This window comes from Bacillus sp. D386 (assembly GCF_006346415.1).
Genome location: NZ_VEMV01000005.1, coordinates 403,700 through 489,448, shown reverse-complemented (window position 1 = coordinate 489,448; position 85,749 = coordinate 403,700). Strand labels below are relative to the sequence as shown.

Genomic DNA, 85,749 nt, shown 5'->3' with positions numbered 1-85,749 from the left:
ATACAAGTGTTTTATTCAATGACCTTATATAATTTAAGCGAGCATAAAAAAGCTATGGAGTTTTTACTAAAATGCTTGATAGATACCACAACAGACTCTGAAATACTGAGTTATAAAAATGCAATTAATTTCTATACTGATAAATTAGATGAAATGTGGAAATAGCAAGTGAAAGGTTGTACTTAAACAAACTGGGCATTGATCCAAAAAGAAGGATTAATGCCTTTTTGTGTTGAACTTCTTATTTTAGAAACGGGGCAGGTTAGCGGAGGAAGGAATATTAACAAGATAGATTGAATCTAATAATATAGGCGGGATGAAATATAGAAAGATTTATCGACTTACGACAACCGAGTAGATAATGAGAATTTCGTCTTTTTGACCTAATGCACAGGTTACTCGCAAGAACGTTAATGGTTTATTGTTTATCTTACAGGAGGTATCTAAATGCAAGATAACAAAGGTACGGCGATACTTATTCTTTTTGTCATAATTGTAGTTATAGTTGCTTCAAATTTTTTTAAGTAACGAATGGAATAGCAGAAGAACAGAACAGCCGTAGTTCCAGCTATCTCTTATGCTACTAACGGGGCAGGTTAGTGCAAGAAGGATTTATTATCATACATACCGAATTATAGGATTATTGTCTTAAATGGGGAGGGTTAATTATGAAGCTGTTGACGACTGTTATTATTATATTTTTAGTGGTTTTTTTTGTGGAAAAATTAATAGAAAAATACTTAGGTATAAAGAGAAAATTTATTTCGGAAACCCCTGGAAAAAGAATTGATCGATGGGGACGAACGATAATAGTAGTTATCTTTTTGTCTTCTTATTTTTTTGCTCTTACAAACGAGGTTAATGCAATTCTAAAATGGAATTGGGTTCTATTTTTCACAGCACTAATGGGGCTACAAACTATATTGGAGTGGAAGTACATAAAAGAATCAAAACAATATATTTCAACACTTATCAGTTCGATGATCATTATTAGTATCTTGTCGCTCCTTGTTATCCGCTTTTAAGCTATCGGGGCAGGTTAGCTCTATAAGAAATATGCTACAATATCTCAAAAAAAGTAGGCGATTTTATGAAATATACCTGTTCGTGTTGCGGCTACAAAACATTAGATGAATCGCCAGGCGGTTATGATATATGTAAGATTTGTTATTGGGAAGATGATCCCGTACAGAATGAGGACCCAGACTTTGAAGGCGGAGCTAATGTATTATCTTTGAGACAAGCACAAAGGAATTTTAAAATTTACGGAGCAAGTGAGGAAATGTATAAAGACTGTGTTGTAGAAGCAAGCCTTGGAGGATACGAGAAAGATGAAAATTTTAAACCTCTCTAGGGTTTTTAAGGATATTACCATCATTAATTAGTCTTCCTTATTGCACTGGGGGCATTGATCCAAAAAAGATTAATGCCCTTTTCTATTGAATTCCTTATTGTAGAAACGGGGGCAGGTTAGAGAAAAAAGGTATAATCAATTAATCAAGAATATGAGTAACACGGGGTGAAAAGTAATGTATCAATTCCAACACGAGGTACAAAGAAAAGAAAAGATATATAAGGTATATGTCATTTTATTTATTATATCCGTATTAATAAATGTAGTTTTATTCTTTGTAGATGGTAGTATCCTTCGTGGAATAGTCAGTCTCTTAGTTTTTTCTATTGTCCTTCACTATGGTTTACGAAAAAAAGTCTGGGCGGGATTAATCGTAAAATCTATGGTATGGATACATATAGTTTTATTGTTTATTATGTTTCTAACTATGATAATTAAAGTTATACAGTAAGTACCTTTCTCAACTAACGGGGGCATTGATCCAAGAAGAAGGATTAATGCCCTTTTCTGTTGAACTCCTTATTGTAGAAACGGGGCAGGTTAGTGGAACAGTATCATATGGAAAACTTATGAGTGCTAATAATTGTTTTGAAATTTTATCACGGAAATATATGGCATAAAATAAGGGGGGGAAGTACACACGTCGCTGCTGTTAGTTAATTATCAATCTTACTCAAATAATTCTGATGAAACTAACTAAATGTGAAATGGGGGATGTTAGGTGGGAATTGCTTTTCATAATGAGGAAAATCGAAATACTTATACAACTCGAAATGCCGATAATTCGTGGATTGACGCTATTAAAGACCTTGTACCAATCGAAAATATAACCAAGGCATTGGATATAGGATGTGGCGGTGGTATTTATTCTAAGGCACTGTCTGATATGGGGATATATTCTGTTACTGGCATCGATTTTTCCGAAGCAATACTTGAAGGTGCAAGAGAAAACTGCAAAGAACACCAAAATATATCTTTTAAGCAAGGTAACGCTTTTCATACTGGATTAGAAAGTAATAATTTTAATTTACTGCTTGAAAGAGCATTGATACATCATATAGATGATTTGCAAAAATGCTTTAAAGAGGCATATAGATTATTAAAACTTAAAGGATATTACATTATTCAAGACCGAACACCTGAAGATTGTTTATTAAAAGGTAATGATAGTCATATTAGAGGGTACTTCTTTGAATTATTTCCAAAATTAATTGAAAAAGAGACTAATCGCAGACACAATAGTCAATTAGTAATAGAAACACTTAAAGAAGTGGGGTTTCTAGAAATTGAGGAAGTTAAGTTGTGGGAAACAAGAAAAGTGCACATTGATAAAAAGCAATTACTAAAAGACTTAAGCGAGAGAACAGGAAGAAGTATTTTACACGAATTAAACAATAAAGAATTAAAATTACTGGTGAATTATATAGATGAATCATTTTCTACTGAATGTAACATAGTTGAAAAAGATAGATGGACTATTTGGAAAGCAGTTAAATAATTGGATGGCTTGATTTAGCTTGTGAAAGTATGTACTTAAACAAACGGGGGCTTTAGTTCAATAACAAGTACAGCCACTTCCTATCTGGAGGTGACTGTTTTTACATATTAGATAAAATATAGCAATAGCAACACTCCTTACAAAAACAGCATATTATTAAAACCTTTTGACCTAATTTATATATTCAACAATTGTTTCTTCTTAGCCGTAAATTCTTCTTCTGTAATAACTCCCATATCTAGGAGCTCTTTATATTTTTTTAACTCATCAGCAGTTGAAATAGATGATGCTTGTTCCTGATTAGTATGAGAAACGCTTTTTGCACTATCTATTACTTCGTGGATACGGCTGTTAATAGAACTTGCTGATCCCGCGTTTAATGCCACATTGAATTTTTCCTGAGGTGTATCAATTGTTAATATCCCAAAAACCAAGCCTTTTTCAAACGTAATATCATTGATTTTTTCAAGGGATATAGATTTAAATTTTTCGCCTGTGATAGATTTTTGCCCATATATAATGCGTTTATTTGTCACAGCATATGCGTAATTATTATCGTGCTTAGTTGTTGATTTGTAATTATGAAGACCAATAAATGTCATTAACACCTTTTCATCTTTCATTATGTTATCTTGCAAAATTTTAAAGTGTTTAAGTGCCCATTTATCGGTAAACCCTTCACCAAAGTTATTTTCTTTGCAATATTGATACATACCTTCAGCAGTAGACATTGGATCATCTCCAAGCCGTTCTTTCTTTTTATCTAAAATCGTCTTGATGTCCTCAATAGTCACCTTACTAACATTAATTACTGATATACCTCCAGCTTCTGATATGCAGTCTGGACAGACCCAGGCATTAGATTTTTTTACTTTATAACGATTTAATCCAACTTCCCTTCCACAAACACCACATATCACTTTACGGTCAAAAAAGCCCATCATCCTCACCTCTCAAGAATATTTATCTATATTAATTTTAACACCTAATAGTTTGTTAGTATAATTTCACCTATAAAAAGAAAACCCGCCTCAAAAAAAATCTTATTGTAGAAACAGGGGCTTTAGCGGAATAACAAGAAAGTCACTTCTTTTTGGAAGTGGCTTTTTCATCTAGATAAATGTAAGAGAATGGAAACGGAATCTTTAAGAATGCAGCCTATTGCTTACCAAATATCATGAACAATTGTACGTAAACTATGAGGGCTTTAGTGAAACAAGGAGACAGTAAAAGTTGTCTCTCTTTTTTTTCTAATAGTAACAAGTTACGAAAAGAGATTATAAAAAAGAAAGGCAGATAGCCTAATGCAGCAACCCTGACCACAATAGGTAGGGTTGCCATGCTATCTGCTTTTATTTTTTCTTAAATAGAATGAATCCGCCAATGAGCATTAAAAGAACAGGCCAGTAGTGATTAAAGAAATCAACAAAATGAACCAAGCCCAGTATAGTTAAGATTCTCTCATGGAAGATAAAGATGATAGAAACAACGAGGAATAAAATCCCCGGGCCTTTACCAACTCCCTTTTTTAGATGAAGCAATAACAGACCCAAACTAATAAATAAAAATAGGGCTGTATGCTCAGCTGGCCAGTTTTCCAAATGGACGGCTATGTATTGGTGTAAACCGAATCCAGTGAGCAAGATTCCAGGCAGTATAAAATCAGAATGACTGCCAAACCTGCTTTCAGCAAGAAAGGCTAATCCGATAATAATACAAAGAGATCCCCATGAATAATAAGGTGACAATAGGGAAAAGTTAATTGATTTTAAAAAATAAAAAAGACCAAAGCCAATCAAAATAGTGCTTGAAAAATAACGATATTCTTTCATATGTAGTCTCCCGGTTTATTATTATTGATAATTATTCTAATCTTTGATAATGTACAATTAGTGATTTAATTTACACATAATACTGTCAGAGAAACATTTTGGCAATTAAGATTTAACCTATTATACATTAATTATATCAGGTTTTTATTTCATGAGAATTTCTCATTTACATGTTTAATTGATATAGAGTTACGATAATGTTCACAATTTGTGGAAAATTTTTCATATACACCAATGATATACTTGCAAAAGAATATGCTCAGATGGGGGTGTGACAGGGGAAATGCATATAATTGTTGTCGGTCTTAATTACAAAACTGCTCCTGTTGAAATCCGTGAAAAAGTCAGTTTTGAATTGGGACAGCTGCCGGAAGCGATGAAATCATTAAGTAAGAAAAAAGTATCCTTGAAAATATCATTGTTTCCACCTGTAATCGGACAGAGGTTTATGCAGTAGTGGATCAGCTGCACACGGGCAGATATTATATTAAAGAATTTTTAGCAGAGTGGTTCGCGGTTGACCAAAATGAACTTTCCTCCTATTTATATGTTTATGAGCAGGACGGAGCAGTTAATCATTTATTCCAGGTTGCCTGTGGATTGAACTCCATGGTATTGGGAGAAACTCAAATACTTGGACAGGTGAAGAAAAGCTTCCAGCAGGCACAGGAAGAAAATACCGTCGGAGTATTGTTTAATAATCTGTTTAAACGGGTGATTACGCTTGCCAAAAAAGCTCACTCTGAAACGGAAATCAATAAAAATGCGGTATCAATCAGCTATGCAGCGGTTGAGCTTGGTAAAAAAATCTTTGGTTCGCTTCAGGATAAGAAAATCCTCGTAGTCGGTGCCGGGAAAATGGGCCAGCTTGCCATTGAAAATTTATATAGCAATGGTGCCAATCAAGTAACGGTAATTAACAGAACCTTGGAAAAAGCCGAAATATTGGCATCTAAATTCTCTGGACAGGCAAAAATGCTTCAGGAATTGCAATGTGCCCTGCTTGATGCAGATATATTAATCAGTTCGACTGGATCAAAGGAATATGTAATTACAAAAGAAATGATGGAAAATATCAACATTTTAAGAAAAGGCCGTCCGATTTTTATGGTTGATATTGCCGTACCGCGTGATTTAGATCCTAAACTAATGGAACTGGACAGCGTCTTTCTTTATGATATAGACGATTTAGAAGGTATCGTTCAGGCGAACCTGGCAGAAAGAAAAGAAGCAGCAGAACAAATTATGATCATGATTGAAAGTGAGCTGGTTGAATTCAATCAATGGATCAAAATGCTTGGTGTTGTTCCTGTGATTTCTGCATTGCGCGAGAAAGCATTAGATATTCAGGCAGAAACAATGGAGAGTATGCAGCGTAAATTACCAGGCCTAAGTGAAAGAGAATGGAAGGTTATTAATAAGCATACGAAGAGCATCATTAATCAGATGCTTAAAGATCCGATTCTTTATGCAAAAGATATGGCAGAAATGAAGAATCCAGAGGCTGCTTTACAGGCATTTGTCTCGATCTTCAATATTGAGGAGCTTGTAGAAGAACAGGAATTTAAGGCGGCAATGCCATTCCAATCTAAAACATCGGTCCAGCAAAATAGACCTGTCTTGAAAGTGGTGTCACAACCATATTAAGCAAGGATGGGATATATGATTGATATTAATTTAAATAGATTGCAAGAAATTACAATTATATTATATGGACTTAGTGTCTTATTCTATTTCATAGATTTTTTACAAAATAATCGGAAGGCTCATAAGGCAGCCTTCTGGTTTCTTTCGATTGTTTGGTTGATGCAAACAATTTTTTTATGTCTATATATGTTTGAAGTGGGAAGATTCCCGGTTCTTACCTTATTTGAAGGATTATATTTTTACGTGTGGATATTGATTACCTTTTCACTCATCCTAAACCGGATAATACGGACAGATTTTTTTATGTTTTTTACAAATGTAATAGGGTTTGGTTTGATGGTCATTCATATATTCTCAACATTAGAATCCTATTCTACGGCAGAAGCGCAAACTAAGGTGTTATCTGAGCTATCCATGATTCATATTACAGTTGCCATTCTATCTTATGCAGCGTTTGCTCTTTCCTTTGTCTTTTCAATTTTGTATCTAATACAGTACGATTTATTAAAGCGAAAGAAATGGGGGAAAAGGCTGAACAGGCTGGGAGATCTGGCGAAACTGGAACAGCTGTCTTATATACTGGTAGCAATCGGTGTACCTCTGTTATTATTATCATTAATACTAGGTCTTGAATGGGCCTATATAATCGTTTCGGATATTAATTGGTATGATAGTAAAATTCTTGGCTCATTTGCCTGCCTAATTATATATGGAATCTATTTATATCTTAAAGTTAACAACCGGATTTATGGGAAATCACTCGCTTATTGGAATATTGGTTCATTCTTGTTAGTGCTAGTGAATTTCTTCTTTTTCGGCAGCATATCAGCATTTCATGTCTATTGATGGAGGGTAAATCATGAGAAAAATCATTATCGGTTCACGTAGAAGTAAATTAGCATTGACACAATCTAATTGGGTTATTGACCAGCTGAAAAATCTGGGATTACCGTTTGAATTTGAATTGAAAGAAATTGTGACAAAGGGTGACAGGATTTTAGACGTAACTCTCTCTAAGGTCGGAGGAAAAGGTCTTTTTGTAAAAGAAATCGAACAAGCCATGCTAGATGGGGAAATTGATATGGCCATTCATAGCATGAAAGACATGCCGGCAGAGCTTCCAGAAGGGTTAACAATTGGCTGTATTCCAGAGCGTGAGGATCATCGTGATGTGTTGATTTCAAAAAATAATCTAACGCTTGCAGAACTTCCGGAAGGTGCGATTGTCGGTACAAGCAGCTTAAGAAGAAGTGCTCAATTGTTGGCAAAACGTCCGGATTTAACAATCAAGTGGATTAGAGGGAATGTGGATACACGTATTCAAAAATTAAAAGATGAAGAATATGATGCAATCGTATTGGCGGCAGCAGGTCTTTCGAGATTAGGCTGGAAAAAGGATGTTGTCAGTGATTTCCTTGATGAAGATACTTGCATACCTGCAGTTGGCCAAGGGGCGCTGGCGATTGAATGCAGAGCAGACGATCATGAGCTATTGCAGGAATTAGCTAAATTAACTTGTCAGGATACAAAAGAAGCTGTTACAGCGGAGCGTGTCTTCCTCAATAAAATGGAGGGTGGCTGTCAGGTTCCAATTGCAGGTTTTGCATATAAAGACGAAAAAGGGACCTTACAATTCCAGGCACTCGTCGGAACGCCTGATGGGCGTACCATTTATCGTGAACAAATTTCAGGAGATGATCCTGAAAGCTTAGGTATAACAGCTGCCAATCGCCTAATCGAACGGGGAGCAAAGACTTTAATTGAAAAGGTTAAAGAGGAGATGGAAAGCTAAATGAAGCATTCCTTGTTTCTTTCGGGTAAAGGCGTATTGGTTACAAGAGAAGAAGCGCAGGCCGAACAATTGTGTGCCATGATTGCTGAGCATGGAGGGGTACCAATTAAGGTGCCTCTTCTTTCGTTTCAAAAGGTTGATGCAGATAGGCTTGAATCAGTAAAAGAAAAGCTGAGCAGGCTGGAATCTTTTGATTGGATCGTTTTCACAAGCAAGCCGGGTGTTGATCTATTTTGTGAGATGCTGAACGAAATGGAATTTGAAGGAATCTATCCTAAAATAGCAGCCATTGGTAAAAAAACGAAAGCAGCCTTGCAGGAACATGGTCTGCAGCCTACTTTTATCCCACCGAAATATGTAGCTGAATCTTTTTTGCCTGCGTTTCTGGAAGTAGTGGATACGAGCGAATCTGTGCTCATTATAAAGGGTGATTTGGCGAGAGATTATCTATTTAATGGGCTGATAGCTGCAGGTATACATACAGAGGAGTCCGTTATTTACAGCAACCGTATGCCAGAAGACAGTGAACAAGCCTTGGTGGATGTACTTACAAATAAAAAGATAGATATTCTATTATTTACGAGCCCTTCGACAGTAAATCATTTTATGAAGACCGTGAAAAAACATCATTTATTTGACTGTTTGATAGATAAAGTGACAGTTGCAATCGGACCGGTCACGAGGAAAAGAGCCGAAGAACTGGGCGTGGCTGTCACATTATGTCCGGAGCAATATACCGTAGATGAAATGATGAAAGAATTAAGGCAGTATTATTCGTAATATAGGAGGACCTTAAAATGGCCAATATTGAATTTAATCGACACAGAAGATTAAGAAGAAATGAATCTATGAGAGCGCTTGTGCGTGAAACACATTTACATGTAGAAGACTTTATTTATCCGATTTTTATTACGGAAGGTACAAATGAAAAGAACCCCGTTACTTCTATGCCAGGAATCTATCAATTTTCCATGGATCGTTTGAAAGAGGAAATGGATGAAGTGGCTTCACTTGGTATCAAATCTGTCATTCTCTTTGGAGTACCGGATCAGGAAAATAAGGATGAATGTGGGACAGGTGCTTTTCATACACATGGGATTGTCCAAAAAGGGATTCGTTTTGTAAAAGAAAACTATCCTGAAATTCTTGTTGTAGCTGATACATGTTTATGTGAATATACAAGCCACGGTCACTGCGGTATGGTTGAAAATGATGAAATCTTAAACGATGAAAGTCTGGAGCTTTTGGTTAAAACAGCTGTCAGCCAGGCGGAAGCAGGAGCGGATATTATTGCTCCTTCCAATATGATGGATGGATTTGTGGCTGCGATTCGCCAGGGTCTTGATGAATCAGGCTATCAGCACATCCCAATCATGTCCTATGCCGTTAAATATGCATCCGCATTTTATGGTCCATTCCGTGAAGCAGCAAACGGAGCACCTCAATTTGGTGATAGAAAATCCTATCAAATGGATTATGCCAACCGTATTGAAGCCTTGCGTGAAGCTGAATCAGACGTTCAGGAGGGAGCGGATTTTATCATTGTGAAGCCAGCTCTTGCTTTCCTCGATATCATTCGCGATGTGAAGAATACAGTAAATCTGCCTCTTGTAGCTTATAATGTAAGTGGAGAGTATTCCATGGTTAAAGCAGCTGGTGCAAATGGCTGGATTGACGAAAAAGCTATTGTGATGGAAATGCTAACTGGTATGAAACGTGCCGGTGTAGATTTAATCATTACTTACTTTGCAAAAGATGCAGCAAAATGGTTAAAAGAATCAAATTAATTCCATATATAAAGGAGATTGCAGCATATGCGTTCATATGAAAATTCTAAGAAAGCATTCCAGGAATCCATCAATTTATTGCCGGGCGGCGTAAACAGCCCTGTCCGTGCTTTTAAATCTGTAAATATGGATCCGATTTTTATGGAAAGAGGAAAGGGTTCAAAAATCTATGATATTGATGGCAATGAATATATTGATTATGTTCTTTCCTGGGGACCGCTGATTCTTGGCCATGCAAATGACCGGGTAGTAGAGGCGATTAAAAAGGTTGCTGAAACTGGTACAAGCTTTGGTGCTCCAACTTTAATGGAAAATAAATTGGCACAGCTTGTAATTGATCGTGTCCCATCAATTGAAATGATACGGATGGTTTCCTCCGGTACAGAAGCAACCATGAGCGCACTTCGTCTGGCACGAGGATATACAGGACGAGATAAGATCCTTAAATTTGAAGGATGTTATCACGGACATGGAGATTCATTGCTTATCAAAGCAGGTTCAGGAGTTGCTACACTTGGTTTGCCAGATAGCCCTGGTGTTCCAGAGGGCGTTGCGCGAAATACCATTACAGTTCCATACAATGATCTTGAGAGTGTAAAACTTGCTTTTGACCAATATGGCGAAGATATAGCAGCTGTAATTGTAGAGCCAGTTGCGGGAAATATGGGAGTAGTCCCTCCACTGCCAGGCTTCTTGCAGGGATTAAGAGAAATTACTGAAAATCACGGTTCTTTATTAGTCTTTGACGAAGTTATGACCGGTTTCCGTGTTGATTATCAATGTGCGCAAGGTCATTTCGATGTTACTCCAGATTTAACTTGTCTAGGAAAAGTAATTGGCGGAGGACTTCCAGTAGGAGCATTCGGCGGTAAAAAAGAGATCATGAGCCAAATTGCGCCAAGCGGTTCCATCTATCAAGCCGGTACATTATCAGGAAATCCGATTGCGATGACAGCCGGTTATGAAACGTTAATCCAGCTTAATGAGGATACGTATAAAGAGTTTACTAAAAAAGCAGATCTCTTAGAGGCAGGGTTTAAGGAAGCAGCTGAAACCTACCAAGTACCTTTAACGTGTAATCGAGCAGGGTCTATGATTGGCTTCTTCTTTACTAATGAACAGGTTAAAGATTACGAGTCTGCAAAACAATCAGATCTTCAATTTTTTGCGAATTATTATAAAGAAATGGCGGAAAATGGTGTATTCTTGCCGCCTTCTCAATTTGAAGGAATCTTTCTTTCAGTTGAACATAGTAATGAAGATATTCAAAAGACTATACAGGCTGCCCAAAAAGCGTTTAAAGCAATTAAACGATAAAGTGAAACAATGTCCGTTGAGGAATTACTTTCATTCCACACGGAGCATTAGTTGAACTAATCGACTTCTTACTGCTGCTTACCTTTGTTTTAGGCGAGAGTCCATGCTCCAATTTGAATGAGATAAAGTGATTAGTAGATTCCCCCGAGTATGCTCTCGGGGGAATTTTTTTATTCTCCAGACATACGTTTAACAAAGCACATATTTTCTGTATCTGCAGCATAGGCTGATAATGGCATTTAGATGAAAAGGGCTGAAGGGAGGAAATTGGGTGTCTGAGGATCATGCATCGTCATTACGATTTTCATTAGAAGAGAGTGTGTGGTTTCAAAGGGGACAGGAAGTTGAGGAACTGTATTCCATTTCGCTTGAACCAAATGTTTCAGCTCATCAAGTAGAACAGTATGTGATTCTTAAAGGGACTCTGGATTTAATGGGGGAATATAAGGCCACTGAGGCAACAGGACAGGAAGAAGGAGCAGAAGATCCGTTTCGGCGCTATGTTTCTGTAATCGAACAAAGGGAGCATCATTTATTTGAATTCCATCAGCAATTTCCTGTAGATATAACGATTCCTGCAGAAAGAGTTCGGGAAATGGATGAGCTTAATATAGGTGTGCATACCTTTGATTATAAGCTGCCAGAAAAGGGATATCTGCAAATTAGAGCAGATTTATGGATTGGTGGAGTTTACGATAATTTGCCTGAAGAGCAGACGCAAGTGACAGAGACAGAGGAACGGGAAGAGACTTCAAACTATCAAAATGGAACATCCGGGCGATTTCAGGAAGAGCATCATACTCATACATGGAATAAAATCAACGAAGATTTTGAGGAGTCAGCAGAGGAGATTACTATTCAGGCAGAAGTCCATAATGAGCAAGAGGAAGAACAGATAGAGGTGCATTTATATCGGGAAAATTCTGAGGATGAGGATCAGGAGCAGGAGGATTTGGCAGATTCGCCTGAGATTTATCTCAAGAACCCAACTTCTTATATAGAGAGTAATCATAACCAGGATGACCATTTTTATGTTGAAACTAAATTGTCACCCCGACTGCATCAACCAGCCGATTATGAAGAAACACAGCCGAATGATGAGTCAGATCATACAGACAAGGACTATAGCCCTTTTGCTTTTGAACCGGACCAATTAGTTGACAGACAAAAGCAAAAAGATGAAAACCAATCTTTTTCCATTCCATATGATAATAGATTTGATGAGGGTCCTCCGGAATTAATGGAAGTCGTTCCTTTTACTGCCGAGTATGGAAAAGAGGAAAGTTCAGAATATGAAAAAGAGGAAAGTTCAGAATATGAAAAAGAGGAAAGTCCTGAATATGACAGAGTACAGCCGCACCAATCTCAAGCGAATGTAGCACCAGATTTGAATAAAGCTGCAGTAGAACCGGAAACAAATGTTTCTCGCATACGTCAACAGAAAAAAGAACAAACATCCAATCAGTATGTAGAGAAAAAGTATCAATCGTCTGATTCTAAAAGAAAGAATGGGAAGGAGAACGAAGATCAAACTGAAGGTAAGTCTAAATCTTTGTTATACGATTTATTTACAGAGGAGGAAGAATCACAACAATCAAAAGTAAGAGTCTGTATTGTCCAAAATGGAGAAAATATTGATGTTCTGGCAGATCGATATAAAACGAGCGTTCAGCATATCGCGAGAATAAACGGGTTGGAATTAACATCCGATCTAAAAGCTGGTCAGGTAATTTATATTCCTGAAGCTGCTGCTTCTTATAAATAATAGGTCTAGTTAACAGCAGAGCACAGCATTATATGCTCTGCTTTTTTAATAGGAATAGTACAATGCAATTTAACTGTGAGAAACATGGCTGCATAGCTCATTAAAAAATAATGACTTATGATAGGGCAGCTGAAATAGATTTCATTGGTTTCCAAAAAGGGCACATGCAGAAAGGGTGCCAGAGGAATGTTAAGAAAAGATCAGGAGTGGATATCTGAGTTTCTAAGAAACTATCAATTGGAACTTGAATTTTACGAGGATTTTGGAAAAGTAAAAAAAGTATATACGAACAATGGTATATTTGCGATTAAAACCATCCCGGCAACCAAAGGCATTGATTTTATCAAAAATGTGCAGAACCTATATCAAAATGGATATAACCGAATTGTTCCGATTTTTCCAACAGTTGATGGCAGATATGGAGTATTAACTCATGATAAAATCAGTTACCTTATGCCTTGGCTGCCGGATGAACATATAGAGGAACGGGCAGAACGACACCAGCAGATGTTCAGGGAATTGGCAAGAATGCATACGCTATCTGGCAAAGAAATTAACATTACGAAAGAGGAACGGGAAGAGTATTATGAAAAAACAGTCAAGGAGTGGGAGGAGCAAAAGGAATTTATTCGTGAAATGGTAACAACCATCGAAAAGAAGTGGTATATGTCTCCGTTTGAGCAGTTGTTTAGTATGTGCTTTTATGACTTGTCTCAGGCTCTGACGTATTCCTTAAATAAACTGAAGGAGTGGTTTGACCTAACAAAGGAAGAAGAAAAAGTACGCAGTGTGGTGACCCATGGAAATATCTCAATTCATCATTTCTTATATAGTGAAAATGGTTATGGCCATTTTATCAATTTTGAACAGAGTAAAACCGCACCTGCCTATTTCGACTTATTGCCTTTTGTCGTTAAGCAGTTAAAAACTTATCCAATCCAGGGTGAAGAAATAGTTGAGTGGATCTATCTTTATCTGAAGTATTTTCCCTACAAGGAGGGTGAGCTGCGTTTATTCTTATCCTATTTAGCCTATCCGGCTAATTGTATCAAGGTAGTAGAACAATACTCCAGAAAAAAAGGTAAACAGGATGAAATACAATTTTGCCGAAGATTCCAAAGGCAGTATTGGTTATTAAAAAACATTGAATATATTATTATGAGGATGGAACAAATAGAAGAAAGCAAAAAGGCGAAGGAAGAGAAATAAAAGATATGGCATCAACATAATAAAATGATAGGCTGTATCAAACAAAAACCAGGCAAACCTACCTGGTCTAAATGAATAGTTATAAAAGATTACAGAATATCAAAGTGGAAGGCTAAAGCAAGACCAATCAGTAATAATAGCAGAAATAAATCAAAAGTGGTCGGAAAAAAGAATGTCCGGATTCCTTGAAAAACGGCAAAGGGAATGGAGAATTGCTGTAAGACATTTCTTGTATTTCGAATCCACGGAGGCATATTGTATTGAGTTACCTTTTTTCGCATGTAAATTCCCCCTTTATGCTAGAATATAAAATTACCCCTGAATGGGTGTCTGTACAGCATTATTTAAAGCGTCTAAGAATGAGAATTGACGATGACACCTTGGACATAGGCTTGAATAAAATATAGAAAAATGGGAAACAATGATTGACGAGTAGATGCATACTTATGTATGATAACAGTATTAAAAAATGATTTCCGATTATGAGAAACCAAAATAACAATGAAAAGCTTTGAATGGGAAGAGTATGTGATTAAGACTGTAAGAGAGAGGAATCCATCGGCTGTAAGATTCCTTCAGTAACCGTAATCGCAGAAGGTCGCCCGGGAGCTGTTTCCGTGAACGTCAATAGTAGCGGATAACCGGTGAAGAGCCGTTAACGAAATGAAGTGCCGATACAACAGTTATTTGTATTGGAACAAAGGTGGTACCGCGAGACATACCGTTTCGTCCTTTTTATATAGAGGATGAAGCGGTTTTTTTATTGCGTTTTTCACCAATTATGAAAGTAAAGGAGAATGAAAAATGGAGCAACAAACGGATATTGGTATGCCAACCAAATACGATCCTCAATCAATCGAAAAAGGACGCTATGATTGGTGGTTAAAGGGTAAATTCTTTGAAGCGGGACAGGATAAACAAAAAGAACCTTATACGATTGTAATTCCTCCTCCAAACGTAACGGGTAAACTGCATTTAGGTCATGCATGGGATACTGCGCTTCAGGATATTTTGACAAGAATGAAGAGAATGCAGGGTTATGACGTATTATGGCTGCCAGGTATGGACCATGCGGGAATCGCAACTCAAGCGAAGGTAGAAGAAAAACTGCGCAATCAAGGTGTTTCACGTTATGATTTGGGACGTGAGAAATTTGTTGAAGAAACATGGAAATGGAAAGAGGAATACGCATCTCATATCCGTGAGCAATGGGCAAAAATTGGATTGGGCCTTGATTATACTCGTGAACGCTTTACTCTAGATGAGGGACTTTCAAAAGCTGTTCGTGAAGTGTTTGTAAAACTTTATGAAAAAGGCCTTATTTACCGCGGTGAATATATTATTAACTGGGATCCAAGTACAAAAACAGCGATCTCTGATATTGAAGTAATTCATAAAGAGGTTAAGGGTGCTTTTTATCATATGCGCTACCCACTTGCAGATGGCAGCGGGCATATTGAAGTTGCGACAACTCGTCCGGAAACAATGCTTGGCGATACAGCAGTTGCAGTTCACCCGGAAGATGACCGTTATAAGCACCTGATTGGAAAAACGGTTATCCTGCCAATCGTAGGAAGAGAAATTCCGATTGTTGGCGATGATTATGTAGAGATGGATTTTGGTTCCGGCGTTGTAAAAATTACACCAGCACATGATCCTAATGACTTCGAGGTAGGTAATCGTCATAATCTTGAACGCATTCTAGTTATGAATGAAGACGGAACGATGAACGCGAAGGCTGGCAAATATGAAGGTATGGACCGTTTCGATTGCCGTAAGCAAATTGTGAAAGATCTTCAGGATCAGGGAGTGTTGTTCAAAATTGAAGAGCATATCCATCAGGTTGGACACTCTGAAAGAAGCGGATCTGTTGTAGAGCCTTATTTATCTACACAATGGTTTGTTAAAATGGGACCATTGGCAGAGCGTGCAATTGAAATGCAATCCACTGAAGGTAAAGTAGAATTCGTACCGGAACGCTTTGAGAAAACATATTTGAATTGGATGGATAATATCCATGACTGGTGTATCTCCAGACAGCTTTGGTGGGGTCACCGCATTCCGGCTTGGTACCATAAGGAAACAGGCGAGGTACATGTAGGAATGGAAGATCCTGCAGATATCGAAAACTGGACGCAGGATACAGATGTATTGGATACATGGTTCAGTTCTGCGTTATGGCCGTTTTCCACAATGGGCTGGCCTGATACAGATTCAGAAGACTTTAAACGTTATTATCCAACAGCAGCTCTTGTGACTGGATACGATATTATTTTCTTCTGGGTATCAAGAATGATTTTCCAGGGACTTGAATTCACTGGAGAGCGTCCATTCAAAGATGTATTGATTCATGGACTTGTACGTGATGAGCATGGCAAGAAAATGAGTAAATCTCTTGGTAATGGTGTAGATCCAATGGAGGTTATTGAGAAATATGGTGCGGATTCATTAAGATATTTCTTAACAACTGGAAGCTCACCAGGTCAGGATTTACGTTTCAGCTATGAAAAAGTAGAATCTGTTTGGAACTTTGCCAATAAAATTTGGAATGCATCCCGTTTCTGCTTGATGAATATGAATGGGCTGAAATATGAAGAGATTGATTTAACAGGCGAAAAATCAGTTGCGGATAAATGGATTTTAACTCGTCTAAACGAAACGATTGAAACTGTAACAAGACTGGCAGATAAATATGAATTCGGTGAAGTTGGCCGTGCATTATACAACTTCATTTGGGATGATTTCTGTGATTGGTATATTGAAATGGCGAAGCTCCCTCTATATGGAGAAGACGAGGAAGCTAAACTTACAACACGTTCTATCCTTGCGTACGTATTGGATCAAACGATGCGATTGTTACATCCATTTATGCCATTCATCACTGAAGAAATTTGGCAGAACCTTCCTCACCAAGGGGAGTCCATCACAACAGCATCTTGGCCTGTTGTAAATCCGGACTTAACGGATGAAAAAGCTTCTGATGAAATGAAATTGCTTGTCGAAATCATTCGTACAGTACGTAATATTCGCGCAGAAGTGAACACGCCGCTCAGCAAAAAAATCAAGCTTTCTTTGAAGGCGAAAGATGCAGAAACACAAGCTGTTCTTGAGAAAAACAGCAGCTATATCGAGCGCTTCTGTAATCCAGAGGAATTAACAATTGGTACAGACATCCCTGCTGATGATAAAGCGATGACAGCTATCGTAACGGGTGTTGAATTAATTCTTCCATTGCAAGGTCTATTAAATATTGAAGAGGAACAAAAACGTCTTCAAAAAGAACTTGAAAAATGGAAAAAAGAAGTAGAAAGAATTGAGAAAAAGCTATCCAATGAAGGCTTCATGAAAAAAGCGCCTGAAAAGGTGATTGAAGAAGAAAAAGCGAAGCTGGCAGACTATGTTGAAAAACGTGAGGCTGTACAAAGCCGCCTGAAGGATTTAGAAGAATTGGCTTAAGACATTTTATTGCGCCCTGTTCGAAGCATTTGAACAGGGTGTTTTTGTTCAATCATGTCATACTAATACATAGCGCAATGGTTGAGGAGTGAAAAAAATGATACAGGATTATCAACAGGCAGAGAAGTTTCTTGCAGACCGTACAGCAAAACTTGGGATGGATTTTGGCCTGGAAAGAATGGAAAGAGTCTTACGTAAATTGGGAAATCCGGAGCGCAGCATTCCTTGTATACATATAGCAGGCTCAAATGGCAAAGGTTCTACGCTTACATTTTTAAAACATATTTTGGTGGCAGAGGGCTACCGGGTAGGTACCTTTACATCTCCCTATCTTGAAAAGCTGAACGAACAAATTATGATTGATGAGGAAATGATTTCGGACAATAAGCTAGTTGAATTATTAAATTACCTCCTCCCTGTAATAAATGAATCAGAGCAAAAAGGGGATTATCTAACTGCTTTTGAAGTAACGACTATATTAGCTTTTCTGCATTTTAAAAATGAGCAACCGGATATTCTTATTATTGAAACCGGACTTGGGGGGAGACTTGATTCCACTAATGTAATTGAACCGCTTTTGGAGATCATTACCAGCATCTCTTTAGAGCATACCAACATTCTCGGAAATTCTTTGGGTGAAATTGCAACAGAGAAAGCAGGTATTATCAAGAATGGAACATCAGTTGTTACAGGTGTAAAAGATGAGGAAGCATTAGAGCCCCTAACAAAACAGGCAGAGAAAATGAATGCTGCTTTATATACGCTAGGAAAAGAATTTAAGATTTTGAACCGCTCTCACCCTAAAAATCAGGAAGTTTTCACGGTTAAATGGCGAGAATACTTACTGGAGAATTTACATATTAGCATGCTTGGAAGCCATCAAGTTGAGAATGCAGCGCTTGCTGTCATCAGTTCAATATTACTTAGTGAAACGTATCGCTTTTCGATTCGGGAAGAAAGTATCAGAAAAGGACTGGCATCTGCCAGATGGAAAGGGCGTTTTGAGATTGTGTCGAACCAGCCGCTAATCATCCTGGACGGCGCACATAATGTGTCAGGTATAAACTCTCTGCTTTCAACGATTGATGATCGTTACCCAAATTGTGATATACATATTTTGTTTGCGGCCTTAAAGGACAAGGATTATACAAAGATGATTCAGATGATTGAACAAAAGGCAGCAAGTATAACTTTTACGGAGATTCCATTAGAACGAATGAATGAGGCAGAGGAGCTTTTTAAACATAGCCGACACCCTCATAAGGATGTAAAAAAAGATTGGGTAGAAGGAATAAATGAGATATTAGCCAAAATGAAAGACAGAGATATGCTATTGGTCACAGGCTCTTTATATTTTTTGGCGTCTATTCGTCCATATATCGTCAATGAAATTAATCGAAAGTCATAACTAAATTCATGTAAAAGTAATGATGTTCATGACAATCCTCCATAAGACCTGTTTTTGTAAATACTTGTGTGACAGATGTCAGAATTTTTGATAAAATTTGACATAAGATGGATGAAATTCCTGAACGGAGGGGCGGTAATGGTTACAAAACAAAAACGCTTCATTATTTGGATACTTTGGTTATTGATCGTCCCTGCAAGTTTATATATTTCATATACGGAGTATCCTATTTTAGGAAGCTTTTTTTCGATTGATATTCTTCTGTTCCTATTACTGCTTTGTATTATTACGTATTACCCTATTATGATAAATGGATTGCCAATTTTTCTCCTTCAGGGTGTATCCTTGGCTCTATTCCTTGAGTACGGATTATTTGTTGAAATAATCCTTTCGCAAATCGGAGTAATAACATTGCTCTATAGAATAAAAATAAGCAAGGATGAGCTTTTCCGCATTCCGATGAATTCTTTAATGTTTTTTATTAATTCATTAACAAGCGGATTAATCTATTATTTGCTTGGCGGTCAGCATTCTAATTTGGACTTATCGGATATAAGTGTATTTTCATTAATTGTAATCCACCAAATTGTCTGGTTCTTATCTAATTTTATTTGTGCTTTACTCATAGATGTGTTTGTATATAAGGCAAAAGTAGAGTTTGTTGCAAAAGATCAGGTTGCGGATATCGTATCCAGTATTATCATCTTTCCAATCGGTTTATTATTGTATTCAACCTATCAGGAGCTGGGGGTGGTAGCCATTATTATTGTTGGCGTACCGCTTGTGAGTTTGGCTCTTGTGATGAGACTGTATTATCGGGCTGACCATATGAATGAAGATTTGCAAAAAGCGAGCCAAATTGGTCACAGATTGACAGAAAGATTAGAAGTCAAGCAAGTACTGGATTTATTTTTGGGTGAAATTTCAAGGATTTTCCCAGTGGACGAAACCTATATTCTTAGTGTGGATAGCAAAGCCAATAATCGCCTTCGTATGGTTCGTTATGAAAGTAAAAATGAGACTGGTATGCCCCATTTGAATTTAATCTCGGCAACAGACAGCTTGTTAGGAGAAGTATGGAAATCAAAAAAAACATTGCTGATTCAGAGCTCTGCCTCCCTGAAGAAATACGAAAACCATGGTATTCCTGATTGGGCAGAAAGCGTCTTGATTGTTCCGGTTTTAAATGCAGAGCAAATGGAAGGGATTGTCCTTCATATATCTTCGAAAAGAAACTTTTTTGAAAACAGTCAGATAACGATTGCAGATATTCTTTCTACATATCTGGCTTCAGCTATTGAAAATGCGAAGCATTATGAAGAAACAAAAGCCAAAAGTGAACGCTGCTCTTTAACAAATCTATATAACAACTATTTTCTGGAAGATTACTTAAAAGAACAATTTATCCTGATAAGGGGAAGAAAGCTGGATACATTAACTCTTATCTTAATAGACTTGGATCACTTTAAGTCAATAAATGACTCTTACGGACATTTGGGTGGGAACGAAGTTTTATGCCAGGTAGCAGAACGTTTGTCTTCACTCGTACAATTTAAAGGGATTGCAGCCAGATATGGCGGTGAAGAATTTGTGCTTGTCCTCCCTGGTGCAGGAGTGGAGGAAGGCTATAAATTTGCCGAACTGGTACGTCAAAAAATTGGAACAAAGCCGTATGAATTAGTATCTGATTTAGGTAGTGAAAGCAGGAGGGTTCATGTAAGAGTAACTGCATCAATTGGAGTTTCAACCGCTCCAATTGATGCGGATGATCCTCACTCATTAATCCGTCATGCAGACCGGGCTATGTATACAGGAGCAAAACGCGCCGGACGTAACAAAGTGGCGCAATATATTAAATAAAAGAGACGTATTCCGACTACTAGAGAGGAGGAATACGTCTTTTTTGTTCAAGAGAAATAGACTAAAGCTACTTGTTTGGAAGTGAGTTTCATATATGGAACAGCTGATAAAAGTTTTGAAAGAGAAATCGAAGTAATTCAAGGATTTATTACTATTTTGATAAAAAGATGAGGTTAAATCTACCTATCTCTGTAAATCAACAATATCCTATAAGATTAATATTTATAAATAGAGCAGATAATTTATTGAAAAATATACAATATAATGGTAAAGAATGTATAATAAGTGATAATATAGGTAATTTGTATGAGTGAAGAATAGATTCTATTTAAAATACAGGGTAGAGGGGTGGGTATATGAAAAGACGGCTAAAACTAGCAATTGCTATTATTATTTTATTTCCAACGGTATTGCAGGCTCCTAACGTAACACATGGAGCGGAAAGCACTCCAAAAATAAGAGTTTTGGAGATTTACGATAATAAAAATTATTACCCGACAAAGCTTGAGGATCTTTTAGGGGATACCCAATATGAATATACGTCAATGCCAATGAAAAAATTTGTAGCACTTCGAGAAGAATTAGATGGAAAATATTACATGATTGTAATGTTTACTCTCTATCTCTTAATCTTCCTCACCGGTCTCATCTTTGGTTCATTTTATAATGTGGTAGGTTTGAGGATTCCAGCGAAGGAATCGATTGTGGCTCCGAGGTCGGCTTGTCCGGCCTGCGGCCATACATTGACACCGATAGAGCTTATCCCTGTATTGTCTTACTTGTTTCAAGGGGGGAAGTGCCGTAAGTGTAAGGCGGGCATTTCACCTATTTATCCGATGATGGAACTGACAACGGCTATTCTATTTATGGCAGCTCCGATGCTGCTGGGCTGGACTGCTGAATTGTTTGTGGCATGGGCACTTATTTCCCTGCTGATCATTATTTTTATATCGGATATTACGTACATGCTTATACCGAACAAAATTCTGCTGTTTTTTACAGTTGTTTTTTTGTTTATTCGGGTATTTATTCCTTTGGACCCATGGTGGGACGGTATAGCTGGTGCTATTGTCGGGTTTGGAATCCCATTTTTTATCGCTGTAATCAGCAAAGGCGGCATGGGTGGCGGAGATATTAAATTATTCGGTTTAATTGGATTTGTGATGGGAGTAAAGGGAGTTATTCTCGCCTTTATATTCTCAACCTTTTTTGGAGCTGTCTTTGGAGTCATTGGGATGTTAATCGGTCTTGTGAAGCGGCGGAAGCCGATTCCATTTGGACCGTTCATCGTCGTTGGTACACTGGTGGCCTACTTTTTTGGGGAGTTCTTGCTAGACTGGTATTTACAATTTTTGTGATTGATTTGGAAGGGAGAAGTTATAATGGCTTTTACTTTATTTTCAGGCAGCAATCGGGTTGTGAACCTGGTATTAAAAGACCATGTGATTCGTTATGTAGAACTTAAACAGCTGGACCCACCGATTGTTCATAAATGCGGTGAGCATTTTTTACCTGCCGGTGTTATAAAGGACGGCATTATTACTGATTTTGACCTTCTAAAGGATATTTTAGGTGATTGTGTTGTTAAATGAAAAATACAGAAACGTCAGGTGCGGTTTTTAGTACCAGACTCCCGTTTGGTCATTCGTAAGGTTGCCATTCCAAAGGATATTAAAGATGATGAAATCAAGGGCTACTTATATTTGGAAATGGGAACGAGTATACATCTTCCATTTGAGGAACCCATTTTTGATGTGGTTCTGTTGGAAGAGACGGAGGAAAAAAGGAAATTCTGTTATTCGCTGCTGAAGAAGAGGTGGTATCGGAGTACGCCACTTTGCTTGAAAAATCTCAGCTTTATCCTATAGAAGCAGATATTTCGCCTTTGTCGCTGTACAGGCTGTTTTTTCATGCAGGAAAAAGAGATTCGAAAGACCATCTCTTACTGATTGAATTTAATTTGCATACCGTCAACACAAGTGTTTTTGTAAATGATAAGCCGATCTTTATGAAAAATATCCCTATTACAGGGCAAAGTAGTGAATGGGAACTATTGCGTATAAATGAAGATCAGCAAATCATGGAATATTCCAGTGACAAAGAAGATTATATGCAATTGTTGGAGGATACTTATACAGAAATTGATCGGGTGCTAAGCTTTTATCAATATTCCTTAAGCCATGAGCAGCATCAGGTCACTAAAATAATCATAACCGGTGATCATCCTTATCTAACTGAAGTGATCACTGACATAAAAAATAGATATGATCAAACTGTGGTGAGTATTCCAAAGGGATATATACAAACCAATAAGGAACCTGAATTGCCGGAGTCCTTTTTTTAGCCGGGGGATTGGCTCTTAAAGGAGTGAGATGATGCTTGTAGAAATTAACTTGCTGCCAAAAAAAGAGCGCAAAAACCGTGGTGTACTCCTGATTATCTTATCTGCAGTGTTTCTCGGTATTCTCTGCGGGATCCTTTACTTTTGGCAATATCAGAGCAATCAAAGCCAGTTGAATGCATTAGAACAAGAATATGAAATGACTGCTCAAATGATTGAAGTGGAACAGCAGAAGGTTGTATCTCAGGAGAATAGCAATTCTGTTGCTCAATTAACAGAAAAGGTTAAATGGGCAAACCAATACCCTGTTAAAACAGTACTTCTTTTAAAACATTTGATTGGATTTTTGTCGGAACGAGGATTTATTGAAACCTTTTCTTATGCGGAAAATGGTGCTATTAAACTCGAAGTACGGTTTGATAAAGCAGAAGAAGCGGCCTATTATCTAAAGGATTTATCATCAACTGAAATCATAACGAATGCGATTAGATTTGCAAAACCAATTGCCGGATATAGAGGTGCCTCCTCCAGCTAATAAAGATAATCCATTAAGCATTGCACCGGATGTATATGAGGATTCAAAAAAAGATGATGAGTAGTTTAATAGAAGCATTCAGGTTGTGAGTTAAATGATAAGGAATATAAATAGGAAGTCTAATGAAAATGGAGCTACCTTAATTGAGTTATTGGCGGTTATTGTCATATTGGGTATTATAGCTTCAATGGCTGTCCTGGTGATTGGTGATGTCATCCAAAAGGCGAGAAAGCAGGCCTTCGTCTCTAAGGCCTATATCATGCGTAATGCCAGTACGGTTTATTATAAGAATAAAGAATTCAATAAAGAACCGTTAGTAAATCCAGTAACATATAACGAACTTGTTACCTCAGGTTTTTTGGATGTCATCATTGGTCCGGATACAGGAGATAAATGGGGATTAAATCATACAGATTCCTATGTACTATTTAAGGATGGGAAAGCGGTATCCATCTGTTTAATTGGAATGAAACGTAAATTATGCGGTGAAAAGCAAGGTGAAGGTTATTTGCCGTTGCCTCTTGATCAAATACGTGAAGAGAATGTTGAGGATAGAGAATCCTAGAAATTTGGCGAAACCTTTTTGGACAAGACGACAAGAGTCTTGTTCTTTTTTTTTTACGGAATGATAAGATGAACAAAAAACGCGGAGGCAAAGGAATGGATAAGCCAACCCGGGAACGAACAATCATCGTAAACATAAATGGCGAAAAAAAGGAATACAAATGGATTCCAAGTGAAGATCCAGATACTTTGGATACGATCCAAGAAATTGCCAGCACGGTTGAGGATGAACAAGAACCGTCTCTTTGGGCAGTACCCGAAGAAAAATCTGTTAAAAAAAACGAGGCAAAAACAAAGCTGGCACAAAAAACGGCTTTTCTTGACCATGTAAAAATGAATAAATTACCAGTTCTTGCAGCGGGAATTCCTGTATTGGTAGCACTTATAATCGGGACATTATTTGGAGTTGTAATATTAAAAATTGTCCTATTCGGCGGCGGAGAGGAAACTGTTAAAGTACCGGACTCTGTTCCTCTGCTTGGTTCCAATAAACAAGCGCCTCAGGAGAAGCAAATGGTCAAGGATATGAATGCTTTTGTCGTCCAGGGCGGCGTCTACTCGAGTAAACAGGCTGCAGAACAACGTGCCTCGCTTATTGAAGGGGATGGAATTCCTGCTATCATTCTTAAACAGGAGGATAAATATTTTATTTATATAGGAGCAGCGGCTACGTTGCAGGATACAAAGAAATTGGCACTTTTATATAGAGGAGAAGGTGTCGATACGTATTGGAAGGAAATCCGTTTTCAGGGCCAAACAAAAAAAGCTTACACACCAAAAGAAACAGAGGTCATCCATAATATGATTCACAACACCGGTCAATACACACAATTGGCTTCAGAGGGCCTATTACAAAGTGAAACGAAAGAAAAGCCAGATATAAAGTCTATTAATTTGGAGAATATTCCGAAAGAATTGCAAAATCTCCATAATTTAAGTGAAAGTATGAATAAAACTTGGTCTACCTATCAATCTAAACCAGAAGAAGCATCCTTAATGCAGCTTCAAAAATGTATACTTCAATTTTTTGATGAATGGTATAGATTATAATGTATTTTCCGGGAAATAAAAAATACATTTTGTGTTTAAAAGGGTACTTCACATTTCGGGGTACTCTTTTTTATTTTGTTTTAAGAATTGAGAATGGTGTCGTATTCTGTTAGGATGAATATGTATCTCCCTATCTATATAAATTCTTATGGCAGGTGGCGAAAAGGATTGGATTTAATCTTGGCTTCTTCTTCCCCAAGGAGAAAAGAATTGCTTGAAATGCTGAACATACCATTTCAGGTGAAAGTAAGTTATGCAGACGAAACCTATCAGGATGGAATGGAACCTCACGAAATAGTGATGGAATTAGCACGCATAAAATCAACTGTTATCGCTGAAACTAACCGTGATTCCGTTGTGATAGGCGCAGATACGATTGTAGTAATGGATGGTGACATCCTTGGTAAGCCGAAAAATAAAGATGAAGCAATTTCCATGCTGAATCGTTTATCCGGTAATGTACACCAGGTTTATACAGGAGTTGCCTTATTAAGAGGGCAAGATTCTATCTTGTTTTATGAAAAAACAGATGTAGAATTTTGGCCATTAAAAAAAGAAGAAATTGAACAATATGTATTGACCGGAGAACCGTTTGACAAAGCGGGATCCTACGGGATACAGGGATTTGGTTCCTTGCTGGTGAAGAGAATCGAAGGTGACTACTTCTCAGTTGTAGGGCTCCCGGTTTCCAGACTTAAGAGGGAACTTGAAAAGTTAGTACATCCTTAAGAACAGCCTCACTCCGTCAATGGAATGGAGAATATGGATGGATACAACGCAAATCATGATAAGAGACTATCCAAAGGATGATCGCCCAAGAGAACGGTTTATCCAATTTGGACCGGAAAGTCTGTCAAACCAAGAGTTACTGGCACTTCTTTTAAGGACTGGAACAAAGGAAGATTCAGTGATGAATCTGGCTAACCAACTTTTGGCTAAGTTTGGCGGGCTGCGTCTTTTGAAAGAGGCAAGTATTGAAGAAATGACTAGCATTAAAGGTATTGGGGAAGCAAAAGCTGTGCAGCTTGCTGCAGCTATGGAATTAGGAAGAAGAATCAGCAATTTGACGAATGAAGAGAGGTACGTGATTCGTTCGCCAGAGGACTGTGCCAATTATTGTATGAATGATATGCGTTTTTTATCACAGGAACATTTTGTATGTATATATTTAAATACGAAAAACCAAATACTCCATAAACAAACAATCTTTATCGGCAGTTTAAACGCCTCAATTGTCCATCCCCGTGAAGTCTTCAAAGAAGCTCTCCGCAGATCAGCAGCATCTATAATATGCTTGCATAACCATCCTTCAGGAGACCCCACTCCAAGTCGAGAAGATATAGAAGTAACCAAACGTCTAGCTGAATGTGGGAAAATTATGGGAATAGAACTTTTAGACCATTTGGTTATCGGAGAGAAAAAATATGTAAGTCTTAAAGAAAAAGGATATTTATAATACTAGGAATTCACATGAGGATGAGCTATAATATTACGTATGCTTTTTAAAGAATTTATTTTTCATTACATTACTGAAGAACTTAACTTTATGATATGAAAAAGAAAATAAAAAAACTCGTACCTAATATGGAATATGTTTCAGAAAGGGAGATATTAAAAGATGCTTGGAAATAGAGATTTAGGAATTGATTTAGGAACCGCCAATACACTTGTTTATGTTAAAGGAAAAGGCATTGTAGTACGTGAGCCTTCCGTTGTTGCATTTCAAACAGATACAAAATCCATTGTTGCTGTCGGTAATGATGCGAAAAATATGATCGGCCGTACACCTGGTAATGTTGTGGCTTTGCGCCCTATGAAAGATGGCGTTATTGCTGATTATGATACGACTGCAACCATGATGAAATATTATATGAAACAAGCGTTAAAAAACCAAGGTTTATTTGCACGTAAGCCATATGTAATGGTATGTGTTCCATCCGGAATTACAGCTGTTGAAGAGAGAGCTGTTGTTGACGCAACTAGACAAGCCGGGGCACGTGATGCTTATACAATTGAAGAACCGTTTGCAGCTGCTATTGGAGCAAACTTACCTGTTTGGGAACCAACAGGCAGCATGGTTGTAGATATCGGTGGCGGTACAACTGAAGTCGCGATTATTTCTTTGGGCGGTATTGTGACTAGCCAATCTATTCGTATCGCAGGAGACGAAATGGATGAAGCGATTATTAACTATATCCGTAAAAACTACAATTTGATGATTGGTGATCGAACTTCTGAAGCTATTAAGCTTGAAATCGGTTCAGCTGGTGATCCTGAAGATATTGAAAACATGGAGATTCGCGGCCGTGACTTATTAACAGGCTTACCAAAAACAATTGAAATCACTGCTGATGAAATTGCAAAAGCTCTTCATGACACAGTGTATGCGATTGTAGATGCGGTTAAAAATACGCTTGAAAAAACTCCGCCTGAGCTTGCTGCTGATATCATGGATCGCGGAATCGTTCTAACAGGTGGTGGCGCATTATTACGCAACCTGGATAAAGTGATCAGTGAAGAAACAAAAATGCCTGTTCTAATTGCTGAAAATCCATTGGATTGTGTAGCAATTGGTACTGGTAAGGCACTTGATCATATTCATTTGTTCAAATCAAAAGTAAAAGATTCAAGATAATATAATAGAACGCAAAAATCCTGAAAGAGGATAATAATGATAGAGGAGCAAGGATATGCCACAATTTTTCTTAAACAAAAAATTGATTATCTTGCTGATTAGCATCATCTTTCTGGTGGCTTTGATTGGGTTCTCACTTCGGGAAAGGGATGAATTGAGCTGGCCTGAACAGTTTATGAAGGACTCGGCCGGCTTTGTTCAAACAATTTTCCATAAGCCCGCTTCTGCTGTAGCGGGCTTTTTTGAGAATCTTTCAGATTTAAGGAATACATATGAAGAAAATAAGAATCTTAAATCACGCCTGGAAGAATATGTGAAGTTGGAAACAGAGATATATGATTTGAAAAAAGAAAATGAGGAATTAAGCAATATACTTAAGAAAAAAGAAGATTTAAGTGATCATACAGTTTCTCATGCAACTGTCATTGGCAGAGGTCCGGAGAGATGGCATGAAACATTGACGGTCTCGAAGGGCAGTGTAAATGGGATTGAGAAAAATATGGCTGTAATTACTGCTGAGGGATTGATTGGAAAGGTCAAAAGTGTTTCTCAATTTACCTCTACAGTACAATTAATGACGGCTCTTGATCCGCAAAACCGTATTTCAGCAATGGTGCAAAGTAAAGAAAAATCATATGGATTTATCCAAGGATACGATGAAGATAAGCAAGCCTTGCTATTAACAGGTCTCCATTATGATGCTAAAATTAAAAAAGGTGAGAATGTGACAACATCCGGGCTTGGAGGGGTGTTCCCAGAAGGTTTAGTCATAGGTACGGTTAAGGAGGTCGTTATCGATCAATACGGATTAACCCAAACAGCTTTGGTTAAGCCGGCAGCTAATTTCTATGATTTGAATAACGTAATGATTGTAAAACGTACAATGACTACTGTAGATACAGATAGCACTGAGGGGGATGACCTGTGATAAGGTTTAAAATCTTCCTTTTAGCTGTCCTTGTTTTTATATCTGAAGGGATTTTTGTTGAAATATTTTCGGCGAAATTATATACAACACCCTACATCTTGGTGCCAAGGTTTATTATTATCTTTCTAGTGTTTTTAGGGGTGTACGGAAAAAGGAACATGGCAATCATATATGCTTTTGTTATGGGAATCTTCTATGATGTCGTCTATACAGAAGTATTGGGTGTTTATTTATTCACTTTGCCGTTAATGGTGTACTTCTCAACTCAACTGATGAAAGTACTGCAAATTAATCTTGGGATAGTCTCAACTGTATGTTTGCTTGCTATATCTATTTTAGAAATTATCGTCTATGAGGTGAATACCTTAATTGGTTATACTTCATTGACGTTCATTGAATTTGCACGTATGAGATTGCTGCCTACCTTAATTCTGAATCTAATCTTCCTACTCCTGTTCGCTTATGTATTTGCTAAGTGGATTAAAAAATGGACTGTTGAAGAAGATAATTAAACGGTATTGATTCTATAAAAAAAGGAATTGTCAGCGCTCATGTCGAATTAAATTGCATTGAGGTGAGCACGACGTCATGGGAAAGAAGAATATTCAGCATGTTATGATCAAAGGAAGTAAACAAGGTTTAACGATTGTGATTGATGATCATTCATCTATTTCTGAAGCTTTAAGAGATTTGGATGAAAAATTGTCTATTCATAATTCAACGATTGAAACAACATCAAGTATTCATGTCACCATACATACCGGTAATCGTTATTTAACGGACGAACAAGCGAAAGCTTTGGTCGATTTAGTAGAAAAAAAGGGATACATGGTTGTAAATAATGTTGAATCTAATGTTATTTTGCATGAAGAAGCCAAAAGATTGGCTGAAGAAGTGGCTGTGACAAAAATCGTGAGGATTGTCCGTTCGGGTCAAGTTTTGGAAGTGAAGGGTGACATGCTCTTAATAGGAGATGTAAATCCCGGTGCGACCGTTAAAGCCGGCGGTAATATCTTTATTATGGGTACACTGCGGGGGAAGGCGCTGGCAGGTATACACGGCAATAAAGAATGTGTCGTGTCTGCATCTGTGTTTAAGCCATCCCAAATCGTTATTGGAGATGTTTTATATAACTCTTTTGATTATGATGAGCAGGATGACCACAAAATGGAATGTGCTTATTTAGATCAATCTGGTGAGATGATTTTTGATAGATTACAAGTTTTATGTAAAGTGAGACCTAATTTATCCTTATTTGAGGAGGGCGTATAGCCATGGGAGAGGCCATAGTAATAACATCCGGTAAAGGTGGAGTAGGGAAAACGACTACTACTGCCAATGTCGGAACTGCCTTAGCGTTAATGGGGAAAAGAGTCTGTTTGGTCGATACTGATATAGGTTTGAGAAATCTGGATGTAGTAATGGGCCTTGAAAATCGTATTATCTACGATTTGGTAGATGTGATTGAAGGAAGATGCAAAATCCATCAGGCGCTTGTGAAAGATAAGCGTTTTGATGATCGTCTTTATTTAATGCCTGCAGCACAGACAGCGGATAAAACCTCCGTAAATCCAAAACAGGTCAAGCAGTTAATTGATACTTTGAAACAAGATTTTGATTATATCATTATTGATTGTCCAGCCGGTATCGAACAAGGGTACAAAAATGCAGTGGCTGGCGCTGATAAAGCAATTGTTGTAACGACACCTGAAACATCTGCAGTCAGAGATGCGGACCGGATTATCGGGTTATTGGAGAAGGAACCAAATGTCGAATCTCCAAAACTAGTCATCAACCGTATTCGAAATCATATGCTAAAAATGGGCGATATGCTAGATATTGATGAAATTACTACTCATCTATCCATTGATTTGATTGGGATTGTAGTTGATGATGATGACGTAATTAAGGGTTCAAACCAGGGAGAGCCGATTGTGTTTGACCCGAATAATCGAGCATCTGTTGCCTATCGAGACGTTGCGAGACGTATTTTAGGTGAATCCATTCCGCTAAAACCACTTGAAGATGAGAAAACAGGAATGTTTAAGCGGATAAAAAAATTATTTGGTGTTAAGTAATAGTAAGTGAGGACCTCTAATCAAACTGATTAGAGGTCCTTTTTTGTATGTATGCATGGCATAGCTTGGACCGACTATACATATCTTTTAGAAAAGAGCTGTATAAGAGAGGTGAAAGGATGGGCAGCCAAAGTAGCTCAGAAGTTCGTAAGCGCATTGCCGAGAGAAGAAAAAATCGGGAAAGAATGATGAATGCCAGTAAGAGGAATGAAAGACCGACATGGCCGGAAATGGAAGATGAGAAAGAATGGGGTTCTGAAAATGTTTTCGTATATGAAGAAGGGGTGAGTGAGCATAAAAAGCCGCCTATTATAAACAAAGATTGGATCTTATTTCGTATCCTTGCTTCTGTTTGTTTGGTTTTGTGCATGGCCATTATTTATCGAACTTCTGCTCCATGGACCCAGACAGCGAAAACTACCCTTGACCAAGTCTATCAGAAGGAATTTCAATTTGCGTCAGTATCTAGCTGGTTTGCGGATACAGTCGGAAAGCCATTTGCTTTTTTGCCTGAGGAATCGGTGAATGAATCTAAAAATAATAATGCTGCTGATAATCGTTTTGCCACGCCGGCAACAGGCACCATTATGAAAAGCTTTGTGAAGGATGGACAGGGGGTCTTAATCAAAACATCCAATAATACATCGGTTGACACGATTAAAGAGGGGGTCGTTATCTACGCAGGTGAGAAGGAGACACACGGAAAAACAGTTATTGTCCAGCATCCGGATAAGAGTGAATCATGGTACGCTCACCTGCAGGAGATAAACGTCAATTTGTATGAACAAATTAAGAAAGGAACGAAGGTAGGAATAGTATCGCCGTCGGATGAGCCGGACAAGGGGGAGTTTTACTTTGCATTGAAAGCCAATGGAAAGTTTATTGATCCTAATGAGGTGATCTCGTTTGAATAAAATATGGCCTGTGCTTACGAAAATACGCATTCATCCATTAACCTGGTTGTTACTTGCTCTTGGTGTGTTGACAGCCAGGTTTACTGAATTGCTTTTAATGTTTGCAATCGTATTATGTCATGAGCTGGGTCATGCTATTGCTGCGCAGTTATTTGGCTGGAGGATAAAATCAGTTACACTTTTGCCTTTTGGCGGAGAGCTGGAGACAGATGAGCATGGAAACCGGCCATGGCATGAGGAATTAATTGTGTTGGCATCCGGTCCTTTGCAGCATGTTTGGATTTTGCTGCTGACTTATCTTTTTTACACAATTGGCTTTATATCAGATTATATCTATACAAGTTTAATTCTATATAATTTTATTGTTTTATTTATAAATTTAGCCCCTATCTGGCCCCTGGATGGAGGAAAAGCGTTGTTTGTTTTATTAAGCAAGCGGATGCCCTTCCTGCATGCGCACCGTCTAATTATTATCATTTCCGGTGTCAGTCTGTTTCTTGCTTTAATCGGATTGGTCGTTGTAAATCCGCTAAATATGAATTGGTGGATGGTTGTTGGCTTTCTGATCTTTTCTTTATGGAAGGAGTGGAAACACCGTCAATTTGTATTTTTACGCTTTTTGATGGAAAGACATTATGGACATAATAAGGATATTAGAGCGATATCACGGCTGGAAGCGGAAAAGGATATAAAGGTTTATAAAATACTTGAGGATTTCCGTAGAGACAATAAGCATATTATAATCGTGAAAAACAAGGATGAAGAATTAGGAAAGCTGGATGAAGCGGAGGTTTTACATGCCTGTTTTACATCAAAATTGGCATATCGGCCTATTGGAGAACTTTTGTATCCTTATTGACGCTCCTCTCCTGACTCGTTAAAGTAAGATTAATGAGCCAACGAGAGGATTTTTTTAATGAAAAAAATAGTGCTTGATTTTCAAGGAACGGAACGACGTCTCGGTTTATTGCAAGATGATAAGCTGATGAGGATACATATTGAAAGAGAAGGGCAGGGCCCATTTGCCGGCAATGTTTACATTGGAATTGTTCGTGAAATTGTACCGGGTATGAACGCAGCTTTTGTGGATATTGGGTTTGATAAAAATGCCTATTTGCCATTTGAAGAAACGCCGAACTACCATTTAGACCCTGAGGCAAAAACATATGTAAAGCAAGGTGAAAAGCTGCTTGTACGCATTCTGCGGGATCCAGAAGGAACGAAAGGCGCTAAAATAAGTGCGTTAATTGAAGTTTCTTCGCCGGAAATTGTTTATATAAGGGGTGAACATTTTGTCCGTACTTCTAAAAAAGCAGATAGGAAGACTGTTCAGAAGTGGAAACATATAACAGCCAAGCATCTGCAAAAAGATGAAGGTGTGATTGTTCGTACATCATTCTTGGATGCGGATGAAGAAGCCTTTATCTCGAAGCTTAGCGAGTTGCGTGAACGTTATGAGCAATTACAAAGAAAAGCGTCAAAAAGTAAAGCTCCAGCGCTTATAAGCGATCAAAATCGCATTCTGAATCTGATAGAAAGCTGGACAACAGGGACAACTGGGGACCTTTGGACTAATTCTGCAGAAGGAATGCAATTACTCCGTTCTGTACTACCTGAAACATGGGAAGCAAAGCTTCAAAAGGATAAAGTGGGTCTGTATGATTCCCACGGCGTTACTGAAGAATTGGAGAAAGCAGTCAAAAAGGTAGTCTGGCTTTCGAACGGATCGTATTTACTTTTTGGAAAAACAGAAGCCATGCATGTGATAGATGTAAATACGGGTAAGTTTACTGGAAAGCACGACATAAATAAAACAATTTTGGATACAAATATACTCGCCGCAACAGAAGTAGGAAGACAGATGATTCTGCGCAATTTATCCGGGATTATTGTAATTGACTTTATTAATATGAAATCCCCTGAGCATCGTCATCAAGTACAGGCAGCAATGGAAACAGCCTTAAAAGATGATCCGCTGCGTTCTGTGGTCATTGGGTTTACCGAACTAGGACTCATGCAAATAACACGAAAAAAAGAAGGTCCGGATTTATATGAAATTCTTCAAGAAGACTGCTTGGAATGCAGCGGAACAGGATTAATAAAAAGCCGTCAGAGCGCGATATATGAATTGGAACGTCAGTTAGAGGCATTAAAATACAGCTTGGATGATTCTGTATGGGTTGTGGTTGATTCATCCTTTTACACGTATATCAAGGACAATATTCATGCGGTGAAAATACATATCCTGTCAGGCACTAAAAATATATTTGTGACGGAGGGAAGAATGACAGGGGCCAATCGTTTTGAAATTCGAGCCCTCGGAAATAAGAAGGATCTTGAAGAGCGTTTGAAGCGTACAGAGGAAGGAATAAAAAACAAGCCTATTATCCGTATGTTAGTAAATCATGATTGACAATGTTTGTCTGATTATGATAGTATTTTTATGTTAAGTTTGTAGCACCCATGCTACAACCGCACACGTCAGGTAATAAGTCCATTATGGCGCCTGCCGTCGGCGAGTCTTAGACAATTAAGGAGGTGCAGGTATGTACGCAATTATTGAAACTGGTGGAAAGCAAGTGAAAGTAGAAGAAGGTCAATCTATCTACGTTGAGAAAGTGAACGTTGAAGAAGGTGGCATCGTTACTTTCGATAAAGTTCTTTTTGTAGGTGGAGAAGATGTGAAAGTTGGAAGCCCTGTTGTTGAAGGCGCTACTGTAACAGGTAAAGTTGAAAAACACGGCAAACAAAAGAAAATCATCGTTTTCAAATACAAAGCGAAAAAGAACAACCGTAAAAAACAAGGTCACCGTCAGCCTTACACAAAAGTAACAATCGAAAAGATTAGCTTCTAAGGCGACGCGTATGATTAAAGTAAAGGTAGTGCGAGCTGATGAGCGAATTTCTTCGTTCAGTATATCAGGACACGCCGATTTTGCACAAAAAGGTCAGGATATCGTTTGTGCAGGGGTATCTGCAGTAGCTTTTGGCTCTGTAAATGCCGTGATGAGTTTAACTACTGTTGAACCCATCATTAAACAGGCAGGTAAAGATGGCGGTTTTCTTGAAGTCCATTTTCCGGAAACGGATAGCGATGACAAGGTACAATTGTTACTCGAAGGCATGCTTGTTTCCTTACAAACGATTGAACGTGACTATGGTAGATACATGAAAATTATTCTTAGCTAACAGGAGGTGGAATACATGTTAAGATTGGATCTTCAGTTCTTCGCTTCCAAAAAGGGAGTAGGTTCTACAAAGAACGGTCGTGACTCCATTTCTAAACGTCTTGGCGCTAAACGTGCTGATGGACAATTCGTAAGTGGTGGTTCTATCCTTTACCGTCAACGTGGTACAAAAATCTATCCAGGTTTGAACGTTGGCCGTGGTGGAGACGACACTCTTTTCGCTAAAATTGACGGAGTTGTTAAATTTGAGCGCTTGGGTCGTGACAAGAAACAAGTCAGCGTTTACCCAGTAGCACAAGAAGCATAATAAGTAACAGTCAAAAGAAGCTCTAACCTTGTTGGTTGGAGTTTTCTTTTTTAGATATGAGTTTTTTTGGTTAAAACCATTATACTTCCGTATGTACCCCAAGTTATTTACTGCTGGCGAATATATTCCTCTCCTGAAACTCCGCTAAATTTGTTATACTGTAATAGATGATTTGCGATTTTTCCAGGACCTCATTATTCCAATCCGACAGGAGAATGTATTAAGATGGAAACAAAATGGACGACTGTAGAATTACTGAGGCATGCACGTCATGATTGGTTAAACAAAATACAGCTGATTAAAGGAAATATGGCATTAGGTAAAATGGATAGAGTATCTGGTCTTGTAGATGAAATTATTATTGAAGCACAACAGGAAGCGAAAATCTCAAATATGAATATGCCGATGCTTTCCGAACTTTTATTGACAGGTAAGTGGCTTCATTACAAATTCCATATTACATATGAAATTATGGATGATATAAAAGGCTATCCGGAATTGGATGAATTGATAACCAATTGGATGAAGAAGTTTTTCAATGAAGTGAATAGGCAAATAGAAGCATTAGATATCCTGCATTTAACCATCCTGCTCAGCAAAACAGATGAGGATTCATTAAAGATTGGTTTTGATTTTCAGGGACCAGTAAACAATAAAGAAGAATTAATAAAAATGTTTCAGGTAAAAGAGCCTTTAAAAATATCGGGCATTACAGAGGATATTAATTCTTTTTATTTTGAAATAACGGTAAGATAACAATCAAAGAGTTGCAAAAGCAGAAAGTAGGTGTTACCACCCATGTTTGTGGATCAAGTCAAGATTTACGTTAAAGGTGGAGATGGCGGCAATGGAATGGTCGCTTTCCGAAGAGAAAAGTATGTACCTAAGGGCGGTCCGGCCGGTGGAGACGGAGGCCATGGAGCAAATGTTGTATTTGAAGTAGAAGAAGGACTTCGCACACTAATGGATTTCCGATATAAAAGGCATTTTAAAGCACCCAGAGGGGAACATGGAATGTCTAAAAATCAGCATGGTAAGAATTCAGCTGACATGATTGTCAAAGTTCCTCCGGGCACAGTTGTTTCAGATGCCAATACTGGTGAAATTATTGCAGATTTAACCGAACACGGCCAGCGTGCCATTATTGCGAAGGGCGGACGAGGCGGACGTGGTAATACTCGTTTTGCTACACCTGCAAACCCAGCTCCTGAACTATCTGAGAAGGGTGAACCAGGGGTTGAACGTGATATAATTATGGAATTGAAATTACTGGCAGATGTAGGCTTGGTTGGATTTCCGAGTGTAGGTAAATCCACATTGCTATCGTCTGTTTCAGCTGCCAAGCCAAAGATTGCTGAGTACCATTTCACTACGATTGTCCCTAATCTAGGTGTGGTTGAAACCGGAGATGGACGCAGCTTCGTCATGGCAGATTTACCTGGACTGATTGAAGGGGCTCATGAAGGTGTTGGGCTGGGTCATCAATTCCTGCGCCATATTGAGCGTACGCGTGTAATCGTCCATGTCATTGATATGTCCGGTCAGGAAGGCCGTGATCCTTATGAAGATTATGTGACAATTAATAAGGAACTTGAAGAGTATAATTTACGCCTAACGGAAAGGCCGCAAATTATCGCAGCAAGTAAAATGGATATGCCTGATTCTGAAGAGAATTTAAAGGCTTTTAAAGAACAGCTAGAAGATGATGTACCAGTCTTCCCGATTTCATCGGTTACTCATGAAGGCTTGCGTGAATTACTGTTTGCTGTTGCCGATAAAATTGAGGAAACTCCGGAATTCCCGCTTGAGCATGAAGAAGAGACAAGCGGTGTTCATCGTGTTCTCTATAAACATGAGGCAGAAAAAGCAGAATTCGTTATTACACGAGAATCGGACGGTACCTTTGTTGTTACTGGCGATAAGCTTGAAAAACTATTCAAGATGACAGACTTCAGCCGTGATGAATCTATTAAACGCTTTGCCCGCCAGCTTAGAGCAATGGGTGTGGATGAAGCTCTTAGACAGCGCGGAGCAGTTGACGGAGATATTGTTCGTTTAATGGAATATGAATTTGAATTTGTAGATTAAGCACAAAGTTTAAGGATGGTTCCAAAGAGGGTGAACTTGCTTGCATAATAAAGCTGATAAGAAATTTTATTTAGTCAGGGAAGATGTATTGCCCGAGGCGATGCAAAAAACTTTGCAGGCTAAAGAAATGATTGAAAGAGGAAAGGCTGTTTCTGTTTGGGAGGCTGTTAGAAGCGTCGATTTAAGCAGAAGTGCTTTTTATAAGTACAGAGATACAGTTTTTCCTTTTCATTCAGTGGTAAAAGAAAAAATTATTACGCTATTTTTCCATTTGGAAGACAGGTCAGGCACGCTTTCTGAATTACTCGGTATCGTTGCATCCTCGGGATGCAACGTGCTGACCATCCATCAAACCATTCCGATTCAGGGACGTGCAAATGTAACCTTATCGTTAAATACAGGTGAGATGCATATGGAAATGAACGAATTTATAAACCGTTTAAAAAGGCTTGAATTCGTGGATAAGGTTGAAATATTAGGCTCAGGAGCTTGAAAAATAAATACATAGATAGAGAAACAGAGAGGTTTAGAGCAGGGGGAGAACACTTTGGACATACGTATTGCCTATCTAGGGCCAAAAGCTACATTTTGTGATTTGGCAGCATCAAAATTATTTTCCTATGGACAAAGGCAGGCATTTATGACAATTCCTGAATGTATGGATGCTGTGGAAGCTAAGCTGGTTGATTATGCGGTTGTTCCATTAGAAAATGCTTTGGAGGGATCAGTCAATATCACACTGGATTATTTGATTCATGAAGTCCCGATTCCGATAGTTGCAGAGTTTTCCGCCCCTATTCGCCAGCATTTAATGGTTCATCCTTCTCATGTCAATGAGTTAACCAGGATAGATCGGATTATTTCGCACAGTCATGCGATAGCCCAATGTCACAAATTCCTGCATGGGGATATGAAAGGCGTACGATGTGAAAGTATTACCTCCACTGCTGCAGCCGCTCACTATATTCAAGAGCATCCGGATGAGTTGACAGCAGCGATTGCAAATGAAATGGCTGCTGAAGAATATGGACTTTCGATTGTTAAATGGGATATACACGATTATTCTCATAACCGTACACGATTTGTTATTCTGGGCCATAAGCCGTTATCGGAAAAAATGATCCCTATTCAACAAAAAGGAGAAAAAACAACGATTATGGTATTGCTTCCAGCTGACCATGCCGGAGCTCTCCATCAAGTGTTATCAGCCTTTTCGTGGAGGAAGCTTAACCTTTCCAAAATCGAGTCCAGACCATTAAAAACAGGACTTGGCAACTATTTCTTCATTATCGATATCGAACAAAAGATGGATGATATTCTGTTGCCGGGCGCCATTGCCGAAATGGAAGCCTTGGGTTGCCAAGTCACGGTTATGGGCAGTTATTATAGTTATTAATTATCTCTTAAGATTAAACGAAGGACCCCTGCTATATTCAGCAGGGGTCCTATTTATATTGTTCTTTTTCAGTTTGTACATAACTAAAACTGCGCAGCATATCTTTTTATTCTTTCAAAAAACCTGCATTTCTTAATGCCTGTACTGCTTGCTCGAGCTCCGCTTCACTTGCAGCTTCAATGGTATGAAGATGTAAACCATTTGTTAACTGGGACAAGAGAGAGGCATTTGTATTTTTTAGATTGGCGATAAACTGCCGGACATCTTGTCTGGTGCTGACCATAATGGATGCTGTTAAGTCACCGTACATGGGATGTTCCACTTTTACATCCTTCACCGTAACACCGCAGTCCACTAAAAGCAGTAGTTCCTCTTCTGCTTGTTCAGGTGCATGGAAACTCGCAATAATCCTTGTTTTCCGTTCCAATTTTGGATCGATTTGATGTATATAAATGTACCCACTTGGCGTGGCTATAATTGGTTCATTCCGTGCTTTAAGCAAGGTAATATCTCCAACTATGATTTGGCGGCTGACTGAGCAAATAATAGAGAGCTCACTTCCTGTAATCGGTTCATGACGTTCTTTTAAAATGGATAGGATATATTTACGCCGTTCTTCTGTTGTATATTTTTTCTGGGTCATCACTTATGCCCTCCTTGCTTAGGTGTTATTTTAAAATACTGGTTGTCTTTATTGTAACATAGAGGGATTTCCTTCATAAACCAGAATAATTCCGCATAAATTTTCTTAAATCAATAGCAATCTGCCCAATCAATCATAGTATATATGGACATATGCGTAGGGAGGGATTATGCGTGAAAATACACATCGTCCAAAAGGGCGACACACTATGGAAGATTGCTAAGAAATATGGAGTGAATTTTGAAACATTAAAGAAAATGAATTCACAGCTCAGCAATCCGGATATGCTGATGCCTGGCATGAAAATTAAAATACCCGATAATACGTCTCCATCTGTAAAAAAAGGAGGCAATACAAAGATTAATTTTGGAACCGTAAAGGAAGTTCCTATTTCAGGTGGGAGTTCAAATGTGAAGGAAAGTATAAAAGCAGAGACCGAGACAGTTCCGAGTAAACCGAAAGAGATGCCGATTGTGTCACCACCACCAGCAGTGAAGGAGATGCCAATACAACCGATGGATATTAAAAAAGAAAAGCCTGTTAAAGAAATGCCTAAAATGCCGTATGTCGCCCCACAGGCCATTGTAAAACCTGTTGTACCAGAAATTGATATCAACAACTATTATTTAATGAATATGGCCAAAATGGAAATGCAAACACCTCCTCCTATGCCTATTATTAAGGAGGTACCTAAAGTTAAAGAGAAGCCAGTCATAAAAGAAAAGCCAATCATAAAAGAAAAGCCGAAGAAAATGGAAAAACCAATGCCGAAGCCACAGCCCATGCCAATGCCGAAACCGCAGCCAATGCCGCAGTATATGCCGGAATATTGTCCGCCTATGATTCCATATTATGATCCATGCTGCCCGCCAGTTATGATGCATCCATGCATGGCCTATCCAACGCCTTATTTTAATCAGTCATATATGACTGGACCGTCTTATCACCAACCGTATTTCCACCAGCCTTACTGGGGTCATGGAGACGGAATGGAAGACAGTTCATGCTTTCACCATGGGCACCACGAATCAAGCCATATGATGGGAGGCCACCATGGGGATTATTATCCGCAGCAGCAAGGGTATCATCAAGGCGGAACGATGTCCCCGTATGGCCAATTCCCTGTACAGGGAACACAAGGCTACTATCAACATCCAGGATTTGGGCATTATGGGTTTGAATCTTCACACTATGGAATGGAATCGTCAAGCCATATGATGGATCATCATTATCAACAGCAACAGCAACAACAGCAATATATTCCGTTTGATGGGTATATACCGAAAGGCTGCGGCTGTTCTGATACAGGAGCACAGGGGTCTTTTTATCAGCCAATGAATCAATATGACCAACAAGGTATGAGTCATTCAATGGGCAAGTATGGTCAACAAGGTATGAGTCAGCCAATGGGTCAGTATGACCAGCAAGGTATGAGTCAATCGATGGGTCAGTATGACCAGCAAGGTATGAGTCAATCGATGGGTCAGTATGACCAGCAAGGTATGAGTCATTCAATGGGCCAGTATGACCAACAAGGTATGAGTCAGCCAATGGGTCAGTATGACCAACAAGGTATGAGTCAGCCAATGGGTCAGTATGACCAACAAGGTATGAGTCATTCAATGGGCCAGTATGACCAACAAGGAATGGGTCAACAAATGGGTCAGTATGAACAGCAAGGCATGAGTCACCCTATGTATCAGCATGCTGCTCAACAACCGTTTTTTCAGGATTCCCAATTTCATCAAAGGTATGGGGGTCAGCAGTTTGAAACAGGATCTCCTTCCTACAATCCCGATGGCCAGCATGTGATACCGCATATCGAGCCGGCAGCATTTGATATGCCAAGGACACAGGAAGAAAGCAGTGAGCAAGAAGGTCAATCATGATGAGGGAGCAGGAGGGAGGCAGTCTAAAAGACTGCCTCCTTGCTTATTTAAGTCAACAAAATATCGTAGTTTATGAGATGAAAGCTATCAAACCAAGATTGATTAAGGTTAGTACAAATAAGGGTATATTTATCGCCAAACAATTTGTAAATCAAAAAAGATTACTCATGCAACTCGAATTTTTAAAAAAGCTGCGAAAAGCAGGGTTCAATGGAGCTTATGTGTTTTCCGATGAAATTAAACCGTTTGGATGCAAAGGTAAATCAATCGGTTTTATAGAATATTTAACGAAGCATCCAAGAAGCTTTACGTATGAAAATTATTCGGAGCGATTAGAAGGTTTGACATTGTTAAATAAGATGCATGAGGCCTCTGCTACGATCATCAATGATTTGACAGTGGAAAAACACACTTTTTCACAAGTGTCAAAATGGAGAGAACGATTAGGAGAATTTACATCTAATAGGAATATGCTCAACAGAGTTATTCCCGACTCGATGCTGACCGAGTATTTAAGAATGGGAGAATGGGCATTGGATAAGCTGGGTTCATACGAGCTTGAGGAAGTGGATGAAGATCCTGTTATCATTCACGGCGACCTGGCACATCACAATTTTTTTAGAAAAGATGATGGTGAGCTTCTCCTTATTGATTTTGATTTGATGGCTGAAGCACCGCCTATGATAGATTATTTACAGTATGCCAACAGATTGCTAATTTTTAATAATTGCTCATTGAAAGAGATTCTTACTTTTCCTCAGTTTAAAAAATATCGGGATAATCCTTTCTTTTTGATTGGGCTTAGTTTTCCAACAGATATTTATAGAGAATGGAATCGCATCTGCCGTGATCAATTATGGAGTTCCAACCGTCGTCTCGACTCCCTTTGGGATATTACCGTGGAAGATTTACCAAAGAGAATCTATTTTTTTAGAGAATTGAAGTCGAAGATAGGGCTTTTGTAAAAATTAATCGTGCAAAAATGTAAGGAATAGTGAAATAACCAATAGATAATTGAAAGATGAGCGTCGTGGATGTTCATCTTTTTTGTCATGAGCTTGGAAAGAAGCGATATCTGTCTGAAGGCTAAGGATACTTACTAATGAATATGAGCAGAAAAGACCGCAGTAATCAGCTGAAATCAGTATAATAAACCAAATGATTAGAATAGATAGAGGAGAACGAATCAATATGAATATACTTTCGATCGCTGATATACACGGTAACAGAAACATCTATAAACATATCATAGAAGTCATAAGAGAAAAAGATGTTGATGTGTTAATTCTCCCGGGTGACTTATATCCAAAACCATTTAGTGTCACTTTTGAGATGTTTAAAGCAATCCAGGAGGAATCTGCCCAAGAAATCTCGAGTCTTTTTAAACATTTGGATATTCCAATATATTATGTGTTAGGAAACGATGACTGGGTAGACTCGGAAATAAAGAGCGGCATAAATTTACACGGTAAAGTCGTTGAGCATATGGGTATTCACTTTACGGGCTTTGAATATATCAAGGAAACACCTTTTTTCACAAATCGAGAGCTTTCTGAGGATCAACTGAAAATAGCATTTCGTAAGCAAATAAACACCTTACAACTAAAAAGTAAAGAACCGTTGGTTATCGTGGCTCATACTCCGCTATTCGAGAAACAGGACAGAATAACAGGAGGGGAGCGAGTGGGAAGCCAGTCGTTACGCATGGAGATAGAGAACCTGAACCCCCTCATTTATTTAGGTGGTCATATTCATGAAGATTTTGGAGCGGACAAATTAGGTGACACCTATGTATTTAATTGCGCTTGCTCTCATGAAATAGATTTGTTAAGAGGTTATGTAATTAGAATAAAAGAAGGTCAAGTAACTTACGAAGATGTCATTCGGTAACATATAAACAAAGAGCGGACCGCTCTCTAGAAAACAATAGTCACAAAGATTTTGCTGCAGGACGTGGCGTTCTTAGTCCTTGGTCCTTAGTGCAGTCGTCTCAGCTTTTCGTGAGATCCAGCTTCGGCTCCTAGGCCCTCGAGTCATAAGTATAGCCACTTCGGGGAAGGGACGTCCCCTGCGTGCCTCTTACTTATGCTTGTCGCTCCTGAACAGTCGCCTCAGCTTTTCGTATTAATTTCAATTTTTTGGGGATACTGGTGGAGAGTTGATTTACATCTTAGTGAGGTGGGTTAGATGAATGGACGGTACTTTTTCCTGGTGGCTTGTTTGTTTTGTTTAATAGTCATTCCAGGTATGAATGATCACGTAGGTGTTGCGGTTAGAAACGATGCCGGTCAGGATAGTCCGGTCCTTGGAATTGCTCCAATCCAGCGAACAGTCATTCTTCAGCGAGTATATTTGGATGGAGAGATGAGTGAAGAAAAAATCGAGGAAACGATTATTTCCATGGATGATTTTTGGAGAAAATATGATAAGTGGCTATTGGTGGACCAAAACGATCAGCAGCTTGTATTCCAAACGTATGTTGATGATATTTCTCCCTTATTAAAGGGAAATGGGTATTTTGGGATTAAATCTGATGGAACGATTACTATTTTTAACGGCAAGCCTGCCAGGGATCAAATCATTCAATCTTTCTATCAAATTGATTTAAAGAAGCTGGAATCCACTGAAAAATCGGAATTGCAGAATGGTGTTAGGATCGTAAATAAAGAAAGATATCTTAAGTTCTTGGAAGTTTATAAATCTTATTCAACACCGACGTCTAAAACGCTTCAATAATTTATAAAAGAGCTGATCGTTTGCCTGCGACAGCTCTTTTGGCTGTTTTCTTAAAAATCAAAAAATCAAACATTTGTGCTGGTAGTGTATAATGGTTAAATGTAGTATGGTACAATGGTTTACAGTCGAATTAGAGGAGAGGTAAACGTTGTACGATTTTATAAAAGGTCGGATAGACTATGTCTGTCCTGAATATATAGTAGTCGAGAATAACGGGATTGGTTATTTAATTCATGCGCCAAATCCATTTGTATTTTCCGGAACGAACGAGGAAAAGAAAATATACGTACATCACTATGTACGTGAAGACTTACAGGCACTGTACGGTTTTAGTTCAAGAGAAGAAAAGAAACTGTTTATAAAATTATTAAATGTCACAGGTATCGGGCCAAAAGGTGCGCTTGCTGTACTCGCGAGTGGAAGAGTCGATCAGGTTGTGGAAGCCATTGAATCTGAGGATGAGAAGTTTCTTGTTAAATTTCCGGGCATTGGAAAGAAAACCGCAAGACAAATGATCCTTGACCTAAAAGGGAAGCTTGAAGATGTTTCTCCAGATGCATTCCCTGATTTATTCCAAACAGCAGATGGAAAAGAATTGAGCTACTCCACCAAGAATATTGCATTGGAAGAAGCATTGCTTGCTTTGCAGGCACTTGGTTACTCCGAGAAAGAAGTTAAGAAATTGGTGCCGAAGCTTGAAAAAGAGGAGAAAACAACGGAAGAATATATAAAAGGTGCATTACAGCTTATGTTGAAATAGGAGGTGGACAACTTGGAAGAGCGAATCATGGACCTGCATGCACAAAATCAGGATGAGACGTTTGAATATAGTCTGAGACCCCATTCACTTGAACAATATATTGGGCAGGATAAAGTAAAAGAGAATTTACGTGTATTTATTGAAGCAGCCAAAATGAGAGAAGAGGCGCTTGACCATGTGCTGCTGTATGGCCCACCGGGACTTGGTAAAACGACATTGGCCACAATCATTGCGAATGAAATGGGAGTGGAAATTCGGACTACATCTGGACCTGCTATTGAACGCCCTGGCGATTTAGCTGCTATCTTAAGTTCTCTTCAGCCTGGTGAGGTTTTATTTATTGATGAAATCCATCGACTGCCAAAATCTGTTGAGGAGGTATTGTATCCAGCGATGGAGGATTTTTGCCTCGATATCGTAATCGGTAAAGGACCGGGAGCGCGTTCTGTTCGATTGGATTTGCCTCCTTTCACCCTTGTGGGAGCCACAACAAGAGCAGGTGCTTTATCAGCACCATTACGTGACCGTTTCGGTGTCATATCCAGGTTGGAGTATTATACTGAGTCACAGCTGCGGGAAATTGTGACACGTACAGCCCAGGTACTGGATACGGCTATTGAGGAATCAGCGGCGAGCGAAATTGCCCGCAGGTCCAGGGGCACGCCAAGGATTGCAAATAGATTGCTTAGAAGAGTGCGTGACTTTGCACAGGTACGTGGCGACGGAGATATTCAGTTTGGTTTAGCTGATTATGCTTTGGAATTAATGCAGGTTGATAAGGTTGGACTTGACCAGATTGATAGAAAGTTATTGCTTGGAATTATAGAGAAGTTTAAAGGCGGACCTGTAGGGCTGGATACGATTGCAGCTACAATTGGGGAAGAATCCGGAACGATAGAGGATGTGTATGAGCCCTATTTGATGCAGATTGGATTTATGCAGCGTACCCCTCGCGGCCGGATTGTGACTGAACATGTGTATCGCCATTTCAATTTGGAAGTGCCAAATTCATGAATCATTTACCAAAAACGATTATGATGATAGGTGTGGCCATTTTTGTGGTTGGTTTTTTAATGCAATTCATTAAAATTGGACGGCTTCCGGGTGATATTTTATTAAAAAAAGGAAATACTACATTTTATTTTCCTATTATGACGTCTATTATTGTCAGTATCTTATTATCAGTATTTTTTTATATCATCAGCCGTTTTAAATGAATTAAATGTTGTCGTCATAGATAGAGATGTAAATTCCGCCATTTGAGTGTGCTGCATGATTACTAGTTAAAGAAATGGAAGTGTCACCATGAAAGTAGATTTATTTGATTTTCATCTGCCTGAGGAATTAATTGCGCAAACTCCGCTTGAAAAACGTGAAGAAAGCAGATTGATGGTCCTTGATAAAGAGACAGGTGATGTGAATCATACGCAATTTAAGCATATTAAAGAATTCTTGAAACCTGGAGATTGCCTCGTTCTAAACGATACAAAGGTATTGCCGGCCAGGTTGCACGGCGAGAAGAAGGATACAGGTGCTCATATAGAGCTTCTTCTTTTGAAGCAAATTAAAGGGGACGTATGGGAAACGCTTGCCAAACCAGCGAAACGTATTCGCGTTGGAACAGAGGTTGTGTTTGGTGACGGCCAGCTTACAGCTGTTTGTGTAAAAGAGATGGAGCATGGCGGCAGGGAATTTGAATTTAAATATGACGGAATCTTTTATGAAGTATTAGAGGAACTTGGCGAAATGCCTTTGCCTCCGTATATTAAAGAGCGGTTATCGGACAAAGACCGCTATCAAACTGTATATGCACGGGAAGAAGGTTCAGCAGCTGCCCCTACAGCCGGACTGCATTTTACTGAAGAACTGCTTGCAAAGATTAAAGAAATGGGTGTACATTTAGCTTTTATCACGCTTCATGTTGGACTTGGAACCTTCCGACCTGTCTCATCCGATACAATTGAAGGGCATGATATGCATTCTGAGTTTTATCAAATGAATGCTGAAACAGCTCAGCTATTAAATCGGGTTAGAGCAGAGGGTGGTAATATATTCTCGGTGGGAACTACCTCCACACGTACTCTTGAAACGATTGCCCGCGATCACAATGGAAGCTTTGCTGAGGCAAGTGGATGGACTAATATTTTTATCTATCCTGGATTTGAATTTAAAGCTATTGATGGAATGATTACGAATTTCCATCTTCCTAAGTCCACGTTGATTATGTTGATTAGCGCTCTTGCTGGGCGTGAACATGTATTAAATGCATATAATACTGCCGTTCGTGAAAAATATAGATTTTTCAGCTTTGGCGACGCAATGTTTATTAAGTAAGATTTTTGAGAGGAGTATCACGATTGACAGCAATCCGTTATGAATTAATTAAAACATGTAAACAGACAGGAGCCCGACTGGGACGGGTTCATACACCTCATGGAACTTTTGAAACACCCGCGTTTATGCCTGTAGGAACTTTGGCTACAGTTAAAACGATGTCACCAGAAGAATTGAAACAAATGGGTGCCAATATTATATTAGGCAATACGTATCATTTGTGGCTGCGACCAGGTACAGAGGTCATTAAGGCTGCAGGTGGGTTACACAAATTTATGAACTGGGATCGTGCAATTTTAACTGATTCCGGCGGTTTCCAGGTTTTCAGTCTGAGTCAATTCAGAAAAATTGAAGAAGAGGGCGTGCATTTCCGTAACCATTTAAACGGTGATAAATTATTTTTATCTCCTGAAAAGGCTATGGAAATCCAAAATATTTTAGGATCTGACATTATGATGGCATTTGATGAATGCCCTCCATATCCAGCAACACATGAATATATGAAAAAATCCGTTGAGAGAACATCCAGATGGGCAGAGCGCTGTCTGAATGCGCATGAAAGACCAAATGATCAAGGGCTATTTGGAATCGTACAGGGTGGAGAATATGAAGATCTTCGCCGCCAAAGTGCCAGCGATTTAGTATCTTTGGATTTTCCGGGATATGCTATTGGCGGATTAAGTGTAGGGGAGCCGAAGGATGTCATGAATCGTGCTCTTGAATTCACTACTCCGTTATTGCCGTCCAATAAACCACGTTATTTAATGGGTGTTGGTTCTCCGGACTCCCTAATTGATGGAGCAATCCGTGGAGTTGATATGTTTGACTGCGTATTGCCAACGAGAATTGCCCGTAACGGTACACTGATGACTTCTGAAGGAAGACTAGTCGTTAAGAATGCCAAATATTCTATGGATTTTGGTCCATTGGATCCGAATTGTGACTGTCATGTTTGTAAAACATATTCAAGAGCGTATATTCGCCACCTTATTAGATGTGACGAAACATTCGGAATTCGCTTAACCTCTTATCATAATCTATATTTTCTGCTAAACTTAATGGAGCAAGTTCGACAAGCCATCAGGGAAGACCGGCTTGGAGACTTTAGGGAAGAATTTTTTGAGAATTATGGGTTCAATAAACCAAATGCAAAAAACTTCTAACCATTCTTACTAATGTAATGAAAGGAGTGAAAATAATATGGTATTATCCCAATTTTTGCTACCGATTTTGCTGTTGGTGTTTTTCTACTTTATCTTAATCCGTCCTCAGCAAAAGAGACAAAAAGCAACTGAACAAATGCAAGCTGCCTTACAAAGAGGAGATAAAGTCGTGACGATCGGCGGTCTTCACGGAACTGTTGATTCTATTAATGAAGGTACAGTAATTATCAAGAGTCCAGACGGTTCTCGTCTAACATTTGATAGAAGATCTGTTTCTCAAGTAGTTGAGAAAAAAGAAAGTCCAGTAACAACAACGAAAGAAGATTAATATGAAAAAACCTAGCCGAATGGCTAGGTTTTTTTAGTTTCGTGATCCGCCGTTCATATTTACCCCCAGTACTCCACCCATCATAGCCGTGATAATAAAACAGCCATTATAGATTAGCTGCGTGGATGTAAATACGGTCTCAAGCCCCAGATATTGATAGAGGAAAACAATTAAAGTATAGATTAGGCCTGTACTGCCTCCGAGCAGCCATCCTTGTTTTTTCCCCTTTCCACCGGATATAAATCCCCCAATAAACAAAGTTAAAAAAGAGAGAGCCATGATGATATACGTTAGAGAAGATTCAGAAATGCTGGTGAATCTAAGTAGCAAAGAAAATAATAAGCTGAACAAAGCAGCCATAATAAAGATGGTTACAACTCCGTACAAAATGGCAGAACCTATGTTTTTTGTTTCGATTATGGTCAACCTCCTTATCTTCTATTGGATCTCTATAAATAATTTATTCTGTTTATTTTTATTTAGAATGTATTTTTGTACAACCAGTCAATCAAATGACTATTTTTTTCTATTTAACAGCAAACTAACAGATGTATTTGATTGGAGGGAATATAGGTTGCTTGAATATTTGGAAATTATAGGGCGTACTAGCCTTTTATATGTTATTATTTTGTTGGTTTTTCGGATCATGGGGAAACGGGAAATAGGAGAGCTAAGTCTTCTAGATTTAGTCGTTTTTATGATGATGGCGGATATAGCTGTTATAGCTATTGAAAATCCTGATGATAGTATGTGGAAAGCGATTTTGCCGATAGCAGTCATATCCATTATTCAAATTATACTTGCCTTTATATCACTTAAAGTGCCATTCATCCGCAAACTGATTGATGGAAAGCCATCTATTATTATACATAATGGAAAAATTGACAAAAATGCAATGAGAATGCTGCGTTATAATTTTGATGATTTGCTTATACAGTTACGCGATGAAGAAGTAGAAAAAATGAGTGATGTTGAATTTGCCATTTTTGAGCCTTCCGGGAAATTATCGATTTACAAGAAAAAATCAATTAAAAAAAATAAACAGCCAGGTCCAATCTTTGCTCTCATTCAAGATGGAGTGATACAAAAGCAAAATCTTAGAGAGATTGGAAAATCAGAGAGCTGGCTAATTCAGGAATTAGCTAAAAAAGGTTATACAGACGTAAAACAAATTCTGTTTTGCAGTTTAGAAGATGACGACCTATATATTAATAACAGTGAGTAGTTCATTGTTATGGAAATAATGCAATCTTGGATAATAGAGGGCCAATAATAGGAACTCTCCTGATTTCCTTTTTTCGTATTAAGCCTGTCAATAAACAACCGATTGCGAAAACAATTACGATAACGGCTATCGAAATAATCAAACGCTGAATCATAGGGATTCCGATTAACCATTGTTCATAGAGCATGTGTCCGATTAATCCGGAGATGGACATGACGACAAGAGCCATGATGTATTCATGCAAGTAAATGGTTAAGTGGATTTTCTTCATAACAGTAGCGAAATGTAAAAGAGTAACAAGCACAGTAGATACACAGATGGCAATAGCAGCTCCCATAATCCCGATATTCGGCTGTGTTACGAGTGTGAGGATTAAGATGATTTTTGTTATTGATCCAATTAGACTGTTAAACATAGCCGCTCTGGCCATATTAAGAGCCTGCAACGTAGCCTGAAGAGGACCTTGAAAAAAGAAGAGCAGAAAAAAGGGTGCCATAAATCGTACATATATGCTGGCATGGTCATTATGATACATGACCTGCATGACTGGTTCAGCAAGTACATATAGAGTGACCACGGCTAGGGAGCCACTTAAAAAAGCAAATCGGAGCGACTGCTGCAGCCGGTGAATCACTTGTTTGATATTTCCTTTATAATAGGCTTCACTGACAGCAGGGACTAATGATGTACCCAGTGAATGGGTGATAAAGGAAGGAAGCATAAGTAATGGTACGGCATACCCTGCCAGTTCACCATATTGTGCAGTAGCGACGCCAGTCGCAACCCCTGCTGCCAAAAGACTCCTTGCCACAACAATCGGTTCAAAAAACCAAGTAATAGATCCGATCATCCTGCTTCCTGTAGTAGGAATGGCAATGGATAAAAGCTCCTTTAATGTATCTTTACCAGATGAAACATAGTTGAAAAATTGTTTTCTCATTCTGAAACTCTTTTTAAATTTAAACATCAACATTAAATATAGCAAAGAGGCAATTTCTCCAATGACTGAGGCTACCATGGCACCGGCAGCTGCATATTCAATTCCATAGGGCAAAAAGGCTTTCGTCAATGCGGCTATCATTGAAATACGTACAATTTGTTCAATAATATTTGAAATCGCATAGGGCTTCATATTTTGTTTCCCTTGAAAGTATCCGCGCAAGACAGCTGAAACAGCCGTTATTGGTACAATTGGTGCAATCGCCAATAAAGGCAGTAAAGTTCTGGAGTCTGTGAATACATGAGTTGATAAGTATGGAGCAAACATAAATAGTAATGGGGTGAAAATTAGAGAAAGACTTCCGGTCACACATAAGGACACAACCAGTATTTTCTTTGTTTTATGATGATCCCCTTTTGCTGCTGCCTCTGCCACAAATTTTGAGATTGCAATGGGCATTCCAAGCTGAACGATTGCAATCACTAGATATAATGATGGCAATGCCATCATATATAGACCGACGCCCTCTTCACCGATAAAGCGGGCAATCACAATTCGATTAATAAATCCTAAGATCTTCGTAATGAATCCTGCAATCAATAAGATAACAGTTCCCCTTATAAACTTGGACATTCAATTCCCCTCCTTCTCAAACAAGCAGCAATCATATACAATTATCTATATGCATGCAAATGGACTAACCATGACAAGCTTCACAGAAAAAGTGAATATCTATGAAAAATGAGGGTTGGAGGACGATTAAATTGGACAGACAGCATCCGTATGAGAAATTTCGTTCAGAAATGTTACCAGCTTTAAAAAGTAAACAAGAAGAATTTCAATTGTTAGGTTATCCGGAGGTTCAGGGAAACGATATTTGGATGTATTTAACGAATAAAAAATGGAAGAAACCTAATCCTGAAATAAGGGCATATGAAATTTTTCAAGATATTATGAGTGTCAAAGTGGCACATTATATGAATTATGCGACAATAGAGGCATTAAAAGAAGGTGAGGCTATGAAGAAAAATATGGCTTCAGGGCTTGAAGAATTCAAAGATTTATTTTCATGATTTTATAGAAATATAAGCGGTATATATCCATGCATTAATTTCCAATTCATATGAAATCAAATTGACACTTTGTATTCTATCTTTCATAATAAGAACGGTAAAATCAAATTTTAAAAGATTGAAACAACTGGAATAAAACATAGGAACCGAGTAAATCGGATAATCACGTTTTATTAAAGTAGCGTCCTTCCATGCTGCTTCAATCGGGATATTATGATTAGGGGGCTATTTACATAATGGTTAAGAGAAGTAGAATCCTGGCTTTCTTCCTTATTGTAATCGTATTAGGAGTTACCTTTGTTGGTACAACATCTAATATCATGCAAAACATTAAGCTGGGCCTTGATTTACAGGGCGGGTTTGAAGTTCTTTATAAAGTGGAGCCAGCAAAAGATGGACAAAAAATTGATGAAAAAGCAATGGCGGCTACTGCCAGCGCATTGGACCGAAGAATTAATGTTCTCGGTGTCAGTGAACCGAGCATTCAAGTTGAAGGCAATAATCGGATCCGTGTACAGCTAGCAGGCGTAGATGATCAGGAGAAAGCAAGGGAACTTCTATCAACGCAAGCCAATCTAACTTTCCGTGATGTGAACGATAAAGTAAGAATGGATGGCGGGGATTTAAAAGAAGGAGGAGCCAGCCAATCTTTTGATAGCCAAACCAATCAACCTATTGTACAGGTCCAATTAAAAGATGCAGATAAATTTGGACAAGTTACAAGGGATATTTTAGCCATGGCGCCAGAGAATCAACTAGCTATTTGGCTGGATTTTGAAGAAGGAAAAGATTCCTATAAAGAAGAAATCACAAAAGAAGATCCTAAATTTATTTCAGCACCAAACGTGAATCAAGTGATCAATTCAGATACAGCCGTTATTTCAGGTGACTTTACTGTAGAAGAGGCTAAAGACCTCGCTGAAATTTTAAATGCAGGTGCCCTGCCGGTTAAACTGAATGAGATCTATTCAACATCTGTAGGTGCTAAATTCGGTGAAGAAGCATTAAATAAAACGCTATTAGCTGGAATTGTTGGGATCCTGGCTATCTTTATCTTTATGGTTGCTTATTACCGATTCCCAGGCGCGATTGCAGTTGTCTCATTGTCTGCCTATATTTATTTAATCATTCTCGTATTTGATTGGATGAATGCTGTTCTTACATTGCCAGGTATAGCAGCCCTCATACTTGGGGTGGGGATGGCAGTCGATGCGAATATTATTACAAATGAACGGATCCGGGATGAAATTCGTAAGGGACGTTCCATTAAGGCAGCCTATAAAGAGGGGAATAAGCACTCCTTGTCTACAATAATGGATGCCAATATTACCACTTTACTTGCAGCAGCTGTTCTGTTTTATTTTGGAACCAGTTCAGTCAAAGGCTTTGCGACCAGTTTGATTGTCAGTATATTAGTCAGCTTTATAACGGCTGTGTATGGTACAAGATTGATTATGTCCTTATGGGTGAACAGTAACTTCCTTAACAATCGCCCAGGCTGGTTTGGGGTTAAGAAAAGCGACATTCATGATTTAAACGAATTTAAAAAGGATAAATATTTACCTACGAAGTTTGATAAATGGGATTTCATTAAGCCTGCAAAGAAATTCTTTATCTTTTCTATTATATTAACCATAATTGGAGTAGGATCCTTATTTGTAAATGGTTTAAATACAGGTATCGATTTTTCCAGTGGGTCCAGAATTCAAATCAATGCTGATAAAGAACTATCAGTAGATGAAATCCAAAAAGATCTTACTGAAAACGAAATTGATTCGCAAGATATCGTTATGGCAGGTGAGGGTAACAAGTCGGCTGTTGTGCGGACGAAAGATGTCTTTTCAAAAGATGAAATTGCAGAGCTAAACAATTACTTTGATTCCAAGTATGGGCATAATCCGAATATAAGTACGGTATCCCCGACAATAGGTAAGGAGTTAGCCAAAAATGCGCTGATTGCGGTAGCGATTGCTTCAATTGGTATTGTTATTTATGCGACCCTACGCTTTGAGTGGAGAATGGCTCTACCTTCTATATTGGCGCTCCTGCACGATGCGTTTATGATAATAACGATATTTAGTATTTTTAGAATCGAAGTGGATTTAACCTTTATAGCCGCTGTATTAACCATCATTGGGTATTCGATCAATGATACAATCGTTACGTTTGACCGTATTCGTGAGAATATGCAAATGAAAAAACGCATTAAGACTCAGGAAGAAATTAATGAGATTATCAATATCAGTGTTCGCCAAACAATGGTCAGGTCTATCAATACTGTTCTAACTGTGTTAGTTACTGTGTTGGCGATGATGTTCCTTGGAAGCGAATCAATCTTTAATTTTAACCTTGCTCTATTAATCGGTTTGGTAACTGGTATGTATTCTTCTATTCTGCTTGCAGCCCCTATTTATGGAATCCTAAAAGGCAAAGAGCTGAAGAAGAAAGGTGTTATCAAAACATATAAAGAAAAGCGCGTAAACAACGATCAACCACAAGTTTAATGATGTTTCATACAAAACAGCCCGGTTCTTTTTCTTGAGAAGCGGGCTGTTTTTATGGTAGCTTACACCAGTTCACAAAAAGACTTTATGTGTTATAACTGATTATTTTGTGTGCTTTTTTTGCTGTGTATGCAAGATCTAGTAAAGGTAAACAATAGACTAACAAACATGGAGTACGTTTTTTCTTTGTAAGATAAGGGGATTAAGACTATATACATGATTTATTAAAATTTTTCATAATACTTTATAAAGGAGTAGGAATATGAAAAAACTTCAGTGGTACGTGATTCTTGGGATAGTATTTGCTCTTATCGTTGCTATTTTTGCTGTTGTTAATGTGGATAAGGTGGATGTTAATTATGTATTTGGAACGGCTCATTGGCCCTTGATTTTGGTTATTTTAGGATCTGTTGCCATGGGTGGAATCATTGTTGGTTCTGTAATGGCAGTCCGTATTATCTCTCTGACTAAGCAGATAAAAGAACTAACAAATGAACGGATCGCTTATAATGAATTGGCTGACAATGATCTTAACACTCACCCAAAATCATAAATATTTAGAATCACTCATTGAACCTTTGATAGATATTTTTTATAATAGATAGGTCAGGGGTGACAATATGTTACAATCAAAAACACGTTGGCTTTTAAAAAAAGCTGATGAAACCATTATAAATCTATTCATGCAAGAACTTGAACAGCCTCGTATTGTGGCTACATTATTGGTCAACAGAGGAATAAAGACCGTAGAAGAAGCGCGGTCTTTTTTGTATGCAGCCCAGCAGGATTTCTATGATCCGTTTTTACTATCAGGTATGGAAGAAGCTGTGAGACGGATTGTGAAAGCTGTAAAATACAACGAAAAGATTACTATATTCGGAGACTATGATGCCGATGGGGTCAGCAGTACGACCATCTTAATGCTCACGCTTAAAATTATGGGAGCAGAACATGTGTCATGGTATATTCCAAATCGCTTTACAGAAGGCTATGGCCCAAATGAAGAGGCTTTTCGATTCATAAAAGAACAGGGAACTACGTTGCTTATCACAGTAGACTGTGGCATTTCGGCCATTCATGAGGCTCAAGTGGCGAAAGAATTGGGAATGGATTATATTGTGACGGACCATCATGAACCGGGTCCTGAGTTACCGCAGGCATTAGCTATCCTTCATCCCAAAAAGCCGGGTGAAACTTATCCGTTTTCAGAGTTGGCAGGTGCAGGTGTGGCAATGAAATTGGCCCATGCTTTACTTGGTGAGTTGCCTGATGAGTTGATTGGCATTGCTGCAATTGGAACAGTAGCTGACTTGGTTCCTCTTCATGATGAAAATAGATTAATTGCGATTAAAGGGATTCAGGCATTAAAGAAATCAACGAGACCGGGAATCCTTGCCCTTTGTCAAAAAGCAGGTATTCAGCGCGATTCCTTAAATGAGGATTCCATTGGATTTGGATTGGCACCGAGAATAAATGCTGTAGGAAGATTGGAATCGGCAGATCCAGCTGTAGAGCTTTTACTTACAGAAAGTCAGGAAGAAGCTGATTCGATAGCCGACGAAATAGATTTATTGAATAAAGAGCGGCAATCAATCGTAAAAGAAATGACCCAGGAAGCGATTGAGGAAGTGGAGAATAACTATCCACCTGAAACCAATCCGGTCCTAATTATTGCCCGTGAAGGATGGAATACTGGTGTAGTAGGGATTGTAGCCAGTAAGCTTGTAGAAAAGTATTATCGTCCGACGATCGTATTAAGTATTGATCGTGAGAAAGGAACAGCAAAGGGTTCTGCACGCAGTATTCCAGGATTTGATCTTTTTCAAAACTTATCTTTAAACAGAGAACTGCTGCCTCATTTTGGGGGCCATCCTATGGCTGCTGGTATGACATTGAAAATAGAAGATGTTGAGGAATTGAGACAACGATTGATCAATCAGGCTAATGAAATTCTAACAGAAGAAGATTTCCAGCCTGTTACTGAGATAGATAGCTTAGTTGCGATTGATGAAATTTCATTAACGCTTATTCAGCAAATGTCTCAGCTTGCACCGTACGGGATGCAAAACCCAAAACCGCGGATTTTGATTGAGGATGCCTCAATAACAACTTCCAGGAAAATTGGGGCAGATAAAACTCATCTTAAACTTCAGCTCGAACAAAATGATGCTGGGTTAGATACCATTGGGTTTGGATTAGGAGAGTTCCTTGATCATTTATCTCCGCAGGCCAAGGTATCTGTAATTGGGGAATTGGCGATAAATGAATGGAATAATATAAAAAAGCCCCAATTGTTTTTACAGGATCTTTCTGTACCAGGGTGGCAGTTATTTGATTGTCGCAGCGATAAGGGGAAAATACATGTTCAGACAGTGCCGTCTCCACGCAAAATCATCTTATTTCAGGAAGAGAGTAGGGTGTGGCTGACGGAATTTACTAAAGAGAATGATCAAATTATCCATATTACCTCTTTAGAAGCAGCTCAACAGGAAACTTTAGACGGCTATCATGTAGTTTTAGCAGATTTACCTTCACAAAAAGATATATTTGAAGCACTTTTTATTGGAAAATTGCCTAAAAGAGTGTATGTTTACTTTCGTACCACTCAAAATGATTATTTCTCAGCGTTTCCAACAAGAGACCAATTTAAATGGTATTATGCCTTGTTGGCAAAAAAAGGACCTATTTCATATAAAGAACTGCGTTCCATGCTGAATATTCATAAAGGCTGGTCAAAAGAAAATATTGATTTTATGACAAAGGTGTTTTTTGAGCTCGAGTTTGTTACAATAAATAACGGACTCATTGATTTGGTAAGGACCAGTATGAAACGGGATCTCCAAGAATCTAAGACCTATCAAGAAAGACAAGCAAGAATGGCGTTGGAACAAGAGCTTCTATACGCTTCATTCAATCAGCTTTATGATTACCTTGGCAAGTTGATTCGATCCCACATGGAAAACAAGGAGGAAACTGAGCAATGGATTTAAAACAATATATAGCGATCGTAGAGGATTGGCCTAAGCCAGGGATTAAATTTAAAGATATTACCCCACTTATGGATAACGGGAAGGCATATAAATATGCAACAGATCAAATTGTAAAGTTTGCTAAAGAGAAAGAAATTGATATTATTGTAGGACCGGAAGCACGTGGATTCATTATCGGCTGCCCTGTAGCTTATGCAATGGAAGTTGGCTTTGCGCCAGTGCGTAAAGAAGGCAAGCTGCCTAGAGAAACCTTTAAAGTTGAATACGGTTTGGAATACGGTAAAGATGTGTTAACCATTCATAAAGATGCAATCAAACCAGGTCAGAGAGTATTGATTACTGATGACCTATTGGCTACAGGCGGAACAATGGAAGCGACTATTAAATTGGTTGAAGAGCTTGGCGGAGTTGTAGCAGGATTAGCTTTTTTAGTTGAGTTAACGTACCTTGAGGGCAGGAAAAAACTTGCCGGCTATGATATACTCACATTAATGGAATATTAAGCATATAGTAATGGCGTTCTAATTATTAGAGCGCTTTTTATATTATCAAATTGCGAATAATAGCGAAACAACAGATTAAATCTTGTTCGTTACTTTACAAGAAAACTTTTTTTGATGATAATAGAAACAATCCTCTTTTTAACGATTAACCTATATGGTTTAACATAGATAACGATAAGCAAAAAACGTGGAAATACGGAGTAAAAGGTGATTTCATGGCAAATGAGCAAATTTATACCGCTGAGCAGGTCTTTGATAAAGCAAGAAACTATATGAATGATAAAGATGTGGCATTCTTAGAAAAAGCGTATGAATTCGCCAAAGAAGCTCACAAGGAGCAATATCGTAAATCCGGTGAGCCGTATATTATCCATCCAATTCAAGTTGCTGCCATCCTGGCGGGCTTAGAGATGGATACATTTACAGTAGCGGGCGGATTTTTGCATGACGTTGTAGAAGATACTTCCGTAACACTGGAAGACATTAAGGAAACCTTTAACGAAGAAGTAGCCCTTTTGGTTGACGGTGTAACAAAGCTGGGAAAAATTAAATATAAGTCAAAGGAAGAGCAGCAAGCTGAGAATCACCGTAAAATGTTTATCGCAATGGCTAAGGATATTCGTGTAATCATGATTAAATTAGCTGACAGGCTGCATAATATGCGTACTCTGAAGCATTTACCTGTTGAAAAACAGCGTAGGATTGCGAATGAAACGCTCGAAATATTTGCACCGCTTGCGCATAGACTCGGTATTTCAACGATTAAATGGGAACTTGAAGATACAGCTCTCCGCTATTTAAATCCTCAGCAATATTATCGAATTGTAAATTTGATGAAAAAGAAGAGGGCGGAGCGAGAAGAGTATCTATCAGATGTCACCGACCGAATGAAGGAAAAGCTGAAGGAAGTTTCTATTCAGGCTGATATATTTGGACGACCAAAGCATATATACAGTATCTATCGGAAAATGGCTCTTCAAAATAAACAGTTTGAAGAGATTTATGATTTAACGGCAGTCCGTATTATTGTAAATAGTATTAAAGATTGCTATGCAGTTCTTGGTATCATTCATACATGCTGGAAGCCAATGCCTGGTCGTTTCAAGGATTATATAGCTATGCCGAAAGCAAATATGTATCAATCTCTTCATACGACCATTATTGGTCCAAAGGGTGAACCTTTGGAAGTACAGATTCGTACGACAGAAATGCACCGAACAGCTGAATTCGGGATTGCGGCACACTGGGCTTATAAAGAAGGCAAAGATCTAACATCGACACAACGAATGGATAAAAAGCTGGATTGGTTCAGAGAGATTGTTGAATTCCAGGATGCCTCTACCAATGCAGAGGAATTTATGGAATCTCTCAAACTGGATTTATTTGCGGATATGGTATTTGTTTTTTCACCAAAAGGTGATGTGTATGAGCTGCCAAAAGGATCTGTACCGATTGATTTTGCCTACCGCGTCCACTCAGAAATCGGCAATAAAACGATTGGCGCTAAAGTAAACGGCAAAATGGTTACGCTTGATTATGTGCTGAAAACCGGCGATATTATTGAAATATTAACATCTAAACATTCCTATGGCCCAAGTCAGGATTGGCTGAAGCTGGCAAAAACTTCACAAGCGCGAAATAAAATACGACAATTCTTTAAAAAGCAACGCAGAGAAGAAAATATAGAAAAAGGCAAAGAATTAGTTGATAAAGAAGTCAAGGCAATGGAATATGATGTGAAAGAAGTTTGTACTACTGAGAACCTGAGGAAAGTCGCTGAAAAATTCAATTTTGCCAATGAAGATGATATGTATGCAGCAGTGGGCTACAACGGAATAACAGCTGCTCAAATTGCGACAAGGTTAACAGATAAGCTTCGTAAAAAGAGAGAAAAAGATCAGGAAGTAAGCTTGCTTGATGCAGTCTCTGAGTTGCGTATGATTCCGAAAACGAAGAAGAAGGATTCCGGGGTCCGTGTAAAAGGGATTGACAATATGTTAATCAGATTATCACGCTGCTGTAATCCTGTTCCTGGTGATGAAATAGTTGGGTACATTACAAAAGGACGCGGTGTTTCGGTCCATCGGGCAGACTGTGTCAATGTATTGGATGAAGAAAGTAAAGAACGGATTATCCCGGTAGAATGGGAAAGCAGTTAGAGCGTTCGAAAAGAATACAATGTTGATATCGAAATAAATGGATTTGACCGGAACGGCTTGTTAAATGAAGTGCTTCAAGCTGTTAGTGAAACGAAGACCAATATCACGGCTGTATCAGGTCGTACAGACAGGAACAAAAGTGCGACAATTACCATGTCTATATCAATTTATAATGTAAGTCATTTGCATAAAGTAGTTGAACGGATTAAGCAAATTTCCGATATTTATTCTGTCAGAAGAATTATGAGTTAGGGGTAAAAAAATGAAAGTGGTATTGCAACGTTCAAAGGCAGCATCAGTGCGTGTCGATGGTGAAACAATCGGCGCCATTACCTCCGGGTTTGTGTTATTAGTTGGAATTACTCATGAGGATACGGAAGAGGATTGCCGTTACCTTGCTGATAAAATCGTTCATCTGCGCATATTTGAAGACGAGAATATGAAGATGAACCATTCCTTGCTTGATGTGGGCGGTGAAATTTTATCGATTTCCCAATTTACCTTATATGGTGATTGCCGCAAGGGAAGGCGCCCAAACTTTATGGCAGCAGCCAAGCCCGATGAAGCTGAAAAATTGTATGATATGTTTAATGAAATGCTGAGAGAAAAAGGGTTGAAAGTGGAAACAGGCAGATTCGGGGCGATGATGGATGTCGAGCTCATTAACGACGGACCTGTGACGCTTATTCTCGAAAGCAAAAACTAAAAGTTAAGCAGCGCAGTAGCTTTCTTTAAAACCGTACACCTCCATATATCTGAGTTATTTCAGACATATGGAGGTGTTTTTTTGTAAATCAATAATTAGTGATCTAGCTGAATTTATATTTCAGGTTTGAAATCAGCTAAACTGAGCGATTTAGCCGATACAGAGAAAAACAGGCCGAACTGAGCGATAATCCAGCCAGAGCAGAAAAGAAAGGAACCGAACTAAGTCATACAGCCGGTACATGGGGAAAATCCGCCGAACTGGGCGATAATCCAGCCGATTCTACCAATAATCCAGCCAAACACACCAATAATTCAACCAGCCAATACCTCTAAGTAATTTACATTCTCCACCCAAAGAATTATCCATAAAAAACTCCCTTTATGCTATCAATTAAAAGCATAAAGGGAGGATCCAAGTTATTAAGAATAAATCTGTTGATCTTCACAACGTGTTTCATAAATCATAGCTTTTCGGGACGCTAAATTTCTAAATCAGAAAAGTAGGCAGCTAATCCATTTACAAGACCATCTGTGATGGTCTCCTGATAGGATTCTGTTTGGATAAGAGCTTCCTCAGCAGGATTATTTATATAGCCTAATTCCAATAAAACAGCCGGTCGAAGATTTTCTCGTAAAACGTGCAGGTTGTCCTGCTTTACTCCCTGGTCATTTAACGGTGTCTCGTTTTGCAATAAATATTTTTGAATAGTTAAGGCTAGTTGCTTTTGATAGGAATAATAATAATATGTTTTAATACCACTTTTATCTCCATTCTGATTACTATCATAATGAAAACTGATAAAGGCATCGGCTGTATTCATATTTGCAAGATTGGCCCTTGCGTGTAACGCTACATACCGATCGCTGGAACGAGTCATGACCACGTTCGCTCCGGCTGTTCGTAACTTCTCGTATGCCAGTTTAACGGTCTGAAGCGTTAGATTTTTTTCTAAAGTGCCATCTGGTCCGGATGCTCCGCCGTCAGTGCCTCCATGACCGGCATCCAGGATAATAGTTTTCCCCATTAATGACTCATTCCTTTGAAGACTTGAATTCTGTTCACTCTCTGATTTTGTATACCAACTTGGGATCCATCCTTCTTTTTTAGATGGAAGTTCAATTTTAAGCATTTTTCTATTTTTTTTGAGGACGGTATACTCCTCATCTTTTTTTACTGTTCCAATGATTGAAGCATCTGGTTTATCCGATGCTCGTACATTTAGTACGGAAGCTGTTATACGGATTCTCTTTGAGGGTTTTTGTAATTGATGTCGATGTATGTAGTTGCTGTGGATCCAGCCTATATGGTCCTCATAGGTGAAAGAAATCCAGCTATCCTGTTTCTCTATTATGTGAATTACTGTTCCGATAGGAAGATTGCCGAGTACCTTAAACTCTGTGCCTGGGCCTTTTCGAACACGTAGACCGTCTGCAGTAACAATACCGGAATCGGAGGTAAGATCCGCTTCTTTATAGCCTGTAACGAGCCAGCTGGCTACCCATCCTGTTTTTTTGTCACTGAGCTTTAGTTTAATCCAATCTTCATCTATTTCCAGGACATCATAAACACTCCCCGCCTGGATTTCATCGATGATGGATGCCTTTATATTTGCCTCCTCCCGGACATAAATAGATGGCTCATTAACCACAATTTTATCGATCGTTGCATGTGCGGTTGTTATAGAATTTTTCATCGGCGCAAGCAGTAGGGTTACACATAGAAAAACCAAAATTTTTTTTAGCAAGATAATAATCGCTCCTTCTTTAAAAATCAGGGCCAGGCGTTTGTTAAAGAAAAAATATTTTTTATGAAAGATACTTTACACAGTCGGGAATACTGATTAAGACAATCTGTAGTTTAAATAAATAAGGGGTGTTCATGATATGAGATACAGTGAAAAGGGATTAATCACACAAAATGCCGGTAAACAAATATTCGGAGTGGATTTTCATGATTTTTTGGTTAAAGAACAGAATAATTCCATGGTGGAGCTTGCTTCGGAATTTGGCCTGTCCGTCAGAGACGTGAAACAACTAAAAAAGAAACTTGGACGTTCTTAAGGGTTGACAACTAGGAAGTTACTTCGTAATATTAATTAAATAAAAATACATATTATATTCCAATGATGGTGAAGAGTAATATAGATCACACATGATCAGAGAAGAAGTGTCTTAGGCTGAAAACACTTCTGCATGTGCCCATATGAACGAACACACCGTAGGTTTCGCCCTGAAAAAACGTTAGTTTCTAGTAGGGGATGAACGTTAAACAGGCGTTAACTGTAAAAGTGGGAGCTTTTTATGCTCCAACTAGGGTGGCACCGCGGGTAACAACTCCCGTCCCTTGCATATGCATGGGACTGGGAGTTGTTTTTATTTTACCTAAAATTACCAAGCCGTGCCAATTGGAAATGGTTATAGATTGCATTTTAAGGAGGAATTTTGATATGGCCGTTCAAATACCAAGGGGAACCCAGGATATCCTTCCTGGTCAATCAGAAAAGTGGCAGTATATCGAAAACGTAGCAAAAGAAATTTGCTCAGTGTATCAGTATCAAGAAATACGTACACCAATTTTTGAAAGTACCGAGTTATTTGAAAAAGGTGTGGGAGATACAACAGACATTGTACAAAAAGAAATGTATACATTTACGGATAAGGGAAACCGCAGTTTAACTTTGCGTCCGGAAGGTACGGCAGCGGTAGTTCGTTCCTTTGTGGGAAATAAAATGTATGGGAATGCTATTCAACCTGTTAAGTTGTTCTATATTGGGCCTATGTTCCGATACGAGCGTCCACAGGCAGGGCGTTTCAGACAATTTGTACAGTTTGGTGTGGAAGCTTTAGGGAGTTCCGATCCGGCAATTGATGCAGAAGTAATTTCATTAGCCATGAATATATATAAAAAGTTAGGGTTAAAGAATCTGAAGCTAGTGATCAACAGTCTTGGAGACAAGGAAAGCCGTGCAAAACACAGAGAAGCTTTGATTGCGCACTTTAAGCCCCGGATTGAGGAATTCTGTCCAAATTGTAAAAATCGCTTAGAACGTAACCCATTACGAATACTAGATTGCAAAGAGGACCGTAATCATGAATTAATGTCTGGCGCACCGTCCATTATCGATTACTTAAATGAAGAGTCTACCGAGTATTTTAACAAAGTAAAAGCGTACTTGGATGCGATCGGAATTGCTTATGTTGTGGATCCAGGCTTGGTTCGCGGACTTGATTATTACAATCATACAGCTTTTGAAATCATGCTCGATTCTGAAGGATTTGGGGCAATTACTACTCTTTGTGGAGGCGGCCGTTATAACGGACTTGTTCAAGAGGTGGGCGGTCCTGAAACCCCTGGGATTGGATTTGCTTTAAGTATTGAAAGATTGCTATCTGCACTTGAAGTCGAAAATATTGAGCTTCCGATTGAAAAAAGTGTGGATTGTTTTATTGTTTCACTTGGCGACGAAGCAAAGGATTACTCTGTGAAACTGGTAGATGAGTTGCGCAGCAACGGAATTTCAGCTGAAAAGGATTATTCCGATCGCAAAGCAAAAGGCCAATTTAAGGCGGCGGATCGTGTAAATGCCAAATTCGTGGCTGTACTTGGAGAAGATGAGCTGAAAGAAAATAAAATTTCTTTAAAAGATATGCAAACCGGTGAGCAACAGCAAGTGGGGCTCGCTGAGTTAGTAACAGAATTAAAAACTAAACTGGGAAGATAATAGGAGGAATTACAGTGTACGGAAGAACATATTTTTGCGGAGAAGTACCGGTAACAGCAATCGGAGAAGAAATCACTGTCAAAGGGTGGGTCCAAAAAAGACGTGACCTTGGCGGGTTGATTTTTATCGATTTAAGAGACCGTACAGGCATTGTCCAAGTTGTATTTAACCCAGATTTATCACCTGAAGCCCTAGGTCTAGCTGAAAAAATCAGAAGTGAATATGTATTAAGCGTACGGGGAAAAGTGGTAGCGCGTGAAGAGGGAACGATAAACAAAAACCTTAAAACAGGTAGTATTGAAGTTCAGGCAGAAGAGGTAATCATTATCAATGAATCCAAAACACCTCCATTTGCGATTACAGATAACGAAGAAGTATCTGAGGACCTTCGTTTATCTTACCGATATTTAGATCTTCGTCGTCCGGTTATGTTCGAAACGTTTAAAATGAGACATAAAGCGACTAAAGCAATCCGTGACTTCTTAGATGGAGAAGGATTCCTTGATATTGAGACACCTATTTTAACTAAGAGTACTCCAGAAGGTGCGCGTGATTACTTGGTACCAAGCCGTGTGCATGAAGGTGAATTTTATGCATTGCCACAATCACCGCAAATCTTTAAGCAATTATTGATGGTTTCCGGAATTGAACGCTATTATCAAGTGGCACGTTGTTTCCGTGATGAGGACTTACGTGCAGACCGTCAGCCTGAGTTTACACAAATCGATATTGAAACTAGCTTTATGAGCCAAGAGGATATTCAGGATTTGACTGAACGCATGATGGCTAAAGTGATGAAGGAAGTCAAAGGAATCGAGCTTTCTTTACCACTACCGAGAATGACGTATGATGAAGCGATGAGCCGATATGGTATTGATAAACCTGATACTCGTTTTGCGATGGAATTAATTGACGTTAGCAATATCGTTAAAGATTCAGGCTTTAAAGTCTTCACAGGTGCAGTGGAATCCGGCGGACAGGTTAAGGCATTGAATGTAAAAGGTGCTGCTTCTAATTACTCCAGAAAAGATATTGATGCATTGGGTGAATTTGCTGCCCGCTACGGTGCAAAAGGGCTTGCATGGATGAAGATGGAGGAAGAAGGTCTAAAAGGACCAATCGCAAAATTCTTCCAGGATGAAGACGGAAAAGGTTTAATCGAGGTTACTGGTGCTGAAGCTGGAGACTTGCTGCTCTTTGTTGCTGATAAGAAATCCGTAGTCGCAGACGCATTGGGTAATTTACGAAATAAATTAGGAAAAGAATTAAACCTAATTGATGAAAGTAAATTTAATTTCTTATGGGTAACTGACTGGCCGCTTCTTGAATATAAAGAAGAAGATGGAAGATATTATGCAGCTCATCACCCATTCACAATGCCTGTTAGAGAACAAATTTCTTTGCTTGACGAAAACCCTGGTGAAGTAAAAGCAATTGCTTACGACCTTGTGTTAAATGGTTATGAATTGGGTGGAGGAAGCTTACGTATCTTTGAACGTGCTATTCAGGAAAAAATGTTTGAGGTCCTCGGATTCACACCAGAAGAGGCTAACGAGCAATTTGGTTTCTTAATGGAAGCCTTTGAATATGGTACTCCACCACATGGTGGAATTGCCTTGGGATTGGATCGTTTAGTCATGTTACTTTCCGGCCGTTCAAACTTACGTGATACGATTGCATTTCCTAAGACTGCAAGCGCGAGCTGCCTGTTGACAGATGCACCGAGTGAAGTATCTGAAAGCCAGCTTAAAGAGCTTAGTCTAAAGGTCTCAAAAATGGAATCGGGCTTGAAAAAGTAACCTGCTTTTGATATGATTAAATCAATTAATAGACGTCCTGAAGTGTACGTTATGCATCCTTTTTGTTTTGACCGAACATTTCTTTTAACGGGAGTCCGGAGTTTACCGCTTGCGCAAATGCCTTTTTCGTGAAGGACTTGCAACAAAGTGGAACAGGACACCCACCTGCCGAGGGCGGGCCAAAGCACTAGGCATCAAACGGCACAATTTGGGGCGTCTATACTTATGAAGAATTGTTATAACTCATTGCAGCTGCTGCAATGAGTTTTTTATTTTTATCGATGAAAAATATATCCTTTCATTCCTAGTAGGAAAGTATGGTATCATAAATCGAAACGACGGAACAGCTAATGAAGAAAAGGTACATAATTTTAGAACGATACAATACTGCAGTGGCTGTTAATCAATGGTTTATCTCAATTGTCTAAGCGAAAGAATAGCAAGTAAAGGGATTGGTAGATAATCGTGGCCTGCTGCTGAATCAGCTGAAACTGTATTTTACATCGATAAATGCTTTCGTTTAAAATACAATCAAAGAGTTAAGCGCGTATAGATGAACAGAAATGTTTAGGAAAATAAAAATAGGTAATTACATTTACTAACAAAATGAAATTGGAGTGGAGCTATTCATGTTGCATCAATTCTCACGTAATGAATTGGCTGTCGGGAAAGATGGCTTGGAAATATTAAAAAATACAACTGTGGCGATTCTAGGTATTGGCGGAGTGGGTTCTTTTGCCGTGGAAGCTTTAGCGCGATCCGGGGTGGGCACGTTAATCTTGGTAGATAAGGACGATATAGATATAACAAATGTGAATAGACAAATTCATGCGTTATTATCCACTGTTGGAGAGCAAAAAGTAGATGCTATGAAAAAGCGTATTTTTGACATCAATCCAGATTGCGAAGTAATTGCTTTAAAAATGTTCTATACAGAGGAAACATATCAGGATTTCTTCGCCTATAAACCGGATTATGTAATCGATGCCTCCGATACGATTATTTACAAAATTCACTTGATGAAAGAATGTTTGATAAGGAATATTCCTATCATCTCAAGCATGGGCGCAGCCAATAAGATGGATCCAACCCGCTTTCAAATCGCGGATATATCTAAAACACATACAGATCCATTAGCTAAAGTGATCCGTACAAAATTAAAGAAAGAAGGCATTCGAAAAGGGATTCCAGTCATTTTCTCCGATGAGAGCCCAATTGTGCCTTTTGATGAAGTGACAAAAGTGGTGGGCAACCAGGATGCAGATATTCGTAAGGCTAAATTCCCGCCTTCATCTAATGCGTTTGTACCATCTACGGCAGGATTGATTGCAGCAAGCTGGGTAGTAAGAGAAGCATTGAAGGAAATTAAAATCAAACGAGTGAATGATTAACGTTATGGGTGAATTGTTACCTGCATGTAAAAAAGATTGGCTAATAGAAGCCAATCTTTTTTACTGCTTATTTTTAAACTGTTCCAGTCTTTCATATATAGCAGCTAATCGTTTCTCCTCGCCGGATTCAATCGGATCATAGTATTTTGTTCCCTTTAAGTTGCATGGGAGATAATCTTGTTTGACCCAGCCACCGAAAGTGCCGATAGGGTAGTCATGCGGGTATTTATAACCAACATGCCCGAGGTCTTTTGAGCCTGAATAATGGGCATCACGTAAATGCTTAGGGATATCCCCGACTTTGCCGCTTCGAATATCCGAAATGGCTTGATCCAATGCCTTATAAGCAGAATTTGATTTGGAGGATAGACACATTTCCACAACAGCCACTGAAAGCGGGATACGCGCCTCGGGAAGACCGAGACGTTCACTGGCGGTAACAGCTGCCAACACATTATTTCCGACGGAGGGATTTGCCAGTCCGATATCTTCATAAGCAATCACTAAAAGTCTCCGATTGACTGCAACCAGATCACCAACCTCAAGAAGGTGAGCTAAATAATATAAAGAAGCATGAACGTCGCTTCCTCTTATGCTTTTTTGCAGGGCGGATAACAGGTTATAGAAGTTTGAGCCTTTTTTATCTCCATAAACTCCTACATTCCCGCCTAAATCGTCAATGACTTCATCTTCTATGATATACGTATCCTCATCCCTGGTTGATGAGAAAACTGCTGATTCCAGCAGCGTTAACGATTTTCTTGCATCTCCATTTGAGTGAAGGGCAATTTTTTTTATTTGTTCCTCGGTGATTTGGATATCCATTTTTCCCAGACCATTTTTTTCATCAGAAAGGGCTCTTTGGAGCAGTGTGATGGTTTCTTCGACAGATAAGCGGGTAAGCTGCTTGATTTGGCCGCAGCGGCTCCGAATAGCTGGATTGACATCATGGAATGGGTTTTCCGTTGTGGCACCGATTAAAATGATATCGCCTCGTTCTACATGTGGCAGAAGATAATCCTGCTGAGCTTTATTGAATCGGTGAATCTCATCAAGAAAGAGGATAACCTGCCCGGTCAGACGTGTTTCATCAACAACTGCTTCGATATCCTTCTTCCCGGCTGTAGTTGCATTTAAAGCAATGAACGGTATTTTGGTGGTTCCCGCAATTGCATAAGCAATGGATGTTTTTCCAATGCCAGGTTCACCATATAATAACATAGAAGGGACATGCCCGTTTTTAATCATTTTATATAAACTGGTTTGTTTGCCGATGATTTCGTTCTGGCCAATAATTTCATCTAAGTTCTTAGGTCGCATTCGAAATGCGAGTGGTTCAGTATTCAACTAACTAACCTCCACAAATAAGCTTCAGGATGCTTTCATTATATCGATAAACGCTTCACATTCCTATATTTTCGTTTTTGCGTAAGAGCTGCGAATTTTATCCTTTCATGAGATTTCCTGTAGTCGAAACTGGTTTTTTTTACTATGATTAAATAGAAAATAAAAAATTAAGAAGAATTGTACTGAGTCATTGAAAATAGGCAATGATTTAATGTATGGTATACTTTTGTAGACTAAATGTAAGGCTGAGGTGCTAAGTAATGAAAATATCTACCAAAGGAAGATACGGACTTACCATTATGATTGATTTAGCTAAGAAACATGGAGAAGGTCCTACTTCCCTAAAATCGATAGCACAATCAAATAATTTGTCCGAACACTATTTGGAACAATTGGTTACCCCCTTGCGTAATGCAGGACTTGTTAAAAGTGTAAGGGGTGCCTATGGCGGCTATAAACTAACGAAAGATCCACATGAAATTACAGCAGGTGATGTGATCAAGGTGCTTGAAGGCCCAATTACACCGGTTGAAGGCATTGAGGACGAAGAACCTGTTAAACGGCAATTGTGGATTAAAATCAGAGATGCTGTAAAGGATGTTTTGGATAATACAACTTTGGAAGACTTGGCATCCTATGAAGAAGAGGACGACTCCACTCAATCATATATGTTCTACATTTAATATAAAGTAATTTTGTTTAGGCAAAGGAGGTATAGGCCATGGAACGGGTTTATATGGATCATGCAGCGACAACGCCTATGCATCCAGAAGTTATTGATGTGATGACGGAGGTTATGAAGAAGACTTACGGAAATCCATCAAGCATTCACCAATTCGGCAGAGAATCGAGAAAGCTAATTGATGATGCAAGAAGAGTGCTGGCTGAAAGTATTGGTGCACAAATAGATGAAATTATATTCACGAGCGGTGGTACAGAAGCAGATAATGCCGCAATCTATAGCAGTGTACAAGCTATGAAGAATAAAGGCAAACATATTATTACGTCAGAAATTGAACATCATGCCGTATTGCATACATGCCAGGCTCTTGAAAAAGAGGGATACGAGGTTACGTATTTGCCTGTCAATGAAGAAGGACAGGTAACTGTGAGTGCTGTTCAGGAAGCATTACGAGATGATACAGTTTTAGTGACAATCATGTTCGGAAATAATGAAGTGGGCACTATTCAGCCTATTCAGGAAATTGGCAGGCTTTTGGCTGACCATCAGGCATTGTTCCACACAGATGCGGTACAGGCATACGGAATCATTCCTATATCGGTTCATGAGTTAGCTGTGGATTTCTTAAGTGTGTCTGCACATAAAATTAATGGTCCGAAAGGTATTGGCTTCTTATATGCGCGAAAAGGCGTACCATTTAAGCCATTGCTACTTGGCGGTGAGCAGGAAAGAAAACGCCGGGCAGGAACTGAAAACGTGCCTGGGGCAGCAGGCTTTGCAAAGGCGGCTGAGCTGATGTCTAACACACGTGAGGAGAAAGCGAAGCAGTATAGAGCCTTTAAAGAAATAATGCTCCATGTATTTGACGAAGCAGGTATTAATTATTCCATCAATGGAAAGCTGGATGATTCACTGCCGCATGTATTGAATATTAGTTTTCCAGGAACGAGTGTTGAGGCTTTCTTAGTCAATATGGATTTGGCAGGGGTGGCTGTTTCAAGCGGTTCTGCCTGTACAGCTGGATCGATTGAACCATCGCATGTTCTTGTCTCGATGTTTGGAAAAGATTCAGAGCGGACAAAGAATTCAATTCGCTTCAGCTTTGGGCAGGGCAATACGGAACAAGAAGTAGAAAAAGCAGCGAAGATTGCTGTAAATGTGATAAATCGATTAGTGAAGTAAATAGGTATGAGGTGAAGTGTATAATGAAATCCCCGGCGGAAACTAGAGTTGTTGTCGGAATGTCCGGTGGAGTGGATTCTTCTGTTGCAGCTTATCTTTTAAAAGAGCAGGGCTATGACGTTGTAGGAATTTTCATGAAAAACTGGGACGATACAGATGAAAATGGTGTTTGTACAGCTACGGAGGACTATGAAGATGTCATCCGTGTCTGCAATCATATTGGAATTCCCTACTATGCAGTCAATTTTGAAAAACAGTATTGGGATAAAGTGTTTTCTTATTTCCTTGAGGAATATAAAGCGGGACGTACACCAAATCCCGATGTGATGTGTAATAAAGAAATTAAATTTAAGGCATTTCTTGAGCATGCCATGGATCTAGGTGCAGATTATTTGGCCACAGGCCATTATGCGCGTGTGGCTTACCAAGACGGAGAATATAAAATGCTTAGAGGGTTGGATAATAATAAGGATCAAACTTATTTTCTAAACCAATTAACTCAGGAGCAATTAAGCAAGGTTATGTTCCCGATTGGTGAGTATGATAAGCCAAAAATTAGAGAAATTGCCTTGGAGGCTGGCCTGCCAACGGCTACTAAAAAAGATTCTACAGGCATTTGTTTTATCGGCGAGCGTAACTTTAAGGAATTTCTTGGGCAATATTTGCCGGCTAAACCTGGTGAGATGAGAACGATGAGTGGTGAACTGAAGGGTAAGCATGACGGCCTTATGTATTATACATTGGGACAGCGTCATGGACTTGGAATTGGCGGAAGCGGTGAACCGTGGTTTGCGGTTGGGAAAGATTTAGAAAACAATGTTCTATTAGTAGAGCAAGGTTTTCACCATGACAGCCTCTATTCTGATTCTATTATCGCTGACAAAATGAACTGGATTTCCGAAAGGAAACCAGGTGATACTTTTGAGTGTACAGCTAAATTCAGATATCGCCAGGCAGATAATAAGGTAACAGTGAAAGTATTGGATGACAATCAGGCAGAAGTAATTTTTGCTGAGCCAATCAGAGCGGTGACTCCTGGGCAAGCTGCAGTATTTTATGATGGTGAAGTCTGCTTGGGTGGAGGTACCATCGATAAAGTTTATAAAAAAGGTTTAAAACTTGATTATGTTGGGTAAATAAAATAGCCAATTGAATGTGGATAGTCTGTTTCGTAGAGAAACAGGCTATTTACGTTCTGTAAAATATACATATGCAGGTGATGAAGATGGATGTGAAGAAGTACGATTATTCACTTTCCAAGAAAGAGGTATTAAAAGTATTTGAAACTGATGCAGAAAGGGGGATAACGGAAAAAGAAGCCGAAGCGAGATTAAAAGACTATGGAAAAAATGAATTCGGAGTGGAGCAAAAAAATTCATTGTTAAAAATGATTGCTTTACAAATACATAACACACTTAATTACATATTGATGGTTGCCGCTTTATTCTCATTTATAGTGGGTGAAGTGAGTGACGGTTTAATTATTACATTTGTGATTATTATCAACACCATTATTGGTGTAGTCCAAGAGAAAAAGGCAGAAAATGCATTGGACGAACTAAAAAAGTTAGCAGCACCGAAAGCCTTGGTAAAAAGAGAAGGAAATGTCAGGGAAATAGATGCATCCTTGCTCGTACCTGGTGACTGCGTCTTACTTGAAGCCGGAAGGACAGTACCGGCTGATATTCGTATCATTCAATCCCATTCCTTGAAAATTGAAGAGTCTGCTTTAACGGGGGAGAGCCTTCCAGTAGATAAGGACGAGAATTGGAATTTGGAAAATCCTGATCAGCCACTTGGTGATTATCTTAATATGGCATTCATGTCTACTCAAGTTACAAATGGCCGAGGGATTGGAATTGTGGCTGCAACCGGGTTGAATACAGAGGTTGGGAAAATAGCTGAAATGCTTCACAGCACTGAATCCAGCAAAACTCCTTTGCAGAAAAATCTTGATCAGCTTGGGAAAAAATTAAGTTATTGTGCCATTATCGTTTGTGTCGTTATGTTCATTGTAGGATTAATGCAGGGACGGAATCCTGGAGAAATGTTTATGATTTCCACAAGTCTTGCTGTTTCGGCTATACCTGAGAGTTTATCGACAATGGTCATAATTGTTTTAACGCTAGGGGTAAGGCGCCTCATTAAGCAAAAGGCAATTATACGAAGAATTCCGGCAGTTGAAACTTTGGGTTCGGTTAGCATGATTTGTTCAGATAAAACAGGAACACTGACTTTGAACAAAATGAGTGTCGTTGAGCGTTATGTTAATTTAAAAGTTATAGAGGAAGATGTACCATATTCTGCGGATGACCAAAGGTTGATTAATCAATTGGCATTATGCTCGGATGCCACTTATGAACCGGAAGAAACCGGCGACCCGACAGAAGTGGCTTTTGTTAAAGCAGCACATGTGAATGGTTACACAAAGTCTGATTTAGATAAAGAATTTCCGCGTGTAGCCGAAATTCCGTTCGATTCAACGAGAAAAAGGATGACTACCATACATAAAGATGGCGATGGATACATTGTACTGACAAAAGGTGCAGTAGATATCCTGCTAGAGAGAATAACCACTATTCAACTAGATAGCGAAATAGTAAAAATGACGCCGGAATACATAACTGAAATTAATCAAGCTGTGATGCAGATGTCCAACCGCGCTCTTCGTGTAATGGCTTTGGCGGGAAAAAGAGTTTCGGCCGAAGCGATTTCTGAATTGAATGAAGAAGAAATAGAGAATGGTTTGACGTTTTTTGGAATGGTAGGCTTGATGGATCCGCCTCGACCGGAGGCAAAACTTCAAATTGAAAGAGCTCATCGTTCAGGAATTGAAGTAACGATGATTACAGGTGATCATCCGCAAACAGCGATTGCGATTGCGCACCGTTTAGGGATAACGGAATCCGATAAAGTTATCACGGGTGCCGAATTGAATCAAATGACACCTGAAGAATTGAAGGAAGCAGCAGTCGATACTCGTGTATTCGCCCGGGTATCACCGGAGCATAAAGTCCAAATCGTTCAGGCCTTCAAAGAAAATGGGCATATTGTTTCAATGACCGGTGATGGTGTTAATGATGCTCCTTCCTTAAAAACAGCTGATATTGGGGTTGCTATGGGACAAACTGGGACAGATGTTGCCAAGGGTGCCTCTGATATGGTTTTAATGGATGATAATTTCACCACGATTATAAAAGCGGTTGAAGAGGGTAGAAATATTTTTGCTAATATACGAAAATCTGTGCTTTTCCTTGTTACAAGTAACTTTGGTGAAGTTCTAGTGCTCTTTTTTGCCATCTTGCTTGGCTGGCCGACACCGTTACTGACCGTCCATATTTTATGGCTGAATTTAGTTGGTGATTCTATTCCAGCCTTTGCGCTTGGTGTAGATAAGAATAAGGATGTTATGCTGGATAAACCAAGGCCTAAAAAAGAAGGGATTTTCACGAGGGATTCAGTCATCTTCCTGATTTTAAATGGTTTGTTGATTGGTGTAGCTTCTCTCCTAGCCTTCCTAATTGGGTTGAAATGGGCTGCTGGAATTGATTCCATATTCGATTTACAATTTAATCAGCTTACAGACCATGAACTGAGAGTCGGACAAACGGTTGCCTTTATGGCACTAACCTTTATTAGCTACATGCAAGTATATAATGTCAGACATTTACGTAAACCAATCTGGAAAACAGATGTATTTAGCAATAAATATTTAAATTGGTCTGTCATAGGTGTCATCTTGTTACAATTGGCAGTTGTTTATATCGAACCTTTTGCCAAATTACTCAAGATTGAACCGATAGGCTTAAGGGAATGGATCCTAATCTTCTTCTGTACAATTGGAACCATTGTCGTAAATGAAATTGTTAAGGGCTTCTTAAGATACTATGAAAAAAGAAAGGCTATGGATTAAGCTCCATAGCCTTCTATATTTCTTCGCTGATTCGATTAGCAATCAGGCGATATCCCTTGTCATTTAAATGGAGGCTATCACTGAAATAGTCTTTTTTTGTTTTATCCTGAAACAAATCATCTGTTGGTACGAAGGTGATAGATGAGTAGTTACTGACCGTTTCTTTTAGATCGTGATTCCAGTCATCTAGAATTTCGTCAAGGCGGTCGTCATTAGGAAATGGATTATATAATCCAACAACAATAAAGGGGACATCATGGTCAACCATGCGAATGCTTTTCAAAATGTCATCTACATTATCAAGATAATCTTTTTTCCCTTTCTTTATAGCGGCTTGATTGATGGTTTGAAAATCACCGCCCAAACTTGTACGCAAATCATTAGTGCCTATAAATAAGATAATATAGTCAGCTTCATTCACTTTCTCACTTATTGTAGGATTCGCTAATTGTTTGATAACTCCCTCTGACTCCTGACCCGGAATTCCATAATTATTGATTTTATAATTTTTATTTGAGGATTCGCTTTCTGAAATTTTTTCAAGCTGACCGACATAGCCTTCCTCATGGCGATCGCCCACCCCATAGGTTAAGGAATCACCTAAAGCCATAATGACATGTTCCTGATCGGCTTTTATCTTTTCATCTAAAAAGAAGGTATATCCGATATAAATCAGTCCGATTATTAGTAAAAGTCCAGCTGCATAGTGTAGTTTCTTCATATCTCTCACTCCCATAGATATACTTCTACCCTAAAATCAAAGAATTTTAACAAAAAGTGTAATATTTTAATCTATATGATTAAGAGAGTAACCTAGTCATAAATAGGAAGGTAAACTGGTGGGATTTACTATAACTTATAAATGATGGCGCGCTGCTAGCCCAGATGCTTGTCTCTGGGACAACGGACTATCACTTTGTGGTATACTATTTCCATTCAGTTAGGAATGTAGGAGTGAATAGTATGGATAAAAATAAATTAGGTATTCAATATATGGAACAAGGAAAATGGGAGGATGCTGCAAAAGTATTCACCGAAATGATTGAAGAAAATCCAAATGACCCAGTAGGGTTTATCAATTTCGGCAATGTATTGGCATCGATGAACGACAATCAACGTGCGATTAAATTTTTTGAAAGAGCTATTGAACTGGATCCGGAAGCTGCGACTGCCTATTATGGATTGGGCAGCATTTATTATGAGCTCGATGATTTAGTGAAGGCGAAGGATCAGTTTGAGCTGGCTATCAAAAAAGGAATTGAAACAGCAGATGTGATGTTTATGCTGGGATTATGTCTGCTTCATTTAGACCAGCCGAAGCTGGCATTACCTTATTTCCAAAGAAGTGTTGAATTAAATCCGTCGGATGCAGAAGCTCAGTTCCATTATGGACTGGCTTTGGCAGGTGCTGAAATGTATGATATGGCGATTGATGCATGGAATAAGACGCTTGAAATTGATGAGTCACATGCAGATGCGTATTTTAACCTGGGTGTGGCCTACGGTGGGATTAAGGGAGATGCAGATAAAGCAATCGCTTATTTTGAAAAAGCGGTTGAAATCCAGCCTGATCACATCCTTGCTTTGAATGGGTTAAAACAAATGAAAGAACTGTTATAAACGGGAGGTGCTTCTTGTGGAACAAGAGTCGTTCGTCTTCTCCGACAATGACAAACCTTTCATCAAAGGAACACATTTGGTTACCATTTTTCATAATGAACAAAATTTATACTCGGTTGTACGAATCAGAGTGAAAGAAACGAATTTGAATTACGATGAAAAAGAAGCTGTTATTACCGGGTATTTCCCCCCTATTCATGAGGAAGAAATATACACGTTTTATGGGAAAATGAAAGAACATCCCCGTTTTGGGATTCAATTTCATGTAGATACCTTCCAGCGTGAAGTTCCTGAATCAAAGGAGGGTGTGATTGCTTATTTATCCGGATCTCTTTTTAAAGGGATTGGTAAAAAGATTGCAGAATCGATTGTCGAAAAACTTGGCGAAAAGGCAATCTCCAAAATTTTAGCGAATCCATCATTGCTCGATCAAATTCCTAAGCTAAGCGGTGAAAAGGCAAAGCAATTGTATGATACTCTGGCAGCCAATCAGGGCCTGGAGCAAATCATGATTAATTTATCCAGCCTGGGGTTTGGACCTCAGCTGTCGATGAAAATTTATCAGGCTTATAAAGAGGACACGATTTCCATCATTGAGCAAAATCCATACCAGCTAGTCGAAACGATTGAGGGAATTGGATTTACTCGCGCAGATGAAATCGGACTGCAGCTCGGCATTGGAGGAAGCCATCCATCCAGGATTAAGGCAGCGATTCTCTATACACTTGACAGATCTTGTGTACAGGACGGGCATTCGTATACCGAGGCTGAGGAACTGTTGATCAGCGTAAAAACTCTCTTGGAACAAAATCAAAATGTGACCATCACTTTTGAGCAAATTACGGAATCACTTATCCAACTCGGTGAAGAGGGAAAAATCATTGGAGAAGAGAAAAGGTTTTATATGCCGTCCCTCTACTTTTCTGAAAAAGGGATTGTAACGAATATTAAACGGATTATGTCTCAGGACTCATATGCCGATCAATTTCCTGAATCTGAATTTTTATTGGAGCTAGGCAAACTAGAAGAGCGAATTGGGATGGAGTACGCTGAGGAGCAAAAGGATGCAATCTTTAAAGCCTTACATTCTCCGATGCTGATCCTGACAGGAGGTCCTGGTACCGGTAAAACAACCGTTATTAAAGGAATCGTTGAATTATACTCAGAATTACATGGGTTGTCCCTTAATCCAAAGGATTATAATAATGAAAATCCATTTCCATTTGTTTTAGCAGCTCCAACAGGACGCGCGGCAAAAAGGATGAAGGAATCCACAGGGCTTCCCGCCGTAACTATCCACCGTTTATTGGGCTGGAATGGGTCGGATGTTCAGCGTGATGAAGATAATCCAATCAGCGGAAGGCTTTTAATTGTAGATGAGATGTCTATGGTAGACATTTGGCTGGCCAATCAGCTTTTTAAAGCATTGCCGAATGATATGCAAGTCATCCTCGTTGGTGATGAGGATCAGTTGCCTTCAGTTGGACCAGGTCAGGTATTGAAGGATTTACTTGCCTCTTCCGTTATTCCTGTAACCCGTCTGGAATCGATATTCAGACAGGAAGATGGTTCTTCCATTATTCAGCTCGCGCATGCGATAAAAAACGGACAGCTGCCTCCAGATATTCGGAAACCGCAGGGCGATCGTTCATTTTTCTCTTGTTCCACTAATCAAGTAGCAGATGTGATTAGGCAGGTTGTAACCAATGCCCGCCAAAAAGGGTTCCCAGCCCGTGATATTCAGGTTTTGGCTCCAATGTACAGAGGGAGTGCCGGAATTGATTCCCTCAATGTCCTCCTGCAGGGCATTCTTAATGATAATCGCGATAAGAAGAAAAGGGAATTGACTTTTGGGGATGTGGTTTATCGGGTTGGAGATAAGGTTCTCCAATTAGTGAATCAGCCTGAAAATGGGATTTACAATGGTGATATGGGTGAAATTATTGCGATTATCTATGCAAAGGAAAATGAAGATAAGCAGGATCAGATTTTTGTTTCATTTGATGGCATTGAAGCGAAGTATACACGCCAGGAGCTCAATCAAATAACTCATGCTTATTGTTGTTCCATTCATAAATCCCAGGGAAGTGAATTCCCAATCGTCATATTGCCAGTTGTTAAGAGCTATCACCGCATGCTAAGGAGGAACTTAATTTACACGGCTATAACAAGGAGCAAACAGTTCCTGATTGTATGCGGTGAAGAGGAAGCCTTACGATACGGCGTCGGTCGCAGTGGTGAGGAGGAACGGCGAACAACTCTACTTGAAAAACTGCAGGAAGGGTTCCGTGATAAGGAACTTATCTCCAAACCTGAAAATCCAGTTACTGAAAATGAAAGTTCCAATGAAGACGGCTTGACGTATGAGCAAAAAATATTCCAAACAGATCCAATGATTGGGATGGAAAACATTACGCCTTATGATTTTATGATACGCGGTTAAAATACAAATGTCGGTCTTTAAGCTGAATGAATTCTGCATACAATGGACAAACTGGCAATTACAGAGATATTTTTTTATGAGGTGATTGCTATGAAATGTCCGAATTGCTCCAGCAAAGATATCGGCAAGATTGGCGTGAATCAATATTATTGCTGGAATTGTTTTGTGGAATTATCTATCCAAAAAGGAATTATGCATGTCCATCAGGTGGAAGAGGATGGAGTGTTAAGTTCTTTAGATGATTTGTTTAGCGAAGAAGACCGACAGATGAGTCTTTGATTCGTACTTCCTAAATTATGAGGTGAGTTGCTATGAATAAAATGGTTTCGTCGTTAATAACCTTAGGAGCGGGAATGGCGATCTATCGGAGTATGTCCAATAATGGAATGCTATCCGGCCGTAATATGAGAAAGATTAAACGAACAATCATGAAGTCATTTTGATTGGAAGTTAAGGGTTTAAAAGGTAGGTTCTCTGCCTTTTAAACCTTTTTTAGTGTATGCCTGCAGAATCCCCATACATATTTTCTTTTAACATAAAGAAAATAGTACAGAGGTGGGATTTTTGAACATACAGATAAAGTGGTTTTATCGACTTGGATTTCTATTATTATTATTTATCGTATTATTTGTGTTTTACTTGCTCAGACCAATATGGTTTCCTGTTATACAGGTTTTTCTAACTGCATTATCACCATTTATTGGAGCCGCTCTTATTAGTTACCTCCTTCATCCCCTGGTGGAAAAAGTTCATCAGAAAGGTTTGCATAGAGGTTTGGCAATCGGTTTGATTTATCTGGTGTTTTTTGGGGCAGTCGGCTATGGATTGTATAAAGGAATTCCAGTATTCATTAACCAAATGATTGATGTTGCAGAAAGAGCACCAGAAATGGCAGAGTTATATCGAGGTTACATAGCTCGTTTTCATTCACAAACCTCAAGCTGGCCGTTTGGTCTGCATGATCGTTTGGAGCAAATCATCAGCTCTATAGAAATGAAACTGAGTTCTTCTATAACTGTATTAATAGAAGCGCTAAGTGGGCTGTCGGATTTTTTCATCTTTGTGTTACTCATCCCTCTCATATCCTTTTATTTACTGAAGGATGCTGAAAAGATTATTGATTTTGGTTTAAGATTATTTCCTAAAAAAAGCAGAGACACAACGAAAAAGTTCTTGAAGGATATCGACCATTCTTTGGGCGGATATCTTCGCGGACAGCTCTTGGTCTGTACGATTGTGGGATCCTTTGCCGCTATACTTTTCTGGTTATTTGGTATGAAGTATCCTTTATTGCTGAGCCTTTTTATTGGGGTAACGAATATTATTCCCTATTTCGGACCTCTGATTGGAGCGGTTCCGGCATTGCTCGTAGCGATCACTATGTCAACGGGCATGGTCATCAAGGTGGCCATTATCATTATTGTGATTCAATTTCTGGAGGGGAATGTCCTTTCACCAATTATCATGGGGAAAACGTTAAAGCTGCACCCGCTTATTATCATTTTTGCTTTGCTTGTCGGTGGTGAGATTAGCGGAATACTAGGCCTGATTCTTGCTGTCCCTATTTTAGCCTTTTTGAAGGTTGCTATTACTCATAGTAAAATATTAAGGAATAACCCTTAAACAATTCCTGAAACATTGACAAAGAAAACACTTATGACTATAATCCAACTTATAACGGAATATATTGAAATATGTTGATGGACCGAGTATGTTTAAGCCCTTCCGAATGTAAATCCTATTTACATGAAAGAGAGAAGTCTCCATGGCTGAAAGAGACTTTGGAAGAAGAGAGACAGAAAGCTAGTCCGGAGTGCGGGCAAAAACCCGCCGTTTAAACCGCGTTAAGGTTTCTGAGGTGACGAAACTTTTTAGATGTTTCGTAATCAGGGTGGTACCGCGAGTCAAGCTCTCGTCCCTGTTTTTAGGGATGAGGGCTTTTTTGTGTATAAAAAAGGAGGATTCAATCTTATGAAGTACATGACTGGGGCAGAAATTCGCCAAATGTTTTTAGATTTCTTTCAGGAAAAAGGTCACAGAATTGAACCGAGTGCATCGTTAGTACCGGTGGAAGATCCGACACTGTTATGGATTAATTCCGGAGTTGCAACATTAAAAAAATATTTTGATGGACGAGTTATTCCTGAAAATCCAAGGATTACGAATGCCCAAAAATCGATTAGAACAAACGATATTGAAAATGTTGGAAAAACAGCTCGACACCATACTTTCTTTGAAATGCTGGGTAACTTCTCTATTGGAGAATATTTCAGAGAGGAAGCAATCAAATGGGGATGGGAGCTATTAACAGATGAACGCTGGTTTGCTATGCCAAAAGACAAGCTTTATATCACATACTATCCAGCAGATACTGATACCCTTAAGGTATGGAAAAGCTTAGGCGTACCGGATAGTCACTTAATTCCGCTTGAGGACAATTTCTGGGAAATTGGTGAAGGCCCATCCGGACCTGATACTGAAATTTTCTTTGACCGCGGTACAAAATTTGATCCTGAAGATATCGGCATTCGTTTAATTGAAGAAGATATCGAAAATGATCGTTATATTGAGATCTGGAATATCGTATTGTCTCAATTTAATGCAAATCCAGAAATACCGCGCAGTGAGTATCCTGAATTACCGAAGAAAAATATTGATACAGGGATGGGATTAGAGCGGATGGCATCCATTTTCCAAAATGGTGACACGAACTTTGATACGGATTTATTCCTGCCGATTATCCATAAAACTGAAGAAATTTCAGGTCAACAATATAGAACAAGTGCGGATAAAGATGTAGCATTTCGTGTTATTGCTGACCATATCCGTACGGTTGCGTTTGCAATAGGTGATGGAGCACTTCCTTCCAATGAAGGACGCGGATATGTTTTACGCAGATTGCTGCGCAGAGCTGTTCGTTTTGCTAAGAAAATTGGTATCAATAAGCCATTTATGTATGAATTGGTTCCAGTTGTGGCGGATATCATGGTAGATTATTATCCAGAAGTTAAACAGAAACAGGACTTCATAGCGAAGGTTGTTCGTAATGAAGAGGAGCGTTTTCATGAAACTCTTCATGACGGGTTAGCTATACTTGCGGAAGTTATTGAGGCTGAGAAGAAAAGGGGCAGCGATATAGTAAACGGATTTGATGTATTCCGTCTCTATGATACCTATGGATTCCCAGTTGAATTAACAGAAGAGTATGCTGAAGATGAAGGCATGAAAATCGACCGTAAAGGTTTCGAAAGAGAGATGGAAGCTCAGCGGACACGTGCACGTGCTGCTCGCCAGGATGTAGACTCCATGCAAGTACAAAGCGGTATTTTAGGTGACATAAAAGTACAAAGTAAATTTGTTGGATATGAAACCCTTGAATGCCCGGCAACAGTGGAAGTAATCATTAAAAATGGTGAAAAAGCGGACGATGCCATGGCGGGAGAAGAAGTTCAAATCATTTTTGACCAAACACCTTTCTATGCTGAAAGCGGCGGACAAATTGCGGACAAAGGATTCTTTGAATCTGAAGACCTACGAGTATTCGTGAAGGATGTTCAAAAAGCTCCAAATGGCCAAAACCTGCATACAGTTATCGTAGAATATGGATTACTGAAGGAAGGTGCGTATGGGAAAGCGGTTGTAGATGAAGCAAATCGCCGTAAAATCATTAAAAACCATACGGCAACTCATTTACTGCATCAAGCATTAAAGGATGTACTGGGCACGCATGTCAACCAAGCGGGTTCTTTAGTAAGACCGGACCGACTTCGTTTTGACTTTTCTCATTTTGGACAAGTTACAGAAGAAGAGCTAGAACAGGTTGAGCAAATCGTGAATGATAAAATTTGGAAGAGTATTGATGTAACGATTGAAAATAAACAGATTGAAGAAGCAAAAGCAATGGGGGCAATGGCTCTATTCGGTGAAAAATATGGCGATATCGTACGTGTTGTCCAAGTGGGAGATTATAGCCTTGAGCTCTGCGGTGGCTGCCACGTTCCTAATACTTCTGCTATCGGGCTGTTCAAAATTGTCTCTGAAGGTGGAATAGGGGCTGGTACCAGAAGGATTGAAGCAGTAACGGGCGAATCTGCGTATCTTCAATTAAAAGAACAAATTGGTGTTCTTCGCCAAGCAGCAGCTAAAGTTAAAGCTAATCCAAAAGATTTGCCTGTTAAAATTGATTCCCTATTAGGCGAATTAAAAGACGCACAAAAAGAAAATGAATCATTAGCAGCCAAGCTTTCCAATATCGAGGCAGGAAATATTCAATCCAAAGCTGAAACAATTAATGGTGTAACGGTTTTATCAGCGAAGGTAGAGGCTCAGGATATGAATAATTTAAGAAATATGGCTGATGACTTAAAGCAAAAGCTAGGGTCCTCCATCATTGTCCTTGGAAGTGCGCAAGGAGAAAAAGTAAACTTAATTGCTGCAGTTACAAAAGATTTAATAGACCAAGGATACCATGCCGGTAAAATCATTAAAGAGGTAGCGGCACGCTGCGGTGGTGGCGGAGGTGGACGTCCTGATATGGCTCAGGCCGGCGGTAAGAACCCTGCTGATTTAGAAGCAGCACTTGAACTGGTAAAAGATTTGGTTAACAAATAAAAACGGGGCAAAGGATTTGCCCCCCTTCTTTTTGAATCTAATCATTTTGGCATGGATAGTATTGACTAGCCAAAACTATCATTCGAATTTTATTATTAGGTTTAAGTAGTGTACAATAAGAGGAACAATGGAAATATAGCTTTTTGAATGAAAGCGGGGTGCGTTGGAATGAGTTCATTTGATAAAACAATGAAATTTAATTTCCCGGAGGATTCTTTTGAGCATGACGTTAGCCATGTTTTAATGGAAGTCTATAATGCTCTAAATGAAAAAGGTTACAATCCTATTAACCAGATTGTAGGTTATCTTTTGTCAGGAGACCCTGCTTATATTCCGCGTCATAATGATGCACGAAATCTTATTAGAAAGCTTGAAAGAGATGAGATTATAGAAGTTCTGGTCAAATCTTATTTAGAGCAGCAACGAGAGGGATAATATGCGAATTGTAGGTCTTGATGTGGGTAGTAAAACTGTGGGAGTCGCCATCAGTGATGAAATGGGCTGGACTGCTCAAGGTTTGGAAACCATAGCAATTGACGAAGAAAAAAATCAGCTTGGCCTGAAACGTTTAGATGAAATCCTTAAACCTTATAAAGTCGATAAATTTGTCGTAGGTTTGCCGAAAAATATGAATGGAACTGTAGGTCCGCGAGGCGAGGCAAGTCAGTATTATGCATCAAAGCTTGAAAAACGATATAAGGTTCCGGTCGTTTTGTGGGATGAACGTTTAACCACAATGGCCGCAGAACGGGTTTTATTAGATGCAGATGTAAGCCGTAAAAAACGCAAAAAAGTTATAGATAAAATGGCCGCTGTCTTAATTCTGCAAGGATATTTAGATAGTGGCGGCAAATAATTTAGAGGTGATCAGACATGGAAGAAAATATGATAACAATTGTTGATGAAGATGGTAACGAGCAGTTACACGAAATATTACTTACGTTCGAATTGGATGATTATGATAAGCAATACGTTGTATTTGCACCAGTAGGAAACGAAGGCGAAGAAGATGAAGACCTCATCCATGTAGCTTCTTATATTCCTGATGAAACAGGTGAAGTCGGAACATTAAATGATATAGAAGATGATGAAGAATGGGCTCTAGTTGAAGAAGTCATTAATACATTCTTCGACGAAGAAGAATAAACTGAAAATATAGCTCTCCCGGTTTTATCGGGGGAGTTTTTTTATGTGTAGATTTAAGTATTGTGGAATAATGATGAAATGGTTTTACAAGGAATGGTGAAAGGATGATTATTCAAGAGATTTTAGGTAAATTCTCCGAAAAATAGAGCATGTTATAAAAAAGTAATGGTCAATTCATGAAATTTATTATATAATCAAGCGGTTTAAGAAAAAGTTTTATGATAATCATTGACAGATTCCGCTAATGTTTGCAATAAATAAAGAGGGCTTGTAATAAAATGCCTTAGGGGGGCATCACTTTTGGATAATGATAAAAATTGGAAGAAAGAGCAAATGAAAATAAAGCTACTTGAAAGACAGAGTGAAGCTAGAGTGGTACGGAAAATTGTTACTGTTTCGTTAGTTGCTGTCATCCTTGTCATGACGCTTGTTGGACTTGGTGGGTATTTGTATATCTCCTCCGCATTAAAACCTGTTGACCCAGATAATAAAGATGCAATCAAGGTGGAAATCCCTCGTGGTTCAGGAATTAGTTTGATTTCTCAAACATTAGAGGATAATGGAGTCGTTAAAAACGCGAAAGTATTTAAATACTATGTCAAGTTTAAAAATGAATCTGGTTTCCAGGCTGGAACCTATAATTTATCACCATCTATGACAATTCAGGAAATCATCGATCAAATCAAAAATGGAATTGTAGCTGAGACCTATCGAATTACTATTCCGGAAGGAAGAGATCTGGAACAAATTTCAGAAATTATTGCCAAGAAAACAGGCAAAAAGTCAAAAGATGTCTTAGCCGTTATAAATAAAAATGGATTTATTAAAGAAATGATGAATAAGTATCCTGATTTATTAACGGATGATATTCTTGCCAAGAATGTCAGATATCCATTGGAAGGATATTTATATCCAGCAACGTATTCATTTTATGAGGAAGATCCAACAATAGAGTCAATTGTTAGCGATATGGTAAAAAAAACCAATGA

81 protein-coding genes, 1 other RNA gene, 3 pseudogenes and 3 other annotated features (1 of these 88 running past the window's edge) are annotated in these 85,749 nt (G+C 38.8%); of the genes and pseudogenes, 76 read left to right on the top strand and 9 right to left on the bottom strand.

The window, feature by feature from the left end:
* The 4 genes and pseudogenes from FHY45_RS21305 to FHY45_RS17325 form a co-directional block, all read left to right on the top strand.
* Positions 1-165: pseudogene (locus FHY45_RS21305) on the top strand (tetratricopeptide repeat protein); the annotation flags it as partial.
* Between the two features lie 503 nt (positions 166-668).
* Positions 669-1,025 (top strand): DUF4181 domain-containing protein, encoded by a 357-nt coding sequence (locus FHY45_RS17335; protein WP_139892632.1) that lies wholly within the window; start codon positions 669-671, stop codon positions 1,023-1,025.
* Between the two features lie 65 nt (positions 1,026-1,090).
* Positions 1,091-1,354 (top strand): CPCC family cysteine-rich protein, encoded by a 264-nt coding sequence (locus FHY45_RS17330; protein ID WP_139892631.1) that lies wholly within the window; start codon positions 1,091-1,093, stop codon positions 1,352-1,354.
* Between the two features lie 721 nt (positions 1,355-2,075).
* Entirely contained in the window at positions 2,076-2,852 is a 777-nt protein-coding gene (locus tag FHY45_RS17325) for a class I SAM-dependent methyltransferase (RefSeq protein ID WP_139892630.1), read from the top strand.
* A gap of 176 nt (positions 2,853-3,028) precedes the next feature.
* Here the strand turns inward: FHY45_RS17325 and FHY45_RS17320 are convergent, their stop codons facing one another.
* Positions 3,029-3,793: a PH domain-containing protein gene (locus FHY45_RS17320; protein WP_139892652.1), complete on the bottom strand. Its 765-nt coding sequence runs from the start codon at positions 3,791-3,793 to the stop codon at positions 3,029-3,031.
* A 411-nt stretch (positions 3,794-4,204) separates the two neighbouring features.
* Positions 4,205-4,684, bottom strand: coding sequence for a hypothetical protein (locus tag FHY45_RS17315; RefSeq protein ID WP_066105598.1), 480 nt, complete (start codon positions 4,682-4,684; stop codon positions 4,205-4,207).
* A gap of 283 nt (positions 4,685-4,967) precedes the next feature.
* Between FHY45_RS17315 and hemA the strand changes: the two are divergent.
* The 8 genes and pseudogenes from hemA to ysxE all read left to right on the top strand — a co-directional run bounded on the left by hemA (position 4,968) and on the right by ysxE (position 14,201).
* Positions 4,968-6,331 (top strand): annotated as a pseudogene (gene hemA / locus FHY45_RS17310) (glutamyl-tRNA reductase).
* A 15-nt stretch (positions 6,332-6,346) separates the two neighbouring features.
* Positions 6,347-7,177 carry a cytochrome C assembly family protein gene (locus FHY45_RS17305; protein WP_066105591.1) on the top strand — a complete coding sequence of 277 codons (831 nt, stop codon included), beginning with the start codon at positions 6,347-6,349 and terminating at the stop codon, positions 7,175-7,177.
* 13 nt (positions 7,178-7,190) lie between these two features.
* Complete coding sequence (gene hemC / locus FHY45_RS17300; protein WP_066105588.1) at positions 7,191-8,123, top strand: hydroxymethylbilane synthase; 933 nt, start codon at positions 7,191-7,193, stop codon at positions 8,121-8,123.
* Positions 8,124-8,903 carry a uroporphyrinogen-III synthase gene (locus FHY45_RS17295; protein WP_139892629.1) on the top strand — a complete coding sequence of 260 codons (780 nt, stop codon included), beginning with the start codon at positions 8,124-8,126 and terminating at the stop codon, positions 8,901-8,903. It abuts the gene before it with no gap.
* 17 nt (positions 8,904-8,920) lie between these two features.
* On the top strand, positions 8,921-9,910 hold the full coding sequence (gene hemB / locus FHY45_RS17290) for a porphobilinogen synthase (RefSeq protein WP_066105578.1): 990 nt from the start codon (positions 8,921-8,923) through the stop codon (positions 9,908-9,910).
* A 27-nt stretch (positions 9,911-9,937) separates the two neighbouring features.
* The gene (gene hemL / locus FHY45_RS17285) at positions 9,938-11,227 is read left to right on the top strand and encodes a glutamate-1-semialdehyde 2,1-aminomutase (RefSeq protein WP_066105575.1); all 1,290 of its coding nucleotides are present in this window, start codon (positions 9,938-9,940) and stop codon (positions 11,225-11,227) included.
* 271 nt (positions 11,228-11,498) lie between these two features.
* The gene (locus FHY45_RS17280; RefSeq protein WP_139892628.1) at positions 11,499-12,992 is read left to right on the top strand and encodes a LysM peptidoglycan-binding domain-containing protein; all 1,494 of its coding nucleotides are present in this window, start codon (positions 11,499-11,501) and stop codon (positions 12,990-12,992) included.
* Positions 12,993-13,178: 186 nt separating this feature from the next.
* Positions 13,179-14,201 (top strand): spore coat protein YsxE, encoded by a 1,023-nt coding sequence (ysxE, locus tag FHY45_RS17275; RefSeq protein ID WP_139892627.1) that lies wholly within the window; start codon positions 13,179-13,181, stop codon positions 14,199-14,201.
* 89 nt (positions 14,202-14,290) lie between these two features.
* On the opposite strand, the gene FHY45_RS17270 is transcribed toward ysxE, so the two are convergent.
* Positions 14,291-14,482 (bottom strand): hypothetical protein, encoded by a 192-nt coding sequence (locus FHY45_RS17270; protein WP_066105566.1) that lies wholly within the window; start codon positions 14,480-14,482, stop codon positions 14,291-14,293.
* A 221-nt stretch (positions 14,483-14,703) separates the two neighbouring features.
* Positions 14,704-14,938: a binding site (T-box leader), on the top strand.
* Between the two features lie 67 nt (positions 14,939-15,005).
* Here FHY45_RS17270 and FHY45_RS17265 point away from each other — a divergent pair.
* The 26 genes from FHY45_RS17265 to pheA all read left to right on the top strand — a co-directional run bounded on the left by FHY45_RS17265 (position 15,006) and on the right by pheA (position 38,949).
* Positions 15,006-17,657 carry a valine--tRNA ligase gene (locus FHY45_RS17265; RefSeq protein ID WP_139892626.1) on the top strand — a complete coding sequence of 884 codons (2,652 nt, stop codon included), beginning with the start codon at positions 15,006-15,008 and terminating at the stop codon, positions 17,655-17,657.
* 97 nt (positions 17,658-17,754) lie between these two features.
* Complete coding sequence (locus FHY45_RS17260) at positions 17,755-19,065, top strand: bifunctional folylpolyglutamate synthase/dihydrofolate synthase (protein ID WP_139892625.1); 1,311 nt, start codon at positions 17,755-17,757, stop codon at positions 19,063-19,065.
* Positions 19,066-19,203: 138 nt separating this feature from the next.
* Complete coding sequence (locus FHY45_RS17255; protein ID WP_180350012.1) at positions 19,204-20,925, top strand: sensor domain-containing diguanylate cyclase; 1,722 nt, start codon at positions 19,204-19,206, stop codon at positions 20,923-20,925.
* Between the two features lie 608 nt (positions 20,926-21,533).
* Positions 21,534-22,283: a prepilin peptidase gene (locus FHY45_RS17250; RefSeq protein ID WP_066105695.1), complete on the top strand. Its 750-nt coding sequence runs from the start codon at positions 21,534-21,536 to the stop codon at positions 22,281-22,283.
* A gap of 24 nt (positions 22,284-22,307) precedes the next feature.
* A complete protein-coding gene (locus FHY45_RS17245; protein WP_077248080.1) occupies positions 22,308-22,517 on the top strand; it encodes a type IV pilus biogenesis protein PilM in 210 nt (69 codons plus the stop codon).
* Between the two features lie 245 nt (positions 22,518-22,762).
* Positions 22,763-23,269 carry a type IV pilus biogenesis protein PilM gene (locus FHY45_RS17240; protein ID WP_077248078.1) on the top strand — a complete coding sequence of 169 codons (507 nt, stop codon included), beginning with the start codon at positions 22,763-22,765 and terminating at the stop codon, positions 23,267-23,269.
* A 31-nt stretch (positions 23,270-23,300) separates the two neighbouring features.
* On the top strand, positions 23,301-23,801 hold the full coding sequence (locus FHY45_RS17235) for a hypothetical protein (RefSeq protein ID WP_066105558.1): 501 nt from the start codon (positions 23,301-23,303) through the stop codon (positions 23,799-23,801).
* A gap of 94 nt (positions 23,802-23,895) precedes the next feature.
* On the top strand, positions 23,896-24,366 hold the full coding sequence (locus tag FHY45_RS17230; RefSeq protein WP_077248077.1) for a type II secretion system protein: 471 nt from the start codon (positions 23,896-23,898) through the stop codon (positions 24,364-24,366).
* 95 nt (positions 24,367-24,461) lie between these two features.
* Positions 24,462-25,415 carry a hypothetical protein gene (locus FHY45_RS17225; protein ID WP_139892622.1) on the top strand — a complete coding sequence of 318 codons (954 nt, stop codon included), beginning with the start codon at positions 24,462-24,464 and terminating at the stop codon, positions 25,413-25,415.
* A gap of 120 nt (positions 25,416-25,535) precedes the next feature.
* A complete protein-coding gene (locus tag FHY45_RS17220; RefSeq protein WP_257469172.1) occupies positions 25,536-26,144 on the top strand; it encodes a Maf family protein in 609 nt (202 codons plus the stop codon).
* Positions 26,145-26,181: 37 nt separating this feature from the next.
* Entirely contained in the window at positions 26,182-26,871 is a 690-nt protein-coding gene (gene radC, locus FHY45_RS17215) for a RadC family protein (RefSeq protein ID WP_139892620.1), read from the top strand.
* A gap of 162 nt (positions 26,872-27,033) precedes the next feature.
* Positions 27,034-28,050 carry a rod shape-determining protein gene (locus FHY45_RS17210; RefSeq protein ID WP_066105546.1) on the top strand — a complete coding sequence of 339 codons (1,017 nt, stop codon included), beginning with the start codon at positions 27,034-27,036 and terminating at the stop codon, positions 28,048-28,050.
* A 55-nt stretch (positions 28,051-28,105) separates the two neighbouring features.
* Positions 28,106-28,978, top strand: coding sequence for a rod shape-determining protein MreC (mreC, locus tag FHY45_RS17205; RefSeq protein ID WP_066105543.1), 873 nt, complete (start codon positions 28,106-28,108; stop codon positions 28,976-28,978).
* Positions 28,975-29,490: a rod shape-determining protein MreD gene (mreD, locus tag FHY45_RS17200; RefSeq protein WP_066105539.1), complete on the top strand. Its 516-nt coding sequence runs from the start codon at positions 28,975-28,977 to the stop codon at positions 29,488-29,490. The genes mreC and mreD overlap by 4 nt, the downstream gene beginning before the upstream one ends.
* Positions 29,491-29,566: 76 nt before the next feature.
* Complete coding sequence (gene minC, locus FHY45_RS17195) at positions 29,567-30,250, top strand: septum site-determining protein MinC (RefSeq protein WP_066105536.1); 684 nt, start codon at positions 29,567-29,569, stop codon at positions 30,248-30,250.
* Positions 30,251-30,252: 2 nt separating this feature from the next.
* Entirely contained in the window at positions 30,253-31,056 is an 804-nt protein-coding gene (gene minD / locus FHY45_RS17190) for a septum site-determining protein MinD (protein ID WP_066105532.1), read from the top strand.
* A 119-nt stretch (positions 31,057-31,175) separates the two neighbouring features.
* Complete coding sequence (locus tag FHY45_RS17185) at positions 31,176-31,970, top strand: M23 family metallopeptidase (protein WP_180350011.1); 795 nt, start codon at positions 31,176-31,178, stop codon at positions 31,968-31,970.
* On the top strand, positions 31,963-32,829 hold the full coding sequence (locus FHY45_RS17180; protein WP_139892618.1) for a M50 family metallopeptidase: 867 nt from the start codon (positions 31,963-31,965) through the stop codon (positions 32,827-32,829). Before FHY45_RS17185 ends, FHY45_RS17180 begins: the two co-directional genes overlap by 8 nt.
* 57 nt (positions 32,830-32,886) lie before the next feature.
* Entirely contained in the window at positions 32,887-34,383 is a 1,497-nt protein-coding gene (locus FHY45_RS17175; RefSeq protein WP_066105523.1) for a ribonuclease E/G, read from the top strand.
* Positions 34,384-34,430: 47 nt separating this feature from the next.
* Positions 34,431-34,503: a sequence feature (ribosomal protein L21 leader region), on the top strand.
* Between the two features lie 13 nt (positions 34,504-34,516).
* Positions 34,517-34,825 (top strand): 50S ribosomal protein L21, encoded by a 309-nt coding sequence (rplU, locus tag FHY45_RS17170; protein WP_066105519.1) that lies wholly within the window; start codon positions 34,517-34,519, stop codon positions 34,823-34,825.
* Between the two features lie 10 nt (positions 34,826-34,835).
* Complete coding sequence (locus FHY45_RS17165; protein WP_066105516.1) at positions 34,836-35,159, top strand: ribosomal-processing cysteine protease Prp; 324 nt, start codon at positions 34,836-34,838, stop codon at positions 35,157-35,159.
* Positions 35,160-35,174: 15 nt separating this feature from the next.
* Positions 35,175-35,465 carry a 50S ribosomal protein L27 gene (gene rpmA / locus FHY45_RS17160; protein WP_066105513.1) on the top strand — a complete coding sequence of 97 codons (291 nt, stop codon included), beginning with the start codon at positions 35,175-35,177 and terminating at the stop codon, positions 35,463-35,465.
* 225 nt (positions 35,466-35,690) lie between these two features.
* Positions 35,691-36,221 (top strand): Spo0B domain-containing protein, encoded by a 531-nt coding sequence (locus FHY45_RS17155; RefSeq protein ID WP_066105512.1) that lies wholly within the window; start codon positions 35,691-35,693, stop codon positions 36,219-36,221.
* A 42-nt stretch (positions 36,222-36,263) separates the two neighbouring features.
* Positions 36,264-37,553 (top strand): GTPase ObgE, encoded by a 1,290-nt coding sequence (obgE, locus tag FHY45_RS17150; RefSeq protein ID WP_139892617.1) that lies wholly within the window; start codon positions 36,264-36,266, stop codon positions 37,551-37,553.
* A gap of 40 nt (positions 37,554-37,593) precedes the next feature.
* Positions 37,594-38,046: an ACT domain-containing protein gene (locus tag FHY45_RS17145; protein WP_066105503.1), complete on the top strand. Its 453-nt coding sequence runs from the start codon at positions 37,594-37,596 to the stop codon at positions 38,044-38,046.
* A gap of 60 nt (positions 38,047-38,106) precedes the next feature.
* Complete coding sequence (gene pheA / locus FHY45_RS17140; protein ID WP_139892651.1) at positions 38,107-38,949, top strand: prephenate dehydratase; 843 nt, start codon at positions 38,107-38,109, stop codon at positions 38,947-38,949.
* A gap of 106 nt (positions 38,950-39,055) precedes the next feature.
* Here pheA and FHY45_RS17135 read toward each other — a convergent pair whose 3' ends face one another.
* On the bottom strand, positions 39,056-39,595 hold the full coding sequence (locus FHY45_RS17135; RefSeq protein WP_139063840.1) for a transcription repressor NadR: 540 nt from the start codon (positions 39,593-39,595) through the stop codon (positions 39,056-39,058).
* Positions 39,596-39,765: 170 nt separating this feature from the next.
* Between FHY45_RS17135 and safA the strand changes: the two genes are divergently transcribed.
* The 10 genes from safA (at position 39,766) to yajC (ending at position 48,802) form a co-directional block, all read left to right on the top strand.
* Positions 39,766-41,481, top strand: coding sequence for a SafA/ExsA family spore coat assembly protein (gene safA, locus FHY45_RS17130; RefSeq protein ID WP_180350010.1), 1,716 nt, complete (start codon positions 39,766-39,768; stop codon positions 41,479-41,481).
* Complete coding sequence (locus FHY45_RS17125; RefSeq protein WP_139892615.1) at positions 41,478-42,446, top strand: phosphotransferase; 969 nt, start codon at positions 41,478-41,480, stop codon at positions 42,444-42,446. The genes safA and FHY45_RS17125 overlap by 4 nt, the downstream gene beginning before the upstream one ends.
* A 226-nt stretch (positions 42,447-42,672) precedes the next feature.
* Positions 42,673-43,371 carry a metallophosphoesterase family protein gene (locus tag FHY45_RS17120; protein ID WP_180350009.1) on the top strand — a complete coding sequence of 233 codons (699 nt, stop codon included), beginning with the start codon at positions 42,673-42,675 and terminating at the stop codon, positions 43,369-43,371.
* 297 nt (positions 43,372-43,668) lie between these two features.
* Positions 43,669-44,217, top strand: a complete 549-nt coding sequence (locus FHY45_RS17115) for an intercompartmental signaling factor BofC (protein ID WP_066105486.1) — start codon at positions 43,669-43,671, stop codon at positions 44,215-44,217.
* A gap of 148 nt (positions 44,218-44,365) precedes the next feature.
* On the top strand, positions 44,366-44,977 hold the full coding sequence (gene ruvA / locus FHY45_RS17110; protein ID WP_066105483.1) for a Holliday junction branch migration protein RuvA: 612 nt from the start codon (positions 44,366-44,368) through the stop codon (positions 44,975-44,977).
* A gap of 27 nt (positions 44,978-45,004) precedes the next feature.
* Positions 45,005-45,991: a Holliday junction branch migration DNA helicase RuvB gene (gene ruvB / locus FHY45_RS17105; protein ID WP_373925499.1), complete on the top strand. Its 987-nt coding sequence runs from the start codon at positions 45,005-45,007 to the stop codon at positions 45,989-45,991.
* Positions 45,988-46,194 (top strand): DUF2905 domain-containing protein, encoded by a 207-nt coding sequence (locus tag FHY45_RS17100; RefSeq protein ID WP_066105478.1) that lies wholly within the window; start codon positions 45,988-45,990, stop codon positions 46,192-46,194. Before ruvB ends, FHY45_RS17100 begins: the two co-directional genes overlap by 4 nt.
* Before the next feature lie 88 nt (positions 46,195-46,282).
* Positions 46,283-47,311: a tRNA preQ1(34) S-adenosylmethionine ribosyltransferase-isomerase QueA gene (queA, locus tag FHY45_RS17095; RefSeq protein ID WP_139892613.1), complete on the top strand. Its 1,029-nt coding sequence runs from the start codon at positions 46,283-46,285 to the stop codon at positions 47,309-47,311.
* Between the two features lie 23 nt (positions 47,312-47,334).
* Entirely contained in the window at positions 47,335-48,474 is a 1,140-nt protein-coding gene (gene tgt / locus FHY45_RS17090; protein WP_139892612.1) for a tRNA guanosine(34) transglycosylase Tgt, read from the top strand.
* A 37-nt stretch (positions 48,475-48,511) separates the two neighbouring features.
* Positions 48,512-48,802: a preprotein translocase subunit YajC gene (yajC, locus tag FHY45_RS17085; RefSeq protein ID WP_066105468.1), complete on the top strand. Its 291-nt coding sequence runs from the start codon at positions 48,512-48,514 to the stop codon at positions 48,800-48,802.
* A gap of 33 nt (positions 48,803-48,835) precedes the next feature.
* Here yajC and FHY45_RS17080 read toward each other — a convergent pair whose 3' ends face one another.
* Complete coding sequence (locus FHY45_RS17080; protein WP_306821561.1) at positions 48,836-49,228, bottom strand: TIGR04086 family membrane protein; 393 nt, start codon at positions 49,226-49,228, stop codon at positions 48,836-48,838.
* Between the two features lie 148 nt (positions 49,229-49,376).
* Here FHY45_RS17080 and FHY45_RS17075 point away from each other — a divergent pair, with 148 nt between their 5' ends.
* Entirely contained in the window at positions 49,377-50,027 is a 651-nt protein-coding gene (locus FHY45_RS17075; RefSeq protein ID WP_066105465.1) for a DUF421 domain-containing protein, read from the top strand.
* A 7-nt stretch (positions 50,028-50,034) separates the two neighbouring features.
* On the opposite strand, the gene spoVB is transcribed toward FHY45_RS17075, so the two are convergent.
* Entirely contained in the window at positions 50,035-51,600 is a 1,566-nt protein-coding gene (gene spoVB / locus FHY45_RS17070) for a stage V sporulation protein B (RefSeq protein WP_066105462.1), read from the bottom strand.
* A gap of 131 nt (positions 51,601-51,731) precedes the next feature.
* Between spoVB and FHY45_RS17065 the strand changes: the two genes are divergently transcribed.
* The 8 genes and pseudogenes from FHY45_RS17065 (at position 51,732) to dtd (ending at position 60,902) form a co-directional block, all read left to right on the top strand.
* Entirely contained in the window at positions 51,732-52,040 is a 309-nt protein-coding gene (locus FHY45_RS17065; RefSeq protein WP_139063839.1) for a post-transcriptional regulator, read from the top strand.
* A 236-nt stretch (positions 52,041-52,276) separates the two neighbouring features.
* On the top strand, positions 52,277-54,544 hold the full coding sequence (secDF, locus tag FHY45_RS17060; protein ID WP_066105457.1) for a protein translocase subunit SecDF: 2,268 nt from the start codon (positions 52,277-52,279) through the stop codon (positions 54,542-54,544).
* 262 nt (positions 54,545-54,806) lie between these two features.
* Positions 54,807-55,097: a LapA family protein gene (locus tag FHY45_RS17055; protein WP_066105454.1), complete on the top strand. Its 291-nt coding sequence runs from the start codon at positions 54,807-54,809 to the stop codon at positions 55,095-55,097.
* A gap of 67 nt (positions 55,098-55,164) precedes the next feature.
* Positions 55,165-57,534, top strand: a complete 2,370-nt coding sequence (gene recJ / locus FHY45_RS17050) for a single-stranded-DNA-specific exonuclease RecJ (protein WP_139892611.1) — start codon at positions 55,165-55,167, stop codon at positions 57,532-57,534.
* Positions 57,525-58,037: an adenine phosphoribosyltransferase gene (locus FHY45_RS17045; protein ID WP_066105448.1), complete on the top strand. Its 513-nt coding sequence runs from the start codon at positions 57,525-57,527 to the stop codon at positions 58,035-58,037. Before recJ ends, FHY45_RS17045 begins: the two co-directional genes overlap by 10 nt.
* A 215-nt stretch (positions 58,038-58,252) precedes the next feature.
* Entirely contained in the window at positions 58,253-60,196 is a 1,944-nt protein-coding gene (locus FHY45_RS17040) for a RelA/SpoT family protein (protein ID WP_373925495.1), read from the top strand.
* Between the two features lie 21 nt (positions 60,197-60,217).
* Positions 60,218-60,448: pseudogene (locus FHY45_RS21275) on the top strand (ACT domain-containing protein); the annotation flags it as partial.
* A 10-nt stretch (positions 60,449-60,458) separates the two neighbouring features.
* A complete protein-coding gene (gene dtd / locus FHY45_RS17035; RefSeq protein ID WP_066105443.1) occupies positions 60,459-60,902 on the top strand; it encodes a D-aminoacyl-tRNA deacylase in 444 nt (147 codons plus the stop codon).
* A 481-nt stretch (positions 60,903-61,383) separates the two neighbouring features.
* Here the strand turns inward: dtd and FHY45_RS17030 are convergent, their stop codons facing one another.
* Positions 61,384-62,649, bottom strand: a complete 1,266-nt coding sequence (locus FHY45_RS17030) for an N-acetylmuramoyl-L-alanine amidase family protein (protein ID WP_139892610.1) — start codon at positions 62,647-62,649, stop codon at positions 61,384-61,386.
* A gap of 139 nt (positions 62,650-62,788) precedes the next feature.
* Between FHY45_RS17030 and FHY45_RS20660 the strand changes: the two genes are divergently transcribed.
* The 5 genes from FHY45_RS20660 to FHY45_RS17010 all read left to right on the top strand — a co-directional run bounded on the left by FHY45_RS20660 (position 62,789) and on the right by FHY45_RS17010 (position 67,816).
* Positions 62,789-62,965: a hypothetical protein gene (locus FHY45_RS20660; RefSeq protein WP_175354278.1), complete on the top strand. Its 177-nt coding sequence runs from the start codon at positions 62,789-62,791 to the stop codon at positions 62,963-62,965.
* Between the two features lie 53 nt (positions 62,966-63,018).
* Positions 63,019-63,252: a binding site (T-box leader), on the top strand.
* Between the two features lie 99 nt (positions 63,253-63,351).
* Positions 63,352-64,626, top strand: coding sequence for a histidine--tRNA ligase (gene hisS, locus FHY45_RS17025; protein ID WP_066105436.1), 1,275 nt, complete (start codon positions 63,352-63,354; stop codon positions 64,624-64,626).
* A 14-nt stretch (positions 64,627-64,640) separates the two neighbouring features.
* Positions 64,641-66,425: an aspartate--tRNA ligase gene (gene aspS, locus FHY45_RS17020; protein WP_139892609.1), complete on the top strand. Its 1,785-nt coding sequence runs from the start codon at positions 64,641-64,643 to the stop codon at positions 66,423-66,425.
* 31 nt (positions 66,426-66,456) lie between these two features.
* A non-coding RNA gene (gene ssrS / locus FHY45_RS17015) (6S RNA) lies at positions 66,457-66,644 on the top strand.
* A gap of 410 nt (positions 66,645-67,054) precedes the next feature.
* Positions 67,055-67,816 (top strand): tRNA threonylcarbamoyladenosine dehydratase, encoded by a 762-nt coding sequence (locus tag FHY45_RS17010; protein WP_066105431.1) that lies wholly within the window; start codon positions 67,055-67,057, stop codon positions 67,814-67,816.
* A gap of 60 nt (positions 67,817-67,876) precedes the next feature.
* Here the strand turns inward: FHY45_RS17010 and FHY45_RS17005 are convergent, their stop codons facing one another.
* Positions 67,877-69,163, bottom strand: a complete 1,287-nt coding sequence (locus FHY45_RS17005) for a replication-associated recombination protein A (RefSeq protein WP_139892608.1) — start codon at positions 69,161-69,163, stop codon at positions 67,877-67,879.
* Positions 69,164-69,423: 260 nt separating this feature from the next.
* Between FHY45_RS17005 and cymR the strand changes: the two genes are divergently transcribed.
* The 4 genes from cymR to FHY45_RS16985 all read left to right on the top strand — a co-directional run bounded on the left by cymR (position 69,424) and on the right by FHY45_RS16985 (position 74,940).
* On the top strand, positions 69,424-69,846 hold the full coding sequence (cymR, locus tag FHY45_RS17000; protein ID WP_066105425.1) for a cysteine metabolism transcriptional regulator CymR: 423 nt from the start codon (positions 69,424-69,426) through the stop codon (positions 69,844-69,846).
* A 38-nt stretch (positions 69,847-69,884) separates the two neighbouring features.
* Positions 69,885-71,027: a cysteine desulfurase family protein gene (locus FHY45_RS16995; RefSeq protein ID WP_066105423.1), complete on the top strand. Its 1,143-nt coding sequence runs from the start codon at positions 69,885-69,887 to the stop codon at positions 71,025-71,027.
* Between the two features lie 23 nt (positions 71,028-71,050).
* Complete coding sequence (gene mnmA / locus FHY45_RS16990) at positions 71,051-72,163, top strand: tRNA 2-thiouridine(34) synthase MnmA (RefSeq protein WP_373925494.1); 1,113 nt, start codon at positions 71,051-71,053, stop codon at positions 72,161-72,163.
* Positions 72,164-72,252: 89 nt separating this feature from the next.
* Complete coding sequence (locus FHY45_RS16985; RefSeq protein ID WP_257469164.1) at positions 72,253-74,940, top strand: cation-translocating P-type ATPase; 2,688 nt, start codon at positions 72,253-72,255, stop codon at positions 74,938-74,940.
* 13 nt (positions 74,941-74,953) lie between these two features.
* Here the strand turns inward: FHY45_RS16985 and FHY45_RS16980 are convergent, their stop codons facing one another.
* A complete protein-coding gene (locus tag FHY45_RS16980; protein ID WP_175354277.1) occupies positions 74,954-75,661 on the bottom strand; it encodes a DUF459 domain-containing protein in 708 nt (235 codons plus the stop codon).
* A 242-nt stretch (positions 75,662-75,903) separates the two neighbouring features.
* Here FHY45_RS16980 and FHY45_RS16975 point away from each other — a divergent pair, with 242 nt between their 5' ends.
* The 10 genes from FHY45_RS16975 to mltG form a co-directional block, all read left to right on the top strand.
* Complete coding sequence (locus FHY45_RS16975) at positions 75,904-76,560, top strand: tetratricopeptide repeat protein (RefSeq protein WP_066105415.1); 657 nt, start codon at positions 75,904-75,906, stop codon at positions 76,558-76,560.
* A 16-nt stretch (positions 76,561-76,576) separates the two neighbouring features.
* Positions 76,577-79,003, top strand: coding sequence for an SF1B family DNA helicase RecD2 (recD2, locus tag FHY45_RS16970; protein WP_225983612.1), 2,427 nt, complete (start codon positions 76,577-76,579; stop codon positions 79,001-79,003).
* Between the two features lie 90 nt (positions 79,004-79,093).
* A complete protein-coding gene (locus tag FHY45_RS16965; RefSeq protein WP_066105409.1) occupies positions 79,094-79,282 on the top strand; it encodes a hypothetical protein in 189 nt (62 codons plus the stop codon).
* A 32-nt stretch (positions 79,283-79,314) separates the two neighbouring features.
* Positions 79,315-79,446 (top strand): YrzQ family protein, encoded by a 132-nt coding sequence (locus FHY45_RS16960; RefSeq protein ID WP_077248072.1) that lies wholly within the window; start codon positions 79,315-79,317, stop codon positions 79,444-79,446.
* A gap of 112 nt (positions 79,447-79,558) precedes the next feature.
* Positions 79,559-80,626, top strand: a complete 1,068-nt coding sequence (locus tag FHY45_RS16955) for an AI-2E family transporter (RefSeq protein ID WP_306821560.1) — start codon at positions 79,559-79,561, stop codon at positions 80,624-80,626.
* A gap of 348 nt (positions 80,627-80,974) precedes the next feature.
* Positions 80,975-83,614, top strand: a complete 2,640-nt coding sequence (gene alaS / locus FHY45_RS16950) for an alanine--tRNA ligase (RefSeq protein ID WP_066105403.1) — start codon at positions 80,975-80,977, stop codon at positions 83,612-83,614.
* A 168-nt stretch (positions 83,615-83,782) separates the two neighbouring features.
* Positions 83,783-84,049 (top strand): IreB family regulatory phosphoprotein, encoded by a 267-nt coding sequence (locus FHY45_RS16945; RefSeq protein WP_066105399.1) that lies wholly within the window; start codon positions 83,783-83,785, stop codon positions 84,047-84,049.
* 1 nt (position 84,050) lies between these two features.
* Positions 84,051-84,470 carry a Holliday junction resolvase RuvX gene (gene ruvX / locus FHY45_RS16940; RefSeq protein ID WP_066105397.1) on the top strand — a complete coding sequence of 140 codons (420 nt, stop codon included), beginning with the start codon at positions 84,051-84,053 and terminating at the stop codon, positions 84,468-84,470.
* Between the two features lie 17 nt (positions 84,471-84,487).
* Complete coding sequence (locus FHY45_RS16935; RefSeq protein ID WP_066105394.1) at positions 84,488-84,760, top strand: DUF1292 domain-containing protein; 273 nt, start codon at positions 84,488-84,490, stop codon at positions 84,758-84,760.
* Positions 84,761-85,060: 300 nt separating this feature from the next.
* Positions 85,061-85,749, top strand: partial view of an endolytic transglycosylase MltG gene (gene mltG, locus FHY45_RS16930; protein ID WP_373925493.1) — the 5' portion only. 436 nt of this gene lie beyond the right edge of the window; 689 of the gene's 1,125 nt are visible here — the first part of the coding sequence; its start codon is at positions 85,061-85,063; the stop codon falls past the right edge of the window.

Excerpts from the sequence above, each read along its gene's own strand:
- FHY45_RS17335 (WP_139892632.1), top strand. The coding sequence starts at position 669 with ATGAAGCTGTTGACGACTGTTATTATTATATTTTTAGTGGTTTTTTTT.
- FHY45_RS17330 (WP_139892631.1), top strand. The coding sequence starts at position 1,091 with ATGAAATATACCTGTTCGTGTTGCGGCTACAAAACATTAGATGAATCG.
- FHY45_RS17320 (WP_139892652.1), bottom strand. The coding sequence starts at position 3,793 with ATGGGCTTTTTTGACCGTAAAGTGATATGTGGTGTTTGTGGAAGGGAA.
- FHY45_RS17315 (WP_066105598.1), bottom strand. The coding sequence starts at position 4,684 with ATGAAAGAATATCGTTATTTTTCAAGCACTATTTTGATTGGCTTTGGT.
- FHY45_RS17305 (WP_066105591.1), top strand. The coding sequence starts at position 6,347 with ATGATTGATATTAATTTAAATAGATTGCAAGAAATTACAATTATATTA.
- hemC (WP_066105588.1), top strand. The coding sequence starts at position 7,191 with ATGAGAAAAATCATTATCGGTTCACGTAGAAGTAAATTAGCATTGACA.
- FHY45_RS17295 (WP_139892629.1), top strand. The coding sequence starts at position 8,124 with ATGAAGCATTCCTTGTTTCTTTCGGGTAAAGGCGTATTGGTTACAAGA.
- hemB (WP_066105578.1), top strand. The coding sequence starts at position 8,921 with ATGGCCAATATTGAATTTAATCGACACAGAAGATTAAGAAGAAATGAA.
- hemL (WP_066105575.1), top strand. The coding sequence starts at position 9,938 with ATGCGTTCATATGAAAATTCTAAGAAAGCATTCCAGGAATCCATCAAT.
- ysxE (WP_139892627.1), top strand. The coding sequence starts at position 13,179 with ATGTTAAGAAAAGATCAGGAGTGGATATCTGAGTTTCTAAGAAACTAT.
- FHY45_RS17270 (WP_066105566.1), bottom strand. The coding sequence starts at position 14,482 with ATGCGAAAAAAGGTAACTCAATACAATATGCCTCCGTGGATTCGAAAT.
- FHY45_RS17265 (WP_139892626.1), top strand. The coding sequence starts at position 15,006 with ATGGAGCAACAAACGGATATTGGTATGCCAACCAAATACGATCCTCAA.
- FHY45_RS17260 (WP_139892625.1), top strand. The coding sequence starts at position 17,755 with ATGATACAGGATTATCAACAGGCAGAGAAGTTTCTTGCAGACCGTACA.
- FHY45_RS17255 (WP_180350012.1), top strand. The coding sequence starts at position 19,204 with ATGGTTACAAAACAAAAACGCTTCATTATTTGGATACTTTGGTTATTG.
- FHY45_RS17250 (WP_066105695.1), top strand. The coding sequence starts at position 21,534 with ATGTTTACTCTCTATCTCTTAATCTTCCTCACCGGTCTCATCTTTGGT.
- FHY45_RS17245 (WP_077248080.1), top strand. The coding sequence starts at position 22,308 with ATGGCTTTTACTTTATTTTCAGGCAGCAATCGGGTTGTGAACCTGGTA.
- FHY45_RS17235 (WP_066105558.1), top strand. The coding sequence starts at position 23,301 with ATGCTTGTAGAAATTAACTTGCTGCCAAAAAAAGAGCGCAAAAACCGT.
- FHY45_RS17230 (WP_077248077.1), top strand. The coding sequence starts at position 23,896 with ATGATAAGGAATATAAATAGGAAGTCTAATGAAAATGGAGCTACCTTA.
- FHY45_RS17225 (WP_139892622.1), top strand. The coding sequence starts at position 24,462 with ATGGATAAGCCAACCCGGGAACGAACAATCATCGTAAACATAAATGGC.
- FHY45_RS17220 (WP_257469172.1), top strand. The coding sequence starts at position 25,536 with ATGTATCTCCCTATCTATATAAATTCTTATGGCAGGTGGCGAAAAGGA.
- radC (WP_139892620.1), top strand. The coding sequence starts at position 26,182 with ATGGATACAACGCAAATCATGATAAGAGACTATCCAAAGGATGATCGC.
- FHY45_RS17210 (WP_066105546.1), top strand. The coding sequence starts at position 27,034 with ATGCTTGGAAATAGAGATTTAGGAATTGATTTAGGAACCGCCAATACA.
- mreC (WP_066105543.1), top strand. The coding sequence starts at position 28,106 with ATGCCACAATTTTTCTTAAACAAAAAATTGATTATCTTGCTGATTAGC.
- minC (WP_066105536.1), top strand. The coding sequence starts at position 29,567 with ATGGGAAAGAAGAATATTCAGCATGTTATGATCAAAGGAAGTAAACAA.
- minD (WP_066105532.1), top strand. The coding sequence starts at position 30,253 with ATGGGAGAGGCCATAGTAATAACATCCGGTAAAGGTGGAGTAGGGAAA.
- FHY45_RS17185 (WP_180350011.1), top strand. The coding sequence starts at position 31,176 with ATGGGCAGCCAAAGTAGCTCAGAAGTTCGTAAGCGCATTGCCGAGAGA.
- FHY45_RS17175 (WP_066105523.1), top strand. The coding sequence starts at position 32,887 with ATGAAAAAAATAGTGCTTGATTTTCAAGGAACGGAACGACGTCTCGGT.
- rplU (WP_066105519.1), top strand. The coding sequence starts at position 34,517 with ATGTACGCAATTATTGAAACTGGTGGAAAGCAAGTGAAAGTAGAAGAA.
- FHY45_RS17165 (WP_066105516.1), top strand. The coding sequence starts at position 34,836 with ATGATTAAAGTAAAGGTAGTGCGAGCTGATGAGCGAATTTCTTCGTTC.
- rpmA (WP_066105513.1), top strand. The coding sequence starts at position 35,175 with ATGTTAAGATTGGATCTTCAGTTCTTCGCTTCCAAAAAGGGAGTAGGT.
- FHY45_RS17155 (WP_066105512.1), top strand. The coding sequence starts at position 35,691 with ATGGAAACAAAATGGACGACTGTAGAATTACTGAGGCATGCACGTCAT.
- obgE (WP_139892617.1), top strand. The coding sequence starts at position 36,264 with ATGTTTGTGGATCAAGTCAAGATTTACGTTAAAGGTGGAGATGGCGGC.
- FHY45_RS17125 (WP_139892615.1), top strand. The coding sequence starts at position 41,478 with ATGATGAGGGAGCAGGAGGGAGGCAGTCTAAAAGACTGCCTCCTTGCT.
- FHY45_RS17120 (WP_180350009.1), top strand. The coding sequence starts at position 42,673 with ATGAATATACTTTCGATCGCTGATATACACGGTAACAGAAACATCTAT.
- FHY45_RS17115 (WP_066105486.1), top strand. The coding sequence starts at position 43,669 with ATGAATGGACGGTACTTTTTCCTGGTGGCTTGTTTGTTTTGTTTAATA.
- ruvB (WP_373925499.1), top strand. The coding sequence starts at position 45,005 with ATGGACCTGCATGCACAAAATCAGGATGAGACGTTTGAATATAGTCTG.
- FHY45_RS17100 (WP_066105478.1), top strand. The coding sequence starts at position 45,988 with ATGAATCATTTACCAAAAACGATTATGATGATAGGTGTGGCCATTTTT.
- queA (WP_139892613.1), top strand. The coding sequence starts at position 46,283 with ATGAAAGTAGATTTATTTGATTTTCATCTGCCTGAGGAATTAATTGCG.
- yajC (WP_066105468.1), top strand. The coding sequence starts at position 48,512 with ATGGTATTATCCCAATTTTTGCTACCGATTTTGCTGTTGGTGTTTTTC.
- spoVB (WP_066105462.1), bottom strand. The coding sequence starts at position 51,600 with ATGTCCAAGTTTATAAGGGGAACTGTTATCTTATTGATTGCAGGATTC.
- secDF (WP_066105457.1), top strand. The coding sequence starts at position 52,277 with ATGGTTAAGAGAAGTAGAATCCTGGCTTTCTTCCTTATTGTAATCGTA.
- FHY45_RS17055 (WP_066105454.1), top strand. The coding sequence starts at position 54,807 with ATGAAAAAACTTCAGTGGTACGTGATTCTTGGGATAGTATTTGCTCTT.
- recJ (WP_139892611.1), top strand. The coding sequence starts at position 55,165 with ATGTTACAATCAAAAACACGTTGGCTTTTAAAAAAAGCTGATGAAACC.
- FHY45_RS17045 (WP_066105448.1), top strand. The coding sequence starts at position 57,525 with ATGGATTTAAAACAATATATAGCGATCGTAGAGGATTGGCCTAAGCCA.
- FHY45_RS17040 (WP_373925495.1), top strand. The coding sequence starts at position 58,253 with ATGGCAAATGAGCAAATTTATACCGCTGAGCAGGTCTTTGATAAAGCA.
- dtd (WP_066105443.1), top strand. The coding sequence starts at position 60,459 with ATGAAAGTGGTATTGCAACGTTCAAAGGCAGCATCAGTGCGTGTCGAT.
- FHY45_RS20660 (WP_175354278.1), top strand. The coding sequence starts at position 62,789 with ATGAGATACAGTGAAAAGGGATTAATCACACAAAATGCCGGTAAACAA.
- hisS (WP_066105436.1), top strand. The coding sequence starts at position 63,352 with ATGGCCGTTCAAATACCAAGGGGAACCCAGGATATCCTTCCTGGTCAA.
- FHY45_RS17010 (WP_066105431.1), top strand. The coding sequence starts at position 67,055 with ATGTTGCATCAATTCTCACGTAATGAATTGGCTGTCGGGAAAGATGGC.
- cymR (WP_066105425.1), top strand. The coding sequence starts at position 69,424 with ATGAAAATATCTACCAAAGGAAGATACGGACTTACCATTATGATTGAT.
- FHY45_RS16995 (WP_066105423.1), top strand. The coding sequence starts at position 69,885 with ATGGAACGGGTTTATATGGATCATGCAGCGACAACGCCTATGCATCCA.
- mnmA (WP_373925494.1), top strand. The coding sequence starts at position 71,051 with ATGAAATCCCCGGCGGAAACTAGAGTTGTTGTCGGAATGTCCGGTGGA.
- FHY45_RS16985 (WP_257469164.1), top strand. The coding sequence starts at position 72,253 with ATGGATGTGAAGAAGTACGATTATTCACTTTCCAAGAAAGAGGTATTA.
- FHY45_RS16980 (WP_175354277.1), bottom strand. The coding sequence starts at position 75,661 with ATGAAGAAACTACACTATGCAGCTGGACTTTTACTAATAATCGGACTG.
- FHY45_RS16975 (WP_066105415.1), top strand. The coding sequence starts at position 75,904 with ATGGATAAAAATAAATTAGGTATTCAATATATGGAACAAGGAAAATGG.
- FHY45_RS16965 (WP_066105409.1), top strand. The coding sequence starts at position 79,094 with ATGAAATGTCCGAATTGCTCCAGCAAAGATATCGGCAAGATTGGCGTG.
- FHY45_RS16960 (WP_077248072.1), top strand. The coding sequence starts at position 79,315 with ATGAATAAAATGGTTTCGTCGTTAATAACCTTAGGAGCGGGAATGGCG.
- alaS (WP_066105403.1), top strand. The coding sequence starts at position 80,975 with ATGAAGTACATGACTGGGGCAGAAATTCGCCAAATGTTTTTAGATTTC.
- FHY45_RS16945 (WP_066105399.1), top strand. The coding sequence starts at position 83,783 with ATGAGTTCATTTGATAAAACAATGAAATTTAATTTCCCGGAGGATTCT.
- ruvX (WP_066105397.1), top strand. The coding sequence starts at position 84,051 with ATGCGAATTGTAGGTCTTGATGTGGGTAGTAAAACTGTGGGAGTCGCC.
- FHY45_RS16935 (WP_066105394.1), top strand. The coding sequence starts at position 84,488 with ATGGAAGAAAATATGATAACAATTGTTGATGAAGATGGTAACGAGCAG.